We start from the raw sequence: 112,278 nt of genomic DNA on the forward strand, positions 1-112,278 counted from the left end.
GGACCGGGCCGCGGGTGTCAGTCAGTCGATGCGGGCGTAGGCCGGCAGGGTCAGGAACTCGACCAGCTGGCAGGCGCGGGTCAGTTCGTCGAGCAGGGCGATCGCCTCGGGAATGCGCCTGCCGCCCGGCAGGGTGGCGGTATCACCCAGTCGCCCCGGCAATGCGGCCAAGGTCCGTTCGAACAGGGCGAAATCGATCACCGTGCCGTCGGCCAGGTGGACCGGGCTGCCATCGGCATGGCGGCCGCGCGGATCGGAGTGGTGCAGCCACTGCCACAGCTGCGCGCGCGCGATCTCGGCGGTGGCCGCGTCCTCCATCAGCCAGTGGATCGGCACGCAGCCGTTGCCGTCCAGCCAGGAGGCGATGTAGCGCACGCAGACCTCGACGTTGTTCTCGAAGCCTTCGCGGGTGATCGTGCCTTCGCTGGGACGGATCAGGTCGTCGCGGCTGGCGTGGACGTCCTCGCGGCGCACGTGGTGCTGGTGCGGCGTGGGCATGTGCGCATCGAAGATCGCGCGCGCCACCGGGATCAGCGCCGGATGCGCGACCCAGGTGCCATCGTGGCCGGCGGTGACCTCGCGCAGCTTGTCGGCGCGCACCCGCGCCATCGCCTGCTCGTTCGCCGCCTCGTCGCCGGCGATCGGGATCTGCGCGGCCATGCCACCCATCGCGTGCGCGCCGCGACGGTGGCAGGTGCGGATCAGCAGTTCCGAATAGGACTTCAGGAACGGCTGGGTCATCGTCACCTGGCCGCGCTCGGGCAGCACCCGGTCGGCGTGCGCGCGGAAGGCCTTCAGGTAGGAAAAGATGTAGTCCCAGCGCCCGCAGTTCAGGCCGACGATGCGGTCCTTGAGCGCATGCAGGATCTCGTCCATCTCGAACACCGCCGGCAGCGTCTCCACCAGCACGGTGACCTTCATCTGCCCGTGCGGCAGGCCCAGCATCGCCTCGACGTGCGACAGCGCGGTTTCCCACAGTGCGGCTTCTTCCATCGACTGCAGCTTGGGCAGGTAGAAGTACGGGCCGCGGTCGTTGGCCATCAGCGTGCGCGCGTTGTGCCAGGCGAACACCGCCATGTCGAACAGGCCGCCGGCGATCGCCTCGCCGTCGATGCGCACGTGCTTCTCGTCCAGGTGCCAGCCGCGCGGACGCACGATCAGGACCGCACGCTCCTCGTACGGACGCAGCCGGTACTGCTTTCCGGTGTCGGCTTCGAAGGTGAGCGTGCCGTCCACCGCCGCGGCCAGCGCACGCTGGCCAGCCAGCAGGTTGCGCCAGGTCGGCGCGGTCGAATCCTCGAAGTCGGCCATGTAGCACTGCGCGCCGGAGTTCAGCGCGTTGATCACCATCTTCGGGTCGGTCGGACCGGTGATCTCCACGCGGCGGTCCAGCAGTGCGCGCGGGATCGGCGCCACGGTCCAGTCGCCGCTGCGCAGCGCCGCGGTATCGGCGCGGAAGTCGGGCAGGCCGCCGGCGTCGAAGAAGGCCTGGCGTTCGCGGCGCGCCGCCAGGCGCGCGCGGCGCTCGGGTTCGATCGCCCGGTGCAACGACACCAGCAGGCCCAGCAACGGCGCAGGCAGCAACTGCTCCTGGCCGGCAACGCGTTCGGTCAGTGCAAGCCCGGCAGCGGCGCGTCCACCCGAGGGGACGGAGGCGGCGGGTACCGGGCGGCTGGCCGGACGGGTCGACGGAATGGAGGGAATTGCGGCGGTGGCGATGGCGGACATTGCAGGCTCCATGACGCTGCGGTCGGGAGGCCACGCTGCGCTGCGGCAAATTATTTGACAAAGCAGTTTTGGCAATGTATTGCATAAGCACAATTAATATGCAGGCTTAACTGTTTTGTGCCCCCGACCGTAAGCCCCCGTTTTTCCTACAAATCTGATCGGCTGAAACCGCTAAGGGCGTTCTGCCAGACGGTCCGCCTGGGCTCGGTATCGCGGGCCGCGGACGCGCTTTTCGTCAGCCAGCCGGCCATCACCCTGCAGCTGCAGGCGCTGGAACGGGACCTGGGCGTGCCGCTGCTGGAGCGAAACGGCCGCCGCCTGGCCCCCACCCGGGAGGGCGAGGTGCTGTACGAAATGGCCCTGCCCCTGGTCGAGCAGCTGGACGGACTGGAGTCGGCGTTCCGCGACCGGGTCCGCGGGCTGGACGCCGGCGAGCTGAAGATCGCCGCCAACAGCTCGACGATCCTCTACCTGCTGCCGCAGATCGTGGAGGCCTTCCGTTCCCGGCACCCGGACGTGCACCTGTCCCTGCACAACGTGGTCACCAGCGAGGGCACCGACCTGCTGCGCGAGGACGCGGTGGAACTGGTGGTCGGCACCCTGCTCGACGTACCGGCCGACCTCAGCTACGAACCGGCCTACCGGTTCGAACAGCGACTGATCGCGCCGCCCGGCCATCCCTTGCTCAACAAGCCCCGGCTGGAGCTGCAGGACCTCGGCACGTACCCGTTGATCCTGCCGCCGAAGCGGCAGATCACCTGGCGGCTGGTCGACCTGGTGCTGCAGCAGAACCGCGTGCCCTACACGGTCGCGCTGGAAGTCAGTGGCTGGGACGTGATCAAGCAGTACGTGGCGATGGGCATGGGCGTGTCGATCGTGCCTTCGATCTGCCTGGGCGAGAACGATGGCGATCGCCTCGCCTCGCGCTCGCTGGCTGCGTTCTTCCCCTCGCGTGGCTACGGCGTGGTGGTGCGCAAGGGCCGCGTACTGTCGCCCCAGGCGCGCGCTTTCATTTCGCTGATCAAGCCCGACCTGATGGCACCGCGCGAGCACGACGAGTCCGGGCACTCGGAGCGGTAAGGGCGATTCCCCGGCGCTGGGGGCCGCTCGCACCCGTCGCGCCCCCGTGGCGAGATCAGGCCTTCCTGTCGGCATCCGGCGCAGGCTTCTTCTTCGGCGGTGCCGGCACCTCGCGCCCCTTCAGCTCCAGGCCGTAGTAGTGGTTGTATTCGTGCGTCCTGCGGCGCGATGCCACCGGCTTGCCGGTTGCCTTGTCCGTTTCGCGGCGGGTTGCCATGGGATCTCCTCTCCTGCGCCGTGCCTGTCGACCGGCGCGGTGCTGCGCCGATGCCAGGAGGAACGCCGGCTGTGGCGCCGACGGGCCAGCGCGACGAGCGTGGACGTCGTGCACTCAGGTCTGGGCCAGCATCAGCACGTAGCCGTCCGGATCCTCCAGCCGGAATTCGCCGCCGGGCATGTAGAACGGATACTGGATCTCGCCCGGCGCATGTCCCAGTGCCACCAGGGCTGCGCGCGCCTGGCGGATGTCGTCGTAATACAGGTAGAACAGGATGGCCTGCTGCGCGGCGTCGACGGGGCCCGACGCGAGCCCGACCATCAGTTCGGCGCGTCCGCTTTCCAGCCGTGCCCAGATCGGCGCCGACCGGCCCTGTGGAACGACCGTGTTCTCGACGGAAAAACCGAGGTCGGCATAGAAGCCGATGCTGCGCCCGACATCGGCAACGTGGGCGAATGCGACCAGCGAGCGGGTCTTTGCGGTCATGGTGCTTCCCGGGTGTCGGACAAGGGGCACGTCAAGGGTACGAGGCTCCCGCCGATCGCATCGCGCGTGCCAGCCCGGCGATACGGCCTGCCGCGTCAATCGGCGACCGGCGCGTCCACGCCCAGCAGCCACCGCGACAGCCGCAACCAGGGCGCACTGGTGATCGCCAGCAGTTCGATCGCGTGCACCACTACCATCGCCCCGCCGGCCCACAGGTACACCGGATGTACCCGGCGCATCGCGATCCAGTCGCGCGCGATGGCGACCACCAGCAGCGAATCGGCCACGATCGAGAAGGTCACGAACGGATGGGGCACGCCCGGGAACAGGTGGCGGAAACGCATCCACGCCGGAGCGAGCGCCGAGATGGTGGCCAGCAGCAACAGGCGCTTGTGGCTCTCGCCGTCGCGGCGCAGCACCACCGCTGCAGCGACCAGCCCGCCGAACAGGAGCATCTCGATCAGGATGTTCACGAACTGGCCGAGTGCGAAATCGCCGCCGCCCGCAGCCAGGTCGCGATGCGTGGCGAACAGCCCCACGCCGACCCCCGACGCCATGATCGCCACGCACATCGCCGCGCCGAACCAGCCCCACTGCCGGTGCCGCACCATGTGTCGCTGCCGCACGCGCCAGGCCTGGGCGATGAACAGCAGCAGCCAGCCGAATACCAGCACGCCATGCACGTGGACGATCGCCGGTGCATCGAAACTGCCACGCGCCATCGGAACGAAGTAGGTGCCCATGAAGCCGGTCAGGGCAACGGCCAGGAATACCGCGCCCATCGCCAGGAAGAACCGGCTTCGGGGCCTGGCCCCGGCATTCGTCCGCCCGCCGTTCTCATTCATGCCCACCCCCGCGTCGTCGCTTCGCGGACCAACGCGCTGGAAGCCCCGTACCGGCCACCGGCCTGCGGCGCCGCTAGCGGACTTCCTCCATCAGCCCGACCAGGTTGCCGTCGGGATCGCGCAGGAACGCGGTCCACAGCTCGTGGTCGGGCATGCGCGCGGCCAGTTGCGGGTCGCGTTCGCCGGTGGCGCCGCGCACGAGCATCGCCGCGTGGGCGGCGATGATGTCATCCACGCGGAAGTAGAGGATCGAATTTGCGCCCACCGCGCCCGAACCCTGCGGCGTGGTGAGCATGATCCGCACGCCGTCGGCGTCGAGGAAAGCCAGCTCCGGGCCGGCACGGAACAGGAATGGCAGGCCGAGCACGTCGCGGTAGAACCCGAGCGCCGCATCGACATCGGCGACGGTGATCGCGACCTGGCGGATGCCCTGTACCTGCTGCGATGCCATGCGCTTCTCCCAGCCCGGTCGACGTGCGTCGCCGACGATGGCCGCATCATGCACGGTCCGCGCCGGTGCTTCTACAGCTTGAACAGGGGCTGCAACAGGCGCGCCATCCAGCCCGAGAAGCGCAGCGGCGCGTCGGTGGCGGCGACGCAGATGCATGGCACGCCGGGTACGGTGACGGGCTGGTGCTCCACCTCCGAATCCAGGTCGGCGACGTCACCCGGTGCGAAGTGGCCGATCGCATCGCGATAGGCGCCTTGCAGGATCAGGGTGAGTTCGGTGCCGCCATGGGTGTGCATCGGCACGCTGCGGCCGGGCGCGGTGCGCAGCAGCATGAGGTGGCCTTCATCGACATGCGCTGCGCGCACGTAGTGGATGCCGGGGCCGAGCATGCGCCAGCGCAGGTCCGCGTAGCGTTGGCCGAAATAGGGTTGCAGCGTGCGCGGCAACTCGCCGGCGGCCACCTGCGCACGGGCGGGGCGGCGGCGCGGCGGCAGCGGCTTGCCCTGGGCCAGCACGCGCGAACGCAGCTGTTCACGGGCATCGTCGGGCAAGGGTGCACCCTCCTGCTGCACCAGCAGGTGCCCGCCGATGCGGTCGGCCAGCGCCAGCTGTTCGCGGCACTGCGCGCAGACATCGAGGTGGGCGATCACGACTGCGGCGAATGCCTCAGCAAGCGCACCCGCGGAGAACGCGAGCAGGGTCGGGGAATCGGGATGATGGTTCGGGTTCATGGCGCGGCCCCCAGTCCGGCCTTCAGCCGCGCGAACGCACGGCGCAGGGTGGATTTGACCGAGCCCAGCGGCATGCCGAGTTCGGCGGCGATCTCGCTGTGGCTGCGCGCCTCCAGGTAGGACATGCGGATCAGGCGCGCCTGCCCGGCGGGCAGCTCGCGGATCGCACGGTCCAGGCCGACATGGTCGGCATAGGCATCGGGTGACACGGCATCCTCGTCGCTGGCCCAGTCGTCGCCGGCTTCGGCGAACACGGTCTCCGTCTCGCGGCAGGCCTCGCGGCGGTGTGCGTCGATCTGCAGATTGCGGGCGATGCGGAACAGCCAGGTCGACAGGGTGGCCCGGGCCGGATCGAACGAGGCGGCGTTGCGCCACACGCGCAGCATCGCTTCCTGCACCAGGTCGTCGGCGTGCGCGCTGGAGACGCCATGGCCGAGCAGGTAGCGCTTGAGCCGGGGCGCGAAGTGGTCATGGATGCTGAGGAACGCATCCATGTCCTCGCGCGCGGCGACCGATCGCATCTGCTCGCCCCAGTAGCGGGTATCGTCCGGCATGGCGTTGGTCTGGCTGGACACGCGCTTGTGCGCCGCGAGCGGCGTTACTTTCCCGATGACTGGATCGGCTGGCATCTTAACCCTGGCGTGTCCATGCTTGGTTCCATGGGCTATACGCACCAGGCAGCCAACCGGATCCCGGTCGCCGATGCCAAGACGCGTGCGGCCACCGCCTCATCGCGGTGCCGGGCGCGGGGCCGCTTCGGGCCACTGCTGCGGAACCGTCCGCAGGCGCGAAATGTCGTAGCCCATGCCCTCTACCTCGGCCACCAGCTGGCGGTAGCGCGCCTCGGGCAGGGTGGGGGTGCGCGCCATGATCCAGACGTAGTCGCGCTTGTTGCGTGCCACGATGGTGTCCGAGTAGTCCGGCGCCAGCGAAGCGATGATGTACTCGGCCTTGACCGGCCATAGGAACCGCATGCCCCAGACGGCGTTGCCGGTGCCTTCGCGGACGAAACCGGTCGGGGTCATGGTTTCCAGCTCGCCGTCGAAACTGTCCTTGCGATAGCGGAACACGGTGTCGATGCGCCCGGCCGCGCCTTGCGAGTAGGTTTCCACCGCGTTGAACGCGCCGCGCTCGAACCGGGTGGGAATGGAGGCGATCACGTACCAGTCGCCCATGAACCGCTCCAGGTCCACGTGCGCGACCGGTTCGACCGGGCCGGCGTTGCCGCGATCCGCACACGCAGCCAGCACGCCGGCGATGGCCAGCGAAGAGACGATTCGGGCTACCCGGTGAACCTTCATGATCCGATCCTCAGCGCCGCGGCGCGAACAGGTAATGGGCGACCAGCCACTGCTGGCCGCCCTCGTAGCCGAACAGCTCGGCGCAGGACATCCAGAACATCCGCCAGCGCTGGAACCAGAGCCGTCCCTGCGCATCGCCACCGTAGGCCTGCGCCAGGACCGGGAGCAGCCGTTCGCGCTGGCGATCCTGGTTGTCGAGCCAGGCTTCGGCGGTTCGCTGGTAGTGGACGCCGTCCACCAGCCAGCGCCGCTCCAGCACCAGGTCGCCCTGCAGGTGCAAGAGGGTATCGGCGGCGGGCATCAGGCCGCCGGTGAAGAAATGGCGCCCCATCCAGTTGCCTTCGCCGCCGGTGTCGAACGGATACGCTGCGAGCCGGTGGGCGAAGATATGCACGAACAGCCGTCCACGCGGGCGCAGCCACCCGGCGATGCGCGCCATCAGGGCTTCGTGGTTGCGCACGTGCTCGAACATCTCCACCGACACGCAACGGTCGAACGACCCGGCAGGCAGGTCGAGCACGTTGACGTCGCAGGTGAGTACACGGACGTTGGCCAGCCCCTGCTCGCGGCAGCGCTCCTCGATCCAGGCCCGCTGCGAGTGCGAGTTGGACACCGCGGTGATGCGTGCACCCGGGTAGCGTTGCGCCATCCACAGGGTCAGCGAGCCCCAGCCGCAGCCGAGCTCGAGGATGTCCATGCCGTCTTCCAGCCCGGCCCGCACGCCGTATAGGCCCAGCATCGCTTCTTCCGCCTCGGCCAGGGTCGCGCCGGGCCGTTCGAACAGGCACGCCGAGTACTTCAGTCGCGGACCCAGGCACCGCTGGAAGAATGTCGCCGGCACCTCGTAGTGCTGCGCGTTGGCTGCTTCCGTGTGCACGGCCAGCGGCATGCGCCGCAACGCTTCCACCAGGCGCTGGTGGCGTGCCTGCTGCATCGCAGCGCCGCCGCCCATGCATTCCTGCAGTCGCTGCGCGCAGAGGCGACGGATGCCGAAGCGGATCGCGGCATCGGGCAGCAGGCCACGCTCGGCCAGCCCGAGCAGGCCGGTTTCCGGCGCGTCCTGGCGCAGGACGCCAGGCGTGGGCAGTACGGTGCTCATGTGTGGGGACTCCTGCGATCGACGTCGCGTGGAAACCAGGGGAACAGCATCGGGGTGCGTTTCTGGTAGCGCCGGTAGTCATCGCCGCGGGTGCGCAGTGCCTGCGCCTCGGACCAGGGGATGCCGCTGAGGTAGCGCAGGAACAGGTACATCAGCACCGGACCGACCCAGCTCAGCACATGCAGCGGCGAGCCGACCGAAAGAAGCACGTAGGCGAACCAGTGCAGCCATTCGAAGAAATAGTTCGGATGCCGCGACCAGCGCCACAGCCCGCGGTCGCAGGTTCGGCCGCGATTGGACGGATCGGCGCGGAACCGCGCGAGCTGCCGATCGGCCACCGCTTCGCCCGCGACACTGGCCAGCCAAACGGCCACGCCCAGCACGGTCCAGGCCGTGACGCGGCCCACCGGATTGGCCGCGACCGCCGCGAACGGCAGCGCGAAGAGCACGACCACCACTGCCTGGCCCAGGAAGAACACGAGGAACGGCAGGCCACGATCGCGCCAGTGCTCGCGAAGGTGGCGGTAGCGGCCGTCTTCCGGCTCGCCGAACACGCGCACCGCAAGATGCGCGGCCAGGCGCAGGGCCCAGCCTCCGGCCAGCACCGCCAGCAATACCCGCGGCAATGTCGCGCCGCTGCCGCCGGCCGCCAGCACGAGCGCCGCCAGTCCCATGCCGGCGGCCCACAGCACGTCGACGATGCCCGCGTTGCGACGCGCACGCTCCCATGCCCAGCCCGCCAGCATCAGTGCCACGACCATCGCGGCGATCACTCCCAGCAGCGCCGGCGTATCCATCAGCCAGCCTCCGCAGCGACCCAGCGATCGCCGTGCGCCGGACGCGCGCCGGGACGGGCCAGCAACAGGTGCGACACGCCGATCGAACGTTCGAGGAAGCCGCCCTCGCAATAGGCCAGGTAGAACTCCCACAGGCGCAGGAAGCGCTCCTCGTAGCCCAGCGCCTTCGCCTGCTCGCGCGCGCCCATGAAGCGCTCGCGCCAGGCCCGCAGCGTGCGCGCGTAGGACAGGCCGAAATCCTCCAGGTGCACCAGCTGCAGGTCGCTGGCCCGGGTCTTGGCGGCCAGCATCGCCTGCACCGAGGGAATGAAGCTGCCAGGGAACACATGGCGCTTGATGAAATCGACCGAGTGCAGCGCCTGCGCGTAGCGGTGGTCCTCGATGGTGATTGCCTGGACCAGGGCCAGGCCATCGCCGCACAGCAGCGAAGCCAGCTTGCCGAAGTACGTCTCCTGCCAGCGCGCACCGATCGCCTCGATCATCTCGATCGACACCAGCCTGTCGTACTGGCCTTCCAGGTCGCGGTAGTCGCGCAACAGCACCGTGACACGCTCCTGCAGGCCGGCCTGCTGCACGCGCGCGGATGCCAGGTCGAACTGCTCCTGCGAGATCGTGGTGGTGGTGACGTGGCAGCCGTGCCTGCGCGCGGCGTGCAGGGCGAACCCGCCCCAGCCGGTGCCGATCTCCACCACCCGCTGCCCGGGCTGCAGGTCCAGCTTGCGGCAGATCGCCTCGAGCTTGCGGGTCGAAGCCTGCTCCAGGGTGTCGTCTTCGGCCCACAGCGCCGACGAGTACATCAGGTCCGGCGACAGGAACAGGCTGAAGAAATCGTTGCCCAGGTCGTAGTGCGCGGCGATGTTGCGGCGTGCGCCGTCGCGGGTGTTTTCTCGGGCCGCGTGCCAGGCGCGCAGGGCGGCAGCACCCAGGCGCGCAGGGCCGGTTTCCATCGCATCGAGCAGGTCGCGGTTGCGGACCAGCAGTCGCACGAGTCCGACCAGGTCGTCGCAGCGCCACAGTCCATCGGCATACGCGGCACCTGCACCTACGCTGCCGTTGAACGCCAGCGCGCGGAAGAAGCGCGGATCGTCCACCGACAACCGCACCGCAGCGGCGCTTGCCTGGTCGCCCAGCCGCGCGTGGCCCCACCCGTCGTCGATCTCCAGCGCGCCATGCCGCAGTCCCGCCAGTCGCCGCAACAGGCGCTCGCGCAGCCAGCCGTCCAGCGCCAAGGGCCGCTCCGCAGCAGCGATGCGGGCTTGAAGGGACGTCTGGCTCATCGATGGGCTCCGCGATCGGTCGGGTCGGGCGCCGGCAGCCGCTCGACGGCATGCAGTCGCGGGTGGTCGTGGACGGGCGTGCGCTTGAGCCACAGGCGCAAGGCCTGCCAGTGGATCGCGCCCACCACCTGCGCGGTCATGAGCGGATAGCGCCACAGCATCCGCGCCAGCGCCGCGCCATCCAGCGCACGGCGGTGCAGGCGCAGGCTCGCGTCGAACTCCCGCGAGTCGCCCTCGCTGACCTGCATGTGCACGCGCAGGTCCTCGCCGGGCTCACTGAACTTCCAGTCGTAGCGACGCGCCATCGCCATGAACGGGGAGACATGGAAGGCCTTGTCGAAGCGCCAGCGCAACGAGGCTCCGCAGCGCTCGGCCGTCGCCACCGGCAACACGTAGGCATGGCGTTCGCGCCAGGGCGTGTTGGTGATCTCGGCGACTACCGCCTCCAGCGCGCCACCGGCGTCGGCGGCGGCATGGCAGTAATAGAAAGTGACCGGGTTGAACACGTAACCGGCATAGCGCGGGTGGCACAGCATGCGCACCGCGCCGGCCGGGCGCTTTCCACTCGCCCGCTCGACCTGGTCCAGCACCGCGTCGCGCAAGGGCCGCGTGGCGGGGGCAAGGTAATCGCTGCGTCGCCACTCGGCCAGGCTGCGGCCCCGTGCCGACCACAACCAGCGCCCGTCGAACACGTGGTCGACCTCGTCCAGGTCCAGGTACAGCTGGGCGATGCGGTAGCCGAAGGCGTGGACGCGCGGCTGGTGGCGGCGGTGCGCCACGCGGCCTTCGAATACCGCGCTGTGGAGCACGCTCATGCGACTGCCCCGAGTTGCCGCGCAGGATGGGCCTCGATCGCGGCCGCCACGTCCTCGCCACTGCGCATGCCGTCCTCGTGGAATCCCCAGCCCCAATAGGCGCCGGCGAACCATGTGCGGCGCACGCCCTGGATCTCGTTGAGTCGCGCGCGCGCGGCGACCGAACCGGTCGTGTACACCGGATGCGAGTACCGCATGCGTCGCAGGATCTTCGCAGGGTCGATGGCTTCGTCGCGGTTGAGGGTGACCACGAACGGCTCGCGCGACTCCAGTCCCTGCAGCAGGTTCATGCAGTAGCTCACCGTACATGGCGACTGCGCGTCGGCGGGCACGAAGGCGTTCCAGGCTGCCCAGGCCTTTCGATGGCGTGGCAGCAGGCGTGCATCGGTGTGCAGGACGACCTCGTTGTCCTGGTATTCGATGGCGCCCAGGATCGCGCGCTCGCGCGGGTGCAGGTCCTCGATCACGCGCATCGCCTGGTCGCTGTGGCAGGCCAGCACCACGTGGTCGAAGTCCTCCGGGCCGCCGGCATGATTGAGGCGCACCCTTCCCGGCTCGCGCATGAGCAGGTGGACCGGGCACGAGCGTCTTACCTGCACGCGACCGCGGAAGCGCTCCTGCAGGCGTTCGACATACGTGGCCGACCCGCCTTCCACCACGCGCCATGCCGGGCGCCCGGCGACCTGCAGCATCTGGTGGTTGGCCATGAAGGCGACCAGGTACTGCGCGGGGAATTCCATGATCCGCGACGGTGGCGCCGACCACAGCGCCGATGCCATCGGCACCAGGTGGTCGTCGCGGAACGCGGCGCCATAGCCGTGCTGCTCCAGATAGCCGCCCAGGGTCGGTCCCGGGCCCGGCTCGCGAAGCAAGTCCGGCGCCTGCCGGTAGAACCGCAGCAGGTCGGCGAGCATTCCCAGGAAGCGCGGCGAGGCCAGGTTGCGGCGCTGGCAGAACAGCGCATCGAGCGAGGTCGCGTTGTATTCCAGCCCGTCCTCGCGCTGCACCGAGAATCCCATCGTGGTCGGCCGGGTCGCCACGCCCAGCTCGTCGAAGAGCGCCGACAGCCGCGGGTAGTGCTCGGTGTTGTGGACGATGAAGCCGGTATCGACGCGATAGCTGCGGCCGTCCTGTTCGACGTCGTGCGTGTGGGTGTGGCCACCCAGGCGATCGTCGGCCTCGAACAGGACCACCTCGTGGCGACGCGAAAGCCGCCACGCCGCCGCCAGCCCGGCGATGCCCGAACCGACCACGGCGACCCTCACGGCCGCACCGCCTTGTCCATCACCCAGGCCGGCACCGGCCGCAGGTCCCATACCAGGCCCAGCGCCTGCATCACCCGCAGCCCGTACCAGGTCGGATCGAACTCGTACCAGCGAAAGCCCTGCCGCACCGATCCCGGATAGAAGTGGTGGTTGTTGTGCCAGCCCTCGCCCAGGGTGAGCGCAGCCAGCCAGGCGTTGTTGCGGCTGTTGTCGCGGGTGGCGAAGCGGCGCCGGCCGAAGCGGTGGGCCAGCGAATTGATGGTCACGGTGGCGTGGAACAAGGCCACGGTCGACACGAAGAAGCCCCACACCAGCATCTGCGGACCATTCGTGGCCAGCTCCGGTGCGACCCGCTGCAGCAATGCACCCAGTCCGTAGAGCGCCACCGCCAGAAGCAACGGGACCACCGCGTCATGGCGGTCGAGCCAGCGTAGTTCCGGGTAGCGCACCAGGTCCTGGACGCGCCGCCGGTCGGTGGCGAACGCTTCTTCGGTCAGGAACCAGCCGACATGGCTCCAGAAGAATCCGCGCCGTGCGGGCGAATGCGGATCCCGTGCGGTATCGGCATGGCGATGGTGGTGGCGATGGTGCGCGGCCCACCACAGCGGGCCTCGCTGCGCGCTGGAAGCACCGATCGTCGCGAACAGTGCCTGCACCACGCGCGACGTCCGGAACGCGCGGTGCGAGAAATAGCGATGGTAGAACGCGGTGATCGCGAACATCCTGAGCAGGTAGAGCGAAGCGGCAACGACCACCGCGACCGGCGAAGCGCCGGTCCACAGCATGCCCAGGCAACCGGCGTGCAGTGCCAGGAACGGCGCCGCGCGCACCCAGTCGATCCGGTGGCCCACCAGGCCTTCGCCCTCGCCGCGCACGGTGCCACCGCCCAGCCAGCGACCCAGGCGCGGCCACGGGGACGCTCGCGCCGCGGAGGGCTGGATCGCGGTCGGAGGAACATCCTGCATGGTTGGCCTTGGACGCGGGATCGTTGGGAATCTCCCCGGTATACGCAGCAGCGGGGCGAATGGATCCCTTCGCGTGGATGCCTGAACGCGTCAAGGGATGTGCAGCGTCCGTGATGAATCCGATGCATCGCGACGGGCGTAAAAGCCTGCGCTGCGCCATGCAGCCCGACGTTTCCCTTCTCCGAACTGCACGAGGCATCCCAATGAAGCGCCACCGCATCGCACTCGCTCTTTCGTTCGCCCTGCTCGCTCCTGTTGCCATGCCCGCGCTGGCCGGCAACGCCGCCACCCAGGCCTCGCCACGCGCCGACGTCGTCGACCTGGCCATCGGCTCAACCGACCACACCACCCTGGTGGCCGCGGTCAAGGCGGCGGGCCTTGTCGACACGCTCAAGGGCGCCGGACCGTTCACCGTGTTCGCCCCGACCAATGCGGCGTTCGACACACTGCCCGCCGGCACCGTGGACACGCTGCTCAAGCCCGCCAACGAGGCCAGGCTTGCCGCGGTCCTGACCTACCACGTAGTGGCCGGCAAGGTGGACGCCGCGACCCTGCTCGGCCAGATCAAGGCCGGTGGCGGCAAGGCCGCGCTCAAGACGGTACAGGGTGAATCGCTGGTCGCGCGCCTGGACGGCGACCGCGTGCAGCTGACCGATGCCAAGGGAAATACCTCGCACGTCACTACTGCCGACCTGCGCGGCAGCAACGGTGTCGTCCACGTCATCGACGGCGTGCTGATGCCCTGACCGCAGGCGGATGCCGGTGCGGGCGGCGGCTTTCGCAGTCCGCGCACGGCCCGTCGCTCGACCGCACAACCACCCAATCACCTATCCCTTCATGAGATCACTGCCATGAACAGACTGCTGCTCTCCGCTGCACTGTGCACGCTGGCCGGACCCGCGCTGGCCGGACCGGCCGAAGGTCGTTTTTCCATGTCCCTGCTGGGTGGCATCGACACGCCGGTCAGCGGCGACGTGCACACCGGCGCCATCTCGGACATTCCGGACCTGGGTCCGCTGAACCCGGCACTTGCCGGCGTCGGTGCCCAGCTTCGGATCGAGTCGCGCGGACACGATCGGGTCTATGGCGCGGCCAGTTCGTACGGCCTGGAGTTCGCGTACGGCTTCGACGACCGCTCGGAAATCTTCGGCCAGCTGCGACAGGCCAACGCGGGCGCCGGCCGCGTCCGCGTAGGCGGCGCCTACGTACCTGCGCTCGCCACCGAGCTTTCGGTGTTCGGAACCTTCAGCCGCTATGAAGCGTACACGGCCGAAGTCGGCTATCGCCGCTACTTCGGCGAAAGCGGCTGGGCACGACCGTTCCTGGCCGGACGCATCGGCGGCACCGAGACCGATGCCATCCGGGCCACGTTCGAGATCCCCGATGCAAACATCGTCATCCCCGACGCGCCGTTCTTCGACAAGGACTGGGCGCTCAGCGCGGGGCTGGAGGCTGGCGTCATCATCCCGGTGGGCGGGCGTTTCAGCATGACCGTGAGCGGCGGCGTGCAGTACGTGGGCGACCTGTCCGGTGATGATTCGGCGATCGGCGGTCTGGGGCTGGCATCGATCAACGACACCGGCAGCCGGGTTTCCGTACCCGTGTCGATCAGCGGCCGCTGGGATTTCTGAGAAACCCCGGTGCAGGCTCCACTCGGAGCCTGCACCGGCACAGGTGCATCAGCGCGCTTGCGGATCCAGGCGGAACAGCCGGCCTTGCGCGCCCTTGTCGCCGTCTTCCAGCAGCCAGATCGTGCCATCAGGGCCCTGCTCGACTTCGCGGATGCGGGTACCCATGTCGAAACGTTCGGCCTCGCGCGCGCGCTCACCGTCGAAAGACACCCGCACCAGGCTCTGCGAGGACAGGCCGCCGATCAGGCCGCTGCCTTTCCAGCCCGGATAGCGGTCGCCGCTGTAGATGACGAAGCCGGCCGGCGAGATCACCGGCGTCCAGGTGATCACCGGTGCGCGGTATTGCGGCTGGGTGTCGTGGTCGGGAATCGGGCGGCCGTCGTAATGATCGCCGTTGGAGACGATCGGATAGCCGTAGTTGGCGCCCTTCTCGACCAGGTTAAGTTCGTCGCCGCCCTTGGGGCCCATCTCGTGCACCCACAGCCGGCCGTCGCCGTCGAAGGCGATGCCGAGCATGTTGCGATGGCCGAGCGACCAGACCTGCGCGGCGACATCGCCCTGGCCGGCGAAAGGATTGCCCTCGGGCAGGCTGCCATCGTCGCGCAGGCGCACGATCTTGCCGAGGTTGGAGGCCATGTCCTGCGCCGGATCGAACTTCTGCCGTTCGCTGGAGGTGATCCACAGCAGCCCGTCGCCACCGAAGGCGATGCGATGGCCGTAATGGCCGTTGCCCGTGACCTTGGGCACCTGCCGCCAGATCACCTGCAGGTCTTCCAGTTCGTTGTCTTCGAGGTCGAGCCTGGCGCGCGCGACCGCAGCGCCGGAGGTATTGCCTTCACCGGTCTCGGCATAGCTGAGGTAGACCCAGCCGTTCTGCGCGAACTGCGGATGCAGCACCACGTCGCCGAAGCCGCCCTGGCCGGCATGCACCACGTCCGGCACGCGCTCGATGCGGGTGCGCTTGCCGCTGGTGACATCCTGCAACCACAGGCGACCGGCCTTCTCGGTGACCAGCAGGCGGCCGTCGGGCAGGAACGTCATCGCCCAAGGCTCGTCGAAGCGACCCGCCTCCACGGCATTGAAGGGCTTTGCGGCGGTGCCGGGCGATTGCGCGCCGGCGCTGCTGCAGGCTACGGCAAGCGCGGCGGCAAGCAGGAGGGTGGAATGGAAGCGCATGCGATACACCTCGCTGGAAGGGATCATCCGATCCTACCCGTGGCGCGTCACGTGGCCGTGACGCCGCTGCGAACGCCGTCGGTGCGGGCCGCTGTCAGCGCGTGCGCTTGAGCGCGGCGAATGCTTCCAGCGCCGCCTGCCTGCCCTCGGCAAGATCGACCTGCGGCATGCGCGGATAGCCCGGCGCGTGCCGCCGCAGGAGGTCCGGCTGCTCCCAGGGCGCGAACCGCGCGGGCAACGGCAACGCCGCCAGCTCCGGCACCCAGCGTGCGACGTACGCGCCGTCCGGATCGAACTTGCGCGCCTGGGTCACCGGATTGAACACGCGGAAGTAGGGGGCGGCATCGGCACCGGTGCCGGCGGTCCATTGCCAGCCCTGCGTATTGTTGGCGAGGTCCGCGTCGACCAGCGTGTCCCAGAACCAGCGCGCGCCGTGTTGCCAGTGCACGCGCAGGTGCTTGGTCAGCCAGCTGGCCACGATCATGCGCACGCGGTTGTGCATCCAGCCGGTGTGCCAGAGCTCGCGCATGCCCGCATCCACGATCGGTACGCCGGTACGGCCGTGGCGCCAGGCGTCGAGCCGGGCCTGCAGCGGCCGGGCCCAGCGGAAGTCCTCGAAGCGTGGGTCCAGGTCGCGCTCGGGCACGTGCGGGAAGTGGTGCATGACGTGGTGCGCGAATTCACGCCAGCCCAGTTCGGCGAGGAAGCGGTCGCGGTCGGCGGGCGCGACGCCGTCGCCTGCATCGATGATCGACGCGGCCACGCGCTGCACCGATATCTCGCCGAAGTGCAGGTGCGGGGACAGGCGCGAGGTGCCCGCCTCGGCGGCCATGTCGCGGGCCGCCGCGTAGCCGTCGAGCGATGCGCCGAGAAAGCGCGCCAGCGCCTCGCGCGCGCCCGCTTCGCCCGCATTGAAGCGTTTCCAGAAGCCCGTGTCCCACGCCGGAACCGGCGCCGGCAGCGCATGATCCATCGACACGTCATGCGGTGCCTCGATGGCATCGGGCGAAGGCAGTTGCGCCGGCGCATCCCAGGTTTCCGGCACCCGCCACTGCGCGCGCGCCGAACGCCAGAACGGGGTGAACACGCGATAGGGATCGCCCTGCTTGGTGGCCAGTTCCCAGGGCTCGAACAACAGCGAGCCGTTGAAGCTCTCCGCGTGCAGGCCTGCCTGCCGCAGGCTGCGCTTGATTCTTGCATCGCGCTGTTCGATCGCCGGCTCGTAGCGGCGCGTCCACAGCACCGCCTCTGCGCCGGTGAGCGCGGCCAGCGCCTGCAGCGTGCCCAGGCTCGGGCCATGCAGCACCAGCAGGCGCGAACCGCGCCGCTCGAGCTCGGCCGACAGTGCAGCCAGCGAACGGCGACGCCACGCATCGGACGCCGCACCGGGAGCCCAGCCACCTTCTTCGTCGGGTGCGTGGATGTAGACCGGGATCGGCAACCAGCCGCGCTCGAGCGCCGCGCGCAGGGCGGGCTGGTCGTCCAGGCGCAGGTCGTCGCGGAACCAGACCAGGGCAGCTCCCATGCGCGCTCCTAGCCGGTGCCGCGGTTCTTGCCCCGCCAGGGGCGATACCACGCGCGGATCGCGGCCATGTCGGCGGCCAGGTCGCCGGTGGTGTGGAACAGCGGACCGAGGCCGATGACCTTGTCCGGATAGTGGAAATAGGCCATCAGGATCGGCACCTCGGCGCCGTGGGCGATCTTGAGGAAGCCGGACTTCCACTGCTCGACCGGCTTGCGCGTGCCTTCTGGCGCGAGCGCGAACCACAGCCTGGGCGACTCCCGGATCAGGTCGACGCTCTGTCCGACCACGCCTTGGGGCTTGCTGCGGTCCAGCGGGATCACGCCCAGCCGGCGCAACACCAGCGACAACGGCCACCAGAACAGCGAATCCTTGCCGAGGATGCGCGCATCGAAACCCATCGCCATCTTCGCCGCCAGGCCCAGGATGCCGTCCCAGTTGGAGGAATGCGGCGCGGCGATCAGGACCAGCTTCGGAATGTCCGGGAGGGTTCCCACGACGCGCCAGCCGGCGAGCCTGAGGATGCTGCGGCCAAGCCAGCGCGAGAAGCGGCGTGCAGGCGGCACCTGCGGCATGTTCGGCGGAAGCGCAGGCAACAGTGGCTCGTGGACGGCCATGGGTCAGTCCCAGCTGCTGGTGCCGCGGCCGCGCTTGATCTCGCTGCGCTCGCGCTTGCCCTGCAGTCGACGCTGCTTCGATGCGCGGGTCGGCTTGGTCTCGATCCGCCGCTTGGGCACCGACAGGCCGGCAACGACGAACGCGGCGAGCCGCTCGCGTGCGTCCTGGCGGTTGCGGTCCTGGGTGCGGAAGCGCTGCGCGTCTATCACCAGCACGCCGGCGTCGGTCACGCGTCGATCGCGCCGGGCCAGCAGCCGCGCACGCAGGGGCTCGGGCAGCGAGGGCGAGCCGGCGATGTCGAAGCGCAACTCGACCGCCGTGGACACCTTGTTGACGTTCTGCCCGCCGGCGCCGCTGGCACGCACGAAACGCTCGACGATCTCGGCATCGGGGATCGCCAGGGTGGGGCTGATGACCAGGTCGTCGGCGGGCATGGGCCGGAATTCTAAGCGAACAGCCGAGGCGCCGGGCGTGAGGGATGCGCAGGTTTTCCTGCCCGCGCGATAGGATCTCCAGCACCCCGCCAACCGGAGCCCGACCCATGCTGATTGTCCGCGGCCTCGCCGCATTTCTGGCGCTTTCCGCCCTGGCCCTGCCGGCCGCGGCCGCAGCGCCGGACGATGCACGCCTGCAGCGCCTGTTCGAGCTGACCAACGTCGAACAGGACTACGCCCGCGTCCTGGGCCAGATGGAGGCCATGCAGCGTGACCTGATCCAGGGCGCCCTGCCCGCCGATACCGCGCCCGAGCGGCGTGCGCAGCTGCAGCAGTTCTTCGAGGAACAGCAGGCGGAGATGCGCCAGATCCTTGCCTGGGAAAAGATGCTTCCGCTTTACCTGGAGGTCTATCGCCAGACCTACGACGTACAGGACATCGAGGCGATGATCGCCTTCTACGAAACGGCTGCCGGGCAACGCATGATCGAACGCCAGCCGGCACTGTTGCAGAACCTGATGAGCGCGATCGTCCGGGTCATGGAGCCCGAGATGGCCGGGCTCCGCGAACGGACCGAAAGCCGGGTGGAAAAGATGCATGCATCCGGCGAGCCGGCCCGTTGATGTTCACGAAAGTTCCGGCACGCGCCAGCCGAAAAGATCCATTGCCCTGACGAATTCACCCTGCGGCGGCGCTTGGACGTTCAAGATTTCGCCGCTGCGCGGGTGCGGGAATCCCAGTCGCCATGCATGCAGCAGCATCCGGTGCACGCCACGCATGCGGAACTCGCGGTTGTGGCGGCCGTCGCCGTGGCTGGTGTCGCCGACCAGGTGGTGCGAGGCGTGCTTGAGGTGGCGGCGGATCTGGCGGAAGCGGCCGGTCAGCAGCTCGCATTCCAGCAGCGCATAGCGCGAACTGTCGAAGCCACCCGACGGCACGGGCAGTTCGCCGGTGGCCAGGCGGCGGAACCGGGTGACCGCCGGCTTCTTCTGCGGCTTGCCCGGGCCGCCATCGAGTGCATGGTCGATCGTGAACGCCTCGTCCGGCCAACCGCGGCACACCGCGAGATAGCGCTTGTCGAGCTGCTGCGCCATCACCGCCTTGCCCAGCGCCGAGGCGCTGTCGCGGTCGAACGCCAGCAACAGGCAACCACTGGTCGCGCGATCCAGCCGGTGCACCAGGTGGATCGACCGCCCGAACTGCGCGCGCAGGCGATCGGCTGCGAAGTCGGTCTCGTCGGCGGCCAGTGCGCTGTCGTGCACCATCAGCCCGGCCGGCTTGTCGACCACCGCCAGCCATTCGTCTTCGTACACCACCGGCAACTGCATCGATTCCTACCCTTTTGCGTGCGTAAACCCTACCGGGTTGCGAAACCTGCGGCGCAGCGGTCCGGGATGACATCTGCGACACTCGCCGGGCCGGCAACCCGCCCGGCCCTCTTCGTTGGAGACCACGGATGATCCCCGGCAAGTCCATTCTCGCATTCGCCCTCGTCGTAGCCCTTGCGCTGCCCGGCCCCGTGCCGGCCGCCCCGGCGCAGGCACCCGCACTGCCCAAGGGCGTCGTCGCCGGGCCGAGCATCGAAGGCATCAGCGAGTTCACCCTGGCCAACGGCCTGCGCGTGCTGCTGTTCCCCGACCCGACCAAGCCGACCGTCACCGTCAACCTCACCTATGGCGTGGGATCGGTGCACGAGAACTACGGCCAGACCGGCATGGCGCACCTGCTCGAGCACCTGCTGTTCAAGGGCACGCCGAGCCATGACGATATCAGCGGCGAGATGAAGCGCCGCGGCATCGCCTTCAACGCCACCACTTCGCTGGACCGCACCAACTATTTCGCCTCGTTCCCGGCCAACGCACAGACCCTGGACTGGGTGCTGGGCATGGAGGCCGACCGCATGCTCGCCTCGCGCGTGGCACGGAGCGACCTGGACAGCGAAATGACCGTGGTCCGCAACGAGCTGGAAGCCGGCGAGAACAATCCGATCGGCGTGCTGATGCAGCGCCTGCGCTCGACCGCCTACCTCTGGCACAACTACGGCCACTCCACCATCGGCGCGCGCTCGGACGTGGAAGGCCTGCAGATCGAGCAGCTGCAGGCGTTCTACCGGACCTGGTACCGGCCGGACAACGCCACCCTGGTGATCGCCGGGCGCATCGACCCTGACCAGACCCTGGCCAAGGTGCAGGCCGCATTCGGCCCGCTGAAGAACCCGAAGACGCCGCTGCCGCACGCGCCCACGCTCGAACCGGCGCAGGATGGCGAGCGCGAGGTCACCGTGCGCCGGGTCGGCGACCTCAACCTCGTCGCCGCCGCGTACCACATCCCCGCCCGCACCCACGCCGACAACGCGGCCCTGGCCGTGCTGGCCAACGTGCTCGGCCACACCCCGGGCGGCCGCATGCACCGGGCGCTGGTCGAGACGCGCATTGCCGCTGCCTCCGGCGCCAGCGCCGAAGGGCTTGCCAATGCGGGCATGTTCACCGCCGTCGCGGTGCAGCCGCGCAACGGCGATGCACGGAAGATGGAAGAGGTGATGCTCGCCCAGGTCGAGCAGGTGGCCGGCCAGCCGGTGACCGCCGAGGAAGTGACGCAGGCGCAGCAGCGCATCGCCAATTCCTACGACCTGTACTTCACCGACGTCAACGCGGTCGGCATGGGCCTGTCGGAGTTCGTCTCCGCCGGCGACTGGCGCCTGCTGTTCACCAGCCGCGACGCGGTGGCCAAGGTCACCGCGGAAGACGTCAACCGTGTCGCCGCCCAGTACCTGCGTTCGGGCAACCGCACCCTGGGTCGCTTCGTGCCGACCGACGCGCCCGACCGCGTCGAAGTACCGGCCGCACCGGCCGCCGCCAGCGTGGTCGCGGGGTACACCGGGCGCGCGGCGGTCGACGCAGGCGAGCATTTCGAGCCGACGCCGGCCAACATCGAGGCGCGCACCGAGCGTTTCATTCTCGGCGACAGCCTCAAGGTCGCGCTGCTGCCCAAGCGCACCCGCGGCGGCACGGTCGTGGTGAGCGGCAACTTCCGCTTCGGCGACGTCGCTTCACTGACCGGGCGCGATACGGCCGCCGACTTCACCGGCGCGATGCTGATGCGCGGAGCCAAGCAGTTGAGCCGCGTGCAGATCGACCAGAAGCTTGAAGCGCTGCAGACCAAGGGTGGTGTCGGCGGCAGTCTCCAGGGCGGCAGCCTGTCCTTGCTCAGCCGGCGGGCGCAGCTGCCCGAAGCGCTTGCGCTGATGGCCACGCTGTTGCGCGAGCCGACCTTCCCGCAGGACGAGTTCGAACAGCTCAAGTTGCAGGCGATCACCGGCCTGGAGGCTTCGCGCAGGGAACCGGGCAGCATCGCCGGCCAGGCGCTTGCCCTGCACTTCGACCCGTGGCCCGCCGGCCATCCCCTCCACACCGAGACGCTGGACGAATCCCTGGCCCGGCTGCGCTCGCTGACGCGCGAGGACCTGGTCGCTTTCCACCGCGACTTCTACGGCACCGCGCAAGGCGAGATCGCCATCGTCGGCGACTTCGACGCCGAAGCGGTGAAGAAGCAGCTGGAGACGCTGTTCGCCGGCTGGAAGACCGCTCACGCCTACGCGCCCATCAGCACGAGCTACACCGCCGTGGCCGCGGTCGACGAGCGCCTGCCCGCGCCGGACAAGCCCAATGCGGTGCTCATGGCCCGCCACAACGTGGCCCTGCGCGTGACCGACGCCGACTATCCTGCCCTGATCGTAGCCAACCGCATCTTCGGCGGTGGCGCGCTGAAATCGCGCCTGGGCGACCGCATCCGGCAGAAGGAAGGCCTGAGCTACGGAGTATCCAGCACGATCGGCGCCGACGACAGTCTCGCCGGCAAGGACGATGCCGGCAGCTTCTCGATCCAGGCCATCGCCGCCCCGCAGAACATGGACAAGGTCGAAGCGGCCGTGCGCGAGGAACTGCAGAAGCTGATCGCCAGCGGCATCACCTCCGAGGAGCTGCGTGATGCGGTATCGGGCCTGTTGACCGAGCGCGAGCAGGGTCGTGCCAACGACGGCCAGGTCGTCGGCATGCTGCAGGACCAGCTGTATTTCGGCCGCACCATGCAGTTCACCGCGGACCTGGACGAGAAGTACCGCGCGCTGACGCTGGACCAGGTCAATGCCGCGATCCGCAAGCACCTGGATCCGGCGAAGCTGAGCGTGTTCGCCGCCGGCGACTTCGCCGCGGCGGCGAAAGCCGCATCGGCCGACGCGGGTGCCGGCCCCGCAGGCCGGTAAGGCAATCCACGATAGCGCTGGTGGACGGGCGGCCGGCGAGGGTCGCCCGTTTCTTCTGCGCAACATCGCGCGATGCAAGCCGCGGCGCGCTGGCGGTCACCGGCTTGTGTCGTTGCATTCCTGCCCGCGGATCCGCTCTTCTGCGTCACGGGCCCGGGGCATGGCTGCGTCACCTGTGTCGATGACGCCGCACGTCGACGCATGCGCCACCGACCCGGGCAGTAATGGCATGGCGGCAACATCGCCGCCGCTCCCTACCGCCGCGGCAATGCCGCCAGGATCGCCCACAGGCCGCCGAGGCCGGCGATCCATGCCGAGGCCGGGATACCCAGCACGCTCGGGCCACCGGCTTCCAGCGCGTACAGCACGGCCGCCACCAGCAAAAGGCCGCTGCCGAGGATCGCGGCCACCGAGCGGCGCTGCATCGTCTGCAGGGTGCGCGCCAGTTCGGCCAGGTCCTGCGAGCGGATGCCCATCTCGTGCCGGCCCTCGACCTGCTGCTCCAGCCAGGCATGCAGCAGTCGCGGCATCTCCGGTGCGCGGGTCATCAACTCCGGCACGCGCTTGCCGAATTCACGCAGCAGCCGGCGCGGGCTGTAGCGTTCGCGCAGGATCTTCTCCAGCACCGGCTGCGCCACCGCCCAGATATCCAGTGCCGGATCCAGCTGGCGGCCGACGCCCTCGATGTTCAGCAGGGTCTTCTGCAGGAGGATCAGCTGCGGTTGCAGGGTCAGCTCGTAGCGCTGCGCGGTGCGGAACAGCTTGGCCAGCACCTCGGCCAGCGGAACTTCGCTGAGCGGCCGGGTGAAGTACGGCTCGCACACCCCGCGCACGGCCGCCTCCAGTTCGTCGATGCGCACGGTCGCCGGCATCCAGCCGGCCTCCACGTGCAGCTCGGCGATGCGGCGGTAGTCCTTCCGGAAGATCGCCATGAAGTTCTCGGCCAGGTAGTACTGGTCCTGCGCCGACAGCTGGCCGACGATGCCGAAATCCAGGGCGATGAAACGCGGATCGTGCCGCCGCGCCGGATCGTCGTCGACCCAGATGTTGCCGGCATGCGCATCGGCGTGGAAGAAGTTGTCCCGGAACACCTGCGTGTAGAACACGCGCACGCCCTTGGCCGCGAGCACCTTGCGGTCGATGCCGGCCGCCTCCAGCGCGACCACGTCATCCGAAGGGATGCCGCTGACCCGCTCCATGGTCAACACGCGCGAGGCGGTGTGCGTCCACACCACCTCCGGCACGTACAGGTCCGGCGAATCGGCCCACAGCCGCCGCATCACGCTGGCATTGGCACCTTCGCGCTGCAGGTCCAGCTCCGCGGCCAGGGTCGTCTCCACTTCGGCGACCACCGCCTGCGGACGTATCTTGTCGGCGTTGGGATGGGTGCGGTCCACCAGCGCGGCCAGCGACCTGAGCAGGGCGATGTCCGAAGCGATCTGCTTCTCGATGCGTGGACGCAGCACCTTGACCACGACCTCGCGCCCGCCGTGCAGGCGCGCGGCATGCACCTGCGCGATCGACGCGGACGCCAGCGGCACGGTGTCGAACGCGGCGAATGCGCTGGCGACCGGCTGGCCCAGCGCCTGCTCGACGATGACGCGCGCGGTGTCGCCGTCGAAAGGCGCCACCTGGTCCTGCAGCAGGGTCAGCTCTTCGGCGATGTCATGCGGCACCAGGTCGCGGCGGGTCGACAGGATCTGGCCGAACTTGACGAAGATCGGCCCCAGCTCCTGCAGGGCCAGGCGCAGGCGGGCGCCGCGCGGAAGTCCGGCGACGTGGGCCGACGCGCGCGGCACGAACGGCTTGCCCAGCCGCAGCCAGCGTTCGACCGGAGTGTCGTCGAGCAGTTCGTCCAGGCGGTAGCGCAGGACCACGCGACCGATGCGCCAGGCCCGCAATGCGGCCCTCACTGGGCCGCCTCCGCACGCGGCAGGCGCGCCACGCGCGCGGCAATGCGCTCGACGTCGTCGCGCAAGGCATCGACGTCATCGTTGAATGCGGCCAGCTCGGCGCGCGCGACCACGTCGCGGGATTCCTCGGTGACGTACTCCGCCCCCGACCGGGCCAGGCCGGTAGCGGCCACCCGGGCGCCACGCAGCGCGGCGGCGGCGGCGTTGGCGACCTGCACGCCGATCACCTCGCCGAAGGCGGCGACGAAGGGCTGCTGCCAGTCCGGCTCGAATCCGGCGGCCAGGCGCTGCAGGCGTTGGGCCAGGTCCGCATCGCCGGAGACATGCAGGCGGCCGTTGCCCCGCGCGCCCGCCAGGAACGGCAGCTGCCCGAGCAGTCCGCCGATCGTGCCACGCACGGCGAGGTCGGCCTCGCGCAACGGCGGACCGACCTGCAGGTAGCCGCCGTGTACGCCGATCTCCAGCGCCAGCGGCGGCGATTCCAGCGCCAGCGAGATGCGCCGCCCGTCCATGGCCGCGAGCGCGGTGCGGGTATCGGGATCCAGCGCCACTGCGCGATTCAGCGCTGTTTCCAGGGCGCGTCCGGCCAGTGGCTTGAAGGCATCGAAGGGCGTGGGCATGGCCGCATTCTACCGGCCGCCACCAGGCCAGGGCGCAACGGCCTCGGTGCATGGCGGCGTGGCGACGGAAAAAGGAACGGGCGAGGCTTGCGCCTCGCCCGCTCCATGGCCTCCATGCCTGCCGCACGCCGGTTGCACACGGCCCGGGCGGCGAGCTCCCTCCTTGCGGTGCGTGGCGCTAGACCTTGCGGCCGCGCAGCAGCGAGATCGCGCCCAGGATCAGGAACACGACGAACAGGATCCAGGCGATGTTGGTCGCGGCACCGGCGATTCCGCTGAAACCCAGGATCGCGGCGATGACGGCGATGACGAAGAAGACGACGGCGTAATGAAGCATCGGGGTATCCCTCGGTGAGCGCCACTCCAGGCGGTTGCCGGGGATGCTGCGCGGTCGCCGGTGGTGATCAGGTGATGGCGCCGGCTTCCTGCCATGCAGCCTTCAGCCTTGTGAGTCCCTCGTCAAAGGACACCCGCGGCACGTAACCGAAGTCGCGCCGTGCCGGCTCCATGCTGTACCAGTGCGGGGTACTGAGCTGCTCGGCGAGGAAGCGCGTCATCGGCGGCTCGCCGCGCAGGCGCAGCAGCGGCCACAACCGTTCGCACACCGCACCGATGCGGTACGCGGCCTTGAACGACAGGTGCTTGTCCACGGGCGGAGCGCCCGCGGCGGCGAGCAATGCATTGAGCAGCTCGCGCATCGGCTTGGGTTCGCCGTTGGAGATGAAATAGGCCTTGCCGGCGCATGCGGCGCCGGGTGCGAGGTGCTCGAACGCGTCGAAGTGCGCCTGCGCGGCGTTGTCGATGTAGGTGGTGTCGACCAGGTTGTCGCCACTGCCGACGATGCGCAGCCGGCCTGCGCGCGAGCGCTCGACCAGGCGCGGCAGGATCTGCGCGTCGCCCGGTCCCCAGATCAGGCGCGGGCGCAGTGCGACGACGGCCAGCTGCGCGCTGTTGGCGGCCAGGACTTCCTGCTCGGCGATCGTCTTGGTCGCTGCGTAGGGCGCCTGGAAGTCCTCGCCGTAGGGCACTTCGTCGGCGCCGAGTCCTTCCACCGGATGGGTGGCGCGATGGGTCACGCTGGGCGTGGAGGTGTAGACCAGCCTGCCGACCCGGTGCTCGCGGCAGGCCGCCAGCACGTTGCGGGTGCCCACGACATTGGCCTGGAAATAGCTGTCGTAGCTGCCCCATGCGCCGGCCTTGGCCGCGTTGTGGAAGACCGCGTCGATGCCGGCGGCAGCGTGCATCACCGCGTGCCCGTCGGCGAGGTCGCCGCGGATCTGGCCGACGCCGAGCGCGGCCAGCGCCGGCGAGTGGCTGCGCTGGAAGCTGACCACCTCGTGCCCGCGCTGGCGCAGGCCGCGGCACAGCGCCTGGCCCAGGAATCCGCCACCGCCGGTGACCAGGATCTTCATGCATTCGCTCCGAGGCGGGCGGTGGCCCAGGCGGCCAGCTTCTCGCGGCCGATCTTGGCATTGTGGCGGATGTCGACCGGGAACCCCGGGTGCTGCAGGAAACGCTCGACGCGTGCGGCATGGGCGTGCCGCGCGCCGCGCGCGCGAAGTTCCGCTTCGATCCGCGCGAACTCGCCCGCATGCACGCCCGCCGCCAGCTCCACGCACAGCACCACGCGCTGCGTGCCGCGCGCGCCGACGCCGACCAGCGCGGTGCGGCGCACCTGCGGGTGCACGTTGAACACCGGCTCGACCTGTTCGGTATGGAGCGGCCCGCCGCTCGCTTCCACGCGCTGGGTCTTGCGGCCGCAGAACCAGAGCCGGCCTTCGTCGTCGAAATAGCCGACGTCGCCCATGCGATGCACGACCCGCTCGGCACCCGCCTGCGTTTCGCGGATCTTGGCCGCGGCCGTGGCCGCGTCGCGGTTGAAGTAGCTGTCGGTGGCGGTGGGGCCAGCCACGGTGATCTCGCCGACCTCACCCGGCGCCAGCTCGCGCACGCCGGACCAGTCTGCGATCGGTGCATCGTCGATGGCGATGATCCTGACTTCATTCGGCGGCACCGGGCGACCGACGCAGGTGCCGGCTCCGGCTTCGGTCGCCGCGCGCGTGTCCTGCAGCTCGCGCCCTTCGATCACCGCCACCGGCAGGCATTCGGTGGCGCCGTACGGCGTCCAGAACTGCGCGTCGTCGGGCAGCAGGGTGCGGATCTTCTCGACCACTTCCGGCGGCACCGGTGCACCGGCGGAGGTCACCCGGCGCAGGCTGGGCAGTGGACGGCCATGCTCGGCCAGCACCCGCATCAGCGCCGGCGAGCCGAACAGCTGGGTCACCCCGAAGCGGCGGATCGCGTCGTGCAACCGCTCCGGATTGGCCCGCGCCGGCCGGGTCGGGTCCATGTCGGGGATCACCGAGGTCAGGCCCAGCGCCGGATCGAACAGCGCGAACGGCGGGAACGTCGGCAGGTCCACGCCGCCGGGCTCGATGCCGAATGCGGTGCGCATCATCTCGATCTGGGCGACGAAGTGGCGATGGCGGTAAACCACCCCCTTGGGCACGCCGGTCGATCCGCTGGTGAACAGGATCGCGGCGACATCGTCCGGCGCGGTGTCGGCCAGTTGCGGCCCGGCGGCGGAGCCCTGGCGTTCGACCTGGGCCAGCGTCGCGCCGCCCCAGCCCCAGCGCCGGCCCACGGTGACCAGCACCTGTGCCGACTTCGCCCAGCCCAGCACGCGACGCGCGACGTGGGCCAGCGGGATGCCGATGAAGGCCTGCGCCTGCGCCTCGTCCAGGCATTGCCGCAGCGCGCGCCGGTCGATGCCCGGATCGACCAGCACCGGCACCGCGCCGGCCTTGAACAGGGCGAACATCAGCAGGAAGAACTCCGGCGACGGCCGCACCATGACCACCGTGCGCATGCCGCGGACGATCCCGTGCCGGGCCAGGCCGGCGGCGATCGCGTCGCTGCGCACATCCAGCGCGCGGTAATCCAGGACGACGTCATAGGCGGCCAGGCCCGCGCCCGCGCCACGCTGGCCGGGGCAGCGGATCGCGGGCTGGTCGGGACGTTCGGCGGCCAGTCGCGGCAGCGCCGCGGCGATGTTGCAGGGTTGCGTCATCGGCCGATTATCGCCGATCCCCCCGTACGCTCGCCTTGGCCGAAGCTGAAGCGCCGCCGCTTGCGCCGGCCCGCGGTTCCGGCAGAATGCCGCGCCCCCCTCGCATCGCGGCTCCCGATGGCGCATCCCTGCCTGACCTGTGGTGCCTGCTGCGCCTACTTCCGCGTCAGCTTCCACTGGAGCGAGGCCGACGCCGCTCACGGCGGACGGGTGCCGCTGGAGTTGACCGACACCCTGCGCACCCATGAGCGCGTCATGCGCGGCACCTCGCAGGCGCAGCCGCGCTGCATTGCCCTGGACGCCGACATCGGCCGCTACAGCCGCTGCACGATCCACGACCGCCGGCCGTCGGCGTGCGCCGCGGTGCCGGCTTCGCTGGAGTTCGGCGCGCGCAGCGCGCAATGCGACAAGTCGCGACTGGCGCATGGGCTGCACGCGTTGACCGAAGCGGACTGGATCGGCGTCGGCGAAGCCGAACGCAATCCGCCGCCGGACGCGTAAGCCCATCACGGTGCATCGAAGTCGTGCCGCGCTCCTGTAGGAGCGGGCATGACCGCGACACGGGCATCGGAATCACGAGAGCGTCGCCTGCGCCAATGACGTCGGGTCGCGGTCATGCCCGCTCCTGCAAGAGCACGGCTCAGTCGCTGTTCGGCGGATTCGCGTCGAGGAAACGCCGGATCGCCGGCACCAGCACTTCATGCCTGTCTTCGAGCACGTAATGCCCGGCATCCTCGAATGCATGCACTTCGGCCTGCGGCAGGTCGGCGCGGAAGCGTTCGAGGAAGTGGTGGTCGAACACGAAGTCCTTCAGGCCCCAGCCGATGAAGGCCGGACGGTCGGCGAACGAGGGCAGCGCCTTGCCGGCGGCCTCGAGCAGCGGCCAGGCCTCGTCCTTGGGCGACAGCGGGATGTCCTGCATGAAGCGGATCGTGGAGATCCGGTTCTTCCACGAGTCGTACGGCGCCACGTAGGCACGACGCACGTCGGCCGGCATCTTCCGCTCCACGCCCAGCCAGGACGCGCCGGCGGAGAACGCATTGAACGTGCGGATCACCAGCTCGCCGACGAAGTAGTCGCGGCCCAGCGCGATCTGCCACGGCATCGCCTTGTCGGCCGGCATCGGGAACGCAGCGGTGTTGAGGATCACCAGCCGCTTCACCTGCGCGGCGTGCTTCAGCGCCCAGCCGAAGCCGATCATCCCGCCCCAGTCGTGCACGGCCAGGGTCACCGGCGTGCCATCGTCGACGCCGGCATGGCGCAGCAGCGCTTCCAGGTCGTCCACCCGCGACTGCAGGGTGTAGTCGTAGCGCGGCGAGGACGCCAGGTAGTCGTCCGGCTTGTCCGACAGGCCCATGCCGACGTGGTCGGGGACGATCACCCGGTATTGCTTGCCGCCAGCCGGGTCCGTCAACCCGGCCACGAGCGTGCGCCAGTAGTAGCTCCACGACGGATTGCCGTGCAGCGCGACCACCACTTCGCCGTCGCGCGGGCCCTCGTCCAGGTAGGACATGGCGATGCCGGGACGGACTTCGAAGCGCTTCGGGTCGCGGGGATAACCGGGAAACTGGGGCACGGGCAGCGGGTTCGCGCGGAAACCCCGCATTGTAGGCCAGTGCGACCCGGCGCCAGCCGGCGGTGCAGGCGACGGCGACAGCCCTCGTGCCTCGCAGGGACTACCATGCACGCCCCTCCCACCATCCCGCCCGCCATGGCCAAGCCCCCGCTCCAGCTCGACGACACGCAGATCGAACGGCTCTCCGCGCTGCTCGAACAACGCGCCGTGCCGTTCCGCGGCTTCAACCTGGAAGCGCTGGACGGGTTTCTTTCGGCGCTGGTAGTGGCGCCCTCGCCGGTGCCGCCGGAGGAGTGGCAGCCGGTGGTATGGGGCGGCAAGGCGCCCGGCTGGGGCAGCCCGGAGGAGGCGCAGGAAGTCCAGGACCTGCTGGCCGGCCACTGGAACATGTGCGCCGCCCGCGCGCGCCACGGGGAGCAGGACCTGCCGGACCACCTGATGCCGCTGATGTGGCTGCCGGAGGATCCGGAAGACGGCGATGAGGCCCTGGGCGAGGATGAACTCGACGTCGGCCGGGAATGGGCGCTGGGCTTCTTCGAAGGCGTGGCCTTGCGGGAGGCCGAATGGGACCAGTGGCTGGAAGCGAACGACTGGATCGACGAGCTCTTCGACCTGCTCGAGCGCCTGGCCTCAGGCGAAGTCGCCGACGCAGACGATCCGGAGAAGGCCCCGGCGCCACTGGGCTATCGCGAGCGGCTGGAGATCGTGATGGACCTGCCGGCCATGCTGGCCGATCTCAACCACCACCACATCGCCGCGCTGACCCCGCGTACGCCGATCCGCCGCGAGGCGGGCCCGGGCCGCAACGATCCCTGCCCGTGCGGCAGCGGGAAGAAGCACAAGAAGTGCTGCGGGGCGGACTGAACAGCGACCCTGGCTGAGACGGGCCCGGGCAACCTGCCGGGATCCGGCGACGCCAATCCCGTTGGGCCAGACATGAAAAGGGCCGGACAAGCCGGCCCTTCGTTCCACTCAGGTGTGCGCGGGGCGCCTCACCATTCGACCTCGGCCATCGAGCAGTTCAGGCCGGAGCCGATCCCGAGCAGGGCGATGCGGTCGCCCTTCTTCAGCCGGCCCAGCTCCTTGAGCTTGCTCAGCACGATCGGCACCGAGGCCGGGCCGATGTTGCCGTGCTCGCCGAAAATGGTCATGACCTTCTTCGGGTCGATGCCGATCGACTTCACGAACGCGGCGGTGTGCGGGCGGCTGACCTGGTGGATCACGAACTGGTCCAGCTCGTCCACCGCCCAGCCCAACGCCAGCTTGGCCGCGATGAAGGTCTTCTGCGCCAGCTTGATGCCCTCGATCAGCAGCATGCGGGTGTCGGTGACCATGCGGTCCAGGTTGCCGCGGCACAGCTGGTTGAATTCGGTGGCCGAGCGGGTCACGCCGCCCTTGTAGCGCGGCGCGTCCGGGACCAGCTCGCGGCGGGCCATGACCATCGCCGCGGCGCCGCAGCCCAGGGTCAGGGCGGCCATCTCATCGCGGAACTGCTGCTCGGTCACGTCCGGGGAAGCCATCCGCTCGAGGGTCTTCTCATAGACCAGGTTGGCGGTCTCGCCGTCCACCACCAGCGCGTAGTCGATCTCGCCGCGCTCGAGCATGCGGGCGGCGATATCCATGCCGTTGATGAAGGCCAGGCAGGCGTTGGCGACGTCGAAGGTCATGCAGTGGTCGGACACGCCCAGGTTGCCGGACACGATCGACGCGGTGGACGGCTCCAGGTAGTCGCGGCTGACGGAGGTGTTGACCAGCAGGCCGATCTTGTCCACGCCGATGCCGGCGTCGAGCAGCGCCTTGCGCGCGGCCAGGGTGGCCACGTCGGAGGCCTGCTGGTCGTCGTCCCACATGCGGCGGGCATGGATGCCGGCGATGTCGCCGAGCACGTCGGTGCGGATGCCCAGGCGGTCCAGGGTCGGCTTCAACCGTTCGTTGATTGCCTGCGAGGTCAGCGTGTGCGGCGCATCGATGTGCGCCAGACCCGCGATGGAGACATTCTTGAAAAGCATGGCAGGCCGCGCCGGAAGGGCGAAAGGGGCATCGATTCTAGCGGCTGGCCGCCTTCACCGCACCTTTACGTATCGACCGTCCCCGGCCGGCATTCAGCGGGCGCAGCGCCAGGCGGCGAAACGCTGGGTGCCGTCGGCCGGCTCGCCCAGCGGCTGCAGGGTGTCGGCCGGCAGGCCCAGGGCCTCGTTGCGGGCCAGGGTTTCCAGCTCGTCGCGCACCTTGACGGTGTTGCGCTCGTAGAAGGCCACGCTGTTCTTCACCGAGACCTCGATCTCGCCCTGCTTGGTACACCCGGCAGGTGCGGCCCCGGCCGGGACCACCCGGACCTGCTTGGCCTCGGGCTTGAGCGATACCCAGGTACAGGCCGCCAGCGGCAGGACCAGGAGCAGGACGGACAGGGGACGGAGCATGGCGGGGTTCCAGTTGGGGGCGAAGCCGGCCCAAAGAGTGCCGGAGAGCCCGGCATGGAAGATGAACGGCGCGCGAGCGCGTGACACGCAAGGGCCCGGATGCGGCAAGCGCCGCATCCGGGCCCGCGATCACTTCTTCGCCGCGGCGACCGGCTTGCCGTCCGCATCGACCACGCGCACCTCGCCCAGGTTCAGCGCGCGCACCGGCGCCTCCACCTGCTTGAGGTCGCCGACCACGACCCAGACCAGCTTGTCCGGATCCAGGGTGGACGCGGCCTGCGTCACCTGCTCCAGGGTCAGCGCCTCGATTTCCGCCTTGCGCTTGAACACGTAGTCATCCGGACGGTCGTAGCGGACGATGCCGCCCAGCGTGCCCATCACCGCGCGACCGGTCTCGTAGGCGCCGGGCAGGCTGCGGATCTCGGTGGCCTGGATCTTGTTCACCTCGGCGGCCGTCGGCGGGGTCTTGCCGCCCGCGTATTCGCGGATCTCGCGGTCCAGTTCCTTCAGCGATTCGGCGGTCTTGTCGATCTGCACCGGGGCGAAGACGATCCACGGCCGCTGGCCCTGGGCACCGGGGCTGGAGCTGTAGGCGCCATAGGCCCAGTGCTTGTCCTCGCGCAGGTTCATGTTGAGGCGCGAGGTGAACTCGCCGCCGAGCACCGAGTTGGCGAAGTCGAACTTGATCGCGCCCGGGTCGCGGGTCGAAGGCACGACCTGGCCGGCCAGGATCGTGGCCTGGACGGCGCCGGGCTGGTCGACCAGATAGACCGTGGACCTGGCCGGACGCTGCACCGCCGGCAAGGCGGCGGCTGCGGCAACCGGAACGCTGGCCTTCCAGTCGCCGAGGTGCTTCTCCAGCAGCGGCACCACCTCGTCCAGGGTGGTGTCGCCCACCACCAGGACGGTGGCGTTGTCCGGGCGCACCCACTGCCGGTGGAAGGCGACCAGGTCGTCGCGGGTCAGCGAGGCGATCGAGGCCTCGGTGCCGCTGCCACTGAACGGAATCGCATAGGGATGGCCCTTGCCGTACAGCAGCGGCGGCAGGACGCGCAGCGCCGCACCATTCGGACGCGCCTTCTCCTGGCCGATGCCGGCGATCCAGGTCGCGCGGACGCGGTCGATCTCCTTGGTGTCGAAGCGCGGGCGGCGCAGCATGTCGGCGTACAGGCCGACCGACTCGTCCAGGTTCTCCTTCAGCGCCGACAGGTAGGCGTTGCCGCCATCCAGCGAGGCGCCGGCGCCGAGTGAAGCGCCAAGCGATTCGGCGCGGTTGGCGAAGGCCAGGGCATCCAGCTCGCCGGCACCTTCGTCGAGCATGCCCATGGTGAAGCTGGAGGTACCCAGCTTGCGGCCCTGGTCGGCGGCGAAGCCACCCTTGAATTCATAGCTGAACTGCACCACCGGGACCGCGTCGCGACGCGCCAGGATCACCTGGGTGCCGTTGCTCAGGGTGGCGCGCTCGAGCGCCGGGAACTTGAGGTCGGGGAAGCTCTCGGGCATCGGCACGCCCTTGCTGCGATCGACCGTGGTCTTGACCGTCTTGAACTTCGCGTCGGGCTTGGGCAGCACGAACGGCGCCGGCGTCGGCGATGCTTCCTCGGCCAGCACGGTACGCTCGCCCGGCAGCACCACCAGGGTGTGCGAGCCCTCGCCCAGCCAGCGGGCGCCGCTCTTCTGCAGGTCGGCGGCGCTGGCCTTGGCGATCACGTCCAGACTGGTGCGGAAGCAGCCCGGGTCCTTGGCGTAGACCGCGCACTCGGCCAGCGCGTCGGCCTTGCCGCCGAAGCCGCCGATGCGCTCGACGCCGCGCACGAAGCCGGCCTTGATCATGGTCTGCGCCTGCGCGAGTTCGGCGGCGGTCGGGCCTTCGGCGAGCAGCTTGCGCAGCTCCTCGTCGATGATCGCCTCGACCCTGGCCGGGTCCACGCCCTGCTTCACGTCGGCCTCGATGTAGAAGGTGGAGGCAAGCTCGAACGGCTGCACGTAGGCGCTGACCTTGTCGACCAGCTTTTCCTCATGGACCAGGCGGCGGTCCAGGCGCGAGCTCTTGCTGCCGCCCAGCACCTGGCCCAGCAGCTGCAGCCGGTCCAGGTCGGCGTCGGCGTAGCCGGCCACGCTCCAGGCGCGGTGGATGCGCGCCTGCGGCACCTTGTCGGTCATCGTCGCGCGGCTTGTCTCGCGCTTGACCGGGCCTGCCTGGACCCGCGCCATCGCCGGACCGGCCGGGATGTCGCCGAAATAGCGGGTCACTTTTTCCTTCGCGGTGGCCACGTCGATGTCGCCGGCCAGCACCAGCACGGTGTTGTTCGGGCCGTACCAGGCGCGGAACCAGTTCTTCACGTCCTCCAGCGAGGCCGCGTCGAGGTCGTTCATCGAGCCGATCGTGCTGTGGTGGTACGGATGGCCCTTCGGGTACAGCGCGCGGTAGATCTCGTCGTCGGCCTGGCCGTAGGGCTGGTTCTCGCCCTGGCGCTTCTCGTTCTGGACCACGCCGCGCTGCTCGTCGAGCACCTTCTGGTCGATCGCGCCGAGCAGGTGGCCCATGCGGTCGGACTCCATCCACAGCGCCATGTCCAGCGCGGTGGTCGGCACGTTCTGGAAGTAGTTGGTGCGGTCCAGCCAGGTGGTGCCGTTCTGGTCGGTGGCGCCGGCCAGCTCGAACGGCCCGAAGTATTCGTCGCGGTGGTTTTCCGAGCCGTTGAACATCAGGTGCTCGAACAGGTGCGCGAAGCCGCTGCGCCCGGCCGGCTCATCCTTGCTGCCGACGTGGTACCAGAGGTTCACCGCCACGACCGGCGCCTTGCGGTCGGTGTGCACGATCACCCGCAGGCCGTTGGGCAGGGTGAACTCCTCGTACGGGACCAGCTGCTCGCTGGGAACTGCGGCGGTCCTGGCGGCGAAGGCCGGCGCAGGAGCCAGCGCGGCGACGCCGAGCGAAGCGGTGATGGCCAGAACCAGGGCGGCCGTGCGAGGGCGGCGGGCTACCGTCATGGTGACGCTCCATAGGATGTGATCCCCGATCCTAACCAGCGCCCCCGGCCTTTACACTAGGCCACAAGCCATGCCGGAGCGGAGCCCGTGATGCCGGATCGCACCGAGTCGGACCGCCACTGCCTGGTGACCGGAGCCAACCGCGGCCTGGGCCTGGAATTCGTGCGCCAGCTGCTCGTCCGCGGCGAGCGCGTGGTCGCCGCCTGCCGCCAGCCCGGGCGCGCCACCGCCCTGAACATGCTGGCCGGCGAACATCCCGGCCGCCTGCACGTGCTGCCGCTGGATGTCACGACCGCCCGCAGCCGCGACGAACTGGTGCGCGAACTGCCGCTGGTGCTGGACGGCGCTCGGATCGGACTGCTGGTCAACAACGCCGGTGTGCTGCACGGCGGCGAGCGCTTCGGCCAGGTGGCCGAGGCCGACCTGGAGACCAGCCTGCGTACCAACGCGACCGGTCCGTTCCTGTTGACCCAGGCGGTGGCCGCGCTCCTGGCGGACGGCGCGGACCGGCCAGGTGCGGTGGTGGCCAACCTGTCTTCCGAGATCGGCTCGCTGGCGCGACGCCATGAGTTCCGCACCCCCAGTTACGCGATCGGCAAGGCCGCGCAGAACATGGGCAGCGTCCTGCTCGCGCGGGCGCTGGCCCCGCGCGGCATCCGCGTGGTCGCCCTGCATCCGGGCTGGGTTCGCACCGACATGGGTGGAGCGCAGGCGACGTTGTCGGCGGCCGAAGCGGTAACCGCGCTGCTGCAGGTGATCGAAGGCCTGGGAGCGGACGACAGCGGCGTGTTCCTCGACCGGCAGGGGCAGGCGTTGCCCTGGTAGCAGTTCCTGGTCGGCAACCGGACTGTCCGTCCGGCACGTTCCGCCCGGCCCCACCCGCCTTCATGGCGCTGGTCCCTCATGCGGCAAGCCGCAACCCGGGCCGTCTTCGGCGCATCCATAAAACGCATGTCGATCGTGCCGCGCACGTCTCTGCGGACGTCCGCATCCGGGCACGGACACCGCGGACGCCACCGCATTCCTAGTTATTTCAGGCATTTACGGTTGGCACGCCGTATGCGTTGCTTATGGGCAACGAAGCGCAGCACCCAGCATCACTGAACGAACAATGAACCAGGGCGGAAAAGAGTGGACTTCCCCTTGCGCTTGCTGATTAGGTGTATTACCTTACTACCACACCACCGCTACACAACACCGGAGCACGCCATGAACGCCAAGACCCTGTCCGCCGCGATGAGCCTGATCCTGTCGCTGGCCGCCCTGTCCGCCACCGCCACGGCCGCCGACACCGCGCACGCCGACCGTATCATCGACCTGCCGACTGTCACCGTCCGCCCCGACGCCGCCCTGGCCGCCGAGCTGGCCACCGGCACCGCCCGCGTCGATCACATCGTCGACCTGCCGGCCGTCACCGTCCGCCCCGACGCCGCGCTGCGCACCGAACTGGCCGCCCACGCCTTCGTGGCCCGGATCGTCGACCTGCCGGCCATCAACGTCCGTCCGACCGGCGAGCAGCTGGCCGAGCGCGCCGCGATCGTCGCCACCGAGCAGGCCAAGGCCCTGACCGCGCAGCTGGCCACCACCCTGCTGGCCGAAACGCTGGTCGTCGCGCTGCCCTGATCGCTGCATCCGCGCGGCGTCAGGCGGGCCTGCCCGCATACAATCGCCGCGATGCCAGACCCTGTTTACGACGTCCTGCTCTACCAGCCCGAGATCCCGCCGAACACCGGCAACGTGATCCGGCTGTGTGCCAACACCGGCGCGCGCCTGCACCTCGTCGAACCGCTCGGGTTCGCGATGGAAGACAAGCAGCTGCGGCGCGCCGGGCTGGACTACCACGAGTTCGCCCGCGTGCAGGTGCACGCCAGCCTGGATGCCGCACTCGACGCGATCCGCCCGCAACGCCTGTTCGCCCTCAGTACCCGCGGCCAGGTCCGCCACGACCAGCCGCAGTACGCCGATGGCGATGCCTTCCTGTTCGGCCCGGAAACGCGCGGCCTGCCGGACGAGGTCCTTGACGCGATTCCAGCGGCACAGCGCCTGCGCCTGCCGATGCGGCCGGACAACCGCAGCCTGAACCTGTCCAACGCGGTCGCGGTTGTGGTGTTCGAGGCCTGGCGTCAGTCCGGATTCGCCGGCGCCGGTTGAACCCGTAGCACGCCGGATCTTCCGAAGTTCCCCAAGGGCGCGATCAATTTATGTACCGGTCAGTTTGATATTCAGGCTGGATTGAGGCGCGCCCCGAATAATTGTGTCCACCGGCTGGGCCAATGGCCGGAAACAACAACCGACATAGAGGTCGATAGAACAATGAAGAAGTCCCTGCTTGCCCTGACCCTGCTGGTCGCCGCCCCCTTCGCCGCCTCGGCCGCCGAGGGCGTGTCCTACAACTACGTCGAGGGTGGCTATGCCGCCACCAACACCGACTATGCCGACACCGACGGCTGGGGTCTGAACGGCTCGGTCGCGATCGCCCCGAACTTCCACCTGTTCGGCGGCTATACCAACCAGGAATTCGACAACACCTCGTTCGACTTCGACCAGTGGCGCGTGGGCGTGGGCTACAACCGCGAGATCGCCCCGGCGGCCGACCTGGTCACCCGCGTGGCCTACGAGAGCTTCGACGCCGGCTACGGCATCGACTACGACGGCTGGAGCGCCGAAGTCGGCGTGCGCGGCGCGCTGCACCCGAACTTCGAGGGCTACGTGATGGCCGGCTATGAAGACGGCGACAACTACGACGGCGAGTTCTACGGCCGCGTGGGCGCCCAGGCCAAGTTCAACCAGAACTGGGGCGTGAGCGGCGACGTGAAGTTCGTCGACGGCGACACCCAGTGGTTCGTCGGTCCGCGCTTCAGCTGGTAAGCCGAAAGGCGTGCAATAGCCGGGGGGCGGTCCCTCTCTCTCCCGTTCCCCGGCTTGTTTCACTGGCGTGTTTCCCTCCCCACACGCCAGACCGGAGCCCGGCGCAAGCCGGGCTCTTTTTATGTGCGCGATAAGCGCGCGCATCAAAGCGCGCTGCGGCAACGTCGGCACGGGACGGCCGCCGCAGCGCGACGCGCAGGTCGCGCGACGGGGTCGCGACTCAGCGGAACAGGGTGTCCGGGTACTCGGGCTTCTGCTCGCGCCCCAGCAGCTGGCGCAGCCCGTCGACCGGGGTGATGTCCCCATGCAGCACCGCGCGCACGCCGGCGGAAATCGGCAGCTCGATGCCATGCCGGTCGGCCAGGCGCATGACCTCGTCGGCGGTCTGCACCGATTCGACCACCTGCCCGATCTGCGCGATCGCCTCGCCCATCGGCTGGCCACGACCCAGGGCCAGGCCCAGGCGGCGGTTGCGCGACAGGTCGCCGGTACAGGTCAGCACCAGGTCGCCGAGGCCGGCCAGGCCCATCAGCGTTTCCGGGCGGGCGCCGATCGCCGCGGCCAGGCGCAGCATTTCGTTGAGGCCGCGGGTGATCAGGCCGGCGCGGGCATTCAGGCCCAGCTCCATGCCATCGGCCACGCCGGTGGCGACGGCCAGCACGTTCTTCATCGCCCCGCCCAGTTCGGCGCCGACCATGTCGTTGCCGGTGTAGGCGCGGAAGGCCGGGCCATGCAGCGTGTCGGCCACGACCTGGGCGAACTCCGCATCGGCGCCATGCACGGTCACCGCGGTGGGCAGGCCGAGCGCGACTTCCTTGGCGAATGACGGGCCGGTGACCACGGCCAGCGGCACGTCCGCGCCCAGCACGTCCTCGGCCACCTCGTGCAGGAAGCGCCCGGACCCCGGCTCGAAGCCCTTGGTCGCCCAGGCCACGCCGGCACCGGCCGGCAGCAGCGGCTTGAGCGCATGCAGGGTTTCGGTGAACGCGTGCGAGGGCACCACGACCAGCACCCAACTGGCACCGCGGACGGCGGCGGCCAGGTCGGTGGTGGCGCGCAGGGTCGCCGGGAGTTCGATTCCGGGCAGGTAACGCGGGTTCTGGTGGTCGCGGTCGATCGCCGCGGCCATCGCCGGATCCCGGCCCCACAGGGTGGTGGCCAGGCCGTTGCGCGCGGCCAGGGTGGCCAGCGCCGTGCCCCACGAGCCGGCGCCGAGGACCGCCAGGGTGTCAGGCACGGCAGTCACGGGGCCGGCGCGGGACTGCAGGCTCAGGCGTTGCCGACCGGCTCGGCCAGGGCCGCTTCAGCGGCGCCCGCCTGCTGCTGGCGCTGGCGCAGGGTCTCGGCGTACAGCGCGTCGAAATTGATCGGCTGCAGCAGGAACGGCGGGAAGCCGCCAGCCTGGATCAGGTCGCCGACCGTCTGGCGCACGTACGGGAACAGGATGTTCGGGCACTGGGTGCCCAGCAGGACGTCGATCGCCTGCGGCTGCAGGCCGACCAGGCCGAACACGCCAGCCTGCTCGACTTCGGCCACGTACGCGGTCTTGTCGCCGACCTTGCAGGTCAGGGTGACGGTCAGCACGACCTCGAACAGCGCCTCGTTCAGGCGCTGCACGCGCTGGTTGAGGTTGAGCTGCAGGTCCGGCTGGCCCGGCTCGCTGAAGATGCCCGGGGCGCCCGGGGCCTCGAAGGAAACGTCCTTGACGTAGATCTTCTCGACGCTGAAAGCAGGACCCGCGGCTTCCGGCTGGGCGACGGCGGCGCCGTTGGTGGTTTCGTCGGACATTTCAGGAACTCCAGATGCATTGGGAACGCGACCAGCATTGATCGCAGTGAACGCCGGATTATGGCATGCCCACCCGGGCATGGCCGCTCCGCCGGGGGTATGTCAGGCGCGGCCCTTGACCAGCGGCAGGCCGGCCGCGTCCCACGCGCCGGTGCCACCCTCGAGCCAGTGGACCTGCTCGAAACCGGCCTTCTTCAGCTTCTTGGCCGCATCGGCCGACGCCATGCCGTTGCGGCACACCAGCACCACCGGCGACTGCTGCTTGCCCGCCAGCAGCTTGCCCTGCGGGTCGAACTGGCTGGGGATCACGTTGCGGCTGCCGGGGATGTGGCCTTTCTCGAAATCGGCGATCGCCGACAGGTCCACCACCAGCGCACCGCCCTGGTTGACCAGGCTGGTCAGCTCGGCCGGCTTGAGCGCCTTGTAGCCACGGAACAGGCGGGCGATCTCGGTGTAGGCGATGGCCACGGTCAGGCCTGCCAGCGCCATCGACAGCATGGGGTGGCGGCCGAAGAAGGCCATCAGGGTTTCTGCATTCACGACAGTCGGGATCGGCAGCGGAAAGGGCGGCGATTGTCGCACAGCCCCCGGTCGCGACGCGCCGCGGCTACTTGCCTTCCCAGAAATCGGGCAGCCCGGCCACCTGCCACCAGCGCTTGGCCTTGGGGTCCCAGCGCCACTTTTCCTGGTAGCGGACCGAGCGTTCGGCCTGGGTGTGGCGGTTGATCACGCCAACCTCGACCGACCGCACCACCGTGCCGTCCTCCAGTTCGCCATTGCCGCCTTCGCGGTAACTGGACACCTGCAACTGGTTGTAGCGCTCCAGCTGCAGGTCGGTCAGCGGCTGCGCCTCGCGCAAGGCGGGGTCGACCATCTGCCAGGCGCCTTCGTAGTCGCTCCAGCGCATGGCCGAAGAGAACACCGTCTGCGCCTGCTCGAGCTTGCGCGAACTGCCACCGGCGGCCTCGGCGTGCGGCATCGCCAGCAGCATCAGCCAGGCGAGCAGCAGGGTCGGGATCGTGCGCATGCAGGGGCTCCGGGGCGGATACGACCCATCCTAGCAGGGCCGAAGCGGTGCTCAGTCCGGGCGCAGGGCCACGAAGCGCCCGCTGAACACGGTCGCCTCGCCGCCGTCGGGCAGGCGGACGCAGGCGGCGATGCGGCACCGGGAGCGGCCGCGCTGGCGGAAGGTGGCGACGAAGGTTTCCCAGCCACCCTCCTCCAGCCAGGCCTCCGCCCGCAGGTCGGCCTCCAGCGGCGCCAGGTAACGCACGGTGCTGTCGGCGACGTAGACCTCGGCCTTCAGCCCTGCGTCGGCCAGCCGCGAGGTGGCCAGGGCCCAGCCGGCCAGGGTCATCAGCGAAGCCAGGCTGCCGCCGAAAGCGGAGCCCTTGTCGTTGATATTCGGTGCCAGCGGCGCGTCCAGGCGCAGGCGCCCGGCCGTTTCGCCCACGATCTCGACCTGCATTGCGCGGACCTGCGGGATCGACTGCAGGTGGGTGCGCAGTGCGGCCAAGCTTGAAGCTTCGATCATCGGATACATCCACGGGCGCGTGGTCCCACGCGCGGGGCCCGCATAATGCCGCAATGTCCGCGCCACGTCCGCCCGCCTGGTACCTGATCTCATTGCGTGCGCAGGCCGATCATTCAGCCCCGCGCCGCGCCGCCGCGCGCCATGGCGGTGGATTGCTGCCGCTGTCGCCCTGGCGGATACGGCTGCGAGACGATGCGGCCAGCCGGCAGGCGCTCGAAGTGGCCCTGGACGCTCCGGTCCTGGTGTTCACCAGCCCTGCCGCGGTCCGTGCCGCCGTCGCGCTGCGGACGCTTTCCGCCGCGCCGGCGCAGCAGTGGCTGGCGGTGGGTGCGGGTACGGCCGCCGCACTGCGCCGGGCCGGCATCGGGCGGGTGCAGGCGCCATCGAGGATGGACAGCGAAGGCCTGCTGGCGCTGCCGGCCCTGGCCGGTGCCACCCGGGTCGGCCTGGTAACCGCCCCCGAGGGGCGTGGACTGCTCGCGGCCACGCTGGCCGATCGCGGCACCCGGGTGGACCGCGCCGATGTCTACCAGCGGGAGCCGTTGCCTCTGACGGCGCCCGCGGTGGCCCGGCTGGCAGCGCTCCAGGCGCCAGCCTGCCTGGCCCTGAGCAGCGAGCTGGCCCTGCGCCTGGTGCTGCCGCAGCTGCCGCCTCCGGCCCTGCGGGTCCTGCAGGGCGCAGCGGTGGCCGCCGCCAGCCCGCGCCTGGCCGGGTTTGCCCGCGAGCTGGGCTGGCAACGGGTGGTGGTCGCCGGCAGTCCGCGCCCGGCGGCGCTGGTCCGGGCCGCGGTCGAGGCGCTGTCGACCAAGGTCTGAACTGGTTGCGCTTGCAGCGCCACGGGCGCCAAGCGATCCTTTCGACAGGGTCGCCGGTACGACGCACGTCACGGTTGACGACGCGGCAGCGGCCCACGGACAAGGACGCTCCCGTGAACGAGGTTTCTCCCGCCGCTTCCCGCCGCGTCCGTTGGCGCGCGCCTGTCGCCGCACTGCTGGTGCTGGCGCTGGGAGTGGCCGGCTGGTCCGGATGGCATGGCTGGCACCAGCGCCAGCAGCAGGCACGTGTGCAGGCACAGGAGGACGCGCGCCAGATAGATGCGCTCGGCCAGCGCATGGACACGCTGCGCGGCGACCTGCGCGCGCAGGGCCGACTGCTGCAGGATGCCGCCGCGTCCAACCGCGTGCTGCGCGACGAAGTGCTGGGCCTGGGCCAGCGCAATGCGCTGCTCGAGGACACCGTGGCCAGGCTCGACGCGAACAGTCGACAGGGCCACCAGGCCCTGCGCCTGGACGAAGCGGAACTGGCGCTGGTCGCGGGCGCGCAACGCCTGCACCTGGCCGGCGACCTGGATGGCGCGCGCCGCGCCTATGCGCTGGCCGCAGGCATGCTCGACGACCTCGACGATACGGCCGTGCTCAACCTGCGCCAGACTCTCGCCGCGGAACGCGCCGCGCTCGATGCGCTCGGCCCCGGTCCGCGCGCGAACCTGGCCCGGCGGCTGCAGGCGCTCGATGAAGCACTCGGGCAACTGCCTCGCGAGCCGTCCGTGTCCGCCACGCGGCAGGCACGTCTGCCACTGTGGCAGCGCCTGCTTTCGCCGTTGCTGGAAATCCGGCCCTCAGGCAGCAACGCGCTCATGGGCGCCGCGCAGCGTCGCGAGGGCGCGGATGCGCTGCAGGTGGAGCTGACCCTGGCGCGCGCGGCCCTGGAACGCGGCGACGTTGACGGCTTCCATACCGCGCTGAACCGCAGTGCGGCGTGGATCGCCCGCTTATGGCCTGATTCACCTGCGCTGCACGATGTTCTCGGTGAACTGGATTCGATGCGCGAGGCACCGCTGCAACCACAGTCGCCGCTGCTCGACAGCACGCTGCCGCAGCTGCGGGCCCTGCGCGACGGGAGGGACGCGCCATGAACATGAAGCCGTACCGTTGGCTGGTCGCGCTGCTGGTGGTCGCCGTGCTCGGCGTGCTCGGGTCGCAGTGGCTGGCGCAGCACAACGCCTCGGACCTGGGCCAGGTGATCGTGCGCAGCGGCGGTTACGACTACAGCACGACGCTGCCACGCGCGGCGTTGCTGCTGCTGCTGGCGTGGCTGGTGCTCGCTGCCGCATGGTCCTTGCTGCGCCTGCCGTTCCGGATCTGGGGCCGCTATCGCAAGCGCCAGGGTCGCGCGCGACTGATCGAGGGGCTGCGCGCGCTGCAGGGCGGCCACTGGCTGCGCGCCGAGCGTCTGTTCGCCGCAGCCGTGGACGACCCCGAAGTCGGCGCGATCGCGCTGGCCGCTGCGGTGCGCGCGGCCGACGGCCGCGGCGATCCGGCCGCCGCCGAAGGCTGGCTGACCGCGCTGGCCACACGCGATCCCGCCGCACACGCGATGCTTGCCGGGGAACGCCTGCTCGAACGTGGCCTGCCGGTCGATGCGATCAATGCACTCGACGTCGCCGCCGCTCAACCGCTGCCGCCACGCGGACTGCTGTTGCGCACGCGCGCGCTGAAGAGCATCGGCCGCGCCGGTGAAGCCTATGGCCTGCTCGGCGCGCTGCGCCAGCAGTCGGCCTTGCCCGAAGCGGAGCTGGCACGACTGGAGATGGAACTCGCCACCCAGTCACTGCGCGAAGCCGCCGATGCCAACCTGCTGGCCGAGCGCTGGGAAGCCATGCCCAAGCCGTTGCGCACCGAACCACCGGTGGTGGCCGCCTATGCCGCCCGCGCCGCCGCGCTGCGCTGGGACGAGGCCGCGCTGCGCCATCTCGAGCAGGCGCTGGACGCGCGCTGGGACGAGTCGCTTGCCGACCTGTATGGAAGCCTGGCGGTCGGCCATGTCGATTCGCGCCGTGCCAGCGCCCAGCGCTGGCTGCAGGCACATCCGGCCAGCCCGGCCCTGCTGCTGGCGCTCGCGCGGCTTTCGCGCAAGCAGGGCCAATGGCTGCAGGCGCAGGACTTCCTGCATCGCGCCATCGCCCAGGGGGCGGGTGCGGAAGCATGGGAAGAAATGGGTGCCGGGTTCGCTGCGGCCGGCGAAGAAGGCCTGGCGCGGCGCGCGTATGCCAACGCATTGCATGCCGCACGTGGCGAAGCTGCCGAGGAACTTCCTGGCCGCGACCTGCGCGAGAAGATCTACGACCTGGCGGTGGGCGAGGACCGCGACGCGCACGGCATCCCGCGACTGAAGGACTGACGCGGAAGCTCAGCGGCCCGGGTCGGCTGCCGCATCGGCGGCGGCCTCGACATCCCCTGCAACGCCTGCGTCCTTCCCGGCCATGGAGGCCATCGTCCTGCGCGCGTCTCCCTGTTCCACCAGCGCGAGCTGCTGGGCCACTTCGGATGCGTACTGGGCACGCGCATCGGCATCACCCACCAGCTGCGGCGGCAACGGCTGCAGGTGCTCGAAGCGCGCGCGGGCGGCATCGAAGCGCGAGGTCCGACGCTCCCATTCGCCGCGGATCAGCTGGCAATACAGCCATTGCTCGTCGCGCTGCGTGTGCGCGGCATCATCCGGACAGGCGGCGGCGAAGGCGGCGGCGGCAGCTTCCACGTAATGCGGGTACTGCGCCGGCGACGCTTGCCAGGTCGCGCGCATCAGGGTGCCGGCGCGATCGACCAAGGACACGCCGAGCGCTTCCTGCAGGGACGCCGCCAGCCAGTAAGTTGTTTCGGTCTGGCGCAGCTGCTGGTATGCCTGGCCCTGGACGAAGGCTGTCAGCACCTCCAGTTCCGCCGGGCTGAAATCGTCGCGATACATGACGAAACCGTTGCCGGGGCATTTCGCCAGCGGCCACGGGGACATGATCGGCCCGTAGGCCTGGCCGTCCAGGTAGTGGCCGAAGGCCGTCCCCGAGCCTGCCGTTTCCTGGCGGAAGCGCTCGCCTCCGACGGGGCACTGGTAATCCATCTCCATGATGGTCAATGCCCGTGCAGGCCCGGCCGCGACCAACGCCAGCCACACCCCCGCGCACGCCCACGCTGCCATCCGGCTCATCCGCGCCCCTTCGCATCTTGTCCGCGATCCACGATAGCAGCACGGTGCCCCGAAACGCGGAAGGGCGGCCAAGCCGCCCTTCCGGTGGACAGGATCCTTCGCTCAGCGTTCGACGATCGCGACCACACCCATGCCGCCGGCCGTGCAGATCGAGACCAGTGCGCGGCCACCCCCGCGTTCGGCGAGCTGCTTGGCGGCGGTCGCGATGACGCGAGCACCCGTGGCGGCGAAAGGATGGCCGGTGGCCAGCGAGGAACCGACCGGGTTGATCTTCTCCGGATCGATCCGGCCCAGCGGCGCATCCAGCCCCAACCGGTTGCGGCAGTAGTCCTCGCTCTCCCACGCGCGCAGCGTGCACAGCACCTGCGCGGCGAAGGCCTCGTGGATCTCGTAGAGGTCGAAATCCTGCAGCGTGAGTCCATGACGGCGAAGCATCTCCGGCACCGCGACGGTCGGCGCCATCAGCAGGCCTTCGCCATGGACGAAGTCGACCGCGGCCACCTGCGCGTCGCGCAGGTACGCCAGCGGCTCGTGGCCATGCGCACGCGCCCATTCCTCCGACGCCAGCAGCACCGCGGCGGCACCATCGGTCAGCGGAGTGGAATTGGCGGCGGTCAGCGTGCCGCGACCGGAAACCTTGTCGAATGCCGGCTTCAGCGTCGCCAGCTTTTCGAGCGAGGTGTCGGCACGCAGGATGTTGTCGCGCTCCACGCCGCGGAACGGCGCGATCAGTCCGTCGAAGAAGCCGCGCTCGTAGGCCGCGGCCAGCTTGCGGTGCGACGACACCGCCCACTCGTCCTGCGAGTCGCGCGAGATGTTCCACTGCTTGGCCATGTCCTCGCAGTGGTCGCCCATGCTCTTGCCGGTGCGCGGCTCGGCCACGCCGGGGAACTCGGGCTTCAGCTCGGCCAGCTTGAAACCCTTGAAGGCGGCGATCTTGTCCGTGGTGGTTTTCGCCCGGTTGGCGGCCAGCAGGCGCGCGCGCAGCTTCTTGCCGTAGACGATCGGCACGTCGGAGGTGGTGTCCGAACCGCCGCCGATGCCCGACTCGATCTGGCCGACCGCGATCTTGTTGGCGATCGTGATGATCGAATCCAGGCTGGTGCCGCAGGCGCGCTGCAGGGTGATGCCCGGGGTCAGCGGCGACAGGCCCGACGACAGCGCCGCCTCGCGACCCAGGTTCCAGTCCGACGAGTGCTTGATCACCGCGCCCATCGCCACTTCGCCCAGCTGCTGGCCGTGCAGGCCGAAGCGCTCGACCAGCGCGCCGAGGGTCCGCACCGACATGCCGAGGTTGCCGACGTCCGAATAGGCGGTGTTCTGGCGGCAGAACGGGATGCGGACGCCGCCTAGGATGGCGACGGGACGGACGGCTGGCATGCGGTGACCTCGGTCGGATTCCGTTCGTGGGGGCGGCCTGCATACGCGGCCGAATGCATAATGCGCAGTGTAGCCCCGACCCGTCAGGCGGCCAATGATCCAGACCCACCCCGGCATGAACGAAGTGACCGCGCGCACGGCCCGTGTGTGCGACAACGCCCGATGGAGGCAGGCGCATGGCTGAAGCGATATTCAGGGGCGCGTTCGCGCTGGAGCTGGCCGGCGGCGCCGAACCCGGGCACGCCGCGTTGCCGCCGGAGCAGGCCGGCGAACTGGCCATCCGGGTCGGTCGCGACCTGGCGGCGCTGGTTGAGGGCGTATCGGACCTGGACCTGGTCCTGGCTGCCGCACACTTCGATCCGGCCGAATCGCTGCGCCCGGGCTGGCCACTGCACCAGCGGCTGCAGGAACTGCATGCGCGCGCGCCCGGTCGAGACCAGGGTCCGCGCGTGCTCGCCTTCGGCGCCGATGCCGAGGGCGGGGTGCCGATGCCGTTCCAGGCCGATCCGGCGCTGGCTGGCGGCGGCCTGCGCGTGCTGCCGTTCGTCCTTGTGGGCGCCGCGGATACGGTTTCCGCGGTCGCCGAAGCCCTCGAGGAAAAGTTGCTGGCCCTGGGCATGGCCCAGCCCGATACCGCGCTGGCCGCGCAGGACGGCTTCGCGGCACGGGTCGAGCACGCCCGCTATCTCAGCGTGCACGACCTCGCCGCGATGATGGCGATGCAATACGACAACCAGGGCCTGGCGCCGTTGTGGAACCTGGTCGAGGCCGCCTTGCTCGCCCCCCACGCGGTCGAGTGGCTGGACCAGGGCGCCGAACCGCTGCTGCGGCTGGAGAACGGCGAAGTGCGGATGGCGCTGTTCGATCCGGCCGGCTGGTGCATGCACTACCAGGGCGGTGAAGGCGATTGCGACCGGCTGCAGCGCGTGTACGAGCACTTCCTCGCGCGCCAGCGCCAGTTCGCCGCCGTGCTCGAAGCACACGGCATCCCGGTGCTGTTCGTGCATTGCGACGGCCAGCAGGACGCGCGCGCGCAATTGCAGTAGGTCGTCACGCCTTCCCGCGCCCTCGCATCACGGCATCGCGGCCCGCCGCTCAACGGTCGCCGGTCACCGCGCGCGGCGGCCGGCATCCTTATACGATCGCCTCGACCGCGCCGCGGAGCTACTGCACCACCTTGATCACGCCACAGGCGACCCGCGCGCCGGCATTGCCGGTGGGCTGGGTGTGGTAGTCGTCCGGTGCGGCATGCACGATCACCGCGCGGCCGGCGATGTCGTTGGCCGCTCCGCCGCCCAGGGTGACGCCGCGCAGGTGCACGTTGACCCTGGCCACGCCGCCGGCATCGCTGGTGATGTTGTCCATGTCGCCGGCATGGTGGATCGGGGTGCCGGCACGCCCATGCGCGCTGGTGGCCGGATTGAAATGCCCGCCGGCGCTGGTCGCGTCGACCGCGCTGCAGTCGCCCTTCTCGTGCACGTGGAACCCGGACTGCGTGTTCGGTACCAGGCCGCCGACCTCCCCGCTGATGTGCACGCCGTCGCCCATCGGGGCCAGGGTCAGCTTGCCGCTTACCCGGCTGCCCGAGGCCGAGGCCATGACCGCGACCGCCTGCTGCGCGGTGCTGGTGGCGACGGGCGGCGCCGGTGCGGCGGGCGGCGTGCTGCTGCAGGCAGCCAGGACGGCGAGTGAACCGAGCAGGCCAAGGGGGACGAATGCGGTTCGCATGGTGGAACTCCCAGCGGGAATGGACGAAGCGACCCCGAGCATAAGCCGCATGCCGGTTCAGGCGGCATGAACGTGCGCGCGCCGTGGCGCGCAGTGCTGACCCGGCGTCAGCGCCGCTTGCGCCCCGGCCCGAGCTTGCGGGTGACCGTATTGCGACCGACGCCCAGCAGCGCCGCCGCTTCCACGCGCCGGCCGCCGGTGTGCTGCAGGGCCGCGTTGAGCAGCGCCTGGTCGAAGCGGTCGCGCGCCTCGGCGTGCAGGTCGCGCGCGCCGGCCTGCAGGCAGTCCAGCGCCCACTTGCCGAGCTGTCGGTCCCATTCGGCCGGCGGCACCGACGCCGCCGAAGCGGCCGGCACGACCCCACTCGCCGGTGCCTGCACTTCGTCGAGATCGTCGACGGTGATGGTCTCGCCCGGCGCAAGCGCGGCCAGTCGCCAGCACAGGTTCTGCAGCTCGCGCACGTTGCCGGGCCAGTCCATCGCCTGCAGCGCAGCCGTCGCTCCGGCGTCGAAGCGCTTGCCGCCCGCACCGAGCTTGCGGGCGGCGCGGTGCAGGAAGGTATCGGCCAGCAGCGGGATGTCGCCGCGGCGCTCGCGCAGCGGCGGCAACTGCAGTCGGACCACGTTGAGCCGGTGCAGCAGGTCGGCGCGGAAGCGGCCCTGCTGGACCAGCGTCTCCAGGTCCTGGTGGGTGGCGGCGATCACGCGCACGTCGACGCGGATCAGCTCGCGCCCGCCGACGCGGAAGAATTCGCCCTCGGCCAGCACGCGCAGCAGCCGGGTCTGCAACGAGGCGGGCATGTCGCCGATCTCGTCCAGGAACAGGGTGCCGCCGTTGGCCTGCTCGAAGCGGCCGACATGGCGCTTCTGTGCGCCGGTGAACGCGCCGGCCTCGTGGCCGAAGAGCTCGCTTTCCAGCAGTTCGGCGGGGATCGCGGCGGTGTTGAGCGCGACGAACGGCCCGGTCGAGCGCGGCGACTCGCGATGCAGCGCGTGCGCCACCAGTTCCTTGCCGGTGCCGGTCTCGCCGGTGATCAGCACCGACAGCGGCGCCTGCGCCAGCCGGCCGATCGCGCGGAACAGCGCGCGCATCGCCGGCGTGTCGCCGATCAGCTCCGGAGCCCCGGCCACCGTTTCCGGCGCCGGCTCGGGATCGGCGGCGGGAGCGGCGATCGCGCTCGCCGGCAAGGCCCGCGCAGCCAGCGCCACCGCATCGTCCAGGTCGAACGGCTTGGACAGGAATTCGTGCGCGCCGCCGCGGAACGCGCTGGCGGTGCTGGCCACGTCGGTATAGGCCGACATCACGATCACCGGCAGGTGCGGATGCGCGGTCTTGAGCCGGTCCAGCAGCTTCAGTCCGTCTTCGCCGGGCATGCGCACGTCGGTGAACAGCAGGTCCGGCGCCCCGCGCACGCGCAGGGCCGCCAGCGCGCTGGCCGCGTTCTCGAAGCCGTCGACCTCGTAGCCGGCATCGCGCAACGCGGTGGCCAGCACGAAGCGCACCGAGCGGTCATCGTCGACCACCCAGACGCGTCGGTTGTCGGCGCTCATGGCGACGCTCATGCGGTGGGTGCTCCTTCGGATTCGTTGTGCGGCAGCAGCAGCGTGAAAACGGTATGCCCGGGGCGCGAGCGGAAGGTCAGCGAACCGCGATGCTCGCGCGCGACCTGGTGGGCCAGGGCCAGGCCCAGGCCGGTGCCCTCGGCGCGACCGCTGACCAGGGGCAGGAACAGGTGTTCGGCCAGCTCGTCGGGCACGCCGCGGCCGTCGTCCACGATCTCCACCCGCAGCGCGCGGGCGTGCAGGTGGTCGCGGATATGCAGGCCGTTCTCGACCCGGGTGCGCAGGATGATCGTCGACGCGCTGGCCTGCTGCGCGTTGCGGACCAGGTTCCACACCGCCTGGGTAAGGCGGTCGGCATCGCCTGCGAATTCGGGGATGCTGGGGTCGTAGTCGCGCTGCACGCGCACCGTCCAGCCGCCTTCGGCCTCGGCCAGGCGCAGCACGCGCTCGAGCACGGCATGGATGTTCAACGGCGCATGCGGTCGATGCGGCGCCGGCGACAGCAGCTGGTCGACCAGCTGGCTGAGGCGATCGATCTCCGCGCCGATCAGTTCGATCAGTTCGCGCTCGCCCGTCTCCTCCGGGCGCTGGCCGGCGCGGCGCGACAGCAGCTGGGCGGCGCCCTTGAGCCCGGCCAGCGGATTGCGCAGCTCATGGGCCAGGCCCTTGAGCGCGGCCTGCAAGGCGCCTGGGAGTGCCCGGGCCGGGTCGGGCTCGGCGAACGCATCGGCCGGATGGGCTTCCAGCAGCCAACCGTCGGCGGTGCGGGTGACCCAGCCATCGGCGTAGCGCGGCGCTTCGCCGGGCAGTCCCAGCGCGATCCGGTGCAGGCGCAGCACCTCGCGCTCGTCCTGTTCCAGGAAGCGGGCCAGGGCATCCCCGTCCAGCTCGAGCGCCGCCAGCGGCTGGCCGAGCAGCCGCCGCGGACCCACCCCCAGCCAGCGCGGGAACGCCGGGTTGACCCCGGTGATGCGCGCCTGATGGTCCGCCCAGGCCACCGGGGTGCCCAGCTGTTCGAGGGTGGGGGCTGCGGGGGTCACGGCGTCCATTGCACCAATTTAGTGCATAGAGGCGTGCCGTGCGATATCCCCCCGGTTGCGGCGTCAGCGGACCCGGCGCGCCTGCAGCACCAGCGAATGCAGGATGCGATGGTCGTCCTGGTCCAGGACCTCGGCCTCGTCGCCCCGGTAGTGGCGGCGGTATGCACGCACCGTGGCGGCGCGGTCGTCGAGCGGGTAACCGATCGCCTGCAGCGCCAGCCAGGGATCGAAGCCCGGGGGCGGGATACCGTCGGCCGGATCGGGCCACAGGCCGAAGCCTGCGTCGGCCAGTTGCCGCCACGGGAAACGCGGCCCCGGATCGCGCTTGCGCGTCGGCGCCATGTCTGCATGCGCGATGACCGCGTGGCGCGGGATGCGCAGCCGCGCGCTGACGTCCTCGAGCAGGCGCAGCAGCGCGTCGATCTGCGCGGGCGGGAAAGGCTCAGTGCCATCGTTGTCCAGCTCGATGCCGATGGACGCCGAATTCAGGTCGTCGATCGTGCCCCAGCTGCCACCCCCGGCATGCCAGGCGCGGCGCGAATCCTCGACCAGCTGGTACAGCGACCCGTCGGCACCGACCAGGTAATGCGCGCTGACCGGCCCGCCGCTGTTGGCGGTGCGCAGCGTGTGCAGGCTCTGCGCCACCGACTCCTGCTCGGTCGCATGCAGCACCACCACGATCGCGCGGCGCGCATCGTGGTTGGGCGATGGCTCCCACTGCGCGAGCGGATTGCGCACCGGTGCCGGCGCGCAGGCGCACAGCAGCAGGGCGGACATCAGGAGGGAGAACCGGTGAAGGGCCATGGCCCATTGCAGCGGCAGCCGGCGCCAATGGCAAGCGCGGGCCGCGGATCGGGGAAATGAGGGGGAACACGGGATCACCTCGGCGATGGCGGATGCGCTACGCCCCCCGGCAGCGCGCTTGGCAGTAACCGCCCGGGGATGCGGCCGACCACGCCGGCCGCATCGGGAGGAACCGGCCCACGGCTGCACCGTGGGCCGGGTATCGCTTGACCGCCGTATCAGGCCTCGTAGGCCGACTCGCCGTGCGAGGTGATGTCCAGGCCGATGCGCTCGGACTCCTCGTTCACCCGCAGGCCGAACACCAGCTTGGCCACGCTGAAGCCGATCACCGAGACGAGGCCGATCCAGGCGATGGTCAGGCCCACGCCCAGCGCCTGGGTCGCTACCTGGGAAGCCATGTCGAAGTCCTCGCCGCCCTGGCCACCCAGCGCCGGCGAGAAGAACACGCCGGTCAGGATCGCACCGACGATGCCGCCGACCGCGTGCACGCCGAACACGTCCAGGCTGTCATCCGCACCCAGCAGCTTCTTCAGGCCGGTGACGCCCCACACGCAGATCACGCCGGCCGCAAAACCGATGGCCACCGCGCCGAACGGACCGACCAGGCCCGCGGCCGGGGTGATGCCGACCAGGCCGGCGACCATGCCCGAGGCCACGCCCAGCGCCGAGGACTTGCCCTTGACCAGCTTCTCGGTCAGCGACCAGCCCAGCACCGCGGCGGCGGTGGCGACCAGGGTGTTGAGGAAGGCCAGCGCCGCGCCGGCGGTCGCCTCGAGGTTGGAGCCGGCATTGAAGCCGAACCAGCCCACCCACAGCAGCGAAGCGCCCACGAAGGTCAGGGTCACGTTGTGCGGCTTCAGCGCGGTCTGGCCATAGCCCAGGCGCTTGCCGATGAAGTAGGCACCCACCAGGCCCGCGACGCCGGCATTGATGTGCACCACGGTGCCGCCGGCGAAGTCCAGCGCGCCCTTCTCGAACAGGAAACCACCGGTCGCCCACACCATGTGCGCCAGCGGCAGGTAGCCGAACGTGAACCAGATCACCGAGAACAGCAGCACCGCCGCCAGCTTGGCGCGTTCGGCGAAGGCGCCGACGATTAGCGCGCCGGTAATGCCGGCGAAGGTCGCCTGGAAGCCGACGAACACGTACTCCGGCAGGCTCACTCCCTCGGTGAAGGTGGCCGCCAGGGTGCCGATGGTGACGCCCTTCAGGAACAGCTTGTCGAGGTTGCCGATCCACGCGCCCTCGCCCGAGAAGGCCAGGCTGTAGCCGTAGACGATCCACAACACCGTCAGCAGCGAGAACACCACGGCGACCTGGACCAGCACCGACAGCACGTTCTTCGCGCGGACCATGCCGCCGTAGAACAGGGCCAGGCCGGGCACGACCATCAGCAGCACCAGCATGGTCGAGGTCAGCATCCAGGCGACGTCGCCCTTGTCGACGACAGGCTCGGCGGCGGGCGCTTCGACTGCAGCGACTGCGGCGGCGACGGCCGTGTCGGCCGCCGCTACGGCAGCCGCAGCCGCCGCATCGACTTCACCGGACGTACCAGCGGCCTCATCGGCAGCAACGGCGGCCGCTTCGGCAGCCGACGGCGCGGCGGGTTCCTGCGCGATCGCCGAACCGGCGAACGTGGTGACCGCCAGCGCGCTGACCAGCATGGTCAGGCAGATGGCATAGAACCGGGCTTTCCACCCGGACAGCAAACGGATGTTCATGGGCTGTGCTCCGAGTGGTGGTTAGAGCGCGTCCGCGCCGATCTCGCCGGTGCGGATGCGGATGACCTGTTCGACCGCGGTGACGAAGATCTTGCCGTCGCCGATCTTGCCGGTGCCGGCCGACTGCTGGATCGCTTCCAGCACCGCGTCCAGGCGCTCGTCGGTGACGACGGTTTCGATCTTGATCTTCGGCAGGAAATCGACGACGTATTCGGCGCCGCGGTACAACTCGGTGTGGCCCTTCTGGCGACCGAAGCCTTTGACTTCGGTCACGGTGATTCCCGACACGCCCGCCTGGGCGAGGGCTTCGCGCACCTCGTCAAGCTTGAACGGCCGGATGATTGCGGTGATCAGTTTCATGTTCGCATCCCGATGGTGGAGGGTCCGGCCTTGCGGCCGGCGTTCGGAACCCCGGGGAACTGCCGGGTCACGAAGGACCCGGCGTCCCGGTCGACATGGCCGCTCCGTGACGGCGGCGGCGCACCGATTCGCAGGCTGCACCCGACTTCTTGGGGGAGGTCATGCAGGCCCGTGAATCTCTCTCTTGCTTCCCCTGTGCTGCGTGCTGCTCTCTCTGCTCAGGCGCCGGCGCGAGGCCGGCCCAGTGCACGACGCGCGCGATTCCCCAACCGCGCGCGCCGGCTTCCCACTCAGTTGCCGTAGTACAGCTGGTATTCCAGCGGGTGCGTGGCCGCGCGGAACTTGGTCACTTCCTGCATCTTCAGCGCGATGTAGCCGTCGATGAAGTCGTCGGTCATGACGCCGCCGGCCTTGAGGAACTCGCGGTCCGCGTCCAGCGCCTCGAGCGCCTGGTCCAGGCTCGAGCACACCTGCGGGATCAGCTTCTCTTCTTCCGGCGGCAGGTCGTACAGGTCCTTGTCGCTCGGCGCGCCCGGGTCGATCTGGTTCTTGATGCCGTCCAGGCCGGCCATCATCAGCGCGGTGAAGGTCAGGTAGCCGGACTGCAGCGGATCGGGGAAGCGGATCTCGATGCGGCGCGCCTTCGGGTTGGACACCCACGGGATGCGGCACGAGGCCGAGCGGTTGCGCGCCGAGTAGGCCAGCATCACCGGCGCCTCGAACCCGGGCACCAGGCGCTTGTAGCTGTTGGTGCCGGAGTTGGCGAACGCGTTGATCGCCTTGGCGTGCTTGAAGATGCCGCCGATGTACCACAGCGCCATCTGCGACAGGCCGCCGTAACCGTCGCCGGAGAACAGGTTGGTGCCGCCCTTGGCCAGCGACTGGTGCACGTGCATGCCGCTGCCGTTGTCGCCGACGATCGGCTTGGGCATGAAGGTGGCGGTCTTGCCGTTGCGGTGGGCGACGTTCTTGATGATGTACTTGGTGGTGAGCAGCTCGTCGGCCTTCTTCACCAGGGTGTTGAACTTGGTGCCGATCTCGCACTGGCCGGCGGTGGCGACCTCATGGTGGTGGACCTCGACCTCGATGCCGGCCGCTTCCAGCTCCTTGCACATCTCCGAGCGCAGGTCGTGCAGCGAATCGGTCGGCGCGACCGGGAAGTAGCCACCCTTCACGCCCGGGCGGTAGCCGGTGTTGCCGCTCTCGTACTTGGTGCCGGTGTTCCAGGCCGCCTCTTCCGAATCGATCTTGAAGAAGGTGTGGCCCATGTCGTTGGCGAAGCGCACCGCGTCGAAGATGAAGAACTCCGGCTCCGGGCCGAAGAACGCCACGTCGGCGATGCCGAGCGACTTCAGGTACGCCTCGGCGCGCTTGGCGATGCCGCGCGGGCAGCGCGAGTAGCCCTGCATCGTGGCCGGATCGAGCACGTCGCAGGTCAGGATCAGGGTCGGGTCGGCGGTGAACGGGTCGAGCACCGCGGTGTCGGCGTCGGGCAGCAGGACCATGTCCGATTCGTTGATGCCCTTCCAGCCGGCGATCGAAGAGCCATCGAACATCTTGCCGTCCTCGAACAGCGACGCTTCCACGATGCTGGCGGGGAAGGTCACGTGCTGCTGCACGCCGCGCATGTCGACGAAACGCAGGTCGACGAACTCGACCTGGTTGTCCTTGATCAGCTTCTCAACGTTTTCCACGGACATCGCGTGCAACCTCGGGGTTGTTAGGTATCGATGACCTAGCAGGGCGCATGCCAACCACGGAGCGAATCACAAGTTGTTGATTTGACTGAACGTCGAGGTGCGAATGATGCAATTGCACCATTCGGGTGCATCAATTCGGTGCATGCTTAGAACCTTTTTGGTGCATGGAGGGCGAGGGGCGGATTGCTTATCCTGTGCGCCCTTCTTCCCGCCCGGTTCCCGTCGTGTCCGACCTGTTCGCCGCCCTGCTGCTGGGCATCCTCGAAGGCGTGACCGAATTCCTGCCGATCTCCAGCACCGGGCACCTGCTGATCGCGCAGCACTGGCTGGGCGCCCGCTCGGATTTCTTCAACATCGTCATCCAGGCCGGCGCGATCCTCGCGGTCACCCTGGCCTTCCGGCACCGCCTGTGGGAGCTGGCGACCGGGCTGGGCCAGCCGGCGAATCGCGATTACGTGGCCAAGATCGGCGTCGCCTTCCTGGTCACCGCGCTGGTCGGCCTGCCCGTACGCCTTGCCGGCTGGGAGCTGCCCGAGACGGTGACCCCGATCGCCTGGGCGCTGGTCCTGGGCGGCCTGTGGATGCTGGTGGCCGAACACTTCGCAGAAAAGCGCGGCGACCTGGCCACGGTGACCTGGAAGGTGGCCGTGCTGGTCGGGCTGGCCCAGGTCGTGGCAGGAATATTCCCCGGCACCTCGCGCTCGGCCGCGGCGATCTTCGTGGCGATGCTGGCCGGCACCAGTCGCCGCGCCTCGGCGACCGAGTTCGTGTTCCTGGTCGGCATCCCGACCATGTTCGCCGCCAGCGGCTTCGCCTTCCTCGAACTGGCGATGGCCGGCGGGCTCGGCGACGAGGACTGGTCCTCGGTCGCGGTCGCCTTCACCGCCGCGGCGATCACCGGCTTCGTGGTGGTGCGCTGGCTGATGGGGTATATCAAGGCACACCGCTTCACCGGTTTCGCGATCTACCGGATCGTGCTGGGCCTGCTCCTGCTGGCGCTGATGCCGGCGGGGGCCTGACCGGCGACGTTCACGCCCGGCGAACCCCGGCGGGCGCATCCAGCCGTTGTACCGATACGTGCCGCATCCCACTGCCGGCCCCGCGGCCGGCCCGCACCGGAGGTCCCATGAAGCTCCCGCACACCCGTAGCCCGCTGGCGCTCCCGCTCGTCCTGCTGCTGCCCCTTGCGCTGGCCGCCTGCACCAAGCCGGCGTCCGACTCCGCCGAACCGCCCCCGGGCGAGCTGCCTGCCGCGGCCACGTCCGATCCGGCCGCGCCGCCGACGATGGCCACGCCCGGCGACACCGCCGCCTTGCTGCCGGCCTTCCACTGGAAGCTGGCCACCGCCACCGATGCCCAGGGGCAATCCATCGAGGCCCTGCTGGTACGCGCCGATGCCCCGCTGCAACTGGACTTCGCCGACGGGCGGCTGGCGGTATCCAACACCTGCAACCGCATGTCCGGCGGCTTCACCCTGGCCGGCGACACGCTGAGCCTCAGTCCGATGGCGTCCACCATGATGGCCTGCTCCGATCCGAAGCTGGCGGCGCTGGACGCGGAGGTCGGCAAGCGCCTGGCCGGCACGCTGGGTGTCGCCAGCACCGCCGGCGACACGCCCGAGCTGGTGCTGACCAATGCCGGCGGCGACCGCCTGGTGTTCCAGGGATCGCCCACCGCGGCCAACCGTTTCGGCGGCCCGGCCGAACGCGTCTTCCTCGAGGTCGGACCGGAAACCAAGCCGTGCAGCCATCCGCTGATCCCGGACAAGCAGTGCCTGCAGGTGCGCGAGATCCGGTTCGACGAGAACGGCCTGCGCGCCGGCGAGCCGGGCGAGTGGCAGAACTTCTTCGACGAGATCGAGGGCTATACGCACCAGCCCGGCGTGCGCAACGTGCTGCGCATCGACCGCTACACGCGCAAGGACGTGCCGGCCGACGCCTCGAGGTATGCGTACGTGCTGGACATGGTCGTGGAGTCGGAGCAGGTGAAGCGCTGATCGATCCGGCCAGCGTTTCGAGAGGACGGCCGCCTTCGCGCGGCCGTTCCTTTTTCCGGTGCTGCACGCGGCCGTGCGAGCTCGCCCCCTGGCGGACGATGTGCTGCCGTACCCGGCAGCGCCCGATGGCGGGACCAGCCCCTGTGCCACTCGCGCCGGACCGGCGCTACGACAGCGATGGATTCAGGCTGTAGGTGCCGTAGACCGACGCCTCGGCCAGCACGTGGCCCTGCATCGCGCGATGCACGTCGCCGGCGGTGAAGCGCGCCGGCAGGTCCAGCGTGGCCACGTCCAGGGCGAACAGGCGGAAGAAGTAGCGGTGCACGCGCAGGTCGTTGAACGGCGGATACGGGCCGTCGTAGCCGAAGTAGTCGCCGCCCATCTGCGCGTCGCCGGCGAACCAGCCGGTGTAGTCGTTCAGGCCCTGGCGGGCGCCCGGCAATCCGGGTGGCGAACGCTTGCCCTTCGCCGTGATTCCGTCCGAGCAACTGCCGGCGGCGACCAGGCGCACGTCCGCCGCGATGTCCGCCACCGCCCAGTGGACGAAGTCCGCGCGCGGCTGTTCGACCGGGATCTGCAGGTCTTCGCGGCCGACCGTCTCCGGCACGGTCGGCGCATCCGGATCGATGCACAACAGGGCGAAGGAACGGGTGCCGTCGGGCACGCCGTCCCAGGCCAGGTGCGGATTGCGGTTGGCGGCGAATCCATCGGCCTGGCCCATGGCGAACTCGGCCGGAATCGAACCGCGAGGATCGAAACTGTCGCTCCCGATGCGCATGCTCGGCTCCTTTGGATCAGGCGTCAGGGTAGCCCAGCCGCGCCGCGACTGGCGCCAGGTGGGCGAACGGACCGGCCAGCAGATCGGCGTACGCACGCCAGCGACCCGGCGGCATGCGCCGTGGCGCGGGCGGCGGCGGCGGCAGCTGCACCCCGAGCGCCTGCCCGACCACGGCGGCCAGCTGCGCCGGCGCATCCAGCACCCCATCCAGTCGCATCAGCAGGTGCGGATAAAGATCCTGCTCGTGCAGGTCAGCCAGCTGTTCCAGGCCCTGGGCCAGCCATGCCGCGGCGGTGTCCGGATCGTCCAGCGCCAGCGGCACCGGCGACCCGCTCGCCAGCCAGTCCAGCAGCATGTCGCGCGGATCGCGCACCGCCACCATCAGCAGGCCTTCGGGCAGGTGCGGCCGCAAAGCCAGCAGCAGGGCGTTGTCCCACCAGGTCAGCCAATCGATCACGTTGCCGTCGGCGATGCCGCGCGCGGGCAGCTGTGCGCGCCACTGCTCGACCAGCTGTGCCGGAGCGAGCGTGCCATCGCGCAACGCATGCGCCGATGCGGGTGCGGCCAGCGGGTCGGCGGGCGCCTGGTCGCTGAAGCGGTCGCGCAGCATCGGGCCGGCCGCCAGCGTATCGACGACGCGCTCGATGCCCGAGCCCGGCAGGCCCCACAGCAGGATGGGATGGCCGGTGCCGGGAACGGGCGTGGACAGCGCCGGCCAGCCGGCGTCCGGCGCCGGCGCAAGGACGGGCAAGGCCAGCCGGTTCGCGCCGAACTCGGCGTGCAGGGATCGCCACTGGGCCAGTGCGTCGGCGGGGCGTCCGGCGCGATCGAGCAGGCGACCGAGCCAGCCGCGCATCGGCGTGCGCGTCTCTTCCGAAGCCTGCGCGGCCACCGCCGCGCGTGCGCGGTTCACGGCCGCGTCGGGATCACCGGCCAGCAAGGATTCGGCCAGGAACTGCCCCGCCGCCGGATGCGCCGGCTGCAGCTCCAGCAGGCGGGCCGCGAAACGGCCGGCGCCTTCCAGGTCCGCGGCGCGGTCGCGCTGGAACATCGCCGTCTCCAGCGCCGGCACGAAGTCGGGCATCGCCCCGAGCCAGCGCTCCAGCACCTGTTCGCCCTCGGCGGTGCCGGGAGTTTCCAGCGCCAGTCGCGCGGCCCACAGGTCGCCGGCGTCGCGGTGCGTCGCCAATGCCGCCTCCAGCGTCGCCTGGGCCTCGTCGCGGTCATCACGTTCGCGCCACAGCTGCATCAGCCCCTGCAGCACCGCGCGATCGGGACCCGCGGCCAGGGCACGGCGCAGTTGCTCCAGCGCCTGGTCGGTACGCCCGGCCTGCAGCGCGTACAAGCCGCCGACGCGACGCAGCGCCGCCGTGGCGGTCGCCTCGTCCTCGAGCAGCGGCGCGACCAGGTCGGCCGCCTCGCCCATCCGGCCCTGCGCGGCGGCCAGCTGCGCCAGCAGCGGGCGCAGCGCGCGCGCATCGGGCAGCAGTTCGGACACGCGGCGGAAGGCCTGCTCGGCGAACGCCCAATGGCGCTTGGCCAGGTAGCCGAAACCGAGCACCGAGAGCAGCTGCGGATCGTCGGTGACCTTCGCGCTTGCCGCCGAGGCCAGGGCCAGGGCGCGATCGGCATCGCCGCCGCGCAGGGCCAGCAACGCATCCAGGGCGGCCAGGCGCGGGTGTTCGGGATCGATCCGCGCGGCGGTGCGGCTCAGCCGCTCGGCTTCGGCAATGTCGCCGCGCGCCAGTGCGATCTGCGCCTGCACCAGGTAGGACGGCAGGTGGTTCGGGTCCAGGCCCAGGCTCTGGCCCAGCGCATCGCGGGCCGCATCGTTGTCGCGCGAGCGCAGCAGCAGCGCGGCGCGCTCGAAGTGCAGGCCCGCGTCCTCCGGTGCCAGCAGGATCGCCTGGTCCAGCGCGACCAGTGCGGCCGCCACGTCGCCGGCCTGGGCCAGGGTGGTGGACAGCGCGCGCTGCGCCTGTGCGTCGTCGGGGGCCTGGGCCACCCAGTCCTGGGCCAGGGCCAGCGCCTCGTCGACGGCATCGCGCTTCAGCGCCTCGTGGATCCGTTCCAGCATTTCGGGGTCTTCCGCGGAAAACCCGCAGTTTACCGCGCCCGTCGCGGGCAACCGCTGTTCAGCGGCCCGGCAGGGCGGCGCGCAGCCGTTCGGCGACCCAGCGCTCGGCGAAACCGTCCCCGTACAGGTTCTCCACGAACGCGCAATGCCCGCCCCAGCGGGCCACTTCCAGTTGCGCCGTTGGTGGCAGCCGCCAGCGGTGGAAGTCGTCGAACGGGATCACCGGGTCGTCCTCGGCCATCAGGATGTTCGCCGGCACGCCCAGCGTCGCCAGCCGGTCCCCGGCGATCGAGTAGCTGTCGAAGTAGTCCTCGACGCGGCCGAACCCGGCATAACGCTGGGCCAGCCACGCGGTCAGGCTGCGCATGTCCAGGGCCAGGGTGGCGTCGTCGTAGCGGTGCTGCTCGGGAAACAACGCGCGCTTGCGCAATAGCGAGGTGCGCCACTTGCGGCGGAAATACCAGTCGTAGATCTGCGGCGCGCGTTCCATGCAGGCCATGGTCGTGGCCGGATCGACCAGCGGGCAGACCGCGGCGATCCGCCGCAAGGGCAGCCCGGCCACCTCGGCGCGCAGGCCCACGCGCAGCGCGAAGTTGCCGCCCAGCGAATACCCGGCCACGACCAGGTCGCGCACGCGCAGCAGGCGAACCATGTCGGCGACCGCGTGCACCACCTCGTCCAGGCGGTTGGAGTGGAACAGCCCTTCGTTGAGGTGATGCGTGTCCCCGTGGTCGCGGAAGTTGAGGCGGAACACATCCATCCCGTCGGCCAGCAGGCGCGCCGCGGTCAGTCGCATGTAGCCCGACTCGGCACTGCCTTCCCAGCCGTGCAGCAGCAAGGCGGTACCGCGCGCTTCGCGACCCGGGATGTGGCTGTGCCAGCCCTGCAGGCGCGCGCCACCGCCGCCGTCGAGGATGTGCTCGGTGGTGGTGGCGCCGCTGGCGAGCAGTGCGCGCAGTCCGCGCCGCCGGCGCAGCGCGCTGGAACCCAGCACCGATTGCAGGTGCGGATTGCGCAGGAGTCTGGGGGGCTGGTAGTCGGCGGCGTTGAGCATGGCGGGGGTATCGGGCGACGGGCGCCCGGGACCATTTTGCACCGCAGCATCCGGGGCGCAAGTGCGCCGGTGGTGCCTCAACGTCCCATTACCGTCGCCTCAACCGGCCATGGCCGCCACGATCCGCTCCCGGGCCAGTTCGGCGATGCGGCGCCGGCCGTCGACATCGCCCGGCGCGACCGGGGCGAGGAAGTGCACCTCGGCCACGCGTGGGCGCTCACCGAGCAGGCGCAGGAAGTTGGCCAGGAAGCTCTCCCGCGGCGCGAACGCGACCACGGTCTGCGCGTCGCCGCCGTTTCCGTACCGCAGCGCCACCGGCTGCACCGGCACCTGCGCATCGACGGCGGCCTGGAAAATCCGCGCATGGAACGGCCCCACTTCCTCGCCGCTGCGGGTACGCCCCTCCGGGAACACGCCCACCGCGCGCCCCTCGCGAAGCCGGCCGACCATCAGTTCGATCACGCCGTTGAGCGAGTCGGTGCTGCCACGCTGGTGGAAGATGGTCTGCCCGCGCGCGGCCAGCCAGCCCACCAGCGGCCAGCGGGCGATCTCGCTCTTGGCCACGAACCCCATCATCCGCTGGCTGTGCAGGGTCTCGATGTCGATCCAGCTGACATGGTTGGCCACGAACAGGGCCGCGCCCGGCAGCGGCGTGCCGAAGCGGCGCAGGCGGAAGCCGAAGATCCACAGCAGCCCGGCCGACCACGCGCGCACCGCGCGATCGCCCAGTGTCTCCGGTCCCCACGCGATGCGCGCGAACGGTGGCGCCAGGCAAAGCATGGTCAGCGGCAGCGGCAGCAGCAGGTGCAGCAGCAGCAGCGGAATGCGGTAGAGGTAGCGGCAGATGCGCGCAAGGCCGCCAGCCGGTCGTCGGGAGCGCCGGGGGGCACGTGGGGGGGTGGGGTTCATGGTCGCGCACGATACCGCGCCATGGCGCGTCGTGGATATCGCGCCGCGATGCGAAGCCACGCCGGCGACGAAGGACGCCATGTCGGAAGGATCGAGCGGACGCGCCGCTGCCCGGCCGGTCCGCCCACGGCAGCCATCCGGCGCGACCCCCGACCGCTGTCCGTCGTGCCTACGCCGGGCTCGACACCGGCACCACGGCCAGGGTCAGCCGCGATACGCACACCGCGCGGCCACGTGCGTCTTCGATCCGGATGTCCCAGACCTGCGTAGTGCGGCCGACGTGCAGCGCCCGCGCGGTGCCGGTGACCGTGCCCTCGCGTGCCGCCCGCAGGTGGTTGGCGTTGATCTCCAGGCCCACCGCCATCTGCTCGCGCGTGTCCAGGCACAGGTTGCCGGCGCTGCTGCCCAGCGTCTCGGCCAGCACCACCGAGGCGCCGCCATGCAGCAACCCGTAGGGCTGGCGCGTGCGCGCGTCGACCGGCATGGTCGCCCGGACCCAGTCCTCGCCGGCTTCGGTGAAGACGATGCCGAGGTGCTCGATAAGCGTGCCCCGGCTGAGCGTGTTGAGGGCTTCGATGGAAACGGGGGCGCGGAAGACCATGGCCGGATTCGCTTTCGGGGATGGCGAAGATTATCGCCGTGGAGGTTCGGGTGCGGATGGATTACCGCGCTGCAACCTGGAGCGGGCAACTGGTGTGGCCTTGGGCACGCCCACCGCGCATCGGTTCACGCGAGCGCTTGCCGCCGGACCAGGCGCCGGACATGGCGAGTCTGCTTGCCGCGCTGTGCAGGTCTAAAGCATCCGCTTCGGTGGGGCTGCCGGGCCATGGGGGTATCGCGGCAGCGGACATGGATGCCCGCGTCGGCGCGCCGGCACAAGGACGTGCCGTCGTGCCGACCGCGATAGCCCCGGCCTGCCGCGGCCCAGACCGGGGCCGACCGCTCCGCAAGGATCAGAGGATCGGCACCAGTCCCGCGCCGAAGGCGGTCAGCATGCGGGTGAAGATCGTCTTCGGCCCCAGGCTTACTTCAGGGAAGTCGCCCACCGCCACGTAGCACCGATGGAATGCAGGGTCACGGCGCGACACCGGCAGGGGACAGTCCGGACCGGGCTGGAATTCATAGTTAGTGGCGTAGCGCCAAGGCCACAGGTCCAGGATCGGCGAAGCCTCCAGCACCTTGCCCATGCTGTAGTTCAGTCCGGAAAGCACCGGCGGCTTTTCCCGCGGCGCCACCGTCCACGAATTTCCCGGCGCGATGTCGCGCTCGATGCTCTGCGCCAGTGCGAGCGCGAAAACGGGGTCGTCGATCACCACCACCGCTTCGGTGTTGTAGGTCTCGCTGCGCGGATCGAAGTTGTGCGTGCCGACCACGCCGATGCGGCGGTCGATCACCACCGATTTCGCGTGCAGGCCGGTGCGCGGGCCCTCGCCGCTGACCGGAACCGGGCGGTTGGCCGGCGCGCTGGTGCGCAGCAGCGACGGACGCGTTTCGGTGCGCAGCTTGTCCTCGACCTGGCGGTCCTCACTGGCGCCACCACTGCCGCTGCTGCCACCCGGCGCTTCGCTGCGCGCCACCGCGGGCGAGGCGCCGGGATCGCCCGGCTGCCAAGCACCCAGCTCGGGATCCACCGGTGGATCGGCAGGGAACGGTTTGTATTCGAAGATGTCGAAGCCCAACTCGCGCACATGCCTGCGCTTGTACTTGTAGGTCAACGCGTAGACCACGGGGTTGTCTGTCGCGGCCAGGCTGTTGGTGGACACCACCACCCTTGGAGGCTCGGGCCGGGCACGCAGGTCCCGGAAGATTTCCAGCGCACTGTCGGACAGGACCAGGTACGGCGTCTGCAGCAGGATCTCCTCCTGCGCGCCAGCCAGCAACCCGGCCAGCCCGGAGACGCCTGCGCCGTCGGGGTCCGGCCCTTCGTGGTGCTTCTGCGGCACGTCGGCCAGATACGTCACCTCGCCCACCGCGATCGCGCGCGCCACCAGGCGCGCATGCACCATCTCCGCGTCGGCGGCGGCGCGCGACATCATTTCCACCCGCTCCGGCCGCTGCGACGGTGCCGGCGGCAGCGGAGGAACGCCCTGCGCCAGCAACACATGCGCGACATCGTTGAGGCGCTCGGCCGGCACGCTGCGCGGATCGGCCCAGTACTCGGCGAAGTTGCGCTCCATCTCCCGCACCACCGGCCCGGCGACGAGCACGTCGCGGTCGCGGAAATTGAACTCCGCGTCCCAGTCGTAATAATCGTCCTGGTAGTTGCGCCCGCCGGCGATGGCGACCGCGTCGTCGATCACCAGCAGCTTGTTGTGCATGCGCTGGTTGAAGCGGCGGAAGCAGCAGATCACGCTGGCCGAGTAGTGCATGTAGTTGGGCATGGCCAGGCCGAACGTGGGGTTGTAGATGCGCAACTCCAGGTTCTGGTGCGCGCCGGCCAGCGCGGCCAGGATCTGCAGGTCGGCGATGGCCGACAGCTGGTCGATCAGCACCCGCACGTGGACCCCGCGCTTGGCAGCCGCCAGCAGCTCGTCGATCACCAGCCGCGCGCTGTCGTCCTTGTCGAAGATGTAGGTCTGCAGGTCGATCTTGCGGGTCGCGCTGCGGATCAGGTTGATCCGCGCCAGCAGCGCGTCCCCGCCCTCGTCCAGGATCAACACGTGATGCCGGGGCGGCGCGTCGGGCCCGGCCGCCGAGGCGGCGAACGCCTCGCCGCCCAGCGCGCGCAGCTCCGACGGGACCGCGCAGCGGTCCGCGCGTTCGCAATCGACCGTAGTGGCGCGCCCGGCCACCGCGATCGCGGCCGCGCGCTCATGCTGGCGCGGGGTCAGGCTGCTGCAGGCGGCGGACGACAACAGCAGCGCGACCAGCGACGCCCGCAGCAGCAGGGTCACGGCGCGGTCTCTTGCAGGCGCACCCGCACCTCCAGGTGCACCTGGTCGGCCAGGGCGAACTGCCATTCGCGCATGCCGTAGTCGGCCCGCTCGATCGCGCCGCTCACCTGGATGTCGCACTCCAGGCCCGGGCGCGCGCAACCCGCCGGCGCCACCTCCAGCTCCACGTCGCGGGTTACCCCGCGCAGGCTGAGCCGGCCCCGCAACGGCCCGCCGTCGTGCAGCAGCGAGGGTGCATAGGGTTCGGACACGAATTCCATCCACGGATGGCGGATCGCGTCGAAGAAGCTCTGGCTGCGCATCCAGCTGGTGTAGCGCGGGCGGTCGGGGATCATCGCCTCGCTGGTGGCGATCCGCAGGCGCACCCGGTGGTTGCCGTCAGGCAGGTGCTCGACGGCGCCCTGGTAGCGCGGGAACTCGCCGGCCAGGCGCTGGCCGAAGCGGGTCCGGACCTCGAAGCCCAGCCAGCTCCTGGCCGTGTCGAAGGCCACCGTCGGCGACGCCGGCTGCGCGCCGGCCGTGGGTGCGCTCACAACCAGGGCTACGCACAGCAGCCACACATGCAGCCCGGATTTCCACATCGGTTAAGGCCACCAGAACGCCGTCAGCCGGCCAAGACCCGGTTCGATCGGATCCTGCCCGGGAAGTTCCGGCAACGCGAGCACGGCCACGGCCGCCGGCGGCATGCCGCGGTAGTCGCTGGTCTGGCCGCTGTCGAGCAGCGCCACCAGGCGCTCCAGCCCCGGGTTGTGCCCGACCAGCAGCAGGCGTTCGACCTCCTCCTGGCCCTGCAGCAATCCGATCAGGGTGCCCGGGGTGGCTTCGTAGATGGATTCGTCGAGCCTCTGCTCGGCGTAGCCGATGATCCCCAGTACCGCCTCGAGCGTCTCGCGGGTGCGTCGGGCCGGCGAACACAGCACGCGATCGGGCTGCAGGCCCTGTTCGGCCAGCCAGCGGCCGGCAGCTTCGGCCTCGGCCAGCCCGACCGGCGACAGCGGCCGGTCCAGGTCGGCCTGTCCCGGCGAGGCCGGCTCGGCGTGTGCATGGCGCAGCAGAATCACCTGTCTCATCGCGTACTCCCCCCGGTCACGCCTTGGCCAGCCACTTCAGCAACGGCTCCCAGTCTGCCTGGTGCTCGCGTACCTGCGCGGAGTGGTAATCGAACAGGCTGCGGCCCAGCCCGACCAGGACGACGTAGGCCTGGGTATCGCGCAACTGGCCGACCACCGGATACGGCCAGCCCTTGAGCATCTCCAGCGCCTGCTGGCTGGCATTGGTCCGCGGCTTGGTCCGGTTGAGCACCAGCCCGACCGGCAGCTTGCGGTTGTGCACGCGCGGCACCTTGGCCAGCGTGTTGAGGAAGCCCACGGTGGCCTCGATGTCCAGCGCGGAGGGCTGGACCGGCACCACGATCGCGTCGGCATGGTCGATGAAGCTGTCCAGATCGTCGGCCAGCGCGCCGGCGGGGGCATCGATCACGACCTGCTGTGCATCGTCGGGCAACCACGAGCGCCAGGCGCGGCGACGGCTGGCATCGATCGGCAGCACGGCACTTTCCAGTTCCGCGCGGCGCTCGGCCCAGCGCGTGGCCGAATGCTGCGGATCGGCATCCACCAGGACCGTGCGCCGCCCCTGCAGGGCGGAGTGCGCCGCGAGATGCGTGGCGATGGTGGTCTTGCCCACTCCCCCCTTGGAACCGGCCACCAAAATCGTCTTCATGCGCGGTCTGCCTCCGGATTGGCTGTCCGCAGGGTACACCGGCCTCCGTGGAGGCGGTAGGAAGGCCGGGCATGCCGCTGCTATCGTGCGCCGGCCCCCGCCACGGACCGCCCATGAGCCAGCTGCAGGACCTGACCGCCCTGATCCGGGCCAACACTCCGTTGATCGTGATCGAGACCCGCGACGAGGAGCGGGTGGTGGAACTGTTCCGGCAGGCGCTGATGCAGGTGTGGCGCGCGTTGCACCGCTGGACGATCACCGAAGGCCTGCGCCGGATGGACCTGGACCGCGAGGACGCGGCCGAGGGCCCGCCCGACGCCAGTTCGGTCCTGCAAGCGATCCGCCAGGCCGACCAGCGCGGCATCTACCTGCTGCTCGATATCCATCCCTACCTGGGCTACGCCAGCCACCAGCGCCTGCTGCGCGACATCGTCCAGCGCCGCGGCTGCGAACCGCACGTGCTGGTCCTGGTCGGCGCCAAGGTGGAGTTGCCGGCGGAACTCGAAGCGCTGGCCGTGCGCTTCAGCCCGCGCCTGCCCGATGCGGCCGCGCTGCTGAGGCTGGTCAAGGAAGAAGCGGCCGCCTACGCGCGCGAGAACGGCGGCCGCCGGGTCGAGGCCGAAGAGGACGCGGTGCGCCAGATCGTGCGCCACCTGCAGGGCCTGGACCTGCACGACGCGCGCCGGATCGCCCGCCAGCTGATCCATGGCGACGGCGCGATCACCGCCTCGGACGTTCCGCAACTGGCGAAGCTGAAATTCGAACTGCTCAACCGCAGCGGCCACCTCCACTACGAGTACGACACCGCCGGCTTCGACGACGTGGCCGGCGCGCGCCGGCTCAAGCGCTGGATCGGCCAGCGCCGCGCCGCGTTCGGCGGCAGCCCGCCGCCCGGGCTCGAGCCGCCGCGCGGCGTGCTCCTGCTCGGCGTGCAGGGCTGCGGCAAGTCGCTGCTGGCCAAGGCCATTGCCGGTGGCTTCGGCGTGCCTTTGCTGCGCCTGGACTTCGGCACCCTCTATGCGAAGTACCACGGTGAGACCGAGCAGAACCTTCGCGCCGCGCTGGCTTCGGCCGAACAGCTGGCGCCATGCGTGCTGTGGATCGACGAGATCGAGAAGGGCGTGTCGGCCGATGCCGGCGAGGGCGATGGCGGCGTGTCGCGGCGCGTGCTCGGCTACCTGCTGACCTGGATGGCCGAGCGCACCGCACCGGTGTTCCTGGTCGCCACCGCCAACCAGGTCCAGCACCTGCCGGCCGAACTGCTGCGCAAGGGCCGCTTCGACGAGATCTTCTTCGTCGACCTGCCCGATCCGGATACACGGATGGAATTGCTGCGGATCCACCTGCACGAGCGCGGGCTGGATCCTGAAGCTTTCGCGCTGCCGGCACTGGCCGCGGCCGCCAACGGCTTTTCCGGCGCAGAAATCGAACAGGCGATCGTCTCCGGCCTGTATGCCGCGCATGCCGAACAGCGCGTGCTCGACACCGACCTGCTCATGCACGAGATCCGCGGTACGCGGCCGCTGTCGGTGCTGATGTCCGAGCAGGTCGAGGCGTTGCGGGCGTGGGCGCTGGAGCGGACGGTGCCGGCGGACTAGCCGGCGCCGGGCTTTGCTGCCGCCGAATCCGGCGGGCTTGGCGCGGGCGCCACCGGTTCGCGTCCCTCGAGCACCAATCCGCGCATGCGTGGATTCTCCGGCAGCCAACCCGCGGGCGCCTGCAATGGGATGCCGCTTGCCTCCAGCAGCGCGTTCATTGCCGCCATCTCGCCGTCGCGCAGGGAGCGCTGCAGGTAATCGGCCGGCAGTGGCGCCGTCGAGGACATGATCAGATGCTGCGCCTGCTCCTGGGTCCAGTTGAGCTGACGCAGGCGCTCACGCCACGCGGCGGCCTCCTTCCCTTCGCCGGCCAGGCGCACGCTGCGTACGGTGCCGAGCATGGCTTCGATCAGGATCGGGCTGTCGGCCAGCCGCGCCATGATCCGCGTGCAGTCGTCGCGGAGCCCGGCCGACGTATCGGCATCGACCCTGCACATGCTGCTGAGCGGGCCGTAGGCGGGCAACGCCTGGGCCGCCCATACGGCCATCGCCACGACTCCGTTCTGGTCCGCAACGGTGGCCGCGCGATTGAGCCGGAAGTCACTGCCGAGCGCGGCGGCGACTTCCGGCGGCATCGCGGGAGCCTGCAGGGTCGCGACGGAATCCAGCAGCAGTCGCCCCAGCTCCACCAGCGGACCCGAGTTCCGCACCGCCTGCACCGCAGCGTGGAGATGGTGGGCTGCGGCCTCCATCTCGCCGCGCTGATGGGCGGCAGCCAGCGCCGAAAGGTGCACGGCCATATCGTCGCCGGCGGTTTCCAGCAGGAATGCAAGCGCGCCGGCCGGATCGCAATGGCGCCAGAGCGGCTGGCAACCGGTGGTCTCCCGCCAGGCCACCAGCGGATCGCGCGGCCGGACCGCGGACGCGGCATCGAACCAGCCGTCGCCTTCGGATGCGACGGCCGACGACCCGGTACCGGTCGCCGGGTCGACCCCGGCGATGGCCGGCCGCAGCAGCGCAGCGGCGAGCAGGCCACGTGCGTTTCCTTGCGCCGCCAATCCCTGCAGGTGCGCCTTGAGCGCGCGTGCGTAGGCCGCGTTCCAGTCCTTTACCGCCGCGCGGTGTGTCGCATGCGCATCGTGCCCGGCGACCGCGTTGGCCTGGGTCCCGGCTTCCTTGCCGGCGACGGCCGCCTGCGCAGGCGGGTCGTGCGCCCAGGCCGGCATCCCCGCACCCAACGCCATTACGGCGGCGAAACCGTACCGGAAGGCGCCTTGCCTCCGCGGGCCGCGCGAAATCGCTCTCTTGGCCATGCTCCATCCCGTTGGCTATCGACCGGTGCTCGCCGGAAACATAGCATCCGACGCCAGCCGTGCCGCCGGCCGGAGAGCCGCGGATCAGCTGGTGAGCCGCCCCAGCAGCCACGCCCACGCCGGCAGGGTGAACAGGCACAGCACGATCCCGTAGCCGACCAGCGCGGCGGCCAGGCGCGGCGCCAGGCCATGCGCCATCGCCAGCGCGGCGGCGGAGATCATGGTCGGCATCGCCGATTCGAGGACGTTGGCGCGCAGCATCGTGTCGGACATGCCGAACGCCAGCGAGATCGGCACGGCCAGCGCGGGCATCACCAGCAGCTTGAGCACCAGGCCGGTCGCCAGTGGCCGGATCTCGTCGCGCGGCAGGCGCAGCTGGATCGACAGGCCCACCGCCAGCATCACCAGCGGCAACATCGCCTCGGCCAGCCGGCGCAGGCCCGAAGCGATCCACTCCGGCGGCTGTTCCGGCATCAGGGTCAAGCCGAACAGCAGCGCCCACGCGGGCGGGAAGCGCGCGATCCGCGAAGCGATTTCGCGCGCGCCCGGCGTGGCGTCGCCGCTGTAGCGGGCGACGACATAGATCCCCACCGTCGACAGCAGCATGAAGGTGCCGAACTGGTCGTAGACCACCGCGTACTGCACCGAGTCCTCGCCCAGCAAAGCGCGCACCATCGGATAGCCGATGAAACTGGAATTGCACAGGCCCACGCACAGCAGCAGCACCGCGTACTCGTCGCGGCGGAACTTCCACGCGCGCGCCGCCAGCGTCACCAGCACCCAGGTCGCGCCCATCAGCAGCCACGGGGTGAGGGCCACGCCGAGCAGCGACCATTCCATGTGCAGCCGCGGCACGTACAGCAGCACCGCCGCCGGCAGGCACACGTACAGCACCACCAGGTTCAGCGTTTCCGACGCGTTGGCCGGCAACAGCGTGGTCCGGCCCAGGGCCATGCCCAGGCCGAGCATGGCCAGGATCAGGGCGAATGCGTCCCAGGCGACCATCCAGCCGGCTCAGCCGCGACGGAACCAGCCGGTGATGCTGTAGCGCGGCGAACCGGCCCACGGCGCCACCAGGCTGACCACGTGCGGCTGCGGCACGCGGAACAGGCTCAGCGAATTCCACCGCGGGGTGAAGGTGTCGACCACGCGCTGTCCGGCCGGGTCGAGGAACTGCAGCAGCCCACCCCAGTCCGGCAGCCAGTCGCGGCTGAGGTTCAGCACATAGGCGAAGGCACGGTCCTCCTCGCTGGCGTGGTCGCTGTGCGAACGCAGGAAGTGGCCGTGGCGGTAGCGCACCGCGATCGCGCTGACCATGCGGATCGCAGGGTCGCCGGTCAGCTGCCGGGCGAAGTCGAGGAAGGGCGCGCTGTTGAGGAAATCGACCACCGCGTGCAGGACCAGTTCCGGATCCTGTCCGTCACGGCGCGCATCGATCATGCGGTAGCGGTCGAAGTAGAACTCGAAGCCGTCGCGGGCACGCAGGGTGGCGGCTTCAAGCAACGCCGCGTCTTCCGCGCTACCGGGTGCCGCGCTGTGCACCAGGCCTTCCGCCAGTTCTGCGTCGGTGCGCTGCGCGGTCTCCCAGCGCACCTCGTCGCGCAGGCAATCGTGCAGGCGCGAGGCCGCCTCGGCCTGCAGGAAACCGGGAATCTGCACCCTGCCCTGCGCGCGCAGGCGCGCGCGCCAGGGGTCGATGTCGAGTTCGTTGCTGATCATGGACCGCTGCGGAAAGGGCGCCGGTCCGGCGCCATCGCATTTTCGCACAGCCCGCCGGTGCGGCCCCGTGGCCGGCGCTTACGGCCAGGCCGGCGGATCGGCCTGCCAGGCAGCCTGCACCTCGGCCAGCGTGCCGCGGTCTTCCTCGCGCCAGTCCGGCAGCATCTGCGCGTAGGTGGAGGCCACGCTCCACTGCTGAGGTTCGGTGCGCACGGCCGCCGCATACCAGGCGATCGCTTCGGCCTTGTGGCCCATCTTCCACAACGCGAGCGCCAGCGTCGGCGGCTGCCAGGAAGGCGTGCTCGGCCAGCCACCGATCAGCTTCTGCCACTGTTCCAGCGCGCGCGGGTGTTCACCGGCACGATAGAGGTCCCATCCGTAGTTCCACGCCACCGCGCGCGCCAGGCGCTGGTTGCTCCCGGCATTCTTCTGGGCGGCACGGTACAGCTCGTCGCCCAGTTCCAGGCGTCCGGTCTGCATCGCGATCCGGGCCAGTTGCACCCGCGATTCGACGTCAGCCGGCTTGCGGGCGACCGTGGACGCGAGCCGGTCGACCACCGCATCGCCCTCGCCCGGGACAGCCACGATCGCACGCGTGGTCTGCGGATCGGGGTCGAAATAGAACTCCTTCGGTGCCGGCAGCGATTGCGCCGCTGCAGACAGCGAAAACAACGCCAGCCCCAAGGCGAGCGGAAAAAGCAGCTTTTTCACCTGATCATCCCCGAGAACAACCTCCCCACCCCGCATCCTAACCGCAGCAGCGCACAGTCGGGGAGTGCGGGCCATCACAGAATGGCGCTTGATATCATTCCGCACCGGGCCGGCGAGGCCCAGCTCCAGCCAGCGCCAGGGCCCGTCCATGACCAGCACCGCCGAACTGACCTCGCCCGCTTCGGCCAACCGGCCGGAGCTGGATACGTTCGACAACGACTACACGCTCGAGCACAAGTACACCCGCCGCGATGGCCGCATCTATCTCAGCGGCGTGCAGGCGCTGGTCCGGCTGCCGCTGATGCAGCAGCTGCGCGATGCCGCCGCAGGACTGGATACCGCCGGCTTCATCAGCGGCTACCGCGGCAGCCCGCTGGGCGGCTTCGACCTGGAACTGTGGCGCGCGCGCAAGCACCTGGAGGCGGCGAAGGTGCGCTTCCAGCCCGGCCTCAACGAGGACCTGGGCGCGACCATGGTCTGGGGCACGCAGCAGACCAACCTGTTCCCCGGCGCCAGGGTCGATGGCGTCTACGCCATGTGGTACGGCAAGGGCCCGGGCGTGGACCGCTGCGGCGACGTGTTCAAGCACGGCAACGCGGCCGGCACCTGGCGCAACGGCGGCGTGCTCGCGCTGGCCGCCGACGACCATGCCTGCCGCAGCTCGACCCTGCCGCATGGCAGCGAGGACGAGTTCGTCAGCGCGATGATGCCGGTGCTCAACCCGGCCGGCGTGCAGGACATCCTCGACCTGGGCCTGGTGGGCTGGGCGATGAGCCGCTACACCGGCCGCTGGATCGGCTTCAAGACGATCGCCGAGACGGTGGAGTCGTCGGCCTCGGTGCAGGTCGATCCGTTCGCGCGCCAGATCGTGCTGCCGGAGGATTTCGAACTGCCGCCCGGCGGGCTCAACATCCGCTGGCCCGATCCGCCGCTGGACCAGGAGATGCGCCTGCACCGTTACGCGGTGCGCGCCGCGCAGGCGTTCGCCCGCGCCAACGGCATCGACAAGGTGGTGATGGATGCGCCGAACGCGCGCCTGGGCATCGTCACCACCGGCAAGAGCTACCTGGACGTGCTGCAGGCGCTGGAATACCTGGGCCTGGACGAGGCGGCCTGCCGCGACATCGGCATCCGCGTCTACAAGGTCGGCATGACCTGGCCGCTGGAGCCCGAAGGCATCGCCCGCTTCGCCCGCGGGCTGGAAGACATCGTCGTGGTCGAGGAGAAGCGCGCCTTCCTCGAGCGGCAGATGAAGGAACAGTTCTACAACTGGCCCAACGACTGGGGCCGGCGCCCGAGCATCGTCGGCAAGTACGACGAAGCCGGCGAGTGGATCCTGCCGTCCACCGGCGAGCTGACCCCGGCGACGATTGCCGGCGTGATCGGCCGCCGCATTCTGCGCCTGCTCCCATCAAGTGCGATCAATACCGAGTCGATCGAGCAGCGCCTGCGCTGGATGGACGCCAAGGAGGCGGAGATGGCGCTGCCGCGCGCCAGCTTCCCGCGCGTGCCGCACTACTGTTCGGGCTGCCCGCACAACACCTCCACGGTGGTGCCGGAGGGCTCGCGCGCGCTGGGCGGCATCGGCTGCCACTACATGGTCACGTGGATGGACCGCTCCACCGACACCTTCACCCACATGGGCGGCGAAGGCGTGACCTGGGCCGGGCAGGCCGCGTTCACCGACACCCCGCACGTGTTCCAGAACCTGGGCGACGGCACCTATTTCCACAGCGGCTCGCTGGCCATCCGCCAGGCCGTCGCGGCGAAGGTGAACATCACCTACAAGATCCTCTACAACGACGCGGTCGCGATGACCGGCGGCCAGCCGGTGGACGGCAGCCTGACCGTACCGGACATCGCCCACCAGATGCGCGCCGAAGGCATCGACACGATCATGCTGGTCAGCGACGACATCGGCCGCTGGCACAAGCGCGAACTGTTCCCCTCGGGCGTGGAGTTCCACGACCGCGCAGAGCTCGATGCGGTGCAGAAGCGCCTGCGCGAGGTGAAGGGCGTCAGCATCCTGATCTACGACCAGACCTGCGCGACCGAGAAGCGGCGCCGGCGCAAGCGCGGCAAGATCGAGGACCCGCAGAAGCGGGTGATGGTCAACACGCTGGTGTGCGAGGGCTGCGGCGACTGCGGGCAGAAGAGCTTCTGCGTGTCGGTGCTGCCCAAGGAAACCGAATTCGGCCGCAAGCGCGAGATCGACCAGTCCAACTGCAACAAGGACTACTCGTGCGTGTCGGGCTTCTGCCCGAGCTTCGTCACCGTGCACGGCGGCAAGCCGCGCAAGGGACGCAAGGCAGACGCGGCGTCGCGGCTGGAGGGCCTGCCCGACCCGGTCTTCCGCTCCGTGCTCGACCAGCCCTGGAACATCCTGATCACCGGCGTCGGCGGGACCGGCGTGGTCACCATCGGCGCATTGCTGGGCATGGCCGGCCACCTGGAAGGCAAGGGCGCCACGGTGCTCGACCAGACCGGCCTGGCGCAGAAGGGCGGCGCGGTCACCACCCACATCCGCATCGCGCGCACGCCCGAAGACATCCACGCGGTGCGTATCGCCGCCGGCGAAGCCGACCTGGTGCTGGGCTGCGACATGGTCGTGGTCAACGACTACTGGGCGCTGTCGAAGGTGCGCGGCGAGCGCTCCGAAGTGGTGCTCAACACCTACGAAGCGATGCCGGGCACGTTCACCATGCGCCCGGACCTGCACTTCCCCGCCGCCGACATCATCGCCGGGATCAAGCTCGCACTGGGTGGGCGCGAACCGCGCCTGCTGGACGCCACCCAGCTGGCCACCGCGTTGCTGGGCGATGCCATCGCCACCAACCTGTTCATGCTCGGCTACGCCTGGCAGCTGGGCCTGGTGCCGATCTCGCACGCCGCGCTGATGCGCGCGATCGAGCTCAACGGCGCGGCGATCGAGATGAACCAGCAGGCCTTCGCCTGGGGCCGCCTGGCCTCGGTCGATCCGCAGGCGGTGGCGGCCGCCGCCGGCCTGGTCTCCAATCCGGTGACCGCCGACGAGCGCGTGCCCGATGGCCTGCACCAGTTGCCGCCCGGCGACTGGGAAGGCAGCGAGTGGGGCAGCACCAGTGCGCCGCACCCGGTGCGGGCCGAGCGCGAGCTGCGAGGCCTGCCCGAACGCGAGGGTGTCGCCGCAGGCACCGCATCACCGCTGGATGTCGCCACCGGCGAGGTCGCCGCGCTGCCACTGGACGACCTGCGCCTGTCACGCAGCCTCGACGAACTGGTCGCGCGCCGCGAGAAGTTCCTCACCGATTACCAGGACGCCGCCTATGCACGCCGCTACACCGGCCTGGTAGCCAGGGTCCGCAGCGCCGAGGCACTGAAGGCCCCGGGTTCGACCGCGCTGGCGGAAGCCGTGGCCCGCTATGCCTTCAAGCTGATGGCCTACAAGGACGAGTACGAGGTCGCCCGCCTGTACACCAGCGGCGAGTTCCAGCGCCGCCTGCAGCAGCAGTTCGAAGGCGACTACACGCTGCGCTTCCACCTCGCCCCGCCGCTGCTGGCGAAGAAGGACGAACAGGGTCGGCTGCTCAAGCGCGAGTACGGGCCGTGGATGTTCACCGCGTTCCGCTGGCTGGCCAAGCTGAAGTTCCTGCGCGGCGGTCCGCTGGACCCGTTCGGTCGCAGCGAAGAACGGCGCACGGAGCGGCAACTCGTCACCGACTACTTCGCCACCATCGACCGGCTGCTGGCGGGGCTCGACGGCGGCAACCTCGCCTTGGCCGCGGAGATCGCCAGCCTCCCCGAGCACATCCGCGGCTACGGACACGTCAAGGAAGCGCACCTGCACAAGGCCCAGGCTCGTGAAGCCGACCTGCTCCGGGAGTGGGACAACCCGCTGCGCGTGGTGTTGCGCAGCGACGCTGCCTGAGAGGCCTGTCGGGCCGTTTGCCGGGACGCTGGCCTGTCGTTGCGCGCCGTCGCCCCGCGTCGGCGGCAGGGATCGGCGCGCAGCGGATCCCGATCCACCTAGAAGGTGATCGGGACGCGCGTGGTGAGGGTCAGGTCGGGCGTGTCGCGGGTAACCCCCGCGCCTAATGCGACGTTCAACGAAACGTGGTCGTTGAAGCGGTAGGTGCCGCCCAGCAGCAACGTGCCCAGGGTGACCCGGACCGAGCCGGGCACGTCCTCGCCGTTCTGCGTGGTCTTGCCGACCATGCTCTGGTCGTAACCGAGGCTGATGGAGGCCTTCTCGTTCAGCGCCAGGCCCAGGCCCACGTTGAAGCCCCAGATATCGCCGGCCTTCACGTCGCCCAGGTGCTCCTGCTCGCCACCGATCACGGTGCGCGAGACGTCGGTGCGCTCGAAGTTGTAGAGGTAACTGAAGCTGCCGAAGAACACGACCGGATCGGAGGGATACAGCCAGGTGATGCCCGGCTGGAGCGCATCGAAGCCGCTGCCCATGGGCAGCTCCAGCGGCAGGCCCGTGCCGGTGGCGTTGGCGACGCACCGGGTCACGCAATCGGTGACGACGTCGAAGATGTCGGTGCCGGACCGGCTCTTGTAGCGCAGCCATCCCACGTAGAACGCCTTGTCCGGGCCGCCGCGGTTGAACTGGTAGCGCACGGACATCTCCATGTCGCCCAGGCCGCGTCCGCTGGAATTGAACACGCGGTCCAGCGCCGACCCGGTGAAGATTTCGCGACTGACCGTATCGCCGCTGGCGTAGACGTAGGGAACCTTGAACTCCAGTTCCAGCCGGTTGTTCAGCCCGTAGCGTCCCGTCATCGTGGCGATCGCGGTGGTCGTCTTGACCTGGCGCACATCGATCAGCCCGATCAGGATCGCCGGGATGACGGTGTATCCGACCAGCACGACGCGATCGTTGGCCGTATAGCCGTACTGGAGGGAGGGTTCCAGCACGAACGTTCCGGCCGGCGTGAGCGCGCCGGGCTGGTCGAAGATCTGCGCGACTTCCGGGGGGCGCGAGTCGGACTCGGGGGCCTGGCCCACGGCCTGGGTCTGCGCGTCGGACGCAGGGGGTTGTTGCGTCGGCTGGGCCGCCTGCGCTTGCCCGGTTTCCTGCGGCGCGTAGGCGACCCCCTGGGCCAACGATGGCACCAGGACCGGAACGGCCGCGCCGCGCGCGCGCGCGTTGGCCAGTATTTCCTCGTTCAATGCAGCCTGCAGCTGCGCCATTCCCCGGGTCTGTTCGCCCAGCTCGTCGCGCAGCTCCTCTATCCGCCGGGACTGCTGGTTGATCCGGCTCTGCAGCGCATCCAGCCGGGCCTCGGGCGTAGCTCCACCCGCGGTGTCACCCGAAGACGCTTCCTGCGCACCAACCTGTCCACAGACGACCAGGCCGATGGCCAGGGCCAGCGGCGCGGCGGCATTGGGCGACATCCGTTTCATGGCGCTCTCCTTGGGGCGGGAGCCGGGTGGCGTGGGCATCGGTATCAGGGCGGGCCTGGAACGCGCGCCAATGCATCGCCAAGCGCACCATAGGAGTTGATGCCCTGGAAGACACCCAATGCACCGGTGCCCACTTCGACATGGGTGACCGTGCGGATACGCTGGCTGTCGAGCGTGTTCTGTATCACCACGCCACCGGCAACACCTGCGGGATCGAAGTGGTTGCCTTCGCCCACCTGGACCACGATGCCCTTGTTGAAATCGGCCAGGGCCTGCGCCTGTCCGGCATCAAGGTCCACCACATCCGGAATCCGCACCGAGACGCTGGCGACCAGCACGTCGTTGACATAGACGACGCGCTCGATCCCGAACGAGAGCATCTGCCCGGACGGCAGCTGGAAACCGCCGCGCATCTCCGCCAGGCGCGCCGGATCGATCGGCTTCCACGCCCCGCCCAACGGCGTGGACCGGCCATCCCATGCCTGCGCCTGCGCGGACACCGCGGCGCATGCAACAAGCAGCAACGCGGGAAACGATCGACGGACGACGTTCATGGCTTCAGATGTCCGTGGGGCCGCGCCTGGGCGCGGTGATGTTGCGCAATCCATCGCGCTGGATGCCCATGTCGAGCGGCGCCGGGGGCGCCGTGCGCCAGTCGTCGGGATTGTTGAAGCCGGCCTGCTCCCGCCGGTTGTGCACGACGAACAGCACCCGGTTGTCCCATAGCGCTTCGAAGCGAGAACGCGGCATCGCGCGCGTGCCCCGCGCGGGATCGCCCAGCAGCACGCGTCCATTGCGCATGCCCTTGACCACCACGAAATGCCGGTACCCGCGATCGTTCAGGAGCACGATCGCCGGAACACCCTCTTCTTCGAGCTTTTCCAGCGGCAGCTCGAAGCCATCCGCCTCGAAGCCCTTCGTAGCCAGGTATCGGCGCATGTCCAGCAGCGAGAACCCTTCCTTCCGGATCCTGGCCTGGTCGCCGTTGTCGTACATCTGCACGAAGACGTCCGCTTCGCTGACCGGATGGCCGTACTGGTAGGTCAACAGCGTCGCCGTGGCCGCGGAGCCGCAACTGAAGTCGTACTGCTGGGGGACCGTGGTACGGAAGCGCGCCTCCTTCAGGCTGACGACGCGCATGCCGTAGGTGCCGCCACCCTGCGGTACGCGGATGTCGGTACTGGCGGCCCACGCGCCATGCGCGCACGCGAATGCGCACGCCAGCGCGCCCCACCCCGCCAGGCGCCGATTGCTCATTGGCCTGGGTTGGCGAAGATGACCTGGATGCTCATCCCGTTCTGGATCAGCACGTTGCTGCCGCTGTTCTGGATGACCGTGTTGAGGCCGCTGGCGTTGGAGAAGGCTTCGCCGTTGATGGAATTGGAACCACTGACGACGTGGTCGGCCGTGTTGTCGTGGACGCTACCATCCACGGAAGTGTTGCTTTCATTCGTCTCTTCGCCACCGCGCATGGCGGCCAACCGTTCGATATCGACTGCCTCGCTGCCGGCGAAGCCGGGAACGGATGCTGCAGGGAGAAGCGCCTGCCTAGCGTCCGGCGTTGAGGTCGCCGTACCCGGCTGCGCTTGAGGGGTTGCCGGATCGATCAGTGGCGCGAGATTCGCGGCAGCTGGATCGTCAGCGGCGAATGCGGGGCCGGAACCGGAAGCCAGCGCCGCCATCGCGATGCAAAGTGAAAGCGGACCTAGTGAAAGTGGACGGTGCGGATGCATGGGACACACTCCTTCCCGAACGCTCCTGCCTGCATGGGCACGGCGCCCCGTCGGGATGACGGGACGCCTTGTGCTCGTGCGATGGATGCATCGGGGTTTCCAGGCCCCGATGCACGTGGGAGCGCCTAAGGGCTTATGGCCACTACGGGCCTACGGTCAGGTTGGCCTGCACGGTGATGCCCTGCTGGATCAGCGACGCAAAGCCGCTGTTCTGGGCCGTCACCATGATGCCCGCCGCCGACTGCCCAACACTGGTCATCTGGTTGGACATGTCGAAGGTGCCCGCGTTGTTGGCCACAGATCCACCTGCGCCAGCCGCACCGCCTGCACCGCCGGCGCCGTTGCCACCGGTGTTGGTGCCACCGGTGCCTGCGCCGCCCGTACCCGCTGCGGCCGTGCCGGAACCACCCGCTCCACCACTGCCGCCCGCGCCGCCTGCTCCGCCCTCGGCGCCGTTGCCGGCCGTTGCGTCGCCATTGCTCGCGGTGGAAGTGGCGCTGCCATTGGTGGCATCGCCATTGGTTGCGGCACCGCCATCACCGCCCGTTCCTGCGGTAGCGGTCAGGCTGCCGCCGGCACCGCCCGTGCCCGTGCCGGAACCACCGGTGCCCGTGCCATCGCCTGCGGTCGCCGTGCCAGCACCACCGGTGCCGGTGCCGTCGCCTGCAGTGCCCGCACCACCGGTCGCGGTGCTCGCACCGCCGGTCGCGCTTGCACCACCGGACGTGCCGTTGCCGGCGGTGGCGGTACCGCTTCCACTCGTCGCATCGCCCGCCCCACGTTCGCGTACACGACCGCTGTTGGCGTCGGCATTGCCGCCGCTTGCGCCGCTGTCCTGCGCGCCCGTCGGACCACTGCCCGAAGCGCCGGATCCGCCCAGGGCCGCACTGGCGGCCAGACCATCGCCACCGCCCGCCCAGCCACTTCCGCCAGTGCCATTGCCACTGGCGCCACTACCCGTGCCATCGGCACCGTTGGCGCCACGATTGCGAGTGGCGTTGCCGCCATCGCCGCCATTACCCGCGTTGGCGTCCGCGACGCTCGCGTCGCCAACCCCCGTCGGGCCGGCCTGGACGTCGCCATTGTTCGCGGTACCGCCACTGCCACCGCTGCCCGCAGTGCCACCACGGCCACCACGGTCGCCGGCACCTCCGGTGCCGTTGCCACCGTCCCCATCACCACCCCTGCCATCACCACCCAGGGCCAGGCCGCCGTAACCGGCGCCACCTTTCCCACCGTTGCCACCGTTGGCGTTGCCGTTGTTGTTGGCGACGTTGCCGATGCCATACACGCTCAATCCAGAAACGCTTCCTTCAAGTCGCGTAGTGGCCACAGCGGAGCTGTGGTTGAAGGAATTCGAGAACGTGGCGGTGGCAGTGCCGCCATTGCTGGCGGCCGCCGTGCCTTGGCCATCTGCATATGCGCTGTAGTCGTTGACCGTTGTTGGAGTTTCTTCAGGAGTTTCCTGAGCGAAGGCCTGCCCCGACAGGCCCAGTCCGAGCATCACTGCGGATGCCATAAGTGTCTTGCTGATATGCATATCACTCTCCTAGACGTCACCCAAGGGTCAGGGGGGTCCCGAAATTAAGTGACGTGCGTCGCATTGTCCTCGCGAATTGTTAGTCGTCGGAAGGTTGATGGTTAGCTTTTGGTGAACCGCATACCGCTCGTCTGCGGCTTTGCAGTCTTCATGTATTCAGCGATGCGAAATCTGCGCACCGGCAGGCAGTGCGTATTCACGCTGTTTTGGGCTTCTTTGCGGGTTTCCGGCGAATGCAGGTCGCAGAGAACGGGAGCCGCGCTGTTCGACGATGCATCGAAGACACAAGGAGCCGTCAGCCATCGTTGCGCGACCGATCGCGCGGATCGGCTTGCTTCGCCGCGCATCGCGGCTTTTCACCGCTGCTCGCCACAACCCGTAGAGCGGGACTCGCCCTGCTGCGCGCATCGTTTGGAAATGGAAAGCGGCGGCGCGAGCCCTTCGACGGGGAGCCGCCGATCCGCTCAGTGTGGTCCACGCAGGTTTCCGCGCCGGAGCCCGCGCTGTCCTGCTCAGGCCGGGGGCACCGGCCCGGTCGACTGACGCAGCTGCAGCGAGTACGGCATGCGTACCATGCGCCCGGCACTGCGGTCGCGGATCGCATTGAGCAGCTGAACGGTCGCGACCTGGCCCATGTCGCGGGTGGGCTGCTGCACGGTGGTCAGCGCCGGAAAGATCTGCTGCGAGATCGGCGTGTTGTCGAAGCCGCACACCGACACGTCGCGCGGCACGCGCAGGCCCAGTTCACTGGCCGCACGCATCACGCCGGCAGCCATGTCGTCGTTGGCGGCGAAGATCGCCGTGGGGCGTTCGGCAAGGGCCAGCAACTGGCGGCCGGCCGCCAGGCCGGAGTCGAACGAGAACTCGCCGTCGACCACCAGCGCCGGGTCGTAGCGCAGGCCGGCGCGGCGCAGCGCGCTGCGGTAGCCCGCCATGCGCCATTCGCTGGCGCCATGGTCCGGATGTCCGCGCACGTGGCCGATGCGGCGGTGGCCCAGCTCGATCAGGTGCGCCATCAGCTCGCACACCGCCTCGTGCTCGTCCAGGGTCACGCCGATGCGTCCTTCACGGCCCTTGGGCGAGATGCACGAGAACGGGATGCCGCGCTGGTCGAGGCGATCAAGCAGCGCGTCGCTGTCGGTCAGCGGCGGGGTGAGGATCAGTCCGTCCAGGCGCGAGGACACGACCAGCGAATCGATCGCATCGAGGAAATCCGGGCTGTGGTAGCTCACCGGCTGCATCACCATCCCGTAGTGGTGGCTCTCGCAGGCCTCGACCACGCCGGTCAGGATCTCCATCAGGTAGTTCGGCGACGGGTTGTCGTACAGCAGCGCGACCAGGTAGCTGCGGTTGCCGGCGAGGCTGCGCGCGGAGGGATCGGGGCGATAGTTCATCGCCGCCACCGTTTCCATGACCTTCGCCCGCGTGGCCTCGCGCACGCCCGGCTCGTTGTTGAGCACGCGCGACACCGTCTTCATGGACACGCCCGCCCGCTGCGCGACATCCTCGATCCTGACCCGCATTACGCCTCCGCCCACTGCATTCTCATGCCCCAGCTGGCTCACCAGAAGACCGCGTACAGCGCGACCAGGATCGCGATCACGCCCAAACCGGCCATATTGAAGCCTGCCGACGTCGAGTAGTCCACGTCGTCGGTACGGATCAGGTCGCTGCCGGCCTGCTGCGGCCGCGTCGCCAGCGACACGATCGCCGCGAGCGCCAGCGCCAGCAGGAACACCAGCCCGACGCGATCGATGAACGGAAGCGACGGCCAGGCCAGCTTGAGCACGATCGACAGCACGAACGAACCGATCGCCGCGGCCAGCGCGCCGGCCTCGTTGGCGCGCTTCCAGAACAGGCCCAGCACGAAGATCACCACGATGCCCGGGGTGAAGAAGCCGGTGTATTCCTGGATGTACTGGAACGCCTGGTCGAAGCTGCCCAGCAGGGGGCGCGCGGTCAGGATCGCGAGCAGCACCGATACGGCGGCCGCGATCCGGCCGACGCGCACCAGGTGCGACTGTTCCGACTGCGGACGCGACTTGGCGTAGAAGTCCAGGGTGAAGATCGTCGCCACCGAGTTGATCTTGGATGCCAGCGAAGCCACGATCGCCGCCACCAGCGCGGCGAACACCAGGCCCAGGATGCCGGTCGGCAGCAGCCGCATCATCGTCGGGTAGGCCTCATCGGGCTTGGCCAGGTCCGGCGCCAGCACCACCGCCGCGATACCCGGCACCACCACCACCAGCGGCATCAGCAGCTTGAGGAACGCGGCGAACACCACGCCCTTCTGCGCTTCGCGGATGTCCTTGGCGGCCAGCGCGCGCTGGATGATGTACTGGTTGAAGCCCCAGTAGCTGACATTCATGATCCACATGCCGCCGATCAGCACGCTGATGCCCGGCAGGTCCTTGTAGAAGGGATTGTCCTTGCTGAGGATCATCTCGAAGTGTTCGGGATGGGCACTCCACAGCTGCGAGAAGCCGGTGGTGACACTGCCGCCGCCGATGTGGCTCAGGGTGATGCCGGTGACCAGCAGGCCACCCATCACCAGCAGGGTGACCTGCACGATGTCGGTCAGCGCCACCGCCTTCAGGCCGCCGTACAGCTGGTAGGCCATCGCGAACACGCCCAGCAGCACCAGCGCCAGCATCTGGTCCATGCCGGTGACCTGGGCCACGGCGATCGAACCCAGCCACATGATCGAGGTCAGGTTCACGAACACGTACAGGCCCAGCCAGAACACCGCCATCAGCGTGCGGATGCGCGTGCCGTAACGCTCTTCCAGGAACTGCGGCATCGTGTAGATGCGGTTGCGCAGGAAGATGGGCAGGAAGAACTTGCCGACGATCAGCAGGGTCAGCGCCGCCATCCACTCATAGGAGGCGATCGCCAGGCCGATCGCGTAGCCGGACCCGGACATGCCGATGATCTGTTCGGCGGAGATGTTCGCCGCGATCAGCGAGGCGCCGATCGCCCACCATGGCAGCGACTTGCTGGCCAGGAAGTAGTCGCTGGCCGACTTCTGGTGCCCCGCCTTCTCGCGCGAGACCCATTGGGCCAGGGTGAAGATGCCCGCCAGGTAGACGAGCACGATCACGATATCCAGTGTTGCCAGCTTCATCCGCGCTCTCCCCGTCCCATGCAGTCGATGTGTGGAGGACGCGGCCCACCGCGGATGCCGTCATGGCACCCGTGGCGGAGAAGCTCGGACCGGCCCGCGCCGCCGCCCTCCCGGCGCGGCGCAGGCCCACGTGCGCTTACTTCGACTGCGGGCAGGCCAGGATGTGCTGCGCTTCGCTGACCGCGCCCACCGCGACGCGCGAGATCGACAGCGTCGCTGCCGCATCGCTTTGCAGCTTCAGCAGCGTATCGAGCTTGGCCACATCCGCACCGGACGCGGCGAAGCACTTGAGCGGAATCCCCAGCGTGGTCCACTGCCCGGCCGGCAGCTTGGCCAGCGTGTCGAGCAAGGGCAGCGACGTGCCGGCCCCGGCGCTGGCGGTGAGCGCGCCGCTCGCCGGCAATGCATCCGGGCGCAGGGTCAGCACCAGCAGCAGGTCGCCGTTGGTCTCGCGGGTCAGTTCCTGCGCCGGCTCGGACAGGATCGTCGCGCTGGCCGCCTGTGCACCGGACCACGTGAAGCGGCGTGCGTCTTCCTGGCGCTCATGGTCGACCGCGCTGATCGCCAGGCTGTTGTCGGCCAGTGCGACCGGCACGGTGGTGACCGCGGTGGCCGCACCCTTGCCGTCTTCCAGCTTCAGGGCCAGGCCCGGGGCGAGCTGGCCGCGGGCGAAGTACACGCCGGCCGGCGCCTGCAGGCCTTCGATGCCCGAGTCTTCCGGCAGCGCCGCCAGGTCGCCCTTGTCGGCGTAGGTCAGGCCATGGCCGAACGCGAACTGCGGCTGGTATCCGGGCTTGTTGACCGCTGCATCCACCGCGTTGCGCGGCCAGGAGAAGCTGAGCTTGCCCTTGAAGTCGTGGTCGACGCTGCCATCGGCCTTGCGCAGCAGCACGTCGGCCACGCCCGCGCCTTCCGAGCCCGGCAGCCACGCCGCGACGAAGGCATCGGAAGCGTTGATCTCGCGGTTCATCCACAGCGGACGCCCGGTGATGAACACCGCGACCACCGGGATGCCATCGGCCTTGAGCTTCTTGATCAGCTCCAGGTCGCTGTCGTCGCCCGGATGGAACAGCAGGTTGGGGATATCGCCCTGGAATTCGGCGTAGGGATTCTCGCCGAACACCACCACCGCCACGTCCGGCTTGGCCTTGTACTTGCCGTCCACCGCCAGCTCGGCCTGGCCGCCACCGGCCTTGACCGCGCGCGCGATGCCTTCCCAGATCGTGTCGGCGTTGGGGAAGTCGGCGCGCGCGGTGCCGGTGCCCTGCCAGTTCAGCGTCCAGCCGCCGGTCTGCTTGCTCATGTTGTCGGCGCCATCGCCGACGACCAGCACGCGCTGGTTGGTGCGCAGCGGCAGCACGCCACCGTTGTTCTTCAGCAGCACCAGCGATTCACGCACCGCCTGGCGGGCGACTTCGCGATGCTCCGGTGCACCGAGCAGTTCGAACTTGCCACCCAGCGCGCGCTGCGACGGCTTGGGCGCGTCGAACAGCTTCATCAGGAACTTGACCCGCAGGATGCGGCGCACGGCGTCGTCCAGGCGCTCCATCGACAGCGTGCCGTTCTTCGCGGCGGCCAGCGTCGTGTCGTACATGCCCTTCCAGCTGTCGGGCGCCATCGCCATGTCCAGGCCGGCGGTGAAGGTCGCGGGGCAGTCGTCGTTGGTGCAGCCGGGAATCTGGCCGTGGCCGTTCCAGTCGCCGACGACGAAGCCGCCGAAGTGCATGCGGCCCTTGAGCACGTCGGTCAGCAGCGGCTGGTGGCCGTGCATCTTGGTGCCGTGGAAGCTGTTGAACGAGGCCATCACCGACTGCGCGCCGGCTTCGATCGCGGTCTTGTAGCCGGCCGCGTGCACGTCGCGCAGTTCGGCCTCGCTGACCACGGTATCGCCCTGGTCGCGGCCGTTGGTGGTGCCGCCGTCGCCGACGAAATGCTTCACCGAGACCATCACCCGGTTGTCGCCGAGGAAATCCGGCGAGCCGACCTTGCCCTGCATGCCTTCGACCATCGCGCGGGCGAAATCGGCCACCACCTGCGGGTTCTCCGAGTAGCCCTCGTAGGCGCGCCCCCAGCGCACGTCCTGCGGCACCGCCACGGTCGGCGCGAACGCCCACTCCATGCCGGTGGTGCGGGTCTCCTGCGCGGTGATTTCGCCGATGCGGCGCAGCAGCTCGGGGTTGCGCGTGGCGCCGAGGCCGACGTTGTGCGGGAACAGGGTCGCGCCCACGACATTGCTCTGGCCGTGCATCGCGTCGATGCCCCAGATCACCGGGATCGCCTTGCCGCCGCCGGAGGTGTCCATCGACGCTTCCCAGAACGCGTCGGACAGGGCCAGCCACTGCGCCGGGGTGGCGTTGTACTTGCCGCCGGGATCGGAGCTGCCGCCGGCCAGGATCGAACCGAGCCGGTACTTGCGCACGTCCTCGGGCGTGATGCTGCCGATGTCGCCCTGGATCAGCTGGCCGACTTTCTCTTCGAGGGTCATGCTCGCCAGCAGTTCGTCGATCCGCTTCTCCACCGCCGGGTCGGCGGCCACGGGCCAGGCCAGTTCCGGCCATTGCTCCGGGTGGATGCTGCCGTCGCTCGCGGCAGCCTGCGGGGCATCGGCGGCGGGCGCGTTGACCGGCGCCGGGGCGCGATTGCAGGCGGCCAGCACGGCCAGGGCCAGCGCTGCGGCCAGGACATTGCGGATGCGGGCGGCAGGCGCGGTCGCGCCGGCGTGGGTGCTCATGCTGGATCTTCCTCCGGTCGGTGGAGCGCCCGCGTCCCCGGGCGCCTTGCGGCAGTGACGGGCGCAGAGGCTTGTCAGAAATGGCAGCGCTGTCAACCGGACAGGGTCCCGCCGTGGCCTGACTTCCCGGCGCGTTCCGGGTCGCGACGTGGACGTGCGTGCGGGCCGAGCCCGTAAATCCCGGCGCTGACGGTCAATTGGACCCACCAGCGACTGCATGGACGCGACACCGCGAAATCGCACCCCGACCCGCAAACCTGCTGCATCGCAACAGCCGATTTGCGGCATCCGCTGCTGCCTGGCCACCCGATCCATGCCCCCTCCGCTCGCCCGCCCGCGGCCACGGCAGGGGCGTCCAAACCGGCGTCCGCACCCGCATCGCCCGCCCGGCAAGGCTTGCCGGCTTCCGAAGCCGGGGCGTCCCTCTCTATAATCGGCGCCAGCTGTGGCCGGCCGCGCCACTCGCCATAGGATGCGATGTGCGTAATTACGATCTGGAATTCCTGAAGCGCTTCTCGATGGTGATCGGCCTCCTGGCCCTGGTCACCCTGGGCCTGATCCTGCTGGCCATTTATCTGCATGGCCGGTTGCCCCCGGAAGTCTCGCCGACGGCCGCCAGCCGGACCGCTGCGCGCATTCATCCGGCCGGCGCGGTCTACGCCGGCGATACCGGTGCCGCCGCCCAGGCCGCCGCCGCCGCCGCCGCGGTCGCCAAGGCCTCCTCGCAGGTCGCCTACGGCGGGACCACCGATGGCGCGGTGATCTACCAGAACCTGTGCGGCGCCTGCCACACCAGCGGCGTGGGCAACGCGCCGACCCTGGATCACGCGCACTGGGATGCGCGCCTCGCCCAGGGCGCCGACACCCTGCACAAGCACGCGATCGAGGGCTTCACCGGCCCCAGCGGCGGGATCATGCCACCCAAGGGCGGCAACCCGGCGCTGACCGACGAGCAGGTGAAGGCGACGGTCGACTGGATGCTCGCCAACCTGAAGTAAGCCCCGCGCCATACCTGACAACGCCGCCTCCGGGCGGCGTTGTCGTTTCCGTCCTGGACACCTGCCATGAAGCCGCATCCCGCCCTGCGTCGCCTGCCCGCCCTGCTCCTGCTGCTGGGGGTCCTGCCGGCCGTGGCCCGACCCGCGGCGGAACCGGCCATCGGCCAGCTGCAGGGCGATGGTCCGCGCAGCCCACTGGTCGGCGAACAGGTCACGGTGACTGCCACGGTCAGCGCGGACTTCCGCGAGGGACTGGGCGGCATCTTCGTCCAGGACGCAGGCGACGGGGACCCACGCACCTCGGACGGCCTGTTCGTGCAGCCGGTCGAGGGCTTCGCCTTCCCCGACAACCTCGGCGTCGGCACGCAGTGCCGTTTCCATGGCCGGGTGGTGGAGCTGGATGGGCGCGGCGGCGACAGCCTGACCACGCTGCAGGTCGACCGTGTCGACCGCTGCCGCGCGGGTACGCCGGTGCGTGCGCAGGCGGTGCAAGCATTACCCGGCGACTGGGAAGCGCTGGAAGGGATGACCGTGCGCATCGAGGCACCGCTGACCGTCACCGGTACCGACGCGCTGCAACGCTTCGGCGAGCTGGCGGTGTCGTTCGACGGTCGCCAGTGGCAGCCCAGCGAGCGGGCACGCGCCGGTTCGGCCGAGCACGCCGCGCTGGCCGCGGCGAACGCGCGCACGCGACTGCTGCTCGACGACGCCAGCCGCCAGCGCGATCCGGAGCAGGTCGCGTACCTGGGCGGTGGCGACGTCCCGCGCACCGGCAGCGTGGTGCGCGGTGCCGAAGGCATCGTCGATCCGCGCCATGGCTGGCGCCTGCAGCTGACCGGTACGCCGTCGATCGAAGTCGCAGCGCGACCGGCACCGCCGCAGGTACCCGGCAACGTCCGCGTGGCCGCGTTCAACCTCGAGAACCTGTTCAACGGCGACGGCCAGGGCGGCGGCTTCCCGACGCCGCGCGGCGCGAAGACACCGCAGGCGCTCGACGCGCAGCTGGCCAAGCTGGTCGCCACCATCCAGGGCCTGGATCCGGACGTGGCCGCGCTGATGGAGCTGGAAAACGACGGCTACGGTCCCGACTCCGGCCTCGCCCGCCTGGTGCAGGTGCTCAACGCCGATGGCGCGCAGTGGCGTTTCGTCGATGCCGGACGCGGGCCGGGCACGGACACCATCCGCGTCGGCCTGATCTACCGCGGCGATCGCCTGGTCGCGCGCGGCAAGCCGGCGGTGCTCGAAGGCGGGCCTTTCGGCGAGCGCAGTCGCGTGCCGCTGGCGCAGGCGTTCCGGCGCAAGGATGGCGGCAAGGACGACTTCGTGGTCGTCGCCAACCACCTCAAGTCCAAGGGCTGCAGCGAGGCCGAAGGCGCCGACGCCGACCGCAAGGACGGCCAGGGCTGCTGGAACGCGCTGCGCCTGGATTCGGCGCAGCGCCTGCACGCCTGGCTGCAGTCCGCGCCGCTGGGCAAGGGCCGCGAGCGCGTGGCCATCCTCGGCGACTTCAACGCCTACGCGATGGAAGACCCGGTGCGCTGGCTGCGCGAGGAAGGCGGCTGGACCGATGCCCTCAAGGCCGCCGCCGTGGCCGCCCCGGGTTCAGAGCCGCCTTACAGCTACGTCTACCAGGGGCTCAGCGGCCGCCTCGACCATGCCCTGCTGAGTCCCGCGCTGGTCCCGCACCTGCGCGGCGCGACCGAGTGGCACGTCAATGCCGACGAACCGGACGACGCCGGCTATGCCGGCCGCAACGTGCCGGGCCCGTGGCGCAGCTCCGACCACGATCCGCTGCTGCTGGGCTTCGATCTGTAGCTGCGCACCGCGCAGACCCCGATGCCGGAAGACGCGCCATGACACTGGCGCCTCCCGCACAACCAACGCCACCGCGCCTGTTGCGCCCCCGGTTCGCGGCCTGAAGTCCGCTCCTACAGGGAGCATCATTGCGCCACGCCTGGAACACACATCTCCACAACCATCTTTACCGCGCCCGCCCTTGCAGGAGCGGGCACGACTGAAGTCCGCCCCTACGAAGAACACCGCTGCGACGCACCTATTACGCGGCCCAGAGACCCGCTTCTCTGCCCGCTCCCGTAGGAGCGGGCATGACCGCGACACCCACGCCTTCGACACAAGCGACGCCTTCCGCAATCCCGTGCCGCGTGTCCCGGGCTGCGGCCCGGAAGCCTCGCGGGTTGCCGGGCTTCGTCAGCCCGCCGTGCCGTGCAGGTAATCCAGCGACACCTGCAGCAACGCGCGGAAGCCCACGTCGAGCGACTTCTCGTCGAGCATGAATTCCGGCGAATGGTTGCCCGGCGCGGTCGCCGGATCGATCCCCGGCGCGGTCGCGCCCACGAAGAAGAACAGCGCCGGCGCCTTCAACCCGTACAGGGAGAAATCCTCCGAGCCCATCTGCAGCGGCGGCTCGAACACGTTGTCGGCGCCGACCACGGCCTGCAGGCTGGGCAGCATCTTCGCGGTCAGCGCCGGATCGTTGATCGTCGGCGGATTGCCCTCGCTGTCGGGCACCTTGGCCTCGACCTTGGCCCCGTGCGCGGCGGCCACGTGTTCGGATACGTTGCGCAGGTCGGCGAAGATCTTCTCGCGCATGCTTTCGTCGAAGGTGCGGATGGTGCCGATCATTTCCACGTCGTCGGGGATGATGTTGTAGCGGATGCCGCCCTTGATCGCGCCGAAGGTCACCACCGCTGGCAGCTTGGCCAGGTCGGTGCGGCGAGAAACAATGGTCTGCGCGGTGCCGACCAGGTCGGCGGCGGCCACGATCGGATCCACCCCGCCCCATGGCCGCGAACCATGCGTCTGCCGGCCGACCACCTTGATGCTGAAACGGTCCGAGGCGGCCATCAACGGTCCGCTGCGCACCGCGATCTGTCCGGCCGGCACGGTCGAGAACACGTGCAGGCCGAACACCGCTTCCGGCTTGAAGTCCTTGAACAGGCCCTGCGCCAGCATCATCGACGCACCGCCTTCCTCGTCGGCCGGCGGACCTTCCTCGGCCGGCTGGAAGATCAGCATCACTTCGCCGGGCAGCGTGTCGCGCATCGCGACCAGCGCCTTGGCCACGCCGAGCAGGATGCCGGTGTGCGCGTCGTGGCCGCAGGCATGCATCACGCCGACTGTTTCGCCGCGGTATTCACCGGTGGCCTTCGAAGCGAACGGCAGGCCCGTGCGTTCGGCCACCGGCAGCGCGTCCATGTCCGCGCGCAACGCGATCTTCGGGCCGGGCTTGCCGCCCTTGATGATCGCGACCACGCCGTGGTGGGCGATGCCGGTCTTCGGCTCCAGGCCCATCCGACGCAACTCCTCGGCGACCACCCTGGCGGTGCGTTCCTCGCGGTTGGACAGCTCCGGGTGCTGGTGGAAGTCGCGGCGCCAGTCGATGACCTGCTGCTGCAGCTGCTTGGCGGCGGTGGCCACTTCGGGACGTTGCGCGGTGGCGGCGTGGGCCGGGACGGCCGCGGCGAGCGACAGGGCGAACGCCAGCAGGGAAACCTTGGATCGTACGGCCAGGACCATCGGGCGACTCCGGGAAAGGTTGGGTCGATGCTAACGGTTGCGACGCGCCTTGCGGCAACCGCCGCTTAGAATGGCGGCGCACGCCAGGTCCAAGCGCCGGCGTTGTTCCTTCGCTGGTGGCCCATGCCCGATCTCGCCCTGCAGCTGCTGATGCTGCTGTTCCTCGCCGGCCTGCTGGCCGGCTTCATCGATTCGATCGCCGGCGGCGGCGGCATGGTCACCCTGCCGGCGATGCTGCTGGCCGGGATCCCGCCGCTGCAGGCGCTGGGTACCAACAAGCTGCAGTCGCTGTTCGGCTCGGCCTCGGCGAGCTGGTCCTATGCGCGCCACGGGCACGTCGACCTGCGCGCGCAGCTGCCGATGGCGCTGACCGCCGCGGCCGGCGCGGTCGCCGGCGCATTGCTGGCCACCATCGTGCCGGGCAGCTGGCTGCGTGCGGTGCTGCCGTTCCTGCTGATCGGCATCGCCCTGTATTTCGCACTCAAGCCCGACATCGGCACGGTCGAGCGCCACCACCGGATCAGCCCACGCGTGTTCGGCCTGACCTTCGTGCCGGTGCTCGGCTTCTACGACGGCGTGTTCGGACCCGGTACCGGCTCGTTCCTGATGCTGGGCTTCGTCGGCCTGGCCGGATTCGGCCTGCTCAAGGCCACCGCGCACACCAAGTTCCTCAACTTCGGCTCGAACGTGGGCGCCTTCGCGGTGTTCCTGGCCTCCGGCGCGGTGCTGTGGAAGGTCGGCCTGGTGATGGGCGCCGGCCAGTTCCTCGGCGCGCAGCTGGGTTCGCGCTTCGCGATGCGCCACGGCACGCGGGTGATCAAGCCGCTGCTGGTGATGGTGTCCGTGCTGCTGGCGTTGAAGCTGCTGGCCGATCCGGCGCATCCGCTGCGCAGCTGGATTGCCACGCTGTAGGAGCGGGCATGACCGCGACAGCGGGGGCTGTAGCGGATGAGTACGTCGGTCCTGCCCAGGGTGTCGGTGTCGCGGTCATGCCCGCTCCTACAAAGAGCAGACCAGGTTCGCGGGTCAGCGGAACACCACCGTCTTGTGCCCGTTGAGCAGGATCCGGTGCTCGACGTGGCGGCGTACCGCGCGCGCCAGTACCTGCGACTCGATGTCGCTGCCGACGCGGACCAGGTCGCGTGGCGTCATCGCGTGGTCCACCCGCGCGATGTCCTGCTCGATGATCGGGCCTTCGTCCAGGTCGGGCGTCACGTAGTGCGCGGTGGCACCGATGATCTTGACCCCGCGCGCGTGCGCCTGGTGGTACGGCTGGGCGCCCTTGAAGCTGGGCAGGAAGCTGTGGTGGATGTTGATCGCGCGCCCGGCCAGGGCCTGGCACAGCCGCGGCGACAGGATCTGCATGTAGCGCGCCAGCACCACCAGGTCGATGCGCTCGCGTTCGACCAGGTCGATGATCGACGCCTCCTGCGCCGCGCGGCTGGAAGCTTCCACCGGCAGGTGCAGGAACGGCACGCCGTAGGACGCCGACAGCGCGGCGAAATCTTCGTGGTTGGACGCGACCGCGGCGATGTCCACGCGCAGCTGGCGGCTGTGCGCGCGGAACAGCAGGTCGTTCAGGCAATGGCCCTGCCTGCTGACCAGCACCAGCAGGCGCGCGCGGCGGCGCGCGTCGTGGACCTGCCAGTCCATGCCGAACTCGTCCGCAAGCGTGCCGAAGCGCTCGTGCAACGCCGGCAACGCATCGGCCGCCGGCAAGTCGAAATGCACGCGCAGGAAGAAGCGCCCGGTTTCCTCGTCGCCGTACTGCTGCGCGTCCAGGATGTTGCAACCCTGGCCGAACAGCAGTCCCGTGACGCGATAGACGATGCCGGTGCGGTCCGGGCAGGACAGGGCGAGGATGTGTTCATGGCGCATGGGTGGCCATGGTAGGCGAGCCTGCAACCGCGCGACGGCTCGGTTGCAGCTGATACCTCCGCGTGCCCGTCAGCGCCGCGCGAACACTCCGCGCGCCTCGGGCGGTTCGCAGCGCAGGTACTGCGGCGCCGGCACGAGCGTGGCGCCGAGCTCGGCCGCTGCATGCCAGGGCCAGCGCGGGTCGTAGAGGATGCCGCGCGCCAGCGCGATCGCATCGGCCTGCCCGTCGACGAGCACCGCTTCGGCCTGGCGCGGTTGCGTGATCATGCCGACCGCGATTACCGGCATCCGCACCTGGGCCTTGATCGCTTCGGCGAACGGCAGCTGGTAGCCGGGGCCGGTGGCGATCTGCTGGCGCGGATCCAGGCCGCCACTGGACACGTGGATGAACTGGCAGCCGCGCGCATCCAGCGCGCGCGCCAGGGCGAGGCTCTGCCCGATGTCCCAGCCGCCTTCGACCCAGTCGGTGGCCGAGATGCGCATGCCGACCGCGACCTTCGTCGACACCGCCGCGCGCACCGCATCGAATACCCGCAGCACCAGCCGCATGCGGTTCTCCAGCGAGCCGCCATAGGCGTCGTCGCGGGTGTTGCTCAGCGGCGAGAGGAACTGGTGCAGCAGGTAGCCGTGCGCGGCGTGGATTTCCACCAGGTCCAGGCCCAGCCGTTCGGCACGACGCGCAGTGGCGACGAAATGTTCGACCAGCGCATCGATGCCCTCGCCATCCAGCGCCTGCGGCACCGCATGCGCGTCGTCATAGGCCAGGGCCGACGCCGACACCGTGCTCCAGCCATCGGGGTGGTCGGCCGCGATCGCGCCGCCACCGTCCCACGGACGCGGTGTGGACGCCTTGCGCCCGGCATGCGCCAGCTGGATGCCCACGGGCATCGGCGACCAGCGCCGCACCGAGGCCAGCAAAGCGGCGAGCGCGGCTTCCTGGTCGTCGTTCCACAGTCCCAGGTCGGCGTGGCTGATCCGCCCGCGCGACTCGACCGCGGTCGCTTCGAGGATCAGCAGGCCGGCGCCGGACAGGGCCAGGTTGCCGAGGTGGATGTGGTGCCAGTCGCTGACGCAGCCGTCGTGCGCCGAGTACTGGCACATCGGGGCAATGACAATGCGGTTGGACAGTTCGAGCGGACCGAGCGACAGCGGCGAGAACAGCAGGCTCATGGGCGATGGCGTACTGGTGGGGGAGCGTGGCATTCCAGCGCGCGCGGCGCGGCGCATCAAGCCCGCCGGTGGATCACTGCTTCGTGGTGCCGCCATCGCGAGAGGGATGGTTCAGGCTGCTTTCGGCGCACGCGCCACCAGGCGCAGGAACGGAACCGCGACCAGCAGGTTCAGCAGCACCGACAGCAGCACCGCCGCCAGCGCCAGGCGATGTTCGGGGAAGGTGGTGGCGATCACGCCCAGGGCCACGCCGGGATGACGGGTCGCCGCGGCCAGCGCCAGCGCGGTCCGGTGCTCCGGCGAGGTGCCGCCCAGCAGGTGGCCTGCGGCCAGGCCGCCCAGGATCATCGCCAGCAAGGCCACCAGCGTACCGCCGCCCAGCAGGCGCCACATCCCCGGCGCCATGATCGCCACCAGCGCCAGTGCGCAGAGGACGAGCAGCAACATGCCCGCCTTGCGCAGCGCGAGGGCCACCGCGAACGCGCGGTCGCGCAACAGGCGCTGCACGAGGAAGCCCAGCAGCATCGGCGCGCCGATCGTGAGCAGCAGGGTGATGGCCACCCCGCCGGGGGAGATCCGCATTTCCAGGCCGAAGAGGGCTCCGAACAGGTGCAGCCCCAGCGGCATCACCACCAGGGAGGCCAGCGCGGCGGCCACCAGCAACCCGGTGGTGTAGGCAGCCTCGGCCCCGGCCTGCAGCTGGCGCCTGGGCAGCAAAGGCGGCACCGGCGACAGCGACAGGACCAGCAGGGCGATCTTCACGTCCGGCTTGAAGTCGAAGTTGAGCATCAGGGCCAGGGCGATCGCGGGCACGACCACGAACATCGCCACGAACGCGCCAAGCCCCGCACGCCAATGCTGGAACATGTACCACGTGTCCTGCGGCCGGGAGCGCATCGCCATCGCCATCACGTTGAGGACGACGCTGGCCAGGACCAGCAGTTTCAGGACGGCGAGGAACGACATGCGGTCTCCAGGTGGAGCAGGCCAGGCAGCCGGCATGCCGCCATGCGCGGATCGGCCGTCGACGGCCGGCGGCGTGTCGCACCGGATCATAGGCGGCAGCGGGTGCTGCCGGCCATCGCGCGGCTTGCCTCAGCCGGAGTCGCGCGCGACCCACCCGGCCAGCGCGGCCACGCAGTCGGCTTCCACCTTCAACGACAGCAGCTCGTCGGCGCGGGTGCGGCCCAGGTTGAGTGCGGCGACCGGGATGCCCGCCTCGGCCGCCATCCGCGCGAAGCGCAGGCCCGAATAGACCATCAACGAGGAGCCGACCACCAGCATCGCGTCGCTGCGTCGCAGGTGCGCAACCGCCGCCTCCACGCGTGCCCGCGGCACGCTTTCGCCATAGAACACCACGTCCGGCTTGAGCAGGCCGCCGCAGCCCACGCAGCCGGGCACCTCGAAGCTGGCGAAGTCCACGCCGTCCAGGTCGGCATCGCCGTCGGGCGCGATCGCGGCGACATGTCGTTCCCAGCCGGGATTGCGCGCCAGCAGCCGCTGCTGCAATTCCTCGCGCGGATGGCGTGCGCCGCACCCCAGGCACACCACCTGGTCCAGGCGTCCGTGCAGGTCGATCACCGTGGCGCTGCCGGCCTGCTGGTGCAGGCCGTCCACGTTCTGGGTCACCAGCGCCTCGATCCGGCCTTCGCGCTCAAGCGTGGCCAGGGCACGGTGCGCGGGATTGGCCCGTGCGGTGGCGAAGCGCGGCCAGCCGGCCAGGCTGCGCGCCCAGTAGCGGCGCCGGGTCGCCGCCTCGCCGGTGAAGGCCTGGAAGGTCACCGGCTGCGGCCGTTTCCAGCCGCCTTCGGCATCGCGGTAGTCGGGAATGCCCGAGGGCGTGCTGCAGCCGGCGCCGGTGAGCACGAACAGCCGGCGGTGGCGCTGGACGAACGCGTTCAGCGCTTCGACCTGCACGGCCGTGGCGTTCGCGGCGGCGGTGGAGATCGCGTTGGTGGTAATCGCCATGCCCCGGTGATGGGGCTTGCCCGCCGCGAGGGCAAGGCCGGATTCGCTCCGGGTGGCCATTGGACAGCGCTGTCTCCTCTTTTGATGCTGCGACGCACGAGGCGGCGCGCTACCATTTCCATTCGCCCATCGCACAGGAACCAGCCGAGTGCCCATCCATCAGGAACAGAAGGACCGGATCGCCTCCGGCCAGGGTTTCATCGCCGCGCTCGACCAGAGCGGCGGCAGCACGCCCAAGGCGCTCCTGCTTTACGGCATCGAGGAGTCGGCCTATTCCAGCGACGCGGAGATGTTCGGCCTGGTCCACGCGATGCGCAGCCGCATCGTCACCAGCCCGGCGTTCACCGGCGAGCGCGTGCTTGGCGCGATCCTGTTCGAGCGCACGCTCGATGACAGCTTCGGCGGGCAGGAAGCGGCGCACTACCTGTGGCAGACCAAGCAGGTCGTGCCGTTCCTGAAGATCGACAAGGGCCTGGAGGACGAGGTCGACGGCGTGCAGCGGCTCAAGCCGATCCCGGGCCTGGCCGAGCTGCTCGCACGGGCCAAGGCCAAGGGCGTGTTCGGCACCAAGGAGCGCTCGGTCATCAAGGCCAACAACCCCGCCGGCATCGCTTCGGTGCTCGACCAGCAGTTCGAGCTGGGCCAGCAGGTGCTCGATGCGGGCCTGGTCCCGATCATCGAACCGGAAGTGGACATCAAGGCGCCCGACAAGGCGGCGATCGAGGTCGAGCTGAAGAAGGGCCTGCTGGCGCGGCTGGACAAGGTCGACCCGGCCACGCCGGTCATCCTCAAGCTGACCCTGCCCAGCGTGGACGGCTACTTCAAGGAGCTGGTCGAGCATCCGTCCGTGCTCAAGGTGGTGGCGCTGTCGGGCGGCTACAGCCGCGACGACGCCAACGCGAAGCTGGCCCGGAACCCCGGCGTCATCGCCAGCTTCAGCCGCGCGCTGACCGAGGGGCTGAGCGCCCAGCAGGACGACGACAGCTTCAATCGCACCCTGGACGCGACGGTCGAATCGATCTACCGCGCCTCGATCGCCTGAGCATTGGCCGCCGCCGCGCCACGGCGTGGCGGCGGTCCACTACGCGCATCGCCTGTGCCACGCCATGCAGGCGCTCGCCAGGTCCGTGTGCTTGGCATCACCGGCACGCGGCGCGCCGCACCCCGCTGCTAGGCTGTAGCCCGTGAGCGACGATCCTTCCCTTTCCGCGGCACGCCTCGCGGACGACCCGCGCCCGCAGCCGCCGGAAAAGCCGCTGCCACAGGAATGCTGCGAGAGCGGCTGCCCGATCTGCGTCTACGACCTCTATGCCGAGGCGCTGGAGGAATACCGGCAGGCGCTGGCCGCCTGGCTGCAGCGCCATCCGTCCGCCGGCGGCGAAACGCCCGCCCACGGATAGGCCTGCGGTGTGGGTCGTGTAGATCGCACCCGTCGTTTCGACTCCCGCGCTTCCGCTGAGGGCAGTCGAACGCCGGCACCACCACTGCCGCGCTCGCGGGCCTTCGCCTGATGCTCGATTCAATGCGCCCGTAGCGCCTCGCCAGCGGATCGGCCTGCGCAATCGGCGTGCACGCCATTTCCGCCGCGGTTGCAGCGCTCCCCGGGCGGCGCCTAAGACGATGCGGGCACGGTGGCGGATGGCAGCGGTGGCGCCGGCGTCGGCTGGCCCAGAGGATCCAGCGCGATCATCACGAAGCGGCCGCGCGTGCACAGCTTGCGTTCGCCGGTCAGCAGGTTCTCGGTGATGACCTCCACCTCCACGTTCATCGAGCTGCGCCCGACCTTGGCGATCGTGGCGACGACCTCGACCAGGTCACCCTTGTGGATGGGCTGGTTGAAGTCGACCTGCTCGGAACGGGCGGTGACCACGGTGCTGCGCGCCCAGCGCGAGGCGACGATGAAGGCGGCCATGTCCATCCACGCCAGCGCCTGTCCGCCGAACAGCGTGCCCAGGTGGTTGGTGTGGTCGGGGAAGACCATGTGCAGCAGACGCGCCTCGACCGGGCGCGACTCGGGGCTCGGGACTTCTGACATCGGGTGCTCCTGCGCGGGTACGGCCTCCCGGACCAGCGTAACGCAAGCCCGGATCACGGTGGCGTATCGGCGCTGCCGTTTCCCATGGGCCTAAAGTTCGTTCTACAGGGGCCTTCGCTGCACCCGCTGTTGTAGGAGCGGGCATGACCGCGACACCGGCACCTCGGAACCTCCGCGGCGTCGCCTGTGTCCACGGCGTCGGCTTCGCGGCCTGAAGTCCGCTCCTGCAGAGGCATCGCTGCACCCGCTGTTGTAGGGGCGGGCATGACCGCGACACCGGCACCTCGGAACCTCCGCGGCGTCGCCCGTGTCCACGGCGTCGGCTTCGCGGCCTGAAGTCCGCTCCTACAGAGGCATCGCTGCACCCGCTGTTGTAGGAGCGGGCATGACCGCGACACCGGCACCCTCGGAACCTCCGCGGCGTCGCCTGTGTCCACGGCGTCGACTTCGCGGCCTGAAGTCCGCTCCTGCAGAGGCATCGCTGCACCCGCTGTTGTAGGAGCGGGCATGACCGCGACACCGGCACCCTCGGAATCTCCGCGGCGTCGCCTGTGTCCACGGCGTCGACTTCGCGGCCTGAAGTCCGCTCCTGCAGGGGTTCGTTTCACCCGTTATAGGAGCGGGCATGACCGCGGCTCAGACGTCGAACGCGAGCAGGTCCAGGCCGGTGGCCGCGCGCACGACCCGGCGGTACAGCACGTTGCCGTTCGTGGCGTTGGTCGACACCACGATCGCGCGCTGCCGCGCGACGTCGCCCAGGGCGAAACTCTTGAAGATGCCGCCGTTGCTGCCCGAGTGGTAGAACACCGGCCCGCGCATCGTCGACTCCAGGTTCCAGCCCAGGCCCTTGTCGGTCCAGCGGCCCGGCACCTCGATCTGCCTTGCCAGCATCGCCGCGCGCGTGGCCGGGCGCAGCTCCCAGGCCGCGGGCTGGTCGTGCACCATCAGCGCCATGAAGCGGGCGTAGTCCTGGATCGTGCAACGCAGGCTGGCGGCCGCGTTGGCGAGGATGTCGGCGGGCCATGCAACCAGTCCCGCCGGCGCGATCGCCTGCACCTGCGGCAGCGCGCGCGCGGCATCCGCGTAGCGCCAGTCCGACAGCGCCGTGCCGGTGCGATCGGCCAGCACCTGCGCAGCGCTCCACTGCTCGCGCAGCATCTGCGGCGGCATGTCCTCGCTCCCGCCAGGCTCCACGGTCGCGTCCGGCGCGCGGTGGCCGTAGACCGACCGCTCCGCCAGCGCCGGACTCCAGGCGTAGCTGCTGTCGCGCATGCCGGCCGGCTCGAACAGCAGGCGCCGCATCGTTGCGTCCAGGCTCTCACCGGTGACCGTCTCGACCACGCGCTGCAGCCAGACGAACGCTTCACCGGAATAGTCGATGCGCGTCCCTGGCTTTACCGACGGCACCAGTGCTTCGTGCGCCGGGTCCTTGCGCCAGTCCGGCAGTCCCGTGGAATGGCGCAGCACGTCGCGCACGCTGATCGACTCCACCCACGCCCTGGCCTCGCCGCCACCCAGGTATTCCGGGCGCACGTAGTCCACCAGCGGCTGGTCCAGCGACAGCTCGCCGCGGTCGACCAGTTGCAGTACTGCGTAGGCGAACACCGGCTTGCTGAGCGAAGCCACCTCGAACAGGGTCGCGTCGGTGACCGGCGTACGCCGCTGCGCATGCGTGACCCCGAACCCGCGCGACCAGGCCAACGCGCCGCGCTCGACGACGGCTATTCCGATCCCGGGCACGCCCAGCGCCTGCATCTGCCGTGGCAGGTCATCGAGGAATGCCGGTGACGGTATCCAGTCCGCATCGTCGTCGCGGCGTGGCGCGGCCCATAGGCCCGCGGGGGCCGCACCCAGTGCCAGCAGGCCCAGGCCCGAGCCCAGCAACCGGCGACGGGACGCAAGAAGACGTGTGTCGCGGGGATCGATGCGCATGACCCATTGGAGCCGCTCGCCAGCCGCGCTTCAAGCACCGGCCACGCCCGGCCTCGTTGCGTGGCCGCATTGCCCACGGCTAGGCTGCGGGCATGAAACCACTTCGTGTCCTCGCGCTGGTCGCGGCCATCGCCTCCGCCTCCCTGTCCCCGGCCTTCGCAAAGGAGGCCTTGAAGGCGGAGGACATCTACGCCCTCTCGATGGTGACCGACCCGGTGGTCGCGCCGGACGGCAGGCGCGTGCTTTTCACCCGCGCCACCTTCGACAGGGCGAAGGACCGCCGCACCGGCGAGCTGTGGCTGGCCCACCTGGACCAACAGGGTACGGTCGTCGACAAGCGCCTGCTGGTGGGTCGCGACATGGCCCCGCGTGGCGCGGCGTTCTCGCCCGATGGGCGTCGCCTCGCCTACATCGCCAACTCCATCGACAAGCCGCAGATCTTCGTGATGGTGCTGGCCGATGGGGTGGGCCAGCCCTTGACGACGGGCGACCTGGACCCGGGCAGCCTGCGCTGGTCGCCCGATGGCACGCGCATCGCCTTCATCGGCCGCGAGGCCGCCAAGCCCGCATCCATCCCCGGCATGCCCGAGAAGCCCGAGGGCAGCGATGCGGCCGCGGATGCCAAGATCATCACCGACCTGTTCTGGCGCGCCGATGGCGCCGGAGAGGTCAAACCGGGGGCCCGCCACCCGTACGTGGTGGACGTGGCTAACGCCACGGTCACGCGCCTGACCCAGGGCGACACCCACCAGGTCGACGACGAAGGCGTTGCCTGGATGGCGGACGGCAGGCACGTGGTCGGCAGCTACACCGCCGATCCGATCAACGGCCCGCTGGAGACCGACCTCTACCTGTACGACGCCGCTGGCAAGGCCCCGAAGAAACGGCTGACGTCACGCGCCGGCCGCGAATTTGCCCCGGAAGTCTCGCCCGACGGCCGACGCCTCGCCTTCCTCGGCAGCGAAGCCTCCACCGGCTTCTACGACATGCCGCGCCTGTGGACGACCACGCCGGCGCCTGGCGCACCCGTCCAGGCCCTCGCCGCCGACCTCGACCGCCCGGTGGCGGGAATCGCGTGGCGCGAAGATGGCGCGGCCATCCACGCCCTGTACAACGACCAGGGCGTGCAGCGCATCGCGACCATCGATGCCGCCACGGGTGAGCGCACGCCAGTCGTGCCTGTCGTCGGCGGCACGCGGCTCTACCTGCCTTCGTCAGGCGGCCAGTTCTCCGCCGCGCACGGCACCTTCGCCTATACCTCCGCGTTCACCGACCGGCCCGCCGGGCTGGGCGTGAGCCGCGGCAATGGCGAGAGCGGTGCCATCGATTTCAACCGGGCATGGGCCGACAGCAGGACACCTGCGCGGATCGAATCGCTGACCGTGGCCAGTCGTGCCGACGGCCTGCCGGTGCAGGGCTGGATCGCCTTTCCGCCCGATTTCAAACCCGGCAAGCGCTATCCCCTGATCCTGGACATCCACGGCGGACCAAACACCGACTACGGGCCGTTCTTCTCGATCACGCACGGCCTCTATGCGGCGGCGGGCTATATCGTCGTGTTCGCCAATCCGCGCGGCTCGATCGGCTACGGCGACCGTTTCGCCAATGCGATCACCAACGCCTATCCGGGCCAGGACCACGACGACCTGATGTCGCTCCTGGACGAGGTGGCCCGGCGTCCCTATGCCGACGCGAAGAACCTGTTCATCGGCGGCGGCTCGGGAGGCGGCGTGCTGACCTTGTGGGCCATCGGCAAGGAGCCGGACAAGTTCCGCGCGGCCGTGGCGCTGCGGCCGGTGGTGGACTGGACCGACCAGGCCACCACCGCAGACTTTTCTTCTTTCTTCATGAAGCACTGGATGGGCGCCACGCCCTGGGACAAGCCTGACCTCTACTTCCAGCGCTCGCCCTTCAGCCTGGCCGTCCAGGTGAAGACGCCAACCATGCTGATCACCGGCGAGCAGGATTTCCGCACCCCGATCAGCCAGACCGAGCAGATGTTCGGCGCGCTGAAGATGCGCGGGGTGGAGGTCGAGATGATCCGCCTGCCCGGCGCCGGCCATGGCATGGGCAGGCCGAGCCAGTGGTTGCAGTCGGTGCTGGCGCCGATCGACTTCTTCGAACGGCACAAGGCGGAATAGGACCCGGCGCGCTCAGAACGCGTGGTCGAAACCGACCTCGCCCTGCACGCCGACCTGGTAGGCCGACACCCGGCGCTCGAAGAAGTTGGTCAACTCCTGCACGTCCTGCAGCTCCATGAACGGCAACGGGTTGCGCACGTCGTAGCGGCGCGGCATGCCCAGCTTGGCGAAGTGCTGGTCGGCGCAGTGCTGCAGGTACTGGCGCATGTCGCGCGTGGAGATGCCGGCCACGCCGCCCGACAGCACGTCCTCGGCGAACTGCACTTCGCATTCGATCGCCTCTTCCAGCATGTCGTAGACCTGCTGCTGCATCCGGTCGTCGAACAGGTCCGGCTCCTCCTCGCGCACGGTGCGCACGCACTCGAACGCGAATTCCATGTGGCAGCTCTCGTCGCGGAACACCCAGTTGGTGCCGCTGGCCAGGCCCGGCAGCAGGCCGCGCGAACGGAAGTAGTAGACGTAGGCGAACGCGGCGAAGAAGAACAGGCCCTCGATGCACGCGGCGAAGCAGATCTGGTTGAGCAGGAACTGGCGGCGCTGCTCGCGGGTCTCGATCCGGCGCAGGTCCTGGATGGAGTCGATCCACTTGAAGCAGAAGTCGGCCTTCTTCTTGATCGCCGGGATGTTCTCCACCGCGGCGAACGCCTTGAAGCGCTCGGACGGGTCGGGCAGGTAGTTGTCGAGCAGGGTCAGGTAGAACTGCACGTGCAGCGCTTCCTCGTAGAGCTGGCGCGACAGGTACATGCGCGCCTCGGGCGCGTTGAGGTGCTGGTACAGGTTCAGCACCAGGTTGTTGGACACGATCGAATCGCCGGTGGCGAAGAACGCGACCAGGCGGTGGATCAGGTGCTGGTCGGCCGGCGTCATCTTCGAATGCAGGTCGGAGATGTCGATCTGGAAATTGATCTCCTCCACCGTCCAGGTGTTCTTGATCGCGTCGCGATACATGTCATAGAACTGCGGGTAGCGCATCGGGCGCAGGGTCAGTTCGAAACCGGGGTCGAGCAGCATCTGGCGGTTGTGGGTGGACATCGTGTCTGGGTTCTCTGCGAGGGGAACGGCGCGAGGTCGGCACGTCCATGTGCCTGGAACATCCCTGTTCCGCTTCCTGCCCGTTCCCGTGGTCGGTCGAAGGTCAGCGCTCGTAATCGTCGTGCGCGTGCTGGCTGATGTAGGTGGCTAGGCCCTCGCCGGCTTCGGCAAGGCACTTCATCCGCGCCACCTTCTGGGGGCCGGCGCGGCCCGTGCTGCGGTACTCGTACGGCTCGGCCCGGTTACGGAACCGGACGAAGATCGAAAGCGCGGTGACCTGGTACGACTCCACGCCTGAATTTCCGGAATGATTGGCGTAGCGGCGCATGGTGGCGTTACCGGTGGGGGCTGGGGATGCGCGACCTGCCTACTGGCAGGCCTCGCAAGCTTCGGGGTTCTCCAGCGAACAGGCGACCGCTTCGACCGGCGTGTATTCCGGCTTCGGTGCCACGGTCGCGGCGTGGCTCACGGTGGTCTTGGCGATCCGCGTCGCCGGGCGCGAGCGCAGGTAGTAGGTGGTCTTGATGCCCTGCTTCCACGCGTACATGTACATCGACGACATCGCGCCGATGTTCGGGCTTTCCATGAAAAGGTTCAGTGAGGCCGACTGGTCGATGAAGGCGCCGCGGCCGGCGGCCATGTCGATCAGCACGCGCATCGGCAGTTCCCAGGCGGTGCGGTAGACCTGCTGCAACGCATCTGGAATGCCGGCGACGCCCTGGATCGAGCCTTCGGCCAGCTTGATCGCGTCGCGCGTTTCCGGCGTCCACAGGCCCAGCTTCTTCAGCTCGCCGACCAGGTAGCGGTTGACCTGCAGGAAGTCGCCCGACAGCGTCTCGCGCTTGAACAGGTTGGACACCTGCGGCTCCACGCATTCGTAGCAGCCAGCGATCGAGGCGATCGTCGCGGTCGGGGCGATGGCGATGAGCAGCGAATTGCGCAGGCCGTGCTCGCGGATGCGCTCGCGCAGCGCGTCCCAGCGCTGGGCGTTCTCGGGCACCACGTTCCAGGCATCGAACTGCAGCTCGCCGGCCGCCGCGCGGGTTTCGGCGAAGGACGGATGGCGGCCGCGCTCCTGGGCCAGCTCGACCGAGGTCTCCAGCGCATGGAAATAGATCGCCTCGGCGATCTTCGCCGACAGCGCGCGCGCTTCGGCGCTGTCGAACGGCAGTCGCAGCTTGAAGAACACGTCCTGCAGGCCCATGCAGCCCAGGCCTACCGGGCGCCAGCGCAGGTTGCCGCGACGCGCGGTCTCGATCGGATAGAAGTTCAGGTCGATCACCCGATCCAGCTGGCGCACAGCCAGGCGCACCGTTTCGGCCAGCCGCTCGAAATCGAAGTAGCCGTCCGCGTCGAAGTGGTTGCCCAGGTTGATCGAACCCAGGTTGCACACCGCGGTTTCCTCGGCCGAGGTGACCTCCAGGATCTCGGTGCACAGGTTGGACAGGTGGATGACGTTGCCTTGGCGCAGGGTCTGGTTGCTGGCGCGGTTGCACTTGTCCTTGAACGTCATCCAGCCGTTGCCGGTCTCGGCCAGGGTGCGCATCATCCGCGCGTACAACTTGCGCGCGGGAATCGTCCGTTGCGCCTTGCCCTGGGACTCGGCCTGGACGTAGGCGGCCTCGAACGCTTCGCCGTACAGGTCGGTCAGTTCCGGGACCACGCGCGGGTCGAACAGCGACCACTCCTGGTCGGCCTCGACCCGTTGCATGAACAGGTCGGGAACCCAGTTGGCGAGGTTGAGGTTGTGCGTGCGCCGCGATTCGTCGCCGGTGTTGTCGCGCAGCTCGAGGAAATCCTCGACGTCGGCGTGCCAGGTCTCCAGGTAGACGCAGGCCGCGCCCTTGCGCTTGCCGCCCTGGTTGACCGCCGCGACCGAGGAATCGAGCGTCTTCAGCCACGGCACGATGCCGTTGCTGTGGCCATTGGTGGAACGGATCAGCGAGCCGCGCGAACGCACGCGCGTGTAGCTCACGCCGATCCCGCCGCTGAACTTGGACAGCTGGGCGATGTCGCCGTACTTCTGGTAGATCGACTCCAGCGTGTCCTGCGGCGAGTCGAGCAGGAAGCACGACGACAGCTGCTCGTGGGTGGTGCCGCTGTTGAACAGGGTCGGCGAGCTGGGCAGGTAGTCGAGCTGGCCCATGCGCCGGTACAGCGCCAGCACCTCGGGCACGTCCTCGCTCAGTGCGCAGGCGATGCGCAGGAAGAACTGCTGCGGGGTCTCGATCACCTTGCGGGTGTGCGGGTGGCGCAGCAGGTAGCGGTCGTACAGGGTGCGCAGGCCGAAGTAGTCGAAGCCCTGGTCCAGCGAGGCATCGAGCGCGTCGTTGAGCTTGCGCGCATTGGTCTGCACGAAGCCGAGCAGGCGCTCGTTGATCAGCCCGACCTCGTGGCCGCGGGTGACCGACTGCGAGAACGCATGGATTTCCTGGCCACTGACTTCCTTGGCGATGTACGCCGCCAGCAGGCGCGCGGCCAGGCGGCTGTACTCGGGCTCCTCGCCGGTGAGCAACGCGGCGGTGCGGATCGACAGTTCGTCGAGTTCGCGCGTGCTGGCGCCGTCGTACAGGCCGGAGATGGTGCGCGTGGCCACGCGCATCGGGTCAACCGCGTGCAGGCCCTCGCAGCAGCGCTGCACCGCGCGCACGATCTTGTTGAGGTCCACCGGCTCGCGACTGCCGTTGCGCTTGGTCACGCTCATCGCGGTGGCGGTGGGCGGCGGGGTCAGCAGGAATGCGTCGTTCGGGGACGACGCTTCGCCGCCGGCGACGACGGTATCGATCTGGGTCACGGTTGTTCCTCCATGCATGGCGCACGCGCCGGCCCATCCCTCGCGGGGCAGCGGAAGCCGGTGGGTCTTGCCTTGGAGGATGGAAGAGCGGCGTCGCAGGGAGCGAGAACGCGCAGGCGACTGCGCCACTGGCCCTGCTTCACCAGCCATCTCCCCCCGGAGACTGCACGGCCGGTACCGCGCGGTGTGCATCGCGCGGCTGTCGGCAGGTCTTCGGACTCATGGGTGTGGACGGCCGTGCCGTCCTCCTACTTCCGTCGCTTCCCGGAGCCAGGCGGCTCCAGTGCTCGATGACGGGTTCGTTCCCAATTACCGCTGCGGGGCAGTGCCGGACTGGCGCATGTGCGCGTCACCGGCTTCCCTTTTGATCCTGTGGCGAGCGGGCCACCGGAACCGACGGGCCCAAGATAGTGGGGTCCACACCCATGGTCAACACCAGATATCGCGCTTTCCATATATGGAGCCGCGGCGCAAGTGCTGCGTGCTGGCGTACGTGCCGCGAAGCGTCGGCTCAAGGGCCACGACGCGTTTCTCGTTCGGGATCGGACTCCGGACAAGGACTCCAACCTGGGAGTGCAGGCAGCACGCGCCTTGCTGCGCATCGCCGCCTGCGCGCGCGCATTGCATGAAGTACGGGCAGCGGGAAACAACCGCGTGGCATCTGCTCATGGCCGGCCACGCTCATGAGCTCATGACCGGGCACCCCCATAAGCAGATGCTTCTAAGTGATTTTTTCATGCTGCAGTGCAGCTGGCAGATTCCCTGCGTCGTTCGCGCATGTCGCGCCGAACCAGGGGTTACCACATGTCGTTGCGTTCACTCTCCGCTTCCGGACGCGGTCCGGGAGGATGGCCGGCTGCGGCCCACGATCCGCGCGGTCAGATCACACTGCGCCGCAGCGTGCTGGCGCTGCTGGTGGCCCATGCGTTGTTCCTGCCCGCGATGGCCCAGGGTGAAGAGGCCGCAGCGGCCAACGTAGACGCGTCCACTGTGGGTGCGACGGTCGACAGCACGGCCGCCGCTGCTGCCACTGCCACGCAGCTGGACGCCGTCACCGTCACCGGTTCGCGCATCGCGCGCCTGGACTACGCCAGCAGCAGTCCGCTGACCAGCGTCCCCCGCGAGACCCTGCGCGACACCGGCACCTCTACCCTGGAGGAAGCGCTGAACCAGCTGCCGCAGCTGGGCATCGGCGCGAACAAGACCAACGCCGGCTGGGGCGGCACCGGCCAGGCCACGCTCAACCTGCGCGGGCTCGGGCCGCAGCGCAACCTGGTCCTGCTCGACGGCCGCCGGCTGCAGCCGGCCACGACCGACAACGTCGTGGACGTCAACACGATCCCCAGTGCGCTGATCGAGGACGTGCAGATCATCACCGGCGGCGCGTCGGCGGTGTACGGCTCCGATGCCATCGCCGGTGTGGTCAACATCCGCCTCAAGGAGGACTTCGAGGGCATCCGCCTGGACAGCCAGTTCGCCCGGTACGGCGAAGGCGATGGCGACACCACCGACGTGGCCCTGACCCTCGGCGGCAACTTCGCCGAAGACCGCGGCAATGCGGTGCTGTCGCTGTCGTGGTCCGACCGCGAGGGCGTGGACTTCATGGCCCGCGAGTTCTTCCGCAAGGCTCCCGGCGGCACCGACTTCCGGATCCAGACCGGCACCTACGAACTGGGTTCCAACCTGCCCACCCAGGCGGCGGTCAACCAGGTGTTCGCGCAGTACGGCGCCGCGCCGGGCCGCGTGCCGGTATCGCCAACCACCTACCTGGGCTTCAACGACGATGGCACGCTGTTCTCGGCCAACAAGGTGCCGTTCAACTGGCGCGGCCCGGACGGACAGCTCAACAACACAGGTACCCAGCTCAACAACCTCAACCAGTTTTCTTTGATCCAGGTGCCGCTGGAGCGCCACGGCGCGTTCGGCCGCGTCACCTACCGCGTCACCGACGACATCCAGGCCTACGGCCAGTTCAACTGGTCCAGCCTGCATAGCTACGTCGCCGCCGAAGGTGGCAACACCGGCATCAACGTGCCGGTCACCAATCCGTTCGTTCCCGCGGACCTGCGCACGATCCTGGCCTCGCGCGCCAATCCGAACGCGGACTTCCGCCTGCACAAACGCTTCCAGGAAGCCGGGCCGCGCACCTTCGAGCGCGACTTCGACAACTGGCAGTTCCTCGCCGGTGCCAAGGGCAGTCTCGATGCGATCAACGGCTCCTGGGATGCCTACGCCAGCAAGGGCAGCATGCGCGCGCACGAGGTCAACAACGGTGCGGTGGTCATCGCCTCGCTGCGCAGCGTGCTGACTGCGGCCGATGGCGGCGCCAGCCTTTGCGCGGGCGGCTACAACCCGTTCGGCCTGACCGTGCTGTCGCCGGAATGCCGCAACTACCTGGTTGCCGCCACGATCAGCGACACCGAGCTGGACCAGGAGGTCATGGAAGCGAACGTGCAGGGCGGGCTGTTCGACCTGCCGGCCGGCGAGCTGCGCTTTGCCGCCGGCCTGGGCTGGCGCCGCAACAGCTACGACTTCCAGCCCGACCGCCTGCTCCAGCAGGGCGGCATCGTCGGCGTGCCGTCGCGGGGGCCCAGCCACGGCAGCACCAGCGTGAGCGAGGTGTATGTCGAAACCCTGGTGCCGGTGCTGTACGACAAGCCGTTCGCGCACTCGCTGGACGTGGGCCTGGCCTACCGCTACTCCGACTACGACCTGTCCGGCGGCGTGGACACCTACAAGGTCGATTTCAACTGGGCGCTGATCGAAGACCTGCGCCTGCGCGGCGGCTACCAGCGCGCGGTCCGCGCGCCCAGCGTCGGCGAACTGTTCGTGGCTTCGGAGACCGAATCCAACAGCTACGGCCTGGTGGTCAACGGCCAGGGCGACCAGTGCGAAGCGGGCAGCCCATTGCGGCGCGGCGCGACCGCGGCGGCGATCGAGGCGCTGTGCCTGGCCCACGGCATTCCCGCCGCATTGCTGCCCAGCTACATCGACACCCAGCGCGAGTCGCTGGCCACCCGCGCCGGCAACACCGCGCTGGCGCCAGAGACCGCCGACACCTACACCTTCGGCCTGGTCTGGACGCCCGAAGGCACCGGCTTTTCGCTGGCCGCCGACTACTTCGATATCCGCGTGGAAGACGTGATCGGCACGCTGACCTCCTCGCAGGTACTGGCCGCGTGCTTCAACCAGGACGGCTCCAATCCGAACCTGTCGGTGAACAACTTCTACTGCTCGCTGATCCAGCGCAATCCGGACACCGGCCGCATCGACAACATCGACAAGCCCACCTTCAACATGGGCAGCCTGGAAACCAGCGGCGTCGACTTCCAGCTGGACTGGCAGGGCGACATCGGCAACGCCGGGCGGCTGTCGGCCGGCTCGGTGGTCAGCTGGGTCGACAAGTACGAAGTGCAGGCGGTGAAGGGCGGCCCGGTCTACGACTACGCCGGCTATGTCGGCACGCTGCCGACCTGGAAGGCGGTCAGCCAGGTCCGCTACCAGCAAGGGCCCGGCAGCATCGGCCTGCGCTGGCGCTACATCGATGCGATGGAGCACTCGTCCAAGGTGCTCAATCCCGCCTCGACCACGCCGGCGGTGGACGCCTTCAGCTACTTCGACCTGTTCGGTAGCTGGGATTTCGGCACCCGCCTGCGCCTGGGCGCGGGCGTCAACAACGTGCTCGACAAGCAGCCCCCACAGGTAGGCGGCACGCCCGGCGCCACCCACAACAGCACCTATGACATCTACGGCCGCCAGTACTTCGTGGCCCTGACCGTGCAGCTCTGACTACGCACACCCATCGTCCCACACCCAAGGAGTCACACCATGATCGGCAAGAAACACCTCCTGAGCATCGTCGCGGCCATCGGCCTGGCGGTGGCCGGCATCCAGGGCGTCGCCGCCCAGGCATTGTCCGGACGCGACCTCCCCGACCGGCCGCGCGTCGGCGTCAGCTACTACAAGGTTCCACCCGGCAAGCACGACGAATGGCTGGCGCTCTACAAGAAGTGGCATCGACCGATCATGGAAGCGCAGATCAAGGCCGGTACCACCACCAGCAGCAACCTGTACGCGTTGCGCAACCACCAGATCGGCTCGCCCTACGATTTCGTGATCATCAGCGTGTCGCCGGCCGAACCCAAGCCGCTGGGCCTGTCGCGCGGCGAACTGATCAAGAAGCTGTTCCCGGACATCGAAGCCTACGTGGCCGGCGAGAAGCGGCGCTGGGAACTGACCGTCGACCACTGGGATACCAGCCTGCTGGAGATCGACATCGACGATCCGAACCCGTCCGTGTACTACCCGATCATCGACGGCCGGGTCGTGCGCTGACCTGACCGGAACGGGAGGCCGCGGCGACGCACATCGCCGCGGCCGGCCGCCCTCGCGCACACTGTGCGCATGCGATCCCACCCGCCAAGGTTCCTGCGCCACGCAGCCGGCATTGCCCTCGCCGGCCTGGCGTGGTTTGTCCTGGTGGCGGTCGCGGTACAGGGCGCACGCCCGGAGTACGACTGGTGGCAGGCGCCGCTGAGTTTCTATCTGTCCGGCCCGAACAGCCTGTGGCTGCGCACGGCCTACTACGGCCTGGCCGTGGCGGCAGTGCTCCTGGGCGTGGGGTTGTGGCGCGGGCTGGCTCCATCGGCACGCTACGTGCTGGCACCTGCCTTGTTCGTCGCCGGCGGCGTGTCTTTGGTGGTGACCGCGACCTGGCCTGGGGCCAGTCCCGATCACGCGGTCGGGGACCTCGATGCGGTCGTCCACGGGCTGTCGGCGATCGCCAGTTTCCTGTTCGTGGGCGTGGCGATGCTGTTGCAGTCGGCCTCGCTGCATCGTGATCCGCACTGGCGCACGATTGCCCCCCTGCTGCTGGCGCTGGCGGCCTTGGCATTCGCCGCCCTGTGGCTGCATGCATTGTGGCGCGAACTGCCGCGCGGCGGCTCGCAGAAGATGGTGATCGCCTTGTACCTGTGCTGGCTGTTCGTGGCCGGATGGCACCTTCGGCGGACACCGGCGGCGCTCGACTCCGGAGCGTGATCGCCACCGATGCGTCGGGTAGCTGCGGTCCGCTTGCCATCGCACCACTCGCTCGCGCGGCCCAGCCGGCTGCATGGGACGCAACGGGCCGCATGTCTTCCCGGGTGGCCTCAGCCGCGGTGCGCGCGCGCCAGGTACTCGGCGCTCTGCATCTCGATCAGGCGCGAAGCGGTGCGTTCGAACGCGCCGGCCAGGCGAGTGCCGCTGTACAGCACCACCGGCGCGGCCGCCGCGGTGCAGACCACGGTGACCTGGCGGTCGTACAGCTCGTCGATCAGGTTGACGAAGCGGCGCGCGGCGTCTTCGTTGCTGGCGTCGAAGGTCGGGATGCCGCCGACCATCACCACCTGGAATTCGCGCGCGATCTCGATGTAGTCGGTGGTCGAGCGCGGTCCCTCGCACAGCTCGGCGAAGTCGAACCAGGCCACGCCATGGCCACGCGCGCGCACCGCGATGCGCCGGCCTTCGATCTGGATGCCGCCCGGCCGTGCCGGGGCGCCCGCGGCCAGCGACTGCCAGCGCTCGGCCAGCCACGCCTCGCCGCCCGCGTCCAGCGGATGCCGATATACCGGTGAACGGGTCAGCGCGCGCAACCGGTAGTCCTCGCGGCCGTCGGCGGCCAGCTCCACGCAGTGCTCGCGCAGCTGCGCGATCGCCGGCAGGAAACGCTCGCGCTGGAGGCCATCGCGGTACAGGTTCTGCGGCGCGGTGTTGGAGGTGGTGAGCAGGGTCACGCCCTCGGCGAACAGGCGCTCCAGCAGCCGGCCGAGC

At 69.7% G+C, this 112,278-nt stretch carries 103 protein-coding genes and 1 riboswitch (1 of these 104 only partly in view); of the genes, 28 read left to right on the plus strand and 75 right to left on the minus strand.

Translation table 11 applies throughout. The annotated features are described in order from the left end of the window. Positions 1-21: 21 nt before the first annotated feature. Positions 22-1,728, minus strand: a complete 1,707-nt coding sequence (gene aceB, locus CSC65_RS00740; protein ID WP_162408054.1) for a malate synthase A — start codon at positions 1,726-1,728, stop codon at positions 22-24. A 117-nt stretch (positions 1,729-1,845) separates the two neighbouring features. On the opposite strand from aceB, the gene CSC65_RS00745 reads away from it, so the two are divergent. Next, positions 1,846-2,808: a LysR family transcriptional regulator gene (locus CSC65_RS00745; RefSeq protein ID WP_162408055.1), complete on the plus strand. Its 963-nt coding sequence runs from the start codon at positions 1,846-1,848 to the stop codon at positions 2,806-2,808. A gap of 55 nt (positions 2,809-2,863) precedes the next feature. On the opposite strand, the gene CSC65_RS00750 is transcribed toward CSC65_RS00745, so the two are convergent. The 13 genes from CSC65_RS00750 to CSC65_RS00810 all read right to left on the minus strand — a co-directional run bounded on the left by CSC65_RS00750 (position 2,864) and on the right by CSC65_RS00810 (position 13,057). Then, positions 2,864-3,025 carry a hypothetical protein gene (locus CSC65_RS00750; protein WP_162408056.1) on the minus strand — a complete coding sequence of 54 codons (162 nt, stop codon included), beginning with the start codon at positions 3,023-3,025 and terminating at the stop codon, positions 2,864-2,866. 114 nt (positions 3,026-3,139) lie between these two features. Continuing rightward, entirely contained in the window at positions 3,140-3,511 is a 372-nt protein-coding gene (locus tag CSC65_RS00755; RefSeq protein ID WP_162408057.1) for a VOC family protein, read from the minus strand. 95 nt (positions 3,512-3,606) lie between these two features. Next, positions 3,607-4,356, minus strand: a complete 750-nt coding sequence (locus tag CSC65_RS00760; RefSeq protein ID WP_162408058.1) for a hypothetical protein — start codon at positions 4,354-4,356, stop codon at positions 3,607-3,609. Between the two features lie 73 nt (positions 4,357-4,429). Then, complete coding sequence (locus CSC65_RS00765; RefSeq protein WP_162408059.1) at positions 4,430-4,807, minus strand: VOC family protein; 378 nt, start codon at positions 4,805-4,807, stop codon at positions 4,430-4,432. A gap of 71 nt (positions 4,808-4,878) precedes the next feature. Next, the gene (locus CSC65_RS00770) at positions 4,879-5,538 is read right to left on the minus strand and encodes a ChrR family anti-sigma-E factor (RefSeq protein ID WP_162408060.1); all 660 of its coding nucleotides are present in this window, start codon (positions 5,536-5,538) and stop codon (positions 4,879-4,881) included. Continuing rightward, a complete protein-coding gene (locus tag CSC65_RS00775; RefSeq protein WP_238390217.1) occupies positions 5,535-6,167 on the minus strand; it encodes a sigma-70 family RNA polymerase sigma factor in 633 nt (210 codons plus the stop codon). The genes CSC65_RS00770 and CSC65_RS00775 overlap by 4 nt, the downstream gene beginning before the upstream one ends. A gap of 99 nt (positions 6,168-6,266) precedes the next feature. After that, positions 6,267-6,839 (minus strand): lipocalin family protein, encoded by a 573-nt coding sequence (locus CSC65_RS00780; protein WP_162408061.1) that lies wholly within the window; start codon positions 6,837-6,839, stop codon positions 6,267-6,269. Between the two features lie 10 nt (positions 6,840-6,849). After that, positions 6,850-7,938 (minus strand): SAM-dependent methyltransferase, encoded by a 1,089-nt coding sequence (locus tag CSC65_RS00785; RefSeq protein WP_162408062.1) that lies wholly within the window; start codon positions 7,936-7,938, stop codon positions 6,850-6,852. After that, on the minus strand, positions 7,935-8,735 hold the full coding sequence (locus CSC65_RS00790) for a DUF1295 domain-containing protein (RefSeq protein WP_425501283.1): 801 nt from the start codon (positions 8,733-8,735) through the stop codon (positions 7,935-7,937). Before CSC65_RS00790 ends, CSC65_RS00785 begins: the two co-directional genes overlap by 4 nt. Then, positions 8,735-10,012 (minus strand): SAM-dependent methyltransferase, encoded by a 1,278-nt coding sequence (locus CSC65_RS00795; RefSeq protein WP_162408063.1) that lies wholly within the window; start codon positions 10,010-10,012, stop codon positions 8,735-8,737. Before CSC65_RS00795 ends, CSC65_RS00790 begins: the two co-directional genes overlap by 1 nt. After that, complete coding sequence (locus CSC65_RS00800; RefSeq protein WP_425501284.1) at positions 10,009-10,827, minus strand: DUF1365 domain-containing protein; 819 nt, start codon at positions 10,825-10,827, stop codon at positions 10,009-10,011. The genes CSC65_RS00795 and CSC65_RS00800 overlap by 4 nt, the downstream gene beginning before the upstream one ends. Then, entirely contained in the window at positions 10,824-12,092 is a 1,269-nt protein-coding gene (locus CSC65_RS00805) for an NAD(P)/FAD-dependent oxidoreductase (RefSeq protein WP_162408064.1), read from the minus strand. The genes CSC65_RS00800 and CSC65_RS00805 overlap by 4 nt, the downstream gene beginning before the upstream one ends. Next, entirely contained in the window at positions 12,089-13,057 is a 969-nt protein-coding gene (locus CSC65_RS00810) for an acyl-CoA desaturase (protein WP_162408065.1), read from the minus strand. The genes CSC65_RS00805 and CSC65_RS00810 overlap by 4 nt, the downstream gene beginning before the upstream one ends. Positions 13,058-13,317: 260 nt before the next feature. Here CSC65_RS00810 and CSC65_RS00815 point away from each other — a divergent pair, with 260 nt between their 5' ends. Next, positions 13,318-13,803 (plus strand): fasciclin domain-containing protein, encoded by a 486-nt coding sequence (locus CSC65_RS00815; protein WP_425501290.1) that lies wholly within the window; start codon positions 13,318-13,320, stop codon positions 13,801-13,803. A 105-nt stretch (positions 13,804-13,908) separates the two neighbouring features. Continuing rightward, on the plus strand, positions 13,909-14,688 hold the full coding sequence (locus tag CSC65_RS00820; RefSeq protein ID WP_162408067.1) for a hypothetical protein: 780 nt from the start codon (positions 13,909-13,911) through the stop codon (positions 14,686-14,688). 48 nt (positions 14,689-14,736) lie between these two features. Here CSC65_RS00820 and CSC65_RS00825 read toward each other — a convergent pair whose 3' ends face one another. The 4 genes from CSC65_RS00825 to arfB all read right to left on the minus strand — a co-directional run bounded on the left by CSC65_RS00825 (position 14,737) and on the right by arfB (position 18,438). Beyond that, a complete protein-coding gene (locus CSC65_RS00825; RefSeq protein ID WP_162408236.1) occupies positions 14,737-15,864 on the minus strand; it encodes a PQQ-dependent sugar dehydrogenase in 1,128 nt (375 codons plus the stop codon). Positions 15,865-15,958: 94 nt separating this feature from the next. Continuing rightward, positions 15,959-17,389: a cryptochrome/photolyase family protein gene (locus CSC65_RS00830; protein ID WP_162408068.1), complete on the minus strand. Its 1,431-nt coding sequence runs from the start codon at positions 17,387-17,389 to the stop codon at positions 15,959-15,961. Between the two features lie 8 nt (positions 17,390-17,397). Continuing rightward, positions 17,398-18,003 (minus strand): lysophospholipid acyltransferase family protein, encoded by a 606-nt coding sequence (locus tag CSC65_RS00835; RefSeq protein ID WP_162408069.1) that lies wholly within the window; start codon positions 18,001-18,003, stop codon positions 17,398-17,400. Between the two features lie 3 nt (positions 18,004-18,006). Further along, positions 18,007-18,438, minus strand: a complete 432-nt coding sequence (gene arfB / locus CSC65_RS00840) for an alternative ribosome rescue aminoacyl-tRNA hydrolase ArfB (protein WP_162408070.1) — start codon at positions 18,436-18,438, stop codon at positions 18,007-18,009. Between the two features lie 107 nt (positions 18,439-18,545). On the opposite strand from arfB, the gene CSC65_RS00845 reads away from it, so the two are divergent. Then, a complete protein-coding gene (locus tag CSC65_RS00845) occupies positions 18,546-19,061 on the plus strand; it encodes a DUF2059 domain-containing protein (RefSeq protein WP_162408071.1) in 516 nt (171 codons plus the stop codon). A 3-nt stretch (positions 19,062-19,064) separates the two neighbouring features. Here the strand turns inward: CSC65_RS00845 and CSC65_RS00850 are convergent, their stop codons facing one another. Next, positions 19,065-19,766 carry a pseudouridine synthase gene (locus tag CSC65_RS00850; protein ID WP_162408072.1) on the minus strand — a complete coding sequence of 234 codons (702 nt, stop codon included), beginning with the start codon at positions 19,764-19,766 and terminating at the stop codon, positions 19,065-19,067. 128 nt (positions 19,767-19,894) lie between these two features. Here CSC65_RS00850 and CSC65_RS00855 point away from each other — a divergent pair, with 128 nt between their 5' ends. Further along, on the plus strand, positions 19,895-22,699 hold the full coding sequence (locus CSC65_RS00855) for a M16 family metallopeptidase (RefSeq protein WP_162408073.1): 2,805 nt from the start codon (positions 19,895-19,897) through the stop codon (positions 22,697-22,699). Between the two features lie 254 nt (positions 22,700-22,953). On the opposite strand, the gene ubiB is transcribed toward CSC65_RS00855, so the two are convergent. From ubiB to oleC, 5 genes are all read right to left on the minus strand, one after another. Then, positions 22,954-24,612 (minus strand): ubiquinone biosynthesis regulatory protein kinase UbiB, encoded by a 1,659-nt coding sequence (ubiB, locus tag CSC65_RS00860; protein ID WP_162408074.1) that lies wholly within the window; start codon positions 24,610-24,612, stop codon positions 22,954-22,956. Further along, complete coding sequence (locus CSC65_RS00865; protein ID WP_162408075.1) at positions 24,609-25,232, minus strand: ubiquinone biosynthesis accessory factor UbiJ; 624 nt, start codon at positions 25,230-25,232, stop codon at positions 24,609-24,611. The genes ubiB and CSC65_RS00865 overlap by 4 nt, the downstream gene beginning before the upstream one ends. A gap of 178 nt (positions 25,233-25,410) precedes the next feature. Continuing rightward, positions 25,411-25,569 carry a DUF1328 domain-containing protein gene (locus tag CSC65_RS00870; RefSeq protein ID WP_162408076.1) on the minus strand — a complete coding sequence of 53 codons (159 nt, stop codon included), beginning with the start codon at positions 25,567-25,569 and terminating at the stop codon, positions 25,411-25,413. Between the two features lie 67 nt (positions 25,570-25,636). Further along, a complete protein-coding gene (gene oleD / locus CSC65_RS00875) occupies positions 25,637-26,644 on the minus strand; it encodes a 2-alkyl-3-oxoalkanoate reductase (protein ID WP_162408077.1) in 1,008 nt (335 codons plus the stop codon). Then, positions 26,641-28,302 (minus strand): olefin beta-lactone synthetase, encoded by a 1,662-nt coding sequence (oleC, locus tag CSC65_RS00880; protein WP_162408078.1) that lies wholly within the window; start codon positions 28,300-28,302, stop codon positions 26,641-26,643. The genes oleD and oleC overlap by 4 nt, the downstream gene beginning before the upstream one ends. Positions 28,303-28,419: 117 nt before the next feature. Here oleC and CSC65_RS00885 point away from each other — a divergent pair, with 117 nt between their 5' ends. Then, positions 28,420-28,803, plus strand: coding sequence for a YkgJ family cysteine cluster protein (locus CSC65_RS00885; protein WP_162408079.1), 384 nt, complete (start codon positions 28,420-28,422; stop codon positions 28,801-28,803). Positions 28,804-28,942: 139 nt separating this feature from the next. On the opposite strand, the gene CSC65_RS00890 is transcribed toward CSC65_RS00885, so the two are convergent. Next, positions 28,943-29,878 carry an alpha/beta fold hydrolase gene (locus tag CSC65_RS00890; RefSeq protein ID WP_162408080.1) on the minus strand — a complete coding sequence of 312 codons (936 nt, stop codon included), beginning with the start codon at positions 29,876-29,878 and terminating at the stop codon, positions 28,943-28,945. A 135-nt stretch (positions 29,879-30,013) separates the two neighbouring features. On the opposite strand from CSC65_RS00890, the gene CSC65_RS00895 reads away from it, so the two are divergent. Next, positions 30,014-30,742 (plus strand): UPF0149 family protein, encoded by a 729-nt coding sequence (locus CSC65_RS00895; protein ID WP_162408081.1) that lies wholly within the window; start codon positions 30,014-30,016, stop codon positions 30,740-30,742. 128 nt (positions 30,743-30,870) lie between these two features. On the opposite strand, the gene CSC65_RS00900 is transcribed toward CSC65_RS00895, so the two are convergent. The 3 genes from CSC65_RS00900 to CSC65_RS00910 all read right to left on the minus strand — a co-directional run bounded on the left by CSC65_RS00900 (position 30,871) and on the right by CSC65_RS00910 (position 35,292). Beyond that, entirely contained in the window at positions 30,871-31,887 is a 1,017-nt protein-coding gene (locus tag CSC65_RS00900; RefSeq protein ID WP_162408082.1) for a 3-oxoacyl-ACP synthase III, read from the minus strand. 93 nt (positions 31,888-31,980) lie between these two features. Further along, positions 31,981-32,298 (minus strand): DUF4156 domain-containing protein, encoded by a 318-nt coding sequence (locus CSC65_RS00905; protein WP_162408083.1) that lies wholly within the window; start codon positions 32,296-32,298, stop codon positions 31,981-31,983. Between the two features lie 129 nt (positions 32,299-32,427). Next, the gene (locus CSC65_RS00910) at positions 32,428-35,292 is read right to left on the minus strand and encodes a M16 family metallopeptidase (RefSeq protein ID WP_162408084.1); all 2,865 of its coding nucleotides are present in this window, start codon (positions 35,290-35,292) and stop codon (positions 32,428-32,430) included. A gap of 90 nt (positions 35,293-35,382) precedes the next feature. Between CSC65_RS00910 and CSC65_RS00915 the strand changes: the two genes are divergently transcribed. The 4 genes from CSC65_RS00915 (at position 35,383) to CSC65_RS00930 (ending at position 38,160) form a co-directional block, all read left to right on the plus strand. After that, positions 35,383-36,117: an SDR family oxidoreductase gene (locus CSC65_RS00915; RefSeq protein ID WP_162408085.1), complete on the plus strand. Its 735-nt coding sequence runs from the start codon at positions 35,383-35,385 to the stop codon at positions 36,115-36,117. A gap of 384 nt (positions 36,118-36,501) precedes the next feature. Then, on the plus strand, positions 36,502-36,915 hold the full coding sequence (locus tag CSC65_RS00920; protein ID WP_162408086.1) for a hypothetical protein: 414 nt from the start codon (positions 36,502-36,504) through the stop codon (positions 36,913-36,915). A gap of 51 nt (positions 36,916-36,966) precedes the next feature. Beyond that, the gene (trmL, locus tag CSC65_RS00925; protein ID WP_162408087.1) at positions 36,967-37,443 is read left to right on the plus strand and encodes a tRNA (uridine(34)/cytosine(34)/5-carboxymethylaminomethyluridine(34)-2'-O)-methyltransferase TrmL; all 477 of its coding nucleotides are present in this window, start codon (positions 36,967-36,969) and stop codon (positions 37,441-37,443) included. Positions 37,444-37,605: 162 nt separating this feature from the next. Further along, positions 37,606-38,160 carry an OmpO family porin gene (locus CSC65_RS00930; RefSeq protein WP_162408088.1) on the plus strand — a complete coding sequence of 185 codons (555 nt, stop codon included), beginning with the start codon at positions 37,606-37,608 and terminating at the stop codon, positions 38,158-38,160. A gap of 220 nt (positions 38,161-38,380) precedes the next feature. Here the strand turns inward: CSC65_RS00930 and CSC65_RS00935 are convergent, their stop codons facing one another. The 5 genes from CSC65_RS00935 to CSC65_RS00955 form a co-directional block, all read right to left on the minus strand. Beyond that, on the minus strand, positions 38,381-39,406 hold the full coding sequence (locus CSC65_RS00935) for an NAD(P)H-dependent glycerol-3-phosphate dehydrogenase (protein ID WP_162408089.1): 1,026 nt from the start codon (positions 39,404-39,406) through the stop codon (positions 38,381-38,383). A gap of 23 nt (positions 39,407-39,429) precedes the next feature. Continuing rightward, the gene (gene secB, locus CSC65_RS00940) at positions 39,430-39,948 is read right to left on the minus strand and encodes a protein-export chaperone SecB (RefSeq protein WP_162408090.1); all 519 of its coding nucleotides are present in this window, start codon (positions 39,946-39,948) and stop codon (positions 39,430-39,432) included. A 102-nt stretch (positions 39,949-40,050) separates the two neighbouring features. Next, on the minus strand, positions 40,051-40,488 hold the full coding sequence (locus CSC65_RS00945; RefSeq protein WP_202922801.1) for a rhodanese-like domain-containing protein: 438 nt from the start codon (positions 40,486-40,488) through the stop codon (positions 40,051-40,053). 67 nt (positions 40,489-40,555) lie between these two features. Next, positions 40,556-40,975, minus strand: coding sequence for a hypothetical protein (locus CSC65_RS00950; protein ID WP_162408091.1), 420 nt, complete (start codon positions 40,973-40,975; stop codon positions 40,556-40,558). Between the two features lie 51 nt (positions 40,976-41,026). After that, positions 41,027-41,482: a YiiD C-terminal domain-containing protein gene (locus tag CSC65_RS00955; RefSeq protein ID WP_238390218.1), complete on the minus strand. Its 456-nt coding sequence runs from the start codon at positions 41,480-41,482 to the stop codon at positions 41,027-41,029. A 53-nt stretch (positions 41,483-41,535) separates the two neighbouring features. Between CSC65_RS00955 and CSC65_RS00960 the strand changes: the two genes are divergently transcribed. From CSC65_RS00960 to CSC65_RS00970, 3 genes are all read left to right on the plus strand, one after another. Beyond that, positions 41,536-42,297: a uroporphyrinogen-III synthase gene (locus CSC65_RS00960; RefSeq protein WP_162408093.1), complete on the plus strand. Its 762-nt coding sequence runs from the start codon at positions 41,536-41,538 to the stop codon at positions 42,295-42,297. Between the two features lie 113 nt (positions 42,298-42,410). Further along, positions 42,411-43,397, plus strand: coding sequence for a uroporphyrinogen-III C-methyltransferase (locus CSC65_RS00965; RefSeq protein ID WP_162408094.1), 987 nt, complete (start codon positions 42,411-42,413; stop codon positions 43,395-43,397). A gap of 2 nt (positions 43,398-43,399) precedes the next feature. Further along, positions 43,400-44,662 (plus strand): heme biosynthesis protein HemY, encoded by a 1,263-nt coding sequence (locus CSC65_RS00970; protein WP_162408238.1) that lies wholly within the window; start codon positions 43,400-43,402, stop codon positions 44,660-44,662. Positions 44,663-44,671: 9 nt separating this feature from the next. On the opposite strand, the gene CSC65_RS00975 is transcribed toward CSC65_RS00970, so the two are convergent. Both CSC65_RS00975 and CSC65_RS00980 read right to left on the minus strand, forming a co-directional pair. After that, complete coding sequence (locus CSC65_RS00975) at positions 44,672-45,463, minus strand: hypothetical protein (RefSeq protein WP_162408095.1); 792 nt, start codon at positions 45,461-45,463, stop codon at positions 44,672-44,674. 102 nt (positions 45,464-45,565) lie between these two features. Beyond that, complete coding sequence (locus CSC65_RS00980) at positions 45,566-46,843, minus strand: acetyl-CoA C-acetyltransferase (protein WP_162408096.1); 1,278 nt, start codon at positions 46,841-46,843, stop codon at positions 45,566-45,568. Positions 46,844-47,019: 176 nt separating this feature from the next. On the opposite strand from CSC65_RS00980, the gene CSC65_RS00985 reads away from it, so the two are divergent. Further along, the gene (locus tag CSC65_RS00985; protein WP_162408097.1) at positions 47,020-47,889 is read left to right on the plus strand and encodes a hypothetical protein; all 870 of its coding nucleotides are present in this window, start codon (positions 47,020-47,022) and stop codon (positions 47,887-47,889) included. Between the two features lie 118 nt (positions 47,890-48,007). Here CSC65_RS00985 and CSC65_RS00990 read toward each other — a convergent pair whose 3' ends face one another. From CSC65_RS00990 to glnA, 7 genes are all read right to left on the minus strand, one after another. Beyond that, positions 48,008-48,571 carry a superoxide dismutase family protein gene (locus tag CSC65_RS00990; RefSeq protein ID WP_162408098.1) on the minus strand — a complete coding sequence of 188 codons (564 nt, stop codon included), beginning with the start codon at positions 48,569-48,571 and terminating at the stop codon, positions 48,008-48,010. A gap of 107 nt (positions 48,572-48,678) precedes the next feature. Next, complete coding sequence (gene ntrC, locus CSC65_RS00995) at positions 48,679-50,133, minus strand: nitrogen regulation protein NR(I) (protein ID WP_162408099.1); 1,455 nt, start codon at positions 50,131-50,133, stop codon at positions 48,679-48,681. Then, complete coding sequence (locus CSC65_RS01000; RefSeq protein WP_202922802.1) at positions 50,130-51,182, minus strand: two-component system sensor histidine kinase NtrB; 1,053 nt, start codon at positions 51,180-51,182, stop codon at positions 50,130-50,132. The genes ntrC and CSC65_RS01000 overlap by 4 nt, the downstream gene beginning before the upstream one ends. 54 nt (positions 51,183-51,236) lie before the next feature. Further along, complete coding sequence (locus tag CSC65_RS01005; RefSeq protein ID WP_238390219.1) at positions 51,237-51,950, minus strand: N-acetylmuramoyl-L-alanine amidase; 714 nt, start codon at positions 51,948-51,950, stop codon at positions 51,237-51,239. A gap of 245 nt (positions 51,951-52,195) precedes the next feature. Continuing rightward, a complete protein-coding gene (locus CSC65_RS01010) occupies positions 52,196-53,698 on the minus strand; it encodes an ammonium transporter (RefSeq protein WP_162408102.1) in 1,503 nt (500 codons plus the stop codon). 21 nt (positions 53,699-53,719) lie between these two features. Continuing rightward, positions 53,720-54,058, minus strand: coding sequence for a P-II family nitrogen regulator (locus tag CSC65_RS01015; RefSeq protein WP_162375855.1), 339 nt, complete (start codon positions 54,056-54,058; stop codon positions 53,720-53,722). Positions 54,059-54,348: 290 nt separating this feature from the next. Then, positions 54,349-55,758 (minus strand): type I glutamate--ammonia ligase, encoded by a 1,410-nt coding sequence (gene glnA / locus CSC65_RS01020; RefSeq protein ID WP_162408103.1) that lies wholly within the window; start codon positions 55,756-55,758, stop codon positions 54,349-54,351. 224 nt (positions 55,759-55,982) lie between these two features. Between glnA and CSC65_RS01025 the strand changes: the two genes are divergently transcribed. Then, entirely contained in the window at positions 55,983-56,777 is a 795-nt protein-coding gene (locus tag CSC65_RS01025; protein ID WP_162408104.1) for an undecaprenyl-diphosphate phosphatase, read from the plus strand. 134 nt (positions 56,778-56,911) lie between these two features. Beyond that, positions 56,912-57,754: an META and DUF4377 domain-containing protein gene (locus tag CSC65_RS01030; RefSeq protein ID WP_162408239.1), complete on the plus strand. Its 843-nt coding sequence runs from the start codon at positions 56,912-56,914 to the stop codon at positions 57,752-57,754. 166 nt (positions 57,755-57,920) lie between these two features. Here the strand turns inward: CSC65_RS01030 and CSC65_RS01035 are convergent, their stop codons facing one another. The 9 genes from CSC65_RS01035 to CSC65_RS01075 form a co-directional block, all read right to left on the minus strand. Next, the gene (locus CSC65_RS01035; RefSeq protein WP_162408105.1) at positions 57,921-58,532 is read right to left on the minus strand and encodes a YbhB/YbcL family Raf kinase inhibitor-like protein; all 612 of its coding nucleotides are present in this window, start codon (positions 58,530-58,532) and stop codon (positions 57,921-57,923) included. A 16-nt stretch (positions 58,533-58,548) separates the two neighbouring features. Then, the gene (locus CSC65_RS01040; RefSeq protein ID WP_162408106.1) at positions 58,549-60,609 is read right to left on the minus strand and encodes a tetratricopeptide repeat protein; all 2,061 of its coding nucleotides are present in this window, start codon (positions 60,607-60,609) and stop codon (positions 58,549-58,551) included. A 58-nt stretch (positions 60,610-60,667) separates the two neighbouring features. Then, positions 60,668-61,663: a YheT family hydrolase gene (locus CSC65_RS01045; protein WP_162408107.1), complete on the minus strand. Its 996-nt coding sequence runs from the start codon at positions 61,661-61,663 to the stop codon at positions 60,668-60,670. Positions 61,664-61,762: 99 nt separating this feature from the next. Then, positions 61,763-62,572: a lysophospholipid acyltransferase family protein gene (locus CSC65_RS01050; protein ID WP_162408108.1), complete on the minus strand. Its 810-nt coding sequence runs from the start codon at positions 62,570-62,572 to the stop codon at positions 61,763-61,765. Positions 62,573-62,741: 169 nt separating this feature from the next. After that, positions 62,742-63,173 (minus strand): hotdog fold thioesterase, encoded by a 432-nt coding sequence (locus CSC65_RS01055; protein ID WP_162408109.1) that lies wholly within the window; start codon positions 63,171-63,173, stop codon positions 62,742-62,744. A gap of 352 nt (positions 63,174-63,525) precedes the next feature. Continuing rightward, the gene (locus CSC65_RS01060) at positions 63,526-65,466 is read right to left on the minus strand and encodes a phospholipase D family protein (protein WP_162408110.1); all 1,941 of its coding nucleotides are present in this window, start codon (positions 65,464-65,466) and stop codon (positions 63,526-63,528) included. Beyond that, positions 65,463-65,999, minus strand: a complete 537-nt coding sequence (locus CSC65_RS01065) for a YceI family protein (protein ID WP_238390220.1) — start codon at positions 65,997-65,999, stop codon at positions 65,463-65,465. The genes CSC65_RS01060 and CSC65_RS01065 overlap by 4 nt, the downstream gene beginning before the upstream one ends. Positions 66,000-66,050: 51 nt before the next feature. Beyond that, positions 66,051-66,536, minus strand: coding sequence for a SixA phosphatase family protein (locus CSC65_RS01070; protein WP_162408112.1), 486 nt, complete (start codon positions 66,534-66,536; stop codon positions 66,051-66,053). A gap of 16 nt (positions 66,537-66,552) precedes the next feature. Then, positions 66,553-67,185: a ParA family protein gene (locus CSC65_RS01075; protein ID WP_162408113.1), complete on the minus strand. Its 633-nt coding sequence runs from the start codon at positions 67,183-67,185 to the stop codon at positions 66,553-66,555. 113 nt (positions 67,186-67,298) lie between these two features. Between CSC65_RS01075 and CSC65_RS01080 the strand changes: the two genes are divergently transcribed. Then, positions 67,299-68,783: an AAA family ATPase gene (locus CSC65_RS01080; protein ID WP_162408114.1), complete on the plus strand. Its 1,485-nt coding sequence runs from the start codon at positions 67,299-67,301 to the stop codon at positions 68,781-68,783. Here the strand turns inward: CSC65_RS01080 and CSC65_RS01085 are convergent. The 4 genes from CSC65_RS01085 to CSC65_RS01100 form a co-directional block, all read right to left on the minus strand. Then, entirely contained in the window at positions 68,780-69,967 is a 1,188-nt protein-coding gene (locus tag CSC65_RS01085; RefSeq protein WP_162408115.1) for a hypothetical protein, read from the minus strand. The two genes, CSC65_RS01080 and CSC65_RS01085, sit on opposite strands and share 4 nt — an antisense overlap. A 153-nt stretch (positions 69,968-70,120) precedes the next feature. Further along, complete coding sequence (locus CSC65_RS01090; RefSeq protein ID WP_162408116.1) at positions 70,121-71,041, minus strand: AEC family transporter; 921 nt, start codon at positions 71,039-71,041, stop codon at positions 70,121-70,123. A gap of 9 nt (positions 71,042-71,050) precedes the next feature. After that, entirely contained in the window at positions 71,051-71,755 is a 705-nt protein-coding gene (locus CSC65_RS01095; RefSeq protein ID WP_162408117.1) for a 2OG-Fe(II) oxygenase, read from the minus strand. Between the two features lie 78 nt (positions 71,756-71,833). Further along, positions 71,834-72,502, minus strand: a complete 669-nt coding sequence (locus tag CSC65_RS01100) for a tetratricopeptide repeat protein (protein WP_425501292.1) — start codon at positions 72,500-72,502, stop codon at positions 71,834-71,836. A gap of 112 nt (positions 72,503-72,614) precedes the next feature. Between CSC65_RS01100 and CSC65_RS01105 the strand changes: the two genes are divergently transcribed. After that, positions 72,615-76,373, plus strand: coding sequence for an indolepyruvate ferredoxin oxidoreductase family protein (locus tag CSC65_RS01105; protein ID WP_162408118.1), 3,759 nt, complete (start codon positions 72,615-72,617; stop codon positions 76,371-76,373). Positions 76,374-76,471: 98 nt separating this feature from the next. Here CSC65_RS01105 and CSC65_RS01110 read toward each other — a convergent pair whose 3' ends face one another. The 9 genes from CSC65_RS01110 to CSC65_RS01145 form a co-directional block, all read right to left on the minus strand. Continuing rightward, on the minus strand, positions 76,472-77,854 hold the full coding sequence (locus tag CSC65_RS01110; RefSeq protein ID WP_202922803.1) for an acetate kinase: 1,383 nt from the start codon (positions 77,852-77,854) through the stop codon (positions 76,472-76,474). A gap of 44 nt (positions 77,855-77,898) precedes the next feature. Then, complete coding sequence (locus CSC65_RS01115; protein WP_162408119.1) at positions 77,899-78,408, minus strand: hypothetical protein; 510 nt, start codon at positions 78,406-78,408, stop codon at positions 77,899-77,901. 4 nt (positions 78,409-78,412) lie between these two features. Further along, positions 78,413-79,111, minus strand: coding sequence for a C39 family peptidase (locus CSC65_RS01120; protein ID WP_162408120.1), 699 nt, complete (start codon positions 79,109-79,111; stop codon positions 78,413-78,415). Beyond that, on the minus strand, positions 79,108-79,587 hold the full coding sequence (locus CSC65_RS16160) for a hypothetical protein (protein WP_238390221.1): 480 nt from the start codon (positions 79,585-79,587) through the stop codon (positions 79,108-79,110). The genes CSC65_RS01120 and CSC65_RS16160 overlap by 4 nt, the downstream gene beginning before the upstream one ends. Before the next feature lie 142 nt (positions 79,588-79,729). Further along, positions 79,730-81,127: a hypothetical protein gene (locus tag CSC65_RS01130; protein WP_162408121.1), complete on the minus strand. Its 1,398-nt coding sequence runs from the start codon at positions 81,125-81,127 to the stop codon at positions 79,730-79,732. A gap of 101 nt (positions 81,128-81,228) precedes the next feature. Then, positions 81,229-81,474, minus strand: a complete 246-nt coding sequence (locus CSC65_RS16165) for a hypothetical protein (RefSeq protein WP_238390222.1) — start codon at positions 81,472-81,474, stop codon at positions 81,229-81,231. Between the two features lie 165 nt (positions 81,475-81,639). Continuing rightward, positions 81,640-82,650, minus strand: a complete 1,011-nt coding sequence (locus CSC65_RS01135) for a LacI family DNA-binding transcriptional regulator (RefSeq protein WP_162408122.1) — start codon at positions 82,648-82,650, stop codon at positions 81,640-81,642. A 38-nt stretch (positions 82,651-82,688) separates the two neighbouring features. Continuing rightward, entirely contained in the window at positions 82,689-84,251 is a 1,563-nt protein-coding gene (locus CSC65_RS01140) for a sodium/sugar symporter (protein WP_162408123.1), read from the minus strand. A 136-nt stretch (positions 84,252-84,387) separates the two neighbouring features. Further along, a complete protein-coding gene (locus tag CSC65_RS01145; protein ID WP_162408124.1) occupies positions 84,388-86,982 on the minus strand; it encodes a glycoside hydrolase family 3 protein in 2,595 nt (864 codons plus the stop codon). Between the two features lie 479 nt (positions 86,983-87,461). Here CSC65_RS01145 and CSC65_RS01150 point away from each other — a divergent pair, with 479 nt between their 5' ends. Both CSC65_RS01150 and CSC65_RS01155 read left to right on the plus strand, forming a co-directional pair. After that, positions 87,462-87,980, plus strand: a complete 519-nt coding sequence (locus CSC65_RS01150; protein WP_162408125.1) for a c-type cytochrome — start codon at positions 87,462-87,464, stop codon at positions 87,978-87,980. A gap of 66 nt (positions 87,981-88,046) precedes the next feature. After that, entirely contained in the window at positions 88,047-89,795 is a 1,749-nt protein-coding gene (locus tag CSC65_RS01155) for an ExeM/NucH family extracellular endonuclease (RefSeq protein ID WP_162408126.1), read from the plus strand. 393 nt (positions 89,796-90,188) lie between these two features. Here CSC65_RS01155 and CSC65_RS01160 read toward each other — a convergent pair whose 3' ends face one another. Beyond that, positions 90,189-91,517, minus strand: coding sequence for a M20 family metallopeptidase (locus CSC65_RS01160; protein WP_162408127.1), 1,329 nt, complete (start codon positions 91,515-91,517; stop codon positions 90,189-90,191). A 123-nt stretch (positions 91,518-91,640) separates the two neighbouring features. Between CSC65_RS01160 and CSC65_RS01165 the strand changes: the two genes are divergently transcribed. Continuing rightward, entirely contained in the window at positions 91,641-92,429 is a 789-nt protein-coding gene (locus tag CSC65_RS01165) for a TSUP family transporter (protein WP_162408128.1), read from the plus strand. A gap of 114 nt (positions 92,430-92,543) precedes the next feature. Here CSC65_RS01165 and purU read toward each other — a convergent pair whose 3' ends face one another. The 4 genes from purU to CSC65_RS01185 form a co-directional block, all read right to left on the minus strand. Continuing rightward, positions 92,544-93,395, minus strand: coding sequence for a formyltetrahydrofolate deformylase (purU, locus tag CSC65_RS01170; RefSeq protein WP_162408129.1), 852 nt, complete (start codon positions 93,393-93,395; stop codon positions 92,544-92,546). Between the two features lie 69 nt (positions 93,396-93,464). Beyond that, entirely contained in the window at positions 93,465-94,565 is a 1,101-nt protein-coding gene (locus CSC65_RS01175) for an NADH:flavin oxidoreductase/NADH oxidase (protein ID WP_162408130.1), read from the minus strand. A 111-nt stretch (positions 94,566-94,676) separates the two neighbouring features. Beyond that, positions 94,677-95,531 (minus strand): Na+-dependent transporter, encoded by an 855-nt coding sequence (locus tag CSC65_RS01180; RefSeq protein WP_162408131.1) that lies wholly within the window; start codon positions 95,529-95,531, stop codon positions 94,677-94,679. A gap of 129 nt (positions 95,532-95,660) precedes the next feature. Then, positions 95,661-96,533 carry an NAD-dependent protein deacetylase gene (locus CSC65_RS01185; protein WP_238390223.1) on the minus strand — a complete coding sequence of 291 codons (873 nt, stop codon included), beginning with the start codon at positions 96,531-96,533 and terminating at the stop codon, positions 95,661-95,663. Between the two features lie 148 nt (positions 96,534-96,681). On the opposite strand from CSC65_RS01185, the gene CSC65_RS01190 reads away from it, so the two are divergent. Together CSC65_RS01190 and CSC65_RS01195 are read left to right on the plus strand one after the other, a co-directional pair. Beyond that, positions 96,682-97,575 (plus strand): fructose bisphosphate aldolase, encoded by an 894-nt coding sequence (locus CSC65_RS01190; protein WP_162408133.1) that lies wholly within the window; start codon positions 96,682-96,684, stop codon positions 97,573-97,575. Between the two features lie 142 nt (positions 97,576-97,717). Then, positions 97,718-97,933, plus strand: a complete 216-nt coding sequence (locus CSC65_RS01195; protein WP_162408134.1) for an oxidoreductase-like domain-containing protein — start codon at positions 97,718-97,720, stop codon at positions 97,931-97,933. A 212-nt stretch (positions 97,934-98,145) separates the two neighbouring features. Here CSC65_RS01195 and CSC65_RS01200 read toward each other — a convergent pair whose 3' ends face one another. Further along, positions 98,146-98,568 (minus strand): acyl-CoA thioesterase, encoded by a 423-nt coding sequence (locus tag CSC65_RS01200; protein ID WP_162408135.1) that lies wholly within the window; start codon positions 98,566-98,568, stop codon positions 98,146-98,148. Between the two features lie 636 nt (positions 98,569-99,204). Beyond that, the gene (locus CSC65_RS01205) at positions 99,205-100,500 is read right to left on the minus strand and encodes a serine hydrolase domain-containing protein (RefSeq protein ID WP_202922805.1); all 1,296 of its coding nucleotides are present in this window, start codon (positions 100,498-100,500) and stop codon (positions 99,205-99,207) included. Between the two features lie 92 nt (positions 100,501-100,592). Here CSC65_RS01205 and CSC65_RS01210 point away from each other — a divergent pair, with 92 nt between their 5' ends. Next, complete coding sequence (locus CSC65_RS01210; protein WP_162408136.1) at positions 100,593-102,641, plus strand: S9 family peptidase; 2,049 nt, start codon at positions 100,593-100,595, stop codon at positions 102,639-102,641. A gap of 12 nt (positions 102,642-102,653) precedes the next feature. On the opposite strand, the gene CSC65_RS01215 is transcribed toward CSC65_RS01210, so the two are convergent. From CSC65_RS01215 to CSC65_RS01225, 3 genes are all read right to left on the minus strand, one after another. Beyond that, positions 102,654-103,673: a ribonucleotide-diphosphate reductase subunit beta gene (locus tag CSC65_RS01215; protein ID WP_162408137.1), complete on the minus strand. Its 1,020-nt coding sequence runs from the start codon at positions 103,671-103,673 to the stop codon at positions 102,654-102,656. A gap of 103 nt (positions 103,674-103,776) precedes the next feature. Further along, on the minus strand, positions 103,777-104,001 hold the full coding sequence (locus CSC65_RS01220) for a hypothetical protein (protein ID WP_162408138.1): 225 nt from the start codon (positions 103,999-104,001) through the stop codon (positions 103,777-103,779). A 39-nt stretch (positions 104,002-104,040) separates the two neighbouring features. Next, the gene (locus tag CSC65_RS01225; protein ID WP_238390235.1) at positions 104,041-106,377 is read right to left on the minus strand and encodes a ribonucleoside-diphosphate reductase subunit alpha; all 2,337 of its coding nucleotides are present in this window, start codon (positions 106,375-106,377) and stop codon (positions 104,041-104,043) included. Positions 106,378-106,654: 277 nt separating this feature from the next. Beyond that, positions 106,655-106,880: riboswitch (cobalamin riboswitch) on the minus strand. 391 nt (positions 106,881-107,271) lie between these two features. Here CSC65_RS01225 and CSC65_RS01230 point away from each other — a divergent pair. From CSC65_RS01230 to CSC65_RS01240, 3 genes are all read left to right on the plus strand, one after another. Further along, positions 107,272-110,256: a TonB-dependent receptor domain-containing protein gene (locus CSC65_RS01230; protein WP_162408139.1), complete on the plus strand. Its 2,985-nt coding sequence runs from the start codon at positions 107,272-107,274 to the stop codon at positions 110,254-110,256. 39 nt (positions 110,257-110,295) lie between these two features. Continuing rightward, positions 110,296-110,802 carry a hypothetical protein gene (locus CSC65_RS01235; protein WP_162408140.1) on the plus strand — a complete coding sequence of 169 codons (507 nt, stop codon included), beginning with the start codon at positions 110,296-110,298 and terminating at the stop codon, positions 110,800-110,802. 69 nt (positions 110,803-110,871) lie between these two features. Continuing rightward, the gene (locus CSC65_RS01240; RefSeq protein ID WP_162408141.1) at positions 110,872-111,507 is read left to right on the plus strand and encodes a DUF998 domain-containing protein; all 636 of its coding nucleotides are present in this window, start codon (positions 110,872-110,874) and stop codon (positions 111,505-111,507) included. A 110-nt stretch (positions 111,508-111,617) separates the two neighbouring features. Here CSC65_RS01240 and zapE read toward each other — a convergent pair whose 3' ends face one another. Then, positions 111,618-112,278, minus strand: the 3' portion of a protein-coding gene (gene zapE, locus CSC65_RS01245; RefSeq protein WP_162408245.1) for a cell division protein ZapE. Its footprint extends 443 nt past the window's final position; the window shows 661 of its 1,104 coding nt (coding positions 444-1,104); its start codon lies beyond the right edge, outside the window; its stop codon occupies positions 111,618-111,620.

This window comes from Pseudoxanthomonas daejeonensis (genome assembly GCF_010093205.1).
GTDB classification, from domain to species: Bacteria; Pseudomonadota; Gammaproteobacteria; order Xanthomonadales; family Xanthomonadaceae; genus Pseudoxanthomonas; species Pseudoxanthomonas daejeonensis.

Excerpts from the sequence above, each read along its gene's own strand:
- CSC65_RS00930 (WP_162408088.1), top strand. The coding sequence starts at position 37,606 with ATGAAGAAGTCCCTGCTTGCCCTGACCCTGCTGGTCGCCGCCCCCTTC.
- CSC65_RS01200 (WP_162408135.1), bottom strand. The coding sequence starts at position 98,568 with ATGTCAGAAGTCCCGAGCCCCGAGTCGCGCCCGGTCGAGGCGCGTCTG.
- CSC65_RS01110 (WP_202922803.1), bottom strand. The coding sequence starts at position 77,854 with ATGAAACGGATGTCGCCCAATGCCGCCGCGCCGCTGGCCCTGGCCATC.
- CSC65_RS01090 (WP_162408116.1), bottom strand. The coding sequence starts at position 71,041 with ATGGTCGCCTGGGACGCATTCGCCCTGATCCTGGCCATGCTCGGCCTG.
- CSC65_RS00920 (WP_162408086.1), top strand. The coding sequence starts at position 36,502 with ATGAACGCCAAGACCCTGTCCGCCGCGATGAGCCTGATCCTGTCGCTG.
- oleC (WP_162408078.1), bottom strand. The coding sequence starts at position 28,302 with ATGACGCAACCCTGCAACATCGCCGCGGCGCTGCCGCGACTGGCCGCC.
- CSC65_RS00870 (WP_162408076.1), bottom strand. The coding sequence starts at position 25,569 with ATGCTTCATTACGCCGTCGTCTTCTTCGTCATCGCCGTCATCGCCGCG.
- CSC65_RS00845 (WP_162408071.1), top strand. The coding sequence starts at position 18,546 with ATGCTGATTGTCCGCGGCCTCGCCGCATTTCTGGCGCTTTCCGCCCTG.
- CSC65_RS00830 (WP_162408068.1), bottom strand. The coding sequence starts at position 17,389 with ATGGGAGCTGCCCTGGTCTGGTTCCGCGACGACCTGCGCCTGGACGAC.
- CSC65_RS00885 (WP_162408079.1), top strand. The coding sequence starts at position 28,420 with ATGGCGCATCCCTGCCTGACCTGTGGTGCCTGCTGCGCCTACTTCCGC.
- CSC65_RS01205 (WP_202922805.1), bottom strand. The coding sequence starts at position 100,500 with ATGCGCATCGATCCCCGCGACACACGTCTTCTTGCGTCCCGTCGCCGG.
- CSC65_RS01095 (WP_162408117.1), bottom strand. The coding sequence starts at position 71,755 with ATGATCAGCAACGAACTCGACATCGACCCCTGGCGCGCGCGCCTGCGC.
- CSC65_RS16160 (WP_238390221.1), bottom strand. The coding sequence starts at position 79,587 with ATGCATCCGCACCGTCCACTTTCACTAGGTCCGCTTTCACTTTGCATC.
- CSC65_RS00785 (WP_162408062.1), bottom strand. The coding sequence starts at position 7,938 with ATGAGCACCGTACTGCCCACGCCTGGCGTCCTGCGCCAGGACGCGCCG.
- CSC65_RS00835 (WP_162408069.1), bottom strand. The coding sequence starts at position 18,003 with ATGGCCGTCCACGAGCCACTGTTGCCTGCGCTTCCGCCGAACATGCCG.
- CSC65_RS01130 (WP_162408121.1), bottom strand. The coding sequence starts at position 81,127 with ATGCATATCAGCAAGACACTTATGGCATCCGCAGTGATGCTCGGACTG.
- CSC65_RS01035 (WP_162408105.1), bottom strand. The coding sequence starts at position 58,532 with ATGCGCATCGGGAGCGACAGTTTCGATCCTCGCGGTTCGATTCCGGCC.
- CSC65_RS01015 (WP_162375855.1), bottom strand. The coding sequence starts at position 54,058 with ATGAAACTGATCACCGCAATCATCCGGCCGTTCAAGCTTGACGAGGTG.
- CSC65_RS01120 (WP_162408120.1), bottom strand. The coding sequence starts at position 79,111 with ATGAGCAATCGGCGCCTGGCGGGGTGGGGCGCGCTGGCGTGCGCATTC.
- CSC65_RS01165 (WP_162408128.1), top strand. The coding sequence starts at position 91,641 with ATGCCCGATCTCGCCCTGCAGCTGCTGATGCTGCTGTTCCTCGCCGGC.
- CSC65_RS00825 (WP_162408236.1), bottom strand. The coding sequence starts at position 15,864 with ATGCGCTTCCATTCCACCCTCCTGCTTGCCGCCGCGCTTGCCGTAGCC.
- CSC65_RS01055 (WP_162408109.1), bottom strand. The coding sequence starts at position 63,173 with ATGGTCTTCCGCGCCCCCGTTTCCATCGAAGCCCTCAACACGCTCAGC.
- secB (WP_162408090.1), bottom strand. The coding sequence starts at position 39,948 with ATGTCCGACGAAACCACCAACGGCGCCGCCGTCGCCCAGCCGGAAGCC.
- CSC65_RS01115 (WP_162408119.1), bottom strand. The coding sequence starts at position 78,408 with ATGAACGTCGTCCGTCGATCGTTTCCCGCGTTGCTGCTTGTTGCATGC.
- trmL (WP_162408087.1), top strand. The coding sequence starts at position 36,967 with ATGCCAGACCCTGTTTACGACGTCCTGCTCTACCAGCCCGAGATCCCG.
- CSC65_RS00855 (WP_162408073.1), top strand. The coding sequence starts at position 19,895 with ATGATCCCCGGCAAGTCCATTCTCGCATTCGCCCTCGTCGTAGCCCTT.
- CSC65_RS00800 (WP_425501284.1), bottom strand. The coding sequence starts at position 10,827 with ATGAGCGTGCTCCACAGCGCGGTATTCGAAGGCCGCGTGGCGCACCGC.
- CSC65_RS01185 (WP_238390223.1), bottom strand. The coding sequence starts at position 96,533 with ATGGCGATTACCACCAACGCGATCTCCACCGCCGCCGCGAACGCCACG.
- CSC65_RS00910 (WP_162408084.1), bottom strand. The coding sequence starts at position 35,292 with ATGACGGTAGCCCGCCGCCCTCGCACGGCCGCCCTGGTTCTGGCCATC.
- CSC65_RS01155 (WP_162408126.1), top strand. The coding sequence starts at position 88,047 with ATGAAGCCGCATCCCGCCCTGCGTCGCCTGCCCGCCCTGCTCCTGCTG.
- CSC65_RS01135 (WP_162408122.1), bottom strand. The coding sequence starts at position 82,650 with ATGCGGGTCAGGATCGAGGATGTCGCGCAGCGGGCGGGCGTGTCCATG.
- CSC65_RS01050 (WP_162408108.1), bottom strand. The coding sequence starts at position 62,572 with ATGAACCCCACCCCCCCACGTGCCCCCCGGCGCTCCCGACGACCGGCT.
- CSC65_RS01000 (WP_202922802.1), bottom strand. The coding sequence starts at position 51,182 with ATGGACGCCGTGACCCCCGCAGCCCCCACCCTCGAACAGCTGGGCACC.
- CSC65_RS00985 (WP_162408097.1), top strand. The coding sequence starts at position 47,020 with ATGGCTGAAGCGATATTCAGGGGCGCGTTCGCGCTGGAGCTGGCCGGC.
- CSC65_RS00790 (WP_425501283.1), bottom strand. The coding sequence starts at position 8,735 with ATGGATACGCCGGCGCTGCTGGGAGTGATCGCCGCGATGGTCGTGGCA.
- oleD (WP_162408077.1), bottom strand. The coding sequence starts at position 26,644 with ATGAAGATCCTGGTCACCGGCGGTGGCGGATTCCTGGGCCAGGCGCTG.
- purU (WP_162408129.1), bottom strand. The coding sequence starts at position 93,395 with ATGCGCCATGAACACATCCTCGCCCTGTCCTGCCCGGACCGCACCGGC.
- glnA (WP_162408103.1), bottom strand. The coding sequence starts at position 55,758 with ATGTCCGTGGAAAACGTTGAGAAGCTGATCAAGGACAACCAGGTCGAG.
- CSC65_RS00905 (WP_162408083.1), bottom strand. The coding sequence starts at position 32,298 with ATGCTCCGTCCCCTGTCCGTCCTGCTCCTGGTCCTGCCGCTGGCGGCC.
- CSC65_RS00975 (WP_162408095.1), bottom strand. The coding sequence starts at position 45,463 with ATGAGCCGGATGGCAGCGTGGGCGTGCGCGGGGGTGTGGCTGGCGTTG.
- CSC65_RS01085 (WP_162408115.1), bottom strand. The coding sequence starts at position 69,967 with ATGGCGTTGGGTGCGGGGATGCCGGCCTGGGCGCACGACCCGCCTGCG.
- CSC65_RS01140 (WP_162408123.1), bottom strand. The coding sequence starts at position 84,251 with ATGAAGCTGGCAACACTGGATATCGTGATCGTGCTCGTCTACCTGGCG.
- aceB (WP_162408054.1), bottom strand. The coding sequence starts at position 1,728 with ATGTCCGCCATCGCCACCGCCGCAATTCCCTCCATTCCGTCGACCCGT.
- CSC65_RS00990 (WP_162408098.1), bottom strand. The coding sequence starts at position 48,571 with ATGCGAACCGCATTCGTCCCCCTTGGCCTGCTCGGTTCACTCGCCGTC.
- CSC65_RS00850 (WP_162408072.1), bottom strand. The coding sequence starts at position 19,766 with ATGCAGTTGCCGGTGGTGTACGAAGACGAATGGCTGGCGGTGGTCGAC.
- CSC65_RS01230 (WP_162408139.1), top strand. The coding sequence starts at position 107,272 with ATGTCGTTGCGTTCACTCTCCGCTTCCGGACGCGGTCCGGGAGGATGG.
- CSC65_RS00895 (WP_162408081.1), top strand. The coding sequence starts at position 30,014 with ATGGCCAAGCCCCCGCTCCAGCTCGACGACACGCAGATCGAACGGCTC.
- CSC65_RS00980 (WP_162408096.1), bottom strand. The coding sequence starts at position 46,843 with ATGCCAGCCGTCCGTCCCGTCGCCATCCTAGGCGGCGTCCGCATCCCG.
- CSC65_RS01145 (WP_162408124.1), bottom strand. The coding sequence starts at position 86,982 with ATGAGCACCCACGCCGGCGCGACCGCGCCTGCCGCCCGCATCCGCAAT.
- CSC65_RS01105 (WP_162408118.1), top strand. The coding sequence starts at position 72,615 with ATGACCAGCACCGCCGAACTGACCTCGCCCGCTTCGGCCAACCGGCCG.
- CSC65_RS00780 (WP_162408061.1), bottom strand. The coding sequence starts at position 6,839 with ATGAAGGTTCACCGGGTAGCCCGAATCGTCTCTTCGCTGGCCATCGCC.
- CSC65_RS01040 (WP_162408106.1), bottom strand. The coding sequence starts at position 60,609 with ATGCTGGAACGGATCCACGAGGCGCTGAAGCGCGATGCCGTCGACGAG.
- CSC65_RS00760 (WP_162408058.1), bottom strand. The coding sequence starts at position 4,356 with ATGAATGAGAACGGCGGGCGGACGAATGCCGGGGCCAGGCCCCGAAGC.
- CSC65_RS00755 (WP_162408057.1), bottom strand. The coding sequence starts at position 3,511 with ATGACCGCAAAGACCCGCTCGCTGGTCGCATTCGCCCACGTTGCCGAT.
- CSC65_RS01070 (WP_162408112.1), bottom strand. The coding sequence starts at position 66,536 with ATGAGACAGGTGATTCTGCTGCGCCATGCACACGCCGAGCCGGCCTCG.
- CSC65_RS00815 (WP_425501290.1), top strand. The coding sequence starts at position 13,318 with ATGCCCGCGCTGGCCGGCAACGCCGCCACCCAGGCCTCGCCACGCGCC.
- CSC65_RS00820 (WP_162408067.1), top strand. The coding sequence starts at position 13,909 with ATGAACAGACTGCTGCTCTCCGCTGCACTGTGCACGCTGGCCGGACCC.
- CSC65_RS00765 (WP_162408059.1), bottom strand. The coding sequence starts at position 4,807 with ATGGCATCGCAGCAGGTACAGGGCATCCGCCAGGTCGCGATCACCGTC.
- CSC65_RS00950 (WP_162408091.1), bottom strand. The coding sequence starts at position 40,975 with ATGCGCACGATCCCGACCCTGCTGCTCGCCTGGCTGATGCTGCTGGCG.
- CSC65_RS01045 (WP_162408107.1), bottom strand. The coding sequence starts at position 61,663 with ATGCTCAACGCCGCCGACTACCAGCCCCCCAGACTCCTGCGCAATCCG.
- CSC65_RS01100 (WP_425501292.1), bottom strand. The coding sequence starts at position 72,502 with ATGCGGGGTGGGGAGGTTGTTCTCGGGGATGATCAGGTGAAAAAGCTG.
- CSC65_RS01220 (WP_162408138.1), bottom strand. The coding sequence starts at position 104,001 with ATGCGCCGCTACGCCAATCATTCCGGAAATTCAGGCGTGGAGTCGTAC.
- CSC65_RS01210 (WP_162408136.1), top strand. The coding sequence starts at position 100,593 with ATGAAACCACTTCGTGTCCTCGCGCTGGTCGCGGCCATCGCCTCCGCC.
- CSC65_RS00750 (WP_162408056.1), bottom strand. The coding sequence starts at position 3,025 with ATGGCAACCCGCCGCGAAACGGACAAGGCAACCGGCAAGCCGGTGGCA.
- CSC65_RS00775 (WP_238390217.1), bottom strand. The coding sequence starts at position 6,167 with ATGCCAGCCGATCCAGTCATCGGGAAAGTAACGCCGCTCGCGGCGCAC.
- CSC65_RS00900 (WP_162408082.1), bottom strand. The coding sequence starts at position 31,887 with ATGCTTTTCAAGAATGTCTCCATCGCGGGTCTGGCGCACATCGATGCG.
- CSC65_RS16165 (WP_238390222.1), bottom strand. The coding sequence starts at position 81,474 with ATGCGCGGCGAAGCAAGCCGATCCGCGCGATCGGTCGCGCAACGATGG.
- CSC65_RS01225 (WP_238390235.1), bottom strand. The coding sequence starts at position 106,377 with ATGAGCGTGACCAAGCGCAACGGCAGTCGCGAGCCGGTGGACCTCAAC.
- CSC65_RS01010 (WP_162408102.1), bottom strand. The coding sequence starts at position 53,698 with ATGAACATCCGTTTGCTGTCCGGGTGGAAAGCCCGGTTCTATGCCATC.
- CSC65_RS00810 (WP_162408065.1), bottom strand. The coding sequence starts at position 13,057 with ATGCAGGATGTTCCTCCGACCGCGATCCAGCCCTCCGCGGCGCGAGCG.
- CSC65_RS01235 (WP_162408140.1), top strand. The coding sequence starts at position 110,296 with ATGATCGGCAAGAAACACCTCCTGAGCATCGTCGCGGCCATCGGCCTG.
- CSC65_RS01160 (WP_162408127.1), bottom strand. The coding sequence starts at position 91,517 with ATGGTCCTGGCCGTACGATCCAAGGTTTCCCTGCTGGCGTTCGCCCTG.
- CSC65_RS01075 (WP_162408113.1), bottom strand. The coding sequence starts at position 67,185 with ATGAAGACGATTTTGGTGGCCGGTTCCAAGGGGGGAGTGGGCAAGACC.
- CSC65_RS01240 (WP_162408141.1), top strand. The coding sequence starts at position 110,872 with ATGCGATCCCACCCGCCAAGGTTCCTGCGCCACGCAGCCGGCATTGCC.
- CSC65_RS01175 (WP_162408130.1), bottom strand. The coding sequence starts at position 94,565 with ATGAGCCTGCTGTTCTCGCCGCTGTCGCTCGGTCCGCTCGAACTGTCC.
- CSC65_RS00915 (WP_162408085.1), top strand. The coding sequence starts at position 35,383 with ATGCCGGATCGCACCGAGTCGGACCGCCACTGCCTGGTGACCGGAGCC.
- CSC65_RS00955 (WP_238390218.1), bottom strand. The coding sequence starts at position 41,482 with ATGATCGAAGCTTCAAGCTTGGCCGCACTGCGCACCCACCTGCAGTCG.
- arfB (WP_162408070.1), bottom strand. The coding sequence starts at position 18,438 with ATGCCCGCCGACGACCTGGTCATCAGCCCCACCCTGGCGATCCCCGAT.
- CSC65_RS01080 (WP_162408114.1), top strand. The coding sequence starts at position 67,299 with ATGAGCCAGCTGCAGGACCTGACCGCCCTGATCCGGGCCAACACTCCG.
- ntrC (WP_162408099.1), bottom strand. The coding sequence starts at position 50,133 with ATGAGCGTCGCCATGAGCGCCGACAACCGACGCGTCTGGGTGGTCGAC.
- CSC65_RS01005 (WP_238390219.1), bottom strand. The coding sequence starts at position 51,950 with ATGTCCGCCCTGCTGCTGTGCGCCTGCGCGCCGGCACCGGTGCGCAAT.
- CSC65_RS01180 (WP_162408131.1), bottom strand. The coding sequence starts at position 95,531 with ATGTCGTTCCTCGCCGTCCTGAAACTGCTGGTCCTGGCCAGCGTCGTC.
- CSC65_RS00970 (WP_162408238.1), top strand. The coding sequence starts at position 43,400 with ATGAAGCCGTACCGTTGGCTGGTCGCGCTGCTGGTGGTCGCCGTGCTC.
- CSC65_RS00795 (WP_162408063.1), bottom strand. The coding sequence starts at position 10,012 with ATGAGCCAGACGTCCCTTCAAGCCCGCATCGCTGCTGCGGAGCGGCCC.
- CSC65_RS01215 (WP_162408137.1), bottom strand. The coding sequence starts at position 103,673 with ATGTCCACCCACAACCGCCAGATGCTGCTCGACCCCGGTTTCGAACTG.
- CSC65_RS00865 (WP_162408075.1), bottom strand. The coding sequence starts at position 25,232 with ATGCCCACGCCCTTCGATGCCTTCAAGCCACTGGCCGGACGCGCCCTG.
- CSC65_RS00960 (WP_162408093.1), top strand. The coding sequence starts at position 41,536 with ATGTCCGCGCCACGTCCGCCCGCCTGGTACCTGATCTCATTGCGTGCG.
- CSC65_RS00770 (WP_162408060.1), bottom strand. The coding sequence starts at position 5,538 with ATGAACCCGAACCATCATCCCGATTCCCCGACCCTGCTCGCGTTCTCC.